Origin of the sequence: Streptomyces sp. DvalAA-43 (genome assembly GCF_900091725.1) — a bacterium.
GTDB classification, from domain to species: Bacteria; Actinomycetota; Actinomycetes; order Streptomycetales; family Streptomycetaceae; genus Streptomyces; species Streptomyces pulveraceus.
This window is the reverse complement of record NZ_FMBW01000040.1, coordinates 343,332-435,621: the sequence shown is the minus strand read 5'-3', so window position 1 is coordinate 435,621 and position 92,290 is coordinate 343,332. Positions and strand designations below refer to the sequence as shown.

The 92,290-nt window shown below is 72.2% G+C and carries 82 protein-coding genes and 2 pseudogenes (1 of these 84 running past the window's edge); 63 read left to right on the top strand and 21 right to left on the bottom strand.

Going from position 1 to position 92,290, the window contains the following annotated elements; translation table 11 throughout:
- Together GA0115234_RS42325 and GA0115234_RS14540 are read left to right on the top strand one after the other, a co-directional pair.
- A pseudogene (locus GA0115234_RS42325) lies at positions 1–442 on the top strand (hypothetical protein); the annotation flags it as partial.
- Positions 442–1,176 (top strand): tetratricopeptide repeat protein, encoded by a 735-nt coding sequence (locus GA0115234_RS14540; RefSeq protein WP_202553657.1) that lies wholly within the window; start codon positions 442–444, stop codon positions 1,174–1,176. The pseudogene GA0115234_RS42325 and the gene GA0115234_RS14540, both read left to right, overlap by 1 nt.
- A 70-nt stretch (positions 1,177–1,246) precedes the next feature.
- Here the strand turns inward: GA0115234_RS14540 and GA0115234_RS14535 are convergent, their stop codons facing one another.
- Positions 1,247–2,524 (bottom strand): DUF1015 domain-containing protein, encoded by a 1,278-nt coding sequence (locus tag GA0115234_RS14535; RefSeq protein ID WP_093541591.1) that lies wholly within the window; start codon positions 2,522–2,524, stop codon positions 1,247–1,249.
- A 71-nt stretch (positions 2,525–2,595) separates the two neighbouring features.
- Here GA0115234_RS14535 and GA0115234_RS14530 point away from each other — a divergent pair, with 71 nt between their 5' ends.
- Complete coding sequence (locus tag GA0115234_RS14530; RefSeq protein ID WP_093541589.1) at positions 2,596–3,624, top strand: HAD hydrolase-like protein; 1,029 nt, start codon at positions 2,596–2,598, stop codon at positions 3,622–3,624.
- Positions 3,625–3,775: 151 nt separating this feature from the next.
- Positions 3,776–4,618: an ABC transporter ATP-binding protein gene (locus GA0115234_RS14525; RefSeq protein ID WP_093541588.1), complete on the top strand. Its 843-nt coding sequence runs from the start codon at positions 3,776–3,778 to the stop codon at positions 4,616–4,618.
- 28 nt (positions 4,619–4,646) lie between these two features.
- Here the strand turns inward: GA0115234_RS14525 and GA0115234_RS14520 are convergent, their stop codons facing one another.
- A complete protein-coding gene (locus tag GA0115234_RS14520) occupies positions 4,647–4,994 on the bottom strand; it encodes an SCP2 sterol-binding domain-containing protein (protein ID WP_093541586.1) in 348 nt (115 codons plus the stop codon).
- A 43-nt stretch (positions 4,995–5,037) separates the two neighbouring features.
- Here GA0115234_RS14520 and GA0115234_RS14515 point away from each other — a divergent pair, with 43 nt between their 5' ends.
- The 6 genes from GA0115234_RS14515 to GA0115234_RS14490 all read left to right on the top strand — a co-directional run bounded on the left by GA0115234_RS14515 (position 5,038) and on the right by GA0115234_RS14490 (position 11,065).
- On the top strand, positions 5,038–5,358 hold the full coding sequence (locus GA0115234_RS14515; RefSeq protein ID WP_176729162.1) for a hypothetical protein: 321 nt from the start codon (positions 5,038–5,040) through the stop codon (positions 5,356–5,358).
- A 7-nt stretch (positions 5,359–5,365) separates the two neighbouring features.
- Positions 5,366–6,181, top strand: coding sequence for a TlyA family RNA methyltransferase (locus tag GA0115234_RS14510; RefSeq protein ID WP_093541585.1), 816 nt, complete (start codon positions 5,366–5,368; stop codon positions 6,179–6,181).
- Entirely contained in the window at positions 6,178–7,083 is a 906-nt protein-coding gene (locus tag GA0115234_RS14505) for an NAD kinase (protein ID WP_093541583.1), read from the top strand. Before GA0115234_RS14510 ends, GA0115234_RS14505 begins: the two co-directional genes overlap by 4 nt.
- 107 nt (positions 7,084–7,190) lie before the next feature.
- A complete protein-coding gene (gene recN / locus GA0115234_RS14500) occupies positions 7,191–8,936 on the top strand; it encodes a DNA repair protein RecN (RefSeq protein ID WP_176729161.1) in 1,746 nt (581 codons plus the stop codon).
- A 77-nt stretch (positions 8,937–9,013) separates the two neighbouring features.
- Complete coding sequence (locus tag GA0115234_RS14495) at positions 9,014–9,793, top strand: hypothetical protein (protein ID WP_093541579.1); 780 nt, start codon at positions 9,014–9,016, stop codon at positions 9,791–9,793.
- A gap of 174 nt (positions 9,794–9,967) precedes the next feature.
- The gene (locus GA0115234_RS14490) at positions 9,968–11,065 is read left to right on the top strand and encodes a glycosyltransferase family 4 protein (protein ID WP_093541577.1); all 1,098 of its coding nucleotides are present in this window, start codon (positions 9,968–9,970) and stop codon (positions 11,063–11,065) included.
- Positions 11,066–11,083: 18 nt separating this feature from the next.
- Here GA0115234_RS14490 and GA0115234_RS14485 read toward each other — a convergent pair whose 3' ends face one another.
- Entirely contained in the window at positions 11,084–12,709 is a 1,626-nt protein-coding gene (locus GA0115234_RS14485) for a PucR family transcriptional regulator (RefSeq protein ID WP_093541575.1), read from the bottom strand.
- A 254-nt stretch (positions 12,710–12,963) separates the two neighbouring features.
- Here GA0115234_RS14485 and GA0115234_RS14480 point away from each other — a divergent pair, with 254 nt between their 5' ends.
- Positions 12,964–13,845: a sulfurtransferase gene (locus tag GA0115234_RS14480; RefSeq protein WP_093541573.1), complete on the top strand. Its 882-nt coding sequence runs from the start codon at positions 12,964–12,966 to the stop codon at positions 13,843–13,845.
- A gap of 6 nt (positions 13,846–13,851) precedes the next feature.
- Here the strand turns inward: GA0115234_RS14480 and GA0115234_RS14475 are convergent, their stop codons facing one another.
- Positions 13,852–15,654 (bottom strand): glycoside hydrolase family 15 protein, encoded by a 1,803-nt coding sequence (locus GA0115234_RS14475; protein ID WP_093541655.1) that lies wholly within the window; start codon positions 15,652–15,654, stop codon positions 13,852–13,854.
- Between the two features lie 439 nt (positions 15,655–16,093).
- Here GA0115234_RS14475 and GA0115234_RS14470 point away from each other — a divergent pair, with 439 nt between their 5' ends.
- The 14 genes from GA0115234_RS14470 (at position 16,094) to GA0115234_RS14405 (ending at position 31,485) form a co-directional block, all read left to right on the top strand.
- Complete coding sequence (locus GA0115234_RS14470; protein ID WP_093541571.1) at positions 16,094–17,767, top strand: CTP synthase; 1,674 nt, start codon at positions 16,094–16,096, stop codon at positions 17,765–17,767.
- An 89-nt stretch (positions 17,768–17,856) separates the two neighbouring features.
- The gene (locus tag GA0115234_RS14465; protein ID WP_093541569.1) at positions 17,857–18,483 is read left to right on the top strand and encodes an NUDIX domain-containing protein; all 627 of its coding nucleotides are present in this window, start codon (positions 17,857–17,859) and stop codon (positions 18,481–18,483) included.
- Between the two features lie 223 nt (positions 18,484–18,706).
- Complete coding sequence (locus tag GA0115234_RS14460) at positions 18,707–20,770, top strand: tetratricopeptide repeat protein (RefSeq protein ID WP_093541567.1); 2,064 nt, start codon at positions 18,707–18,709, stop codon at positions 20,768–20,770.
- 143 nt (positions 20,771–20,913) lie between these two features.
- Entirely contained in the window at positions 20,914–22,029 is a 1,116-nt protein-coding gene (ald, locus tag GA0115234_RS14455; protein ID WP_093541653.1) for an alanine dehydrogenase, read from the top strand.
- 368 nt (positions 22,030–22,397) lie between these two features.
- Complete coding sequence (locus GA0115234_RS14450) at positions 22,398–23,516, top strand: ParA family protein (RefSeq protein ID WP_093541565.1); 1,119 nt, start codon at positions 22,398–22,400, stop codon at positions 23,514–23,516.
- On the top strand, positions 23,513–24,118 hold the full coding sequence (locus GA0115234_RS14445; RefSeq protein ID WP_093541563.1) for a hypothetical protein: 606 nt from the start codon (positions 23,513–23,515) through the stop codon (positions 24,116–24,118). The genes GA0115234_RS14450 and GA0115234_RS14445 overlap by 4 nt, the downstream gene beginning before the upstream one ends.
- 108 nt (positions 24,119–24,226) lie before the next feature.
- Complete coding sequence (locus GA0115234_RS14440) at positions 24,227–25,258, top strand: segregation and condensation protein A (protein WP_093541561.1); 1,032 nt, start codon at positions 24,227–24,229, stop codon at positions 25,256–25,258.
- A complete protein-coding gene (gene scpB / locus GA0115234_RS14435) occupies positions 25,255–25,929 on the top strand; it encodes an SMC-Scp complex subunit ScpB (protein ID WP_093541559.1) in 675 nt (224 codons plus the stop codon). Before GA0115234_RS14440 ends, scpB begins: the two co-directional genes overlap by 4 nt.
- Positions 25,929–27,086 carry a pseudouridine synthase gene (locus GA0115234_RS14430; protein WP_093541557.1) on the top strand — a complete coding sequence of 386 codons (1,158 nt, stop codon included), beginning with the start codon at positions 25,929–25,931 and terminating at the stop codon, positions 27,084–27,086. Before scpB ends, GA0115234_RS14430 begins: the two co-directional genes overlap by 1 nt.
- Positions 27,087–27,213: 127 nt before the next feature.
- Positions 27,214–27,867 carry a nicotinamide riboside transporter PnuC gene (gene pnuC / locus GA0115234_RS14425; RefSeq protein ID WP_093541555.1) on the top strand — a complete coding sequence of 218 codons (654 nt, stop codon included), beginning with the start codon at positions 27,214–27,216 and terminating at the stop codon, positions 27,865–27,867.
- Positions 27,864–28,943 carry an AAA family ATPase gene (locus GA0115234_RS14420; protein WP_093541553.1) on the top strand — a complete coding sequence of 360 codons (1,080 nt, stop codon included), beginning with the start codon at positions 27,864–27,866 and terminating at the stop codon, positions 28,941–28,943. The genes pnuC and GA0115234_RS14420 overlap by 4 nt, the downstream gene beginning before the upstream one ends.
- A complete protein-coding gene (locus GA0115234_RS14415; protein WP_093541551.1) occupies positions 28,940–29,674 on the top strand; it encodes an NUDIX hydrolase in 735 nt (244 codons plus the stop codon). The genes GA0115234_RS14420 and GA0115234_RS14415 overlap by 4 nt, the downstream gene beginning before the upstream one ends.
- On the top strand, positions 29,671–30,693 hold the full coding sequence (locus tag GA0115234_RS14410; RefSeq protein ID WP_093541549.1) for an ADP-ribosylglycohydrolase family protein: 1,023 nt from the start codon (positions 29,671–29,673) through the stop codon (positions 30,691–30,693). The genes GA0115234_RS14415 and GA0115234_RS14410 overlap by 4 nt, the downstream gene beginning before the upstream one ends.
- Positions 30,694–30,696: 3 nt before the next feature.
- Positions 30,697–31,485 carry a nucleotidyltransferase domain-containing protein gene (locus tag GA0115234_RS14405; RefSeq protein WP_093541547.1) on the top strand — a complete coding sequence of 263 codons (789 nt, stop codon included), beginning with the start codon at positions 30,697–30,699 and terminating at the stop codon, positions 31,483–31,485.
- Here GA0115234_RS14405 and GA0115234_RS14400 read toward each other — a convergent pair.
- Positions 31,482–32,201: a nucleotidyltransferase domain-containing protein gene (locus GA0115234_RS14400; RefSeq protein ID WP_093541545.1), complete on the bottom strand. Its 720-nt coding sequence runs from the start codon at positions 32,199–32,201 to the stop codon at positions 31,482–31,484. The two genes, GA0115234_RS14405 and GA0115234_RS14400, sit on opposite strands and share 4 nt — an antisense overlap.
- Positions 32,202–32,532: 331 nt before the next feature.
- On the opposite strand from GA0115234_RS14400, the gene aroH reads away from it, so the two are divergent.
- The 5 genes from aroH (at position 32,533) to der (ending at position 36,994) form a co-directional block, all read left to right on the top strand.
- The gene (gene aroH, locus GA0115234_RS14395; RefSeq protein WP_093541543.1) at positions 32,533–32,895 is read left to right on the top strand and encodes a chorismate mutase; all 363 of its coding nucleotides are present in this window, start codon (positions 32,533–32,535) and stop codon (positions 32,893–32,895) included.
- Entirely contained in the window at positions 32,892–33,977 is a 1,086-nt protein-coding gene (locus GA0115234_RS14390; protein ID WP_093541541.1) for a prephenate dehydrogenase, read from the top strand. The genes aroH and GA0115234_RS14390 overlap by 4 nt, the downstream gene beginning before the upstream one ends.
- A gap of 125 nt (positions 33,978–34,102) precedes the next feature.
- Positions 34,103–34,804: a (d)CMP kinase gene (gene cmk, locus GA0115234_RS14385; protein ID WP_093541539.1), complete on the top strand. Its 702-nt coding sequence runs from the start codon at positions 34,103–34,105 to the stop codon at positions 34,802–34,804.
- Positions 34,801–35,457: a lysophospholipid acyltransferase family protein gene (locus tag GA0115234_RS14380; RefSeq protein ID WP_093541538.1), complete on the top strand. Its 657-nt coding sequence runs from the start codon at positions 34,801–34,803 to the stop codon at positions 35,455–35,457. Before cmk ends, GA0115234_RS14380 begins: the two co-directional genes overlap by 4 nt.
- Positions 35,458–35,524: 67 nt before the next feature.
- Positions 35,525–36,994, top strand: coding sequence for a ribosome biogenesis GTPase Der (der, locus tag GA0115234_RS14375; RefSeq protein WP_093541536.1), 1,470 nt, complete (start codon positions 35,525–35,527; stop codon positions 36,992–36,994).
- Between the two features lie 69 nt (positions 36,995–37,063).
- Here the strand turns inward: der and GA0115234_RS14370 are convergent, their stop codons facing one another.
- Both GA0115234_RS14370 and GA0115234_RS14365 read right to left on the bottom strand, forming a co-directional pair.
- On the bottom strand, positions 37,064–37,414 hold the full coding sequence (locus tag GA0115234_RS14370; RefSeq protein WP_093541534.1) for a hypothetical protein: 351 nt from the start codon (positions 37,412–37,414) through the stop codon (positions 37,064–37,066).
- 137 nt (positions 37,415–37,551) lie between these two features.
- The gene (locus GA0115234_RS14365; RefSeq protein WP_093541532.1) at positions 37,552–38,346 is read right to left on the bottom strand and encodes a hypothetical protein; all 795 of its coding nucleotides are present in this window, start codon (positions 38,344–38,346) and stop codon (positions 37,552–37,554) included.
- Positions 38,347–38,704: 358 nt separating this feature from the next.
- Between GA0115234_RS14365 and GA0115234_RS14360 the strand changes: the two genes are divergently transcribed.
- The 4 genes from GA0115234_RS14360 (at position 38,705) to GA0115234_RS14345 (ending at position 42,502) form a co-directional block, all read left to right on the top strand.
- A complete protein-coding gene (locus GA0115234_RS14360; protein WP_093541530.1) occupies positions 38,705–39,988 on the top strand; it encodes a glycosyltransferase family 4 protein in 1,284 nt (427 codons plus the stop codon).
- On the top strand, positions 39,985–40,821 hold the full coding sequence (locus tag GA0115234_RS14355; protein WP_093541528.1) for a transferase: 837 nt from the start codon (positions 39,985–39,987) through the stop codon (positions 40,819–40,821). Before GA0115234_RS14360 ends, GA0115234_RS14355 begins: the two co-directional genes overlap by 4 nt.
- A gap of 93 nt (positions 40,822–40,914) precedes the next feature.
- On the top strand, positions 40,915–41,898 hold the full coding sequence (locus GA0115234_RS14350; protein WP_093541526.1) for a helix-turn-helix transcriptional regulator: 984 nt from the start codon (positions 40,915–40,917) through the stop codon (positions 41,896–41,898).
- 388 nt (positions 41,899–42,286) lie between these two features.
- Positions 42,287–42,502 (top strand): I78 family peptidase inhibitor, encoded by a 216-nt coding sequence (locus GA0115234_RS14345; RefSeq protein ID WP_093541524.1) that lies wholly within the window; start codon positions 42,287–42,289, stop codon positions 42,500–42,502.
- Between the two features lie 124 nt (positions 42,503–42,626).
- Here GA0115234_RS14345 and GA0115234_RS14340 read toward each other — a convergent pair whose 3' ends face one another.
- Entirely contained in the window at positions 42,627–43,634 is a 1,008-nt protein-coding gene (locus tag GA0115234_RS14340; RefSeq protein WP_093541522.1) for a phosphatase PAP2 family protein, read from the bottom strand.
- Between the two features lie 533 nt (positions 43,635–44,167).
- On the opposite strand from GA0115234_RS14340, the gene GA0115234_RS14335 reads away from it, so the two are divergent.
- Positions 44,168–45,859 carry an MFS transporter gene (locus GA0115234_RS14335; RefSeq protein ID WP_093541520.1) on the top strand — a complete coding sequence of 564 codons (1,692 nt, stop codon included), beginning with the start codon at positions 44,168–44,170 and terminating at the stop codon, positions 45,857–45,859.
- 70 nt (positions 45,860–45,929) lie between these two features.
- On the top strand, positions 45,930–47,126 hold the full coding sequence (locus tag GA0115234_RS14330; RefSeq protein WP_093541518.1) for an acyl-CoA dehydrogenase family protein: 1,197 nt from the start codon (positions 45,930–45,932) through the stop codon (positions 47,124–47,126).
- A 23-nt stretch (positions 47,127–47,149) separates the two neighbouring features.
- Here GA0115234_RS14330 and GA0115234_RS14325 read toward each other — a convergent pair whose 3' ends face one another.
- On the bottom strand, positions 47,150–47,587 hold the full coding sequence (locus tag GA0115234_RS14325) for a cell division protein SepF (RefSeq protein ID WP_093541516.1): 438 nt from the start codon (positions 47,585–47,587) through the stop codon (positions 47,150–47,152).
- A 369-nt stretch (positions 47,588–47,956) separates the two neighbouring features.
- Here GA0115234_RS14325 and GA0115234_RS14320 point away from each other — a divergent pair, with 369 nt between their 5' ends.
- Positions 47,957–49,138, top strand: a complete 1,182-nt coding sequence (locus tag GA0115234_RS14320; protein WP_093541651.1) for a DUF5685 family protein — start codon at positions 47,957–47,959, stop codon at positions 49,136–49,138.
- 27 nt (positions 49,139–49,165) lie between these two features.
- Here the strand turns inward: GA0115234_RS14320 and GA0115234_RS14315 are convergent, their stop codons facing one another.
- Positions 49,166–50,110: an ABC transporter substrate-binding protein gene (locus GA0115234_RS14315; protein ID WP_093541514.1), complete on the bottom strand. Its 945-nt coding sequence runs from the start codon at positions 50,108–50,110 to the stop codon at positions 49,166–49,168.
- Positions 50,111–50,578: 468 nt separating this feature from the next.
- Between GA0115234_RS14315 and GA0115234_RS14310 the strand changes: the two genes are divergently transcribed.
- The 10 genes from GA0115234_RS14310 (at position 50,579) to GA0115234_RS14265 (ending at position 61,213) form a co-directional block, all read left to right on the top strand.
- The gene (locus GA0115234_RS14310; protein WP_093541512.1) at positions 50,579–51,445 is read left to right on the top strand and encodes an amino acid ABC transporter permease; all 867 of its coding nucleotides are present in this window, start codon (positions 50,579–50,581) and stop codon (positions 51,443–51,445) included.
- Positions 51,442–53,286, top strand: coding sequence for an FAD/NAD(P)-binding protein (locus GA0115234_RS14305; protein ID WP_093541510.1), 1,845 nt, complete (start codon positions 51,442–51,444; stop codon positions 53,284–53,286). The genes GA0115234_RS14310 and GA0115234_RS14305 overlap by 4 nt, the downstream gene beginning before the upstream one ends.
- Positions 53,287–53,405: 119 nt before the next feature.
- Positions 53,406–54,305: an amino acid ABC transporter permease gene (locus GA0115234_RS14300; protein ID WP_093541508.1), complete on the top strand. Its 900-nt coding sequence runs from the start codon at positions 53,406–53,408 to the stop codon at positions 54,303–54,305.
- 38 nt (positions 54,306–54,343) lie between these two features.
- Complete coding sequence (locus tag GA0115234_RS14295; RefSeq protein ID WP_093541649.1) at positions 54,344–55,096, top strand: amino acid ABC transporter ATP-binding protein; 753 nt, start codon at positions 54,344–54,346, stop codon at positions 55,094–55,096.
- A gap of 32 nt (positions 55,097–55,128) precedes the next feature.
- Positions 55,129–56,103 carry an ABC transporter substrate-binding protein gene (locus tag GA0115234_RS14290; RefSeq protein ID WP_093541506.1) on the top strand — a complete coding sequence of 325 codons (975 nt, stop codon included), beginning with the start codon at positions 55,129–55,131 and terminating at the stop codon, positions 56,101–56,103.
- An 81-nt stretch (positions 56,104–56,184) separates the two neighbouring features.
- Positions 56,185–57,252 (top strand): LLM class flavin-dependent oxidoreductase, encoded by a 1,068-nt coding sequence (locus tag GA0115234_RS14285; RefSeq protein WP_093541504.1) that lies wholly within the window; start codon positions 56,185–56,187, stop codon positions 57,250–57,252.
- Between the two features lie 17 nt (positions 57,253–57,269).
- Complete coding sequence (locus GA0115234_RS14280; RefSeq protein ID WP_093541647.1) at positions 57,270–58,550, top strand: NtaA/DmoA family FMN-dependent monooxygenase; 1,281 nt, start codon at positions 57,270–57,272, stop codon at positions 58,548–58,550.
- Between the two features lie 4 nt (positions 58,551–58,554).
- Positions 58,555–59,370, top strand: coding sequence for a DUF1684 domain-containing protein (locus GA0115234_RS14275; RefSeq protein WP_093541502.1), 816 nt, complete (start codon positions 58,555–58,557; stop codon positions 59,368–59,370).
- Positions 59,371–59,623: 253 nt separating this feature from the next.
- The gene (locus GA0115234_RS14270) at positions 59,624–60,523 is read left to right on the top strand and encodes a S1 family peptidase (protein ID WP_093541500.1); all 900 of its coding nucleotides are present in this window, start codon (positions 59,624–59,626) and stop codon (positions 60,521–60,523) included.
- A gap of 210 nt (positions 60,524–60,733) precedes the next feature.
- A complete protein-coding gene (locus tag GA0115234_RS14265; protein WP_093541498.1) occupies positions 60,734–61,213 on the top strand; it encodes a hypothetical protein in 480 nt (159 codons plus the stop codon).
- A gap of 23 nt (positions 61,214–61,236) precedes the next feature.
- Here GA0115234_RS14265 and GA0115234_RS14260 read toward each other — a convergent pair whose 3' ends face one another.
- Positions 61,237–62,133, bottom strand: coding sequence for a DUF4231 domain-containing protein (locus tag GA0115234_RS14260; protein ID WP_093541645.1), 897 nt, complete (start codon positions 62,131–62,133; stop codon positions 61,237–61,239).
- Positions 62,134–62,389: 256 nt separating this feature from the next.
- Between GA0115234_RS14260 and fxsA the strand changes: the two genes are divergently transcribed.
- The 4 genes from fxsA (at position 62,390) to fxsT (ending at position 70,357) form a co-directional block, all read left to right on the top strand.
- Complete coding sequence (gene fxsA / locus GA0115234_RS14255) at positions 62,390–62,557, top strand: FxSxx-COOH cyclophane-containing RiPP peptide (protein ID WP_093541496.1); 168 nt, start codon at positions 62,390–62,392, stop codon at positions 62,555–62,557.
- A gap of 67 nt (positions 62,558–62,624) precedes the next feature.
- Complete coding sequence (gene fxsB / locus GA0115234_RS14250) at positions 62,625–64,871, top strand: radical SAM/SPASM protein FxsBH, inactivated beta-hydroxylase extension form (protein ID WP_176729160.1); 2,247 nt, start codon at positions 62,625–62,627, stop codon at positions 64,869–64,871.
- A gap of 205 nt (positions 64,872–65,076) precedes the next feature.
- Positions 65,077–66,438: an FxsC protein gene (fsxC, locus tag GA0115234_RS14245; RefSeq protein WP_161275598.1), complete on the top strand. Its 1,362-nt coding sequence runs from the start codon at positions 65,077–65,079 to the stop codon at positions 66,436–66,438.
- Positions 66,422–70,357, top strand: coding sequence for an FxSxx-COOH system tetratricopeptide repeat protein (gene fxsT / locus GA0115234_RS14240; RefSeq protein WP_093541492.1), 3,936 nt, complete (start codon positions 66,422–66,424; stop codon positions 70,355–70,357). The genes fsxC and fxsT overlap by 17 nt, the downstream gene beginning before the upstream one ends.
- Positions 70,358–70,411: 54 nt before the next feature.
- Here fxsT and GA0115234_RS14235 read toward each other — a convergent pair whose 3' ends face one another.
- Both GA0115234_RS14235 and GA0115234_RS14230 read right to left on the bottom strand, forming a co-directional pair.
- Positions 70,412–71,287 carry an alpha/beta fold hydrolase gene (locus GA0115234_RS14235; protein WP_176729159.1) on the bottom strand — a complete coding sequence of 292 codons (876 nt, stop codon included), beginning with the start codon at positions 71,285–71,287 and terminating at the stop codon, positions 70,412–70,414.
- Between the two features lie 184 nt (positions 71,288–71,471).
- Positions 71,472–72,248 (bottom strand): hypothetical protein, encoded by a 777-nt coding sequence (locus GA0115234_RS14230; protein ID WP_093541488.1) that lies wholly within the window; start codon positions 72,246–72,248, stop codon positions 71,472–71,474.
- 217 nt (positions 72,249–72,465) lie between these two features.
- Here GA0115234_RS14230 and GA0115234_RS14225 point away from each other — a divergent pair, with 217 nt between their 5' ends.
- On the top strand, positions 72,466–73,473 hold the full coding sequence (locus GA0115234_RS14225) for a LysR family transcriptional regulator (protein ID WP_093541486.1): 1,008 nt from the start codon (positions 72,466–72,468) through the stop codon (positions 73,471–73,473).
- Between the two features lie 77 nt (positions 73,474–73,550).
- On the opposite strand, the pseudogene GA0115234_RS14220 reads toward GA0115234_RS14225, so the two are convergent.
- Together GA0115234_RS14220 and GA0115234_RS14215 are read right to left on the bottom strand one after the other, a co-directional pair.
- Positions 73,551–74,517, bottom strand: a pseudogene (locus GA0115234_RS14220) (VWA-like domain-containing protein); the annotation flags it as partial.
- 50 nt (positions 74,518–74,567) lie between these two features.
- Positions 74,568–75,605: a DUF3533 domain-containing protein gene (locus GA0115234_RS14215; RefSeq protein WP_093541484.1), complete on the bottom strand. Its 1,038-nt coding sequence runs from the start codon at positions 75,603–75,605 to the stop codon at positions 74,568–74,570.
- A gap of 141 nt (positions 75,606–75,746) precedes the next feature.
- Between GA0115234_RS14215 and GA0115234_RS14210 the strand changes: the two genes are divergently transcribed.
- The 4 genes from GA0115234_RS14210 to GA0115234_RS14195 all read left to right on the top strand — a co-directional run bounded on the left by GA0115234_RS14210 (position 75,747) and on the right by GA0115234_RS14195 (position 83,037).
- Positions 75,747–79,271 (top strand): DNA polymerase III subunit alpha, encoded by a 3,525-nt coding sequence (locus GA0115234_RS14210; RefSeq protein WP_176729158.1) that lies wholly within the window; start codon positions 75,747–75,749, stop codon positions 79,269–79,271.
- Positions 79,268–80,275, top strand: coding sequence for a DNA polymerase Y family protein (locus tag GA0115234_RS14205; RefSeq protein ID WP_093541482.1), 1,008 nt, complete (start codon positions 79,268–79,270; stop codon positions 80,273–80,275). Before GA0115234_RS14210 ends, GA0115234_RS14205 begins: the two co-directional genes overlap by 4 nt.
- Before the next feature lie 183 nt (positions 80,276–80,458).
- Positions 80,459–81,352: an esterase/lipase family protein gene (locus GA0115234_RS14200; protein ID WP_093541480.1), complete on the top strand. Its 894-nt coding sequence runs from the start codon at positions 80,459–80,461 to the stop codon at positions 81,350–81,352.
- A gap of 134 nt (positions 81,353–81,486) precedes the next feature.
- Positions 81,487–83,037: a trifunctional class I SAM-dependent methyltransferase/NUDIX hydrolase/VOC family protein gene (locus tag GA0115234_RS14195; RefSeq protein WP_093541478.1), complete on the top strand. Its 1,551-nt coding sequence runs from the start codon at positions 81,487–81,489 to the stop codon at positions 83,035–83,037.
- Between the two features lie 80 nt (positions 83,038–83,117).
- On the opposite strand, the gene GA0115234_RS14190 is transcribed toward GA0115234_RS14195, so the two are convergent.
- Positions 83,118–83,927, bottom strand: a complete 810-nt coding sequence (locus GA0115234_RS14190; RefSeq protein WP_093541476.1) for a GntR family transcriptional regulator — start codon at positions 83,925–83,927, stop codon at positions 83,118–83,120.
- Positions 83,928–84,006: 79 nt separating this feature from the next.
- Between GA0115234_RS14190 and GA0115234_RS42320 the strand changes: the two genes are divergently transcribed.
- Both GA0115234_RS42320 and GA0115234_RS14185 read left to right on the top strand, forming a co-directional pair.
- A complete protein-coding gene (locus tag GA0115234_RS42320) occupies positions 84,007–84,162 on the top strand; it encodes a hypothetical protein (RefSeq protein WP_161275597.1) in 156 nt (51 codons plus the stop codon).
- A 26-nt stretch (positions 84,163–84,188) separates the two neighbouring features.
- Entirely contained in the window at positions 84,189–84,542 is a 354-nt protein-coding gene (locus GA0115234_RS14185) for a hypothetical protein (protein WP_093541474.1), read from the top strand.
- 73 nt (positions 84,543–84,615) lie between these two features.
- On the opposite strand, the gene GA0115234_RS14180 is transcribed toward GA0115234_RS14185, so the two are convergent.
- Together GA0115234_RS14180 and GA0115234_RS14175 are read right to left on the bottom strand one after the other, a co-directional pair.
- Positions 84,616–85,110: a DUF402 domain-containing protein gene (locus GA0115234_RS14180; protein WP_093541472.1), complete on the bottom strand. Its 495-nt coding sequence runs from the start codon at positions 85,108–85,110 to the stop codon at positions 84,616–84,618.
- On the bottom strand, positions 85,091–86,011 hold the full coding sequence (locus GA0115234_RS14175) for a GNAT family N-acetyltransferase (RefSeq protein ID WP_093541470.1): 921 nt from the start codon (positions 86,009–86,011) through the stop codon (positions 85,091–85,093). The genes GA0115234_RS14180 and GA0115234_RS14175 overlap by 20 nt, the downstream gene beginning before the upstream one ends.
- A gap of 80 nt (positions 86,012–86,091) precedes the next feature.
- Here GA0115234_RS14175 and GA0115234_RS14170 point away from each other — a divergent pair, with 80 nt between their 5' ends.
- Positions 86,092–86,469 carry a GntR family transcriptional regulator gene (locus tag GA0115234_RS14170; protein WP_093541468.1) on the top strand — a complete coding sequence of 126 codons (378 nt, stop codon included), beginning with the start codon at positions 86,092–86,094 and terminating at the stop codon, positions 86,467–86,469.
- A gap of 25 nt (positions 86,470–86,494) precedes the next feature.
- On the opposite strand, the gene GA0115234_RS14165 is transcribed toward GA0115234_RS14170, so the two are convergent.
- Entirely contained in the window at positions 86,495–87,589 is a 1,095-nt protein-coding gene (locus GA0115234_RS14165; RefSeq protein ID WP_237541327.1) for a DUF5925 domain-containing protein, read from the bottom strand.
- Positions 87,590–87,816: 227 nt separating this feature from the next.
- Between GA0115234_RS14165 and GA0115234_RS14160 the strand changes: the two genes are divergently transcribed.
- From GA0115234_RS14160 to GA0115234_RS14150, 3 genes are all read left to right on the top strand, one after another.
- Entirely contained in the window at positions 87,817–88,626 is an 810-nt protein-coding gene (locus tag GA0115234_RS14160; RefSeq protein ID WP_093541465.1) for an SGNH/GDSL hydrolase family protein, read from the top strand.
- Between the two features lie 298 nt (positions 88,627–88,924).
- On the top strand, positions 88,925–89,188 hold the full coding sequence (locus GA0115234_RS14155) for a hypothetical protein (protein ID WP_093541463.1): 264 nt from the start codon (positions 88,925–88,927) through the stop codon (positions 89,186–89,188).
- A gap of 245 nt (positions 89,189–89,433) precedes the next feature.
- Complete coding sequence (locus tag GA0115234_RS14150; protein ID WP_093541461.1) at positions 89,434–90,042, top strand: TetR/AcrR family transcriptional regulator; 609 nt, start codon at positions 89,434–89,436, stop codon at positions 90,040–90,042.
- A gap of 57 nt (positions 90,043–90,099) precedes the next feature.
- On the opposite strand, the gene GA0115234_RS14145 is transcribed toward GA0115234_RS14150, so the two are convergent.
- Together GA0115234_RS14145 and GA0115234_RS14140 are read right to left on the bottom strand one after the other, a co-directional pair.
- Positions 90,100–90,927, bottom strand: a complete 828-nt coding sequence (locus GA0115234_RS14145; protein ID WP_093541459.1) for an ABC transporter permease — start codon at positions 90,925–90,927, stop codon at positions 90,100–90,102.
- Positions 90,924–91,901, bottom strand: coding sequence for an ATP-binding cassette domain-containing protein (locus GA0115234_RS14140; RefSeq protein ID WP_093541457.1), 978 nt, complete (start codon positions 91,899–91,901; stop codon positions 90,924–90,926). Before GA0115234_RS14140 ends, GA0115234_RS14145 begins: the two co-directional genes overlap by 4 nt.
- 63 nt (positions 91,902–91,964) lie before the next feature.
- Between GA0115234_RS14140 and GA0115234_RS14135 the strand changes: the two genes are divergently transcribed.
- On the top strand, positions 91,965–92,290 hold the beginning of the coding sequence (locus tag GA0115234_RS14135) for a TetR/AcrR family transcriptional regulator (RefSeq protein WP_093541455.1). The gene runs 382 nt beyond the window's last position; the window shows 326 of its 708 coding nt (coding positions 1–326); its start codon is at positions 91,965–91,967; its stop codon lies off the right edge, out of view.

Sequence of the window (92,290 nt, the reverse complement as noted above, 5' to 3'; positions counted from 1 at the left end):
TTCCGTGGTCCGCGTCGGGATGATGACCGTGGTGGGTTCCGTGGTCCGCGTCGGGATGATGACCGTGGTGGGTTCCGTGGTCCGCGTCGGGATGATGACCGTGGTGGGCGTCCTGCGGGTGGGTTCGAGCGGCGTGATGACCGGCCGCGTGGCCCCCGTCGTGACGACGACAACCGTGGCGGCGGCTACCGCCGTGATGACAACCGTGGTGGGGGCTCTGGCGGTGGATTCCGACGCGATGACAACCGTCGTGACGACAACCGTGGTGGCGGATACAGCGGGCAGCGGGACGATCGTGGCGGCCGGGGCGGCTACCGCGGGCGCGACGACCGTGGTGGGTACGAGCGGCGGGACGACCGGGACCGCGAGCCCATCAAGCGGCTCCCGATCCCCGAGGACGTCACCGGCAACGAGATCGACAAGGATGTGCGGCAGGAGCTGATGAGCCTGCCGAAGACCCTGGCCGAGGACGTCTCGCGCAACCTCGTCATGGTGGCCCGGCTGATCGACGAGGACCCGGAGCAGGCGTACGCGTATGCGCGGATCGCGCTCCGGCTGGCCTCGCGGGTGGCTGCGGTGCGTGAGGCGGCGGGATTCGCCGCGTATGCCACGCAGAAGTACTCGGAGGCGCTGGCGGAGTTCCGGGCCGCCAAGCGGATGACCGGGTCCGTGGAGCTGTGGCCCGTCATGGCCGACTGCGAGCGCGGACTCGGGCGGCCCGAGCGGGCGATGGCCATGGCCGGCGAACCCGAGGTGCAGAAGCTCGACAAGGCCGGGCAGGTCGAGATGCGCCTGGTGGCTGCCGGGGCCCGTCGCGACATGGGGCAGCTCGACGCGGCCATCGTCACGCTGCAGAGCTCCGAGCTCGCGTCGAACGCCGTGCACTCGTGGACGGCCCGGCTGCGCTACGCGTACGCCGACGCGCTGCTGGCGGCCGGGCGCGAGGACGAGGCGCGCGAGTGGTTCGGGAAGGCGCTGGAGGCCGACAAGGACGGCTCCACCGACGCGTCCGACCGGCTCGCCGAGATGGACGGTGTCGAGTTCGTCGATGCCCTCGACGAGGACGGGGAGGACGACGGGGACGACGACGGCGTGATCCCGGAACCGGTCGCAGACGCGGCGGACGACAACCGCGCGGACGGGGACGAGGACAAGGGCCGTACGTTCGAGGCGTAAGGCATGAGAGAGGGCGGCACTCCGGGAGGGGTGCCGCCCTTTTTCGTTGCCGGTTCCGCTGCCGGCGGGATCAGTCGAGGTCGAGGCTCCGCAGAACCAGGCCGGTGGCCGGCTTGGGGCCGAAGGAAGTCGACTTGCGGGGCATGGTGACGCCCTGCCGGGCGAGGTCCCGGACGACCTCCTCGCGTACCGGATGCATCAGGACCGCCGTCGCGTGGTGGCGCTCGGCCTGTTCCACGGCGGCCGCGGTGTCGTGGATGTACGCGATGTGCTCCGGGGTGTCGGGGATCTGCCAGACGTGTTCGAGCAGGGCCGTGTGCAGGACCGTCGCGTCGAGGGTCCGCCAGGCGGCCGGGCGGTCGGCGGGAACCGTGCGGGACAGCAGGCCGGGGTCCGGGCGGTCGATGAGATGGAAGCCGCCGTCGCCGGCGAGCAGGAACGCGTTGCCCTCGGCGGACGCCTCGGCCAGTGCCTCCAGGGCCCGGGGGAGCGGCCCGGCCAGGTCACGGACGCGGAAGAGGCCGTCCAGCGCGGCGAGCGCGTCGGCGACCGGGAGACCGTGCAGCAGCCGGTGTATGGCGCGGACCCGGAGCGGGTAGCGGGCCGTGTCGACGAGGAGGACCAGGCCGAAGTCCCAGGGGCCCGGCGCGGTGTGCTCCTGCTGAAGGCGGAGGTAGGTGGCCCAGCGGTGGTGGCCGTCGGCGATCAGGGCCTGGTGATGGGCGAGATCGGTCTCGATCTCGGCCCGGTCGGCCGGGTCGGTGACCGCCCAGAGCCGGTGGCGGTAGCCGTCCTCGGTGGTGGTGGCGAGCAGCGGCGGGCGGTCCGTGGTCCGCTCGATGACGGCGGTCGCGCCCGAGCCGCCACCGTCGCTGCGGTAGGTGAGCAGCAGCGGCTCGAAATGGGCGGCCGTGGTGCGCATCAGGTCGGCCCGGTCCTCCACGACATGGGCCATCACGTCCTCGTGCGGCAGGACGATGCCGTCCGCGGGGGCGGAGAGCGCCAGCGCGCCGACGACGCCGCGTTGCAGGATCTCGTCGTTGCGCTGCTCGTAGACGTACAGAGCGGGCTCGCTGTCCGGTGCGAGGACGCCCTCGGCCAGCCAGCGGTGCAGGGTCTGCGCCGCCTGCTCGTGGCGGGCCGCGGCGGTGTCCGCCTGCGGAAGTATCAGCCGGACGATGTTGTGCGGATCCGCCGACTCCAGGTGGTGCAGCCCGTCGGGGCGTACGACGACGTCGTACGGCGGCGAGGTCACCGCAGCGAGACTGCCGACCCGCTCGGGGACGTACCGCAGTCCACGGAACGGAATCAGACGCAGTCCCTGGCCGGCCGGACCTGATGTGTTCATTTCTGCATCGTATGTGTGCGGCCGGGATGCGCGATGATCGGGACAGAAGCATGGAACGAGGAGCGCAAAGAATGAGTCAGCCGAGCAGGACCAGGCCCAGCGGCAGCAGTACCGTGTTGAACGAGGCGTACGACACGGCGCTGCTCGATCTCGACGGGGTGGTGTACGCGGGTGGCCACGCGATCGTCCATGCCGTCGACTCGCTGAGGGCGGCGCGGGACGGCGGAATGCACCTGGCGTACGTCACCAACAACGCCCTGCGGACCCCGGCCGCGGTGGCCGGGCACCTGACCGAACTCGGTGTTCCGGCGGAGCCCGCGGATGTGATCACCTCGGCGCAGGCGGTCGCCCGGCTGATGGCCGACCAGCTGCCCGCCGGGGCCCGGGTGCTGGTCGTGGGCGGCGAGGGGCTGCGGGTCGCGCTGCGGGAGCGCGGTCTGGTGCCGGTGGAATCGGCGGACGACGAGCCGGTCGCGGTGGCGCAGGGGTACGGCGGGCCCGACATGGTGTGGGGGCGGTTCGCCGAGGCCGCGTACGCGATCGCGCGCGGGGTGCCGTGGTTCGCGTCCAACACGGATCTGACGATCCCGAGCGCCCGGGGGATCGCACCGGGCAACGGCGCCGCGGTGGAGGTCGTACGGATCGCCACCGGGGCCGAGCCGCAGGTCGCCGGGAAGCCGCTGCCGCCGATGCACCGGGAGACGGTGCTGCGGACCGGGGCCCGGCGCCCGCTGGTGGTCGGCGACCGGCTGGACACGGACATCGAGGGCGCGTTCAACGGCGGGGTGGACTCCCTGCTGGTGCTCACCGGGGTCACGGACGCGGCCCAGCTGGTCGCCGCCCCGCCGAAGCACCGGCCGACGTACGTGGACGCGGATCTGCGGGGGCTGCTGACCGGGCAGCCCGAGGTGGCGGAGAGCGGCGAGGGCTTCGGGTGCGGGGGGTGGACGGCCTCGGTGCGCGGGGACGCGCTGGGGCTGGCGGGGGACGGGGACGTGCTCGACGGGCTGCGGGCGCTCTGCGGGGCGGCCTGGTCGTACGCCGGGGACGGCTCCTGCGGGCTGGACGCGGGCAAGGCGGTCGCCAGGCTGGGGCTGTAGCGGGAGGCTCCCGGCACCCTCGGTACCAGGCTCCCGGCACCCTCAGAACGAGGGAGGGTAGGCTAACCTAACTTGCTCGGTGTGTCGTCGTCGTCCTGATCGGTGTGTCGTCGTACCGCACCCCATCACCTCCGACTCCGGGAGTACGACCATGCAGCGCCTCACCGCGGACTCGGTGACCCTCGGCTACGACCAGCGAGTCATCGCGGAGAATCTCTCGGTCGAGATCCCCGACAACTCGTTCACGGTGATCGTCGGCCCCAACGCCTGCGGCAAATCGACCCTGTTGCGTGCGCTGGCGCGGATGCTGAAGCCGGACAGCGGGCGGGTGCTCCTGGACGGGCGGACGATCCACGGGATGCCGGCGAAGAAGGTCGCCAGGACACTGGGGCTGCTGCCGCAGTCCTCCATCGCGCCGGACGGGATCACCGTCGCCGACCTCGTCGGGCGAGGCCGGTACCCGCACCAGGGGCTGCTGCGCCAGTGGTCGCCGGACGACGAACGCATTGTCGACGAATCGATGGTGGCGACCGGGGTCGGTGCGCTCGCCGATCGCTATGTCGACGAACTGTCCGGCGGGCAGCGGCAGCGGGTCTGGATCGCCATGGCGCTCGCCCAGCAGACACCGCTGCTGCTGCTCGACGAGCCCACGACATATCTCGACATCCAGCACCAGATCGAGGTGCTCGACCTCTGCGCGGAGCTGCACGAGACCCAGGGGCGCACCCTGGTGGCCGTCCTGCACGATCTGAACCACGCCGCGCGGTACGCCACCCACCTCATCGCGATGCGGGAGGGCGAGGTGATCGCCGAGGGGGCGCCGGGCGAGGTCGTCACCGCGGAGCTGGTGGAGCGGGTCTTCGGGCTGCGCTGTCAGGTCATCGACGACCCGGAGACCGGGACTCCGCTGGTGGTGCCGGCCGCGCGCAGGCCGCGCGGCGACGGGGCGGATGCGCGGGGCAGGGCGGTCGCCGGAGCACCGGCCGGGGGCTGAACGGGCGGTGGGCGGAAGGCCGCCCCGGCTACAGCAGCGACTTGAGCCTCAGCAGATCGCGGAAACCGGCCTCCAGCCGGACCCGGCCCGAACCCCACGCCCTGGCGAAGTTCAGCTCGCCGTCCACCATGGCCACCAGGTCGTCGCCGGTCATCGCGAGCCGGATCTCGGCCTTCTCACGGGGCGGTCCCTCGACCGTGTCCAGGACCCGGATCCGGCCATCGGCCAGCCGCCCCGTGAAGGTGATGTCGAGGTCCTTGATGTGGCAGCTCAGCGAGCGGTCGAGGGCTGCCGCGCTGCGCACGTCGCCGTCGGCCCCCGCGAGGCTGTCGGAAAGTCTGTCGAGTGCGCTGCGGCACTCCGCCATGGTCGCCATTGTGATCGACGGTACCGCAGCCCTTCGCGGTAGCGTTTCCCGCATGAGCGACTCGATGCCGGAACCGGGAACGGCGGCCGGAACAGTGCCCGGGAGCGGGGTGGCGGACCCGTCCGGCGAGGGCCCGGCCCCCGCCGCCGCGCTCGACCCCGCCGCGCCCGCGCCCCTCGGCGTCGCACGCACCCCCACCGGCGACGCCGGGGTGGACGCGGAGCTGGAGCGTCTCGCCGATGCGGACCACCTCCCGGCCGACGGACACATCGAGGTGTATGAGGATGTACACCGCGGGCTGCGCGAAACGCTGACCGCGCTGGACGCCAGGCCCGCACCCGCACCGGTGCCCCCGCACAACAACAGGAGCTGAACCGAACGTGGCAAGAGTGGCACGCCGCCGCCTCGACGCCGAGCTGGTACACCGCAAGCTCGCACGCTCACGCGAGCACGCGAGCCAGCTGATCGCCGCCGGGCGGGTGACCGTCGGCGGGAACACCGCGACCAAACCCGCCACCCAGGTGGAGACCAGCGCCGCCGTCGTCGTGACCGAGGACGACAGCGACCCCGGGTACGTCTCGCGCGGCGGGCACAAGCTCGCGGGCGCCCTCGCCGCCTTCGTGCCCCTCGGGCTGGAGGCCGAGGGACGGCGGGCGCTGGACGCCGGGGCGTCGACCGGAGGCTTCACCGATGTACTGCTGCGGGCCGGCGTCGCCCATGTCGTCGCCGTCGACGTCGGATACGGACAGCTCGCCTGGTCGCTCCAGTCCGATGAACGCGTCACCGTCAAGGACCGTACCAACGTGCGGGAGTTGACGCTGGAGGCGATCGACGGACAGCCGGTGGACCTGGTGGTCGGCGACCTGTCGTTCATCCCGCTGGGCCTCGTCCTGCCCGCCCTGGCGCGCTGCGCCGCCCCCGACGCGGACCTGGTCCTCATGGTCAAGCCGCAGTTCGAGGTCGGCCGGGAACGGCTCGGCAGCGGCGGTGTGGTGCGCAGCCCCGAGCTGCGGGCCGAAGCGGTCCGTGAAGTGGCCCGCCGGGCCTGGGCGCTGGGCCTCGGAGTACGGGGGGTGACGGCGAGCCCGCTGCCGGGGCCCTCGGGAAACGTCGAGTACTTTCTCTGGCTGCGGGCCGGAGCACCTGAGCTGGATCCCGCGGATGTCGACCGTGCAGTGGCGGAGGGGCCTCGTTGACGACGAATGCGGCACGAACTGTCTTTCTTCTGGCGCACACCGGCCGCCCGGCCGCGATCCGCAGCGCCGAACTGGTCGTACAGGGGCTGCTGCGCAGCGGCCTCGGCGTCCGGGTGCTGGCCACCGAGGCGGCCGACCTGCCGCTGCCTCCGTCCGTGGAGACGGTCACGGACACCACGCCCAAGGCCGTGGACGGCTGTGAACTGCTGATCGTGCTCGGCGGGGACGGGACGCTGCTGCGCGGCGCCGAGTTCTCGCGCGCCTCCGGGGTGCCGATGCTCGGCGTCAACCTCGGCCGGGTCGGCTTCCTCGCCGAGGCCGAGCGGGACGACCTGGACAAGGTCGTCGACCGGGTCGTCACCCGGGCCTACCAGGTCGAGGAGCGCATGACGCTCGACGTCGTGGTGCACAGCAACGGCGACATCGTCCACACCGACTGGGCGCTCAACGAGGCAGCCGTCCAGAAGATGTCGCCCGAGCGGATGCTGGAGGTGGTCCTGGAGATCGACGGCCGCCCCGTGACCGGGTTCGGCTGCGACGGAATCGTCTGCGCGACCCCGACCGGATCGACCGCCTACGCCTTCTCGGCGGGCGGTCCCGTCGTCTGGCCCGAGGTCGAGGCGCTGCTCATGGTGCCGATCAGCGCCCACGCGCTGTTCGCCAAGCCGCTGGTGACCTCCCCGACCTCGGTGCTCGCCGTCGAGGTCCAGCAGCACACCCCGCACGGGGTGCTGTGGTGCGACGGGCGCAGGACCGTGGAACTGCCCGCGGGAGCGCGGGTCGAGGTGCGGCGCGGCGCGGTGCCCGTACGGCTGGCGCGGCTGCACCACGCCTCGTTCACCGACCGGCTGGTCGCTAAATTCGCACTGCCGGTCTCCGGGTGGCGGGGCGCACCGCACTGACCGGCGGACATTCCCCCGCAGGTGTGGCGCATGCTGTGCGGATACCCGGGAGAGCGGGCCCCGGGGGCGGGGTCCGTCGCACATCGGGGTCCGGACCTCGTAAGGTCGTGTCCGTGTTGGAGGAGATGCGGATACGGTCGCTCGGAGTCATCGACGACGCGGTGGTGGAGCTGTCACCCGGTTTCACCGCGGTGACGGGCGAGACCGGCGCGGGCAAGACCATGGTCGTCACCAGTCTGGGGCTGCTGCTCGGCGGACGCGCCGACCCCGCCCTGGTACGGATCGGGGCGAAGGCCGCCGTCGTCGAGGGGCGGATCACCGTGTCCGGCGGCGACACCGTCGCCCTGCGGGCCGAGGAGGCCGGGGCCGAGATCGAGGACGGCGCGCTGCTGATCAGCCGTACCGTCTCCGCGGAGGGGCGCTCCCGGGCGCATCTCGGCGGCCGGTCCGTGCCGGTCGGGGTGCTCGCCGAACTCGCCGACGAACTCGTCGCCGTGCACGGCCAGACCGACCAGCAGGGGCTGCTCAAGCCCGCCCGGCAGCGACAGGCCCTCGACCGATACGCGGGCGACGGCGTCGCCGTGCCGCACGCCGAGTACGCGACGGCCTACCGGCGGCTGCGGGCGGTCGTCACGGAGCTCGACGAGCTGACGACGCGGGCCCGGGAGCGCGCCCAGGAAGCCGATCTGCTGCGCTTCGGGCTGGGCGAGATCGCCGCGGTCGAACCTCTGGCCGGGGAGGACGTCGACCTCGCCGCCGAGGCCGAGCGGCTCGGCCACGCGGAAGCGCTCGCCTCCGCCGCGGCCCTCGCGCACACCGCACTCGCGGGCGATCCGGAGGACCCGGAGGGCGTCGACGCGACGACCGTCGTCGCGGCCGCCGGGCGCTCTCTGGACGCCGTGCGCGCCCACGATCCGGCGCTGGCGGCGCTCGCCGACCGGATCGGCGAGATCTCGATCCTGCTCTCCGACGTGGCGGGCGAACTGGCCGGGTACGCCGACCAGTTGGACGCCGATCCGCGGCGGCTGGCCGCGGTGGAGGAGCGGCGCGCGGCGCTCACCGCGCTCACCCGGAAATACGGCGAGGACATCGGCGCCGTGCTCGCCTGGGCCCAGGAGGGCGCCGCCCGGCTCACCGAGCTGGAGGGCGACGACGACCGGATCGGCGAGCTGACGGCCGAACGCGACGCGCTGCGGGCCGAACTCTCCGGCCTCGGACAGGCGTTGACCGACGCGCGCAACCGGGCGGCCGCGCTCTTCGCCGAAGCGGTGACCGCGGAGCTGGCCTCGCTGGCCATGCCGCACGCCCGGGTCTCCTTCGACATCCGGCAGACCGAGGCGGCCGACGAGGCGTCCGGCATCGAGATCGACGGGCGGAGCGTGGTCTACGGACCGTCCGGCGCCGACGAGGTCGAGCTGCTGCTGGCTCCGCACCCGGGCGCCCAGCCGCGGCCGATCGCCAAGGGCGCGTCGGGCGGTGAGCTGTCCCGGGTGATGCTCGCCGTCGAGGTGGTCTTCGCGGGCGCCGACCCCGTACCCACGTACCTCTTCGACGAGGTCGACGCGGGCGTCGGCGGCAAGGCCGCGGTCGAGGTCGGGCGGCGGCTGGCGAAGCTCGCCAGGTCCGCCCAGGTCGTCGTCGTCACGCATCTGCCCCAGGTGGCGGCCTTCGCGGACCGGCAGCTGCTGGTCGAGAAGACCGTCGACGGGTCGGTGACCAGCAGTGGGGTCACGGTCCTGGAGGGCGAGGACCGGGTGCGGGAGCTGTCCCGGATGCTCGCGGGCCAGGAGGACTCCCAGACGGCACGGGCCCATGCGGAGGAGCTGCTGGCCGCGGCGCGCTCGGACGGATAGCGGGCACGGGCTCCCGCCCGACCGCCACAGCGGCCCGCCGGGGAGGCCCCGGCGGGCCGCTTTGTACTCTGGCGCGCATGGGAGCAGCGTTCAGCAGGACCATGGTGTCCGGTGCCGTCGCCGCCGCCGTCGCGGGAGGTGTGTACCGGGCGCTGCGGTCCCGCCCGCGCCCGCAGCGGCAGCGCACGTGGCGGCAGCGCACCAACTACGCGGGCCGTACCGTCGATCTGTACGCGGGTCCGGCCGCCGTCCTCGGTGCCGCTGCCGGAACGGCCGTGCTCCCGCTGCCGGCCCGTACCCGGTGCGCCGCCCTGCTCGCCGTACTGGCGGCCGGTGGCTGCGGTGCGTACGACGACCTCATCGGTGCGGACGATCCGCGCCGGGGGTTCCGTGCCCATCTGGGGGCGCTGCGGGACGGCGAGGTGACCAGCGGTGCGGTGAAGCTTCTCGGGATCGGGGGTGCCGGGCTCGTGGCCGGCGCGCTGGTCGAGGAGCGGCCCGTCGACCGGGTGCTCGCCGGGGTCGTGATCGCCGGAACCGCCCATCTCGTCAATCTGGTGGACGTGCGGCCCGGCGTGGCCGCCGCCACCGTCCTCGCCCTCGGTGCCCCCGGACTGCCGGGGGCCGGGCTCGCCGCCGCACCCATGGGTGCCGTGGCCGCGCTCGTCGCCGACGACCTGGGGGAGCGGACCATGTTCGGGGACACCGGGGTCCATGCCCTGGGGGCCGCGCTCGGGGTCGCGATCGCGGTGGGGCGCGGCCGGGCCGGACTCGTCGCGCACGCCGCGGGGCTGGTCGCGGCGGCGGCGTACGGGGACCGGATCAGCCGGGCCGTTCGGGTGCTGTCGGACCGCTGACGGCGCGGGCCGGACAACAGGGCGCCCCTTTCTCACCCGTGTGAGTGGTAGCCCGCGTCCGGTTGTTGCCGTACGGGCCGCGAGGACGGCCGGATTGCGCCGGAACGCGCGTACGGACTGGCATCCTTGGCGATGCCATCACCGCCGACTCGGGAGCTCCGGGAGCCATTCAACGTGTCACAGCTGCGTACGGTCCAAGTCCTGGGCGGCGGCAGCGCGGGCAGCAGTGCCCACGTCCGTTCGCTGGCCGCCGGACTCGTGGCGAGGGGCGTGCACGTCACGGTCTGCGCCCCGGCCGAACTGGACCACGCCCACGACTACTCCGGTACGGGCGCCGGTTTCGCCCCCGTACCGCGGCGCGGTGACCCCGTCTCCGTCGCCGCCCTGCGCGCCGCCTGCCTGACGGCGGACGTCGTCCACGCGCACGGGGCGCACGCCGCCGTGCGCGCCGCTCTCGCGCTCGGCGGCACGCGCATCCCACTGGTCGTCACCTGGCACGCCCGCGCCCACGCCGAAGGGGCCCGCAGCCGGCTGGTGCGGCTGATGGAGCGAAGGGCCGCCCGTGCGGCGGCCGTCGTGCTCGGCACGACATCGGACCTGGTCGACCGGGCGCGCCGCCGAGGCGCGCGCGACGCCCGGCTCGCGCCGGTCTCCGCCCCCGTGCCCCGCCTGTCCGCCGCCGCCCACGCGGGCAAGGCGCGGGCCGAGATCGGCGCGGTGGAACGGCCGTTGATCCTCGCCTGCGGGAGTCTCGTACCGCATCACGGATACGGCACCCTGCTCGACGCCGCGCGGCTGTGGCGGGAGCTCGACCCCGCGCCGCTCCTGGTCATCGTGGGCGAGGGACGCGAACGTTCCGCCCTGCAGCGCCGGATCAGGAACGAGGCACTGCCCGTCCGGCTCCTCGGCGACCGCGACGACCGCACCGAGCTGCTGGCCGCGGCGGATCTGACCGTGCTGTGCAGCAGCTGGGAGGCGCGTTCGGTACAGGCCCAGGAAGCGCTGCGGCTCGGCGTCCCGCTGGTCGCCACCGCGGTCGGCGGAGTGCCCGAACTCGTCGGGGACGCGGCCGAACTCGTGCCGTACGGCAACGCGGAGGCGCTCGCGCGGGCGGTGGCCCGGCTGCTCGGTGATCCGCCGCGCCGCGAGGAGATGACGGCCGCCGGGCTCGCGCAGGCCGCGAGTTGGCCGACCGAGGACGACACGATCGCCCAAGTGCTCAGTGTGTACGACGAGTTGACCCAGCCACTGGCGGCGGCGCGGGTGCGCTGAGCCGCCCGGCCGGGCCGGTCACGCGGTGTGGCGGCGGGCCCGGAGCGCCAGGCTCAGCGCCAGCACCGCCTGGGGGTCGTCCAGGTCGGTGCCGAGCAGTTCGCCGATCCGGGCCAGCCGGTTGTACAGCGTCTGCCGGTTCAGATGCAGCTCCCGTGCCGTCTCCGCCTTGCGGCCCGCGTGGGCCAGATACGTCTCCAGCGTCGGCAGCAGCACCGGGCGCGAGGTGCGGTCGTGATCGCGCAGCGGGCCGATCGCCCGGTCCACGAACGCCGCCAGATCCGGGTGGTCCCGCAGCCGCCACAGCAGCAGATCGATGTCGAGGCGCCGGGCGTCGTACCAGGGCCGGTCGCTGAGTCCGTGCGCGGCCGTCGCCGTCTCGGCGGCGTGCCGCAACCCCGCACCGGCCGCCGCCCAGCCGCCCGCCACACCCACCACCACGACCGGCGGATGCGCTCCCGCCCGCTCCAGCCCGGCCCGCTCCACCCCGGCGCGCAGCGCCGCCGCGACCCGGTCCGCCACCGCCGTGCGCTCCGTCTCGGACCGCAGCCCCAGCAGCACCGGAACCCGGCCCTCCACGGGGCGTACGCCCAGCAGCACCGGCACCCCCACCGACGAGAGCTCCTCCAGCACCGCCCGCGCCAGCAGCGCCCAGTTCCCGGACACCGAGAGCTCGGGGGCCAGCCGCATCACGACCGGCAGCAGTGGCATTCCGGCCGGTTTGAAGCCCAGTACGCGGGCCTGCGCGGGCGCGTCCTCCGGCGTGATCCGGCCTTCCGCGAGATCGGTCAGGAAGTCGCCCCGGCCACGGGCCGCGAGCTCCTCCTCCTGGCGGGCCTGCATCAGCACGACGGCGAGGATCCCCGCCGCCCGCTCCGCCGCCATCCGGTGCACGGTCACCAGCGGCCCGGACACGGCCAGCAGCACCAGCCTGGCCCGTACCGAACCGCTGCCCGGACCGCCGCCCGGCACATCCACCAGCACCGAACCGGTGGGCGGCGTCTCCCGGGCCGCCCGGCCGCCGCGCATCCCGTCCCAGACCTGGAGCGGATCGGCACCGACCGGACCGGATCCGGGGCCCGCCGCGTACAGCAGCTGGCCGTCCGCCGTCTCCAGGAAGACCGGGTTGGCCGTGAAGTCCGCCAGGATGCCGAGCACCTGGGGCACCCCGCCGCCGCCGAGCAGCGCCTCCGTGCACCGCCGGTGCACGTCCTCGGCCTGCCGCAGCAGCGCGTAGTGGCCGTTGACGATCTCGGTGTGGATCTCCTCGGTCACCGCCACGAACGGCACCTCGCGGTGCAGCTGCACCAGGGGGAGCCCCGCGGCGCGGGCGGCGTCCACTATCGACGCGGGCAGTCGGCTGAAGCGCGGCCCGAGCTCCACCACCAGGGCGGCGATCTGGCGGTCGGCGAGCCGGCGCACGAAGGCGCGCTGCTCGGCCGGGCGGGTGCCGAGCCCGAGACCGGTGGTCAGCAGCAGTTCACCGCCCTTGAGCAGCGAGGCGATATTGGGTACCTCGCCCGCGTGCACCCAGCGCACCGTACGGTTCAGCCGGTCCGAGCCGGCCACCACCTCCGGGAGCCCGCCGCGCAGCCCCGGCAGCTCCAGGGCTCGCTGCACGGTGATTCCGCCTTGGGTCTCCACTGGCTCTGGCCTCGCGCTTCACTCGGTTCGGACGGGCGGTCGCCCTGATTCAGGACGGTACCGGCCCCGGGCGCCCGGGGCGTCGTCGGGGAGCCGCCGGGGGAGTCCCCGGACCGGGCCCGGTCCGGTCCGGGCCGCTGCCGGCACGGAAGGAACACCGCTGTTGACACGGGACGAACGCCGCTGCGATCTTGTGGACGCCGCGCGGCCCGGCCGCGTGTCCCTCATCGACCGGATCCGGACCTGGAGCAGCCGTGGGCGACGACATACCGGCATACACGAGCGGTCAGGAGCTGCCCGGCCCACTGGTCGGGGCCGACTGGACGGCGCGGCGGCTCGGCCGGCCGGGACTGGTGGTCCTCGACGCCTCGGTCGGCGCCCATCGGGGTGGCGAGCGGCGGATCCCGGGAGCGCGGGCCTTCGACCTCGACGGGACGCTGTCCGACCACGGCGGCCCGCTGCCCCACACGATGCCCGGCGCCGGGCGGTTCACCGAGGAGCTGCGCTCCCTCGGCGTGAACGACAGCGACACCGTCGTCGTGTACGACGCCGCGGGCATCTACTCCAGCGCGCGGGCCTGGTGGATGCTGCGGGCGATGGGCTTCGACCGGGTCGCGGTGCTCGACGGCGGACTGCCCGCCTGGGCCGATGCCGGGCTGCCGCTGGAGAGCGCCCGGCCCGCACCGGCCGCGTCGCCCGGTGACTTCACCGCACGGCCGCGCCCGGGGATGTTCGTCGGCGCCGAGGAGGTGGCGGCGGCCCTGGCCGACCCGGCCGCGGCGGTCCTCGACGCCCGCTCCGGGGACCGGTTCACCGGCACCGCCGCCGAACCCCGGCCGGGGCTGCGGTCCGGACACATGCCGGGGGCGGTCAACCTGCCCGTCGGCGAGCTCCAGCGCGCCGGGCGGATGCGCCCCGTGGACGAGCTGCGCGCCGTGTTCGCCACCCTCGCGGGGGAGCGCGAGCGGCTGGTCGTCAGCTGCGGATCGGGTGTCACCGCCTGCGTCCTGGCCCTGGGGGCCGAACTGGCGGGGTACCGCGGACAGGCCGTGTACGACGGGTCCTGGAGCGAATGGGGGCTGCCGTCGCAGCGGCCCGTCGTGACCGGGGCGGGCGGTGCTCCGCCCGCCCCGTGACCGGCGTCAGCCGACGTACGCCCCGCTCGCCGTCAGGCGCAGTGCCGTGTCGATCAGCGGCACATGGCTGAAGGCCTGCGGGAAGTTGCCCACCTGGCGCTGGAGCCGGGAGTCCCACTCCTCCGCGAGCAGGCCCAGGTCGTTGCGGAGGGACAGCAGCCGTTCGAAGAGCTGGCGGGCCTCGTCGACCCGGCCGATCATCGCGAGATCGTCCGCCAGCCAGAACGAGCAGGCCAGGAACGCGCCCTCGTCGCCCTCCAGGCCGTCGACGCCCGCGTCCTCGCCCGAGGTGGGGTAGCGCAGCACGAAGCCGTCCTCGGTGGACAGCTCGCGCTGGATCGCCTCGATCGTGCCGATCACGCGCTTGTCGTCCGGCGGCAGGAAGCCCATCTGCGGGATCAGCAGGAGGGAGGCGTCCAGCTCCTTCGACCCGTAGGACTGGGTGAAGGTGTTGCGCTCCGGGTCGTAGCCCCGCTCGCAGACATCGCGGTGGATGTCGTCGCGCAGCTCGTGCAGGCGCTCCACCGGCCCTTCCGCGTCCCCGGACTCGATGAGCTTGATGGTGCGGTCGACGGCGACCCAGGCCATCACCTTCGAGTGGACGAAGTGGCGGCGGGGCCCGCGCACCTCCCAGATGCCCTCGTCCGGCTCGTCCCAGTGCTTCTCCAGGTACTCGATCAGCTTGAGCTGGAGGCCCGTCGCGTAGTCGTTGCGGGTCAGGCCCGTCATGTGGGCGAGGTGCAGCGCCTCGGTGACCTCGCCGTACACGTCCAGCTGGAGCTGGCCCGCCGCGCCGTTGCCGACCCGGACCGGGCCGGAGTTCTCGTAGCCGGGCAGCCAGTCCAGCTCGGCCTCGCCCAGCTCGCGCTCGCCCGCGATGCCGTACATGATCTGGAGGTTCTCCGGGTCACCGGCGACCGCCCGCAGCAGCCATTCGCGCCAGGCGCGGGCCTCCTCGCGGTAGCCGGTGCGCAGCAGCGAGGAGAGCGTGATCGCGGCGTCGCGCAGCCAGGTGTAGCGGTAGTCCCAGTTCCGGGAGCCGCCGATGTCCTCCGGCAGGGAGGTGGTCGGCGCGGCGACGATGCCGCCGGTCGGCGCGTACGTCAGGGCCTTGAGCGTGATCAGGGAGCGGACCACGGCCTCGCGGTAGGGGCCGTGGTACGTGCACTGCTCGACCCACTCGCGCCAGAAGTCCGCGGTCGCGTCCAGCGAACCCTCCGGGTCCGGCAGGGCCGGCGGCCCGTGGTGCGAGGGCTGCCAGCTGATCGTGAACGCGATCCGGTCCCCCGGCGCCACCGTGAAGTCGGAGTACGTCGTGAGGTTCTCGCCATAGGTGTCGGCGGGGGTGTCCAGCCAGACGGAGTCCGGGCCCGCGACGGCGACCGTGCGGCCGTCGACCTTGTGCACCCACGGGGTGACCCGGCCGTAGCTGAACCGCATGCGCAGTTCCGAGCGCATCGGCACCCGGCCGCTGATCCCCTCCACGATGCGGATCAGCTGCGGCGCACCGTCACGCGGCGGCATGAAATCGGTCACTCTGACCGTTCCGCGCGGTGTGTCCCACTCCGATTCCAGGATGAGGGAGTCGCCGCGGTAGCGGCGGCGGACGGCGGACGGCGGTTCCGTCCCGTCCGCCCGCGCCGGACCCAGGCGCCAGAAGCCGTGCTCCTCGGTTCCCAGCAGTCCCGCGAAGACGGCGTGCGAATCGAAGCGGGGAAGGCACAGCCAGTCCACTGTGCCGTCCCGGCAGACCAGGGCGGCGGTCTGCATGTCTCCGATGAGTGCGTAATCCTCGATGCGCCCGGCCACGTGCATCTCCAGTCGAACGGCCTTGTCGCCCCGTAGGGCATTACTGCGGGTCAAGAGGTCGTCGCAAGGGGTTGTTGTGGGGAATCCTGCGAACGGGTCACCTCGCCCGGGGCAAGTGTCCGAGCAGGATACGACGCACTCCGATGATCCGCGCGACCGTCTTGACAACAGGACTGACCCGAACGGGTGTGTGTACGGACACTCGTGGTGATCATGCGAGGTGGGCGTCCGGAAGCTGCCGGAAGCGGGGCCCCCGTTGCCTCCGGAAGCTGCCGGAAGCGGTGTCCCTTCGGCGCTGATACCCTGGTAGCCCGTGGACCGGTGGTCGTCCGCAACCGCAGACGAGGCCCCCGAACCGCAGCGACGGCGCCTCCGGAGTCTCCGGATGAAAACGCCGGTACGCACCTCACGATCGCGACCACGGGAGCCCCCTTTGGCTATGCAGCCCACATCCACGACGACCAAGCACATCTTCGTCACCGGGGGTGTCGCCTCTTCCCTCGGCAAGGGTCTGACTGCCTCCAGCCTCGGTGCCCTGCTCAAGGCGCGCGGCCTTCGGGTCACCATGCAGAAGCTCGACCCGTACCTCAACGTCGACCCCGGCACGATGAACCCGTTCCAGCACGGTGAGGTGTTCGTCACCAACGACGGCGCCGAGACCGACCTGGACATCGGCCACTACGAGCGTTTCCTCGACGTCGACCTCGACGGCTCCGCCAACGTCACGACCGGCCAGGTCTACTCGCAGGTGATCGCCAAGGAGCGGCGCGGCGAGTACCTCGGTGACACCGTGCAGGTCATCCCGCACATCACCAACGAGATCAAGCACCGCATCCGCCGCATGGCCACCGACGACGTCGACGTCGTCATCACCGAGGTCGGCGGCACGGTCGGCGACATCGAGTCGCTGCCGTTCCTGGAGACCGTCCGCCAGGTCCGCCACGAGGTCGGCCGGGACAACGTCTTCGTCGTGCACATCTCGCTGCTGCCCTACATCGGCCCGTCCGGCGAGCTCAAGACCAAGCCGACCCAGCACTCCGTCGCCGCGCTGCGCAACATCGGTATCCAGCCCGACGCCATCGTGCTGCGCGCCGACCGCGACGTGCCGACCGCCATCAAGCGCAAGATCTCGCTGATGTGCGACGTCGACGAGGCCGCCGTGGTGGCCTGTGTGGACGCCAAGTCGATCTACGACATCCCGAAGGTGCTGCACACCGAGGGCCTGGACGCCTATGTCGTGCGCAAGCTCGACCTGCCGTTCCGCGACGTCGACTGGACGACGTGGGACGACCTGCTGGACCGCGTCCACAACCCCGACCACGAGATCACCGTCGCGCTCGTCGGCAAGTACATCGACCTGCCCGACGCCTACCTCTCGGTCACCGAGGCCATCCGGGCCGGCGGCTTCGCCAACAAGGCGCGGGTCAAGGTCGAGTGGGTCGCCTCGGACGACTGCAAGACCCCGGCGGGCGCCGCGAAGCAGCTCGGTGACGTCGACGCGATCTGCGTTCCCGGCGGCTTCGGCGACCGCGGTGTCGACGGCAAGATCGGCGCCATCCAGTACGCCCGCGAGAACAAGGTCCCGCTGCTCGGCCTCTGCCTCGGCCTCCAGTGCATCGTGATCGAGGCCGCGCGCAACCTCGCCGAGATCCCCGACGCCAACTCCACGGAGTTCGACGCCGCCACCTCGCACCCCGTCATCTCGACGATGGAGGAGCAGCTGGCGTACGTCGAGGGCGCGGGCGACCTCGGCGGCACCATGCGGCTCGGCCTGTACCCGGCGAAGCTCGCCGAGGGCTCGCTGGTCCGCGAGGCGTACGACGGCGAGCCGTACGTGGAGGAGCGCCACCGTCACCGCTACGAGGTGAACAACGCCTACCGGGCCGAGCTGGAGAAGAAGGCCGGTCTGGTCTTCTCCGGCACCTCCCCGGACAACAAGCTCGTCGAGTACGTCGAGTACCCGCGCGAGATCCACCCCTACCTGGTCGCCACCCAGGCGCACCCGGAGCTGCGCTCCCGCCCGACCCGCCCGCACCCGCTCTTCGCGGGCCTGGTGAAGGCGGCCGTCGCGCGCAAGACGGGTGCCGCGGCCGGTAACGGCAAGGGCAAGTAGTCCGGCACCGCACAGGCGTTAACGTTGACCGGGGTACGCATCCTTCGAGGACGCGTACCCCGGTTTCTGTTTTTCGTGGGAGGACGTAGATGGGTTTCCAGGACACGCCCGAGGAGTGGCAGGTCACCGCGACCGAGACGCCCTTCACCGGCAACAAGACCAGCGTCCGCACCGACGAAGTGGTGATGCCCGACGGCACGGTCGTACGCCGCGACTACCAGGTCCACCCGGGTTCGGTCGCCGTGCTCGCGCTCGACGAGGACGGCCGGGTCGTCGTGCTGCGGCAGTACCGCCACCCGGTGCGTCACAAGCTCTGGGAGATCCCGGCCGGTCTGCTCGACGTCCCCGGTGAGAACCCGCTGCACGCGGCCCAGCGCGAGCTCTACGAGGAGGCGTACGTCAAGGCCGAGGACTGGCGGGTGCTGACCGACGTCTACACCACACCGGGCGGCTGCGACGAGGCCGTACGGATCTTCCTGGCCCGGAATCTCTCCGAGGCCGACGGGGAGCGCTTCGAGGTCTCCGAGGAGGAGGCCGACATGGAGCTGGCCCGGGTGCCGCTCCAGGAGCTGGTGCGGGGCGTGCTCGCGGGGGAGCTGCACAACAACTGCCTGGTGGTGGGCGTCCTCTCGCTCGCCGCGGTCCTCGCCGGGGACGGGATCGATTCGCTGCGCCCGGCCGGGGCGCCGTGGCCGGCCCGCCCGTTCGAGGCCTGACGGGCCGTAGGGGCGGAACCGTCCTCCGGGCGGAGGGGCCGGGGGCGGCTCGTGGGAACCACTGAACGGTTCATCGAGGTCCTTCGATCGGAAAAGCTGCTGATCCGATCGGGGGACCTCTGCGCCCCGCTCCAGGGAAAACGTCCACACGCCTGAACTACGCTCGGAATGCCCTGACCGGAGTCCCGGCGGGCGACGCGTGCAGCGAAGTGGAGCGTGGCCCGTGACGGATCAGGCGGTGGACACCAGCGGCCCGGCCGAGGCAGCGGGAACCGAGGAGCCGCCCCGTACCGCCCCACCCCGATTCGTCGGCCGCGACCGCGAGTTGAAGGCGCTGCGGTCCGATATCGAGCACGCCGGCCTCGACACCCTGGCCGGTCGCAAGGCCGCCCGCGCCCGGGTCCTGCTGATCGCCGGACGCCCCGGCTCCGGACGCACCGCGCTCGCCGGTGAGCTCACCCGCAGACTGCTCGCCGCCGCCGACCACCCCGACGGACTGCTCCGCGCCCGGCTCACCGAACCCGGTGGCGCGCCGGTGCCCACCGAGCGCACCGCCCGCGAGCTGCTCGACCAGCTGGGGGTGACCGGTCCGCCCGGCGCCGACGGAGACGAACTCTCCGGGATGGTCCGCGAGGAGCTCGCCGGACGCCGTGCCCTGCTGCTTCTCGACGACGCGGTGGACGCGGAACAGGTGGACCCGCTGCTGCCGGACAACCCGGACTGCCTGGTCGTCGCCACGTCCGGGGGGCCGCTGACCGGCATCCCGGGCGTCCGCCCCTGCACCATCGGAGGCCTGGACGCGGGCTCCGCCGTGCGGCTGCTCGCCCGGACCATCGGGGAGGTCCGGATCACCGTCGACCCGCGGACCGCCGAGACCCTCGCCGAGGAGTGCGGCGGGCTGCCGGCCGCCCTGGTCCTGGTCGGCGGCTGGCTGGCCGCCCACCCCATGGCGTCGGTCGCCGATGTCACCAAACAGCTGCGCGAGCTGCCGGACGACACGGAGCGGTCCACCGGCTCCCGGCCGCTGGCCCGTGCCTTCCGGCTGGCCCATGAAGCGCTGCCGCCGGTGGCCGCCCGGATACTGCGACTGCTCGCCCTCGCCCCCGCCGGACTCGTCGACGCGCACACCGCGTCCGCGCTGGCCGGCTGCTCCGTCTCGGCCGCCCAGACGACCCTCGACGACTTCGTGGCCCTGGGGCTGCTGCACACCAATGGGGCGGACCAGCCGCAGTACGAGGTGCCCGGCTGCCTCGCACCGCTGCTGCGGGCGCTGCTGGAGGCCCGGGACCGGCCCGCGGAGATCCAGCTCGCCAGGGCCCGGATGCTGGAGCGGACCGTACGGCTGCTCCAGTCCTGCCGGGCGGTCACCGAGCCCGAGGGCTCCCCGGCCCGCCGCAAGCTCGCCGGGCTGCCGCGGTCGCTGCGCTTCCCCAACCCCGAGGCGGCCGCCGAATGGCTGCGGATCCGTCGGCCCGCCCTGCTGGCCTCGGCCCGGATCGCCGTCGAGGACGGTGAACTCGACACGCTGGCACGGAGGTTGGTGGCCGCACTGGTGCGGGCGCTGGCCGTGCACCAGGGCACCGAGGCCGCCGCTCCCGAGCTGTACGGACTGCACGGCCTGGTGCTGGCCGTCGCCGAGCGCCGGGAGCTGCCGCGCGAGCGGGCCGCGGCGCTGCTCAACCTCGCCGACCTCGACGCCCGGACCGGCCGCACCCAGGAGGCGCTGGCCCGCTACCGGGCCGCCCTGGACGCCGGACGGGCCGCGAAGGACCCGTACGCCACCGGCCGCGCGATGGAATCCGTAGGCGGCGCCTATGCCGAGCTGGGGGACTTCCAGCGGGCCTCCGACTGGTACGGCCGGGCGCTGGCGCAGCGGCTCACCCAGGGCGAGCGGGCCGACGAGGCGCGGCTGTACGGGCGGCTCGGCGCCGTCCACACCTACGCCGGGCGGTACGGCGAGGCCCTGCGGAACTGGCGCGCCGCGGCGGCCGGGTACCGCAGGCTCGGCGACGTGCCGGCCCAGGCGCGGGCGCTCAGCGAGGCGGCCCGGGTGCAGGAGTACGCGGGCCGCCCGCACGAGTCCCTGCACACCTGCCAGGAGGCCGTCGAGTGGGCCAGGCGGGCCGGGGACGTGCGGCTTCAGGCGGCGCTGGAGCTCCGGCTGGCCGACACGCTCGACAGGCTCGGCGACCCGGCCGCGGCCGGGCTGCACCGGGGTCTGGCCGACAGATTGCTGGATCAGGAGGGTGTGGCCTGCGAAATCCGTAGTGTGTCGACTGAAAATTAATGCTTTGTAAGGCTAGACAGTGCGAAGCCCTTCATTAGACTGGCTCTGCCGCGTGTGTTCGCGGTGTCTCCATTTACGTAGTGTCTATCCGGGTATGTATAGCTATGCCCGGGTAACCCTCTGAGCCAAGGACCGTGATCGACGTGAAGGTCGGCATCCCCCGCGAAGTCAAGAACAACGAGTTCCGCGTGGCGATCACGCCTGCCGGCGTGCACGAGCTCGTCCGCCACGGCCACCAGGTCGTCGTCGAGGAGAACGCCGGGGCCGGCTCCTCCATCACGGACGAGGAGTACGTCGCCGCCGGGGCGCAGATCCTCCCCACCGCCGACGAGGTCTGGGCCACCGCCGACCTCCTCCTCAAGGTCAAGGAGCCGGTCGCCGAGGAGTACCACCGCCTCCGCAAGGACCAGACGCTCTTCACCTACCTGCACCTCGCCGCCTCCCGCGAGTGCACCGACGCGCTGATCGCCTCGGGCACCACGGCCATCGCCTACGAGACGGTCGAGACCGCGAACCGCGCGCTCCCGCTGCTCGCCCCGATGTCCGAGGTCGCGGGCCGTCTGGCCCCGCAGGTCGGCGCCTACCACCTGATGCGCTCGGTCGGCGGCCGCGGCGTGCTGCCGGGCGGCGTCCCGGGCACGGCGCCCGCCGAGGCCGTCGTCATCGGCGGCGGTGTCTCCGGCTGGAACGCCACCCAGATCGCCGTCGGTCTCGGTTTCCACGTCACGCTGCTCGACCGGGACATCAACAAGCTCCGCGAGGCCGACAAGGTCTTCGGCACCAAGGTGAAGACCGTCGTCTCCAACGCCTTCGAGCTGGAGAAGGCCGTCATCGAGGCCGACCTCGTCGTGGGTGCGGTGCTGATCCCCGGTGCGAAGGCGCCGAAGCTGGTCACCAACGAGCTCGTCGCCAAGATGAAGCCCGGAAGTGTTCTTGTCGACATTGCGATCGACCAGGGCGGCTGCTTCGAGGACTCGCACCCGACGACGCACGCCGAGCCGACCTTCACGGTCCACAACTCGGTCTTCTACTGCGTCGCGAACATGCCGGGCGCGGTGCCGAACACCTCCACGTACGCCCTCACCAACGCCACGCTGCCGTACATCGTGGAGCTCGCCAACCGTGGCTGGGTCGAGGCGCTGCGCCGTGACGCCGCGCTGGCCAAGGGTCTCAACACCCATGACGGACAGGTCGTTTACCGCGAGGTGGCCGAAGCGCACGGCCTGGAGCACGTCGAGCTGAGCTCGCTCCTCGGCTGACGGTCAACCACTTCCGTCAACCTCACGCGTCCGGCCGGACCTTGCCGAGCAAGGTCCGGCCGGAGGCATGTCGGGCGCCTGTGGCGGCCCCGTTCAACTCGTCTCGAACGTAACTCTTCAACCGATTCGTACACCTGTTAAAACCGCACCCCGGTGGCTGCGCACCCTTGACAGGGGGGTGTTCGATTGCCGACACATCGGGCCGGGTCCGGCGGATTGTGTTGCTGCGGAGCGGTGACACGCCATAGAGTCGCCAATCGTCGGCATGGTGCCACGCTGACCTATCGATAAGTTTCCTGGTCACGTCCAAGGAGGTAAGACGACTTGTGAATGAGTCGACATTTACTCCCGGGGGTGTTCATCCAGGGATGCCTGCACGGGGCCAGGGCCCGCACGGGCTGGAGGCTGTCGGCTCCGTCGCTGTCCGCACCTTCGCCACCCACCAGCACATGACGACAGCCCCCCAGATGATGGACGGCCTACACGTGAACGCCATGGCCGGCAACGAGAGTGGCCGGGACACCGCCCACTTCGCCGACTTCGACGAGGTGCCCCAGGGGCACTTCTACGACCCCGACGCCGAGTACGAGCCCGATCCGGAGTACGCGGCCACCCTCGCGCCCGACGCTGCCCGCCAGCGCCGCGAGCGGATCGGCCCGACCGGTCGGCCCCTGCCCTACTTCCCGATCCCGGGCCCGCTGACCGACCACGGTCCCGCGAAGATCATCGCGATGTGCAACCAGAAGGGCGGCGTCGGCAAGACCACGTCGACCATCAACCTGGGCGCCGCGCTCGCCGAGTACGGACGGCGCGTCCTGCTCGTCGACTTCGACCCGCAGGGGGCGCTGTCGGTCGGTCTCGGCGTCAACCCGATGGAGCTCGACCTCACGGTCTACAACCTGCTCATGGAGCGGGGCATGTCCGCCGACGAGGTCCTGCTGAAGACCGCGGTCCCGAACATGGACCTGCTGCCCAGCAACATCGACCTCTCCGCCGCCGAGGTGCAGCTGGTGAGCGAGGTGGCCCGGGAGTCCACGCTGCAGCGCGCCCTGAAGCCGCTGATGGCCGACTACGACTACATCGTGATCGACTGTCAGCCCTCGCTCGGCCTGCTCACCGTGAACGCCCTCACGGCCGCCCACAAGGTCATAGTGCCGCTCGAATGCGAGTTCTTCGCGCTGCGTGGTGTGGCGCTGCTCACCGAGACCATCGAGAAGGTCCAGGAGCGCCTCAACCCCGATCTGGAGCTCGACGGCATCCTCGCCACCATGTACGACTCCCGTACGGTGCACAGCCGTGAGGTCCTCGCGCGCGTCGTCGAGGCATTCGACGACCACGTCTACCACACGGTCATCGGGCGGACCGTGCGCTTCCCGGAGACCACGGTCGCCGGTGAGCCCATCACCACCTACGCCTCCAACTCGGTCGGTGCCGCCGCCTATCGCCAGCTCGCCAGGGAGGTGCTCGCCCGGTGTCACGCCGAGTGAGTCTGCCCGGGGCCGACGAACTGTTCCGTACCACCGGTGGAATGGGGCTCCAGGCCTCGTCCCCCGCGGACCGGCGGCGCAAGGCGAACGGTGAGGCCCGGGTGCCCGGTCCGGCCGGCGAGAGCGATGCCGCGGCGGACGCGGCCGGGACGGACACGGCACAGGACACCGACGGCGCTTCGCGCGAGGAGCACTCCGCGGCGGACGCCGACGCGGGAGAGTCGCGCAGCCGCGGCGAAGGCGACCGGGTGGCGGCGGCCGCGCAGGCGGGGCGCAGGCCCCAGCAGTCCGCGCCGGTGCCCGCTCCGTCGTCCGCGCAGGAGGCGGTCCCCGCCCCCGTACAGCAGCAGCGCAGGCGCGGAGGCGGGCGCGGGGCCAACCGGCGGCCCAGCGGCCGCGAGCGCCACGACGAGAAGATCACCGTCTACGTCTCGGCCGAGGAACTCATGGACCTCGAACACGCCCGCCTCGTGCTGCGCGGGGAGCACGGACTCGCGGTCGACCGCGGGCGGATCGTCCGTGAGGCGGTCGCGGTGGTGCTCGCGGATCTGGAGTCGCGGGGCGACGCGAGCATCCTCGTACGGCGGCTGCGCGGCCGCTGACGGGCGCGGCGCCGGTAGCCTGCCCTGAGGGCGACCGCCGGACGAGCGGTCCGGCTCTCCCGTACGGGCCACGGCCCGCCGCCCGTATCCCGCTGCCCCTGGACCTCCATGCCGACGACCGACGAGCCCGCCCGCACCCCCCGCCGCCCCCTGGGGCGCGGTCCGGGCGGCCGGGCCGCGCCGGATCCGGTGGGCGGCGGGGGCGCCGACGCGCAGATCCCTGACGCGGAGATCTCCGACACGGAAATCCCCGCCCCGCCGCCCGTACCCAGGGAGGCGTCCGACGCACCCGAGGCGCCCGCCGAATCCCCCGAGCCTCCCGAGCCGGCCGACGACGGGCGGTTCACCGTCCGGCTGGCGAACTTCGAGGGGCCGTTCGACCTGCTCCTCCAGCTCATCGCCAGGCACAAGCTGGATGTGACCGAGGTCGCGCTGTCCAAGGTCACCGACGAGTTCATGGCGCACATCCGCGCCATGGGACCGGACTGGGACCTCGACCAGACCACCGAGTTCCTCGTCGTCGCCGCGACCCTGCTCGATCTGAAGGCGGCCCGGCTGCTGCCCGCCGCCGAGGTGGAGGACGAGGCGGATCTGGCGCTGCTCGAAGCGCGGGACCTGCTCTTCGCCCGGCTGCTCCAGTACCGCGCGTACAAACGCATCGCGGATATCCTCAGTGACCGGCTGGCGTCGGAGGGGCGGCGGTTCCCCCGGACCGTGGGTCTGGAGCCGCACCACGCCGAGCTGCTGCCCGAGGTCGTGATCAGTATCGGGGCGGAGGGGTTCGCCGCACTGGCCGTGAAGGCGATGCAGCCGAGGGCCGAGCCGCAGGTGTACGTCGACCACATCCACGCGCCGCTGGTCAGCGTGCGGGAACAGGCCGGGATCGTGGTGGCGCGGCTGCGGGAGGCGGGGGAGGCCAGCTTCCGGACGCTGACCGAGGACGCCCCGGACACCCTCACCGTCGTCGCCCGGTTCCTCGCGCTGCTGGAGCTGTACCGGGAGAAGGCCGTCGCGCTCGACCAGGACGAGGCGCTCGGGGAACTCCTGGTGCGCTGGGCCGGGGGAGAGGGGGCCGAGCCCGTGGTCACGGACGAGTTCGACACCGAGGCGCAGGACGTCCAGGAGGATGTGAAGGCATGAGCGAGCAGGACACCACCGGTTCCCCCGCCGAGCAGGACACCACCGGTTCCCCCGTCGCGGAGCTCGATCTCGGGCCCGCGCTGGAGGCCGTCCTCATGGTCGTCGACGAGCCCGCCACCGAGGAGCACCTCGCCAAGGTGCTGGAGCGGCCCCGCAGGGCCGTCGCCGACGCGCTGCGCGCGCTGGCCGACGAGTACACCGTGCAGCGCCGCGGATTCGAGCTGCGGCTGGTGGCGGGCGGCTGGCGGTTCTACACCCGTCCCGAGTACGCGGCGGCCGTCGAGAGCTTCGTCCTGGACGGCCAGCAGGCCCGGCTGACCCAGGCGGCGCTGGAGACCCTCGCGGTGGTCGCGTACCGCCAGCCGGTCAGCCGTTCCAGGGTCTCCGCGGTCCGCGGCGTGAACTGTGACGGGGTCATGCGGACCCTGTTGCAGCGGGGGCTGGTGGGGGAAGCGGGCGCGGAACCCGAAACAGGTGCGATCCTGTACAGGACGACGAACTACTTTCTGGAGCGGATGGGCCTGCGCGGCCTGGATGAGCTCCCGGAGCTCGCGCCCTTCCTCCCCGAGGCGGACGCGATCGAGGCTGAGACGCTAGAGGGTGTGCCGTCGTTCGATCCGGACGCACCGGACACCCCGGATACTCACGCAGACGACAAGACGGATTTTTGATGCGAAGCAGTGGCAGGAACAGCGGAAGCGGCGGCGGCGGAGCCAGGAGCGGCGGCGGCAGGAGCGGCGGCAGGAACAACACCGGCAGCGGCAGGAACAGCAACCCGAACCCCCGGGTTCCCAGCTCCGAGCGTGACGACAAGCAGGAGCAGCGCCCCCGCCGGCCCCGCCCCGAGGAGCGCCGCTACGACGTGGGCAACGACAAGCCGGGCGGCGACGGCGGCACCCGCAAGGGACGCGGCGCGGCGGCCCGCGGCGGCGCCAAGGGCGGCCCGAAGGCGGCGACCGGCGGCTCCAGGAGCAGCGGCCGCCGTGCCCCGTACGGCGCCCCGTCCCGTCCGCGTGAGCTCGACGCCAAGATCGAGCAGCGCAACCGGGACCGGTATGCCGGCAAGGCCGAGATCAAGACGCCCAGGACCCACCCGGGCGCCGAGCAGGAGGGCGAGCGGCTGCAGAAGGTCCTCGCACGGGCGGGCATGGGCTCGCGCCGGGCGTGCGAGGAGCTGATCGAGCAGTCCCGCGTCGAGGTCAACGGCGAGATCGTCGTCGAGCAGGGCATGCGCGTCGATGTGAACAGGGACGAGATCAAGGTCGACGGCCTGACCGTCGCCGCCCAGTCCTACCTGTTCTTCGCGCTGAACAAGCCCGCCGGTGTCGTCTCCTCGATGGAGGACCCGGACGGCCGCCAGTGCCTCGGCGACTACGTCACCAACCGTGAGACGCGGCTCTTCCACGTCGGCCGGCTGGACACCGAGACCGAGGGCATCATCATGCTCACCAACCACGGCGAGCTGGCCCACCGGCTGACCCACCCCAAGTACGGGGTGAAGAAGACCTACCTGGCCGCCATCCAGGGGCCGCTCCCGCGCGACCTGGGCAAGCGGCTCAAGGACGGCATCCAGCTGGAGGACGGGTACGCCCGCGCCGACCACTTCCGGGTCGTCGAGAACACCGGCAAGAACTACCTGGTCGAGGTGACCCTCCACGAGGGCCGCAAGCACATCGTCCGCCGGATGCTCGCCGAGGCCGGATTCCCGGTCGAGCGGCTCGTGAGGACGTCGTTCGGGCCGATCCCGCTGGGCGACCAGAAGTCCGGCTGGCTGCGCCGCCTCACCAACACCGAGGTGGGCATGCTGATGCGCGAGGTCGGTCTGTAACCCTCCTCCGTCCGCTCCACGGCCCGCGGCCGGTTCCTGTTTTCGATAGTCGAACAGGAACCGGCCGCGGGTCTTTCGTCATGCCCGCGCCTCCTTTATAGTCAGAATGACTATTAAGGAGGCGGGCGTGAGTCTCGCGGATTTCCTCGATCCACTGCAACAACCCCTGGTGACGGTGCTCGACACCCCGGTCAGCTGGACCGAGGTGCTCGGCTTCGGCAGCGGGGCGCTGTGCGTGTGGCTCGTGGCCCGCCAGCACCTCGCCAACTGGCCGATCGGCATCGCCAACAACCTCTTCTTCATCCTGCTGTTCACCCAGTCCGGTCTGTACGCCGACGCCGGCCTCCAGATCGTCTTCATCGCCCTGGCCGCGTACGGCTGGTGGACCTGGACCCACGGGGGTGGACCGGGCTCACCGGATCTGCCGGTGCGGCGCACCACACGCACCGAATGGACCTGGCTGCTCGCGGCGGGGGCGGTGGGGACCGTCGCCCTCACCGTCCTGCTCGACCACGCCACCGACTCGACCGTGCCCTTCTGGGACGCCCTGACGACCGCGCTGTCCCTGACGGCGACGTACGGACAGTGCCGCAAGCTCGTGGAGTCCTGGTGGCTGTGGATCGCCGCCGATGTGGTGTACATCCCGCTGTACGCGTACAAGGAGCTCTATCTGACCTCGCTGCTGTACGTCGGTTTCCTGACGCTCTGCCTGATCGGCCTGCGCAACTGGCGGCGTGATCTCGCCGGGCGGCTGCGGCAGCCGGTGGAGGTGGCGGCATGAAGCGCTTCGGGCACGGGCTGGTCCTCGGCAAGTTCTACCCGCCGCACGCCGGCCACCACCACCTGGTCCGCACCGCGCGGGACCGCTGCGAGCGGCTGACCGTCCTGGTCTGCGCCGCCTCCGTCGAGTCCGTACCGCTTGAGGACCGGGTGGCCTGGATGCGGGAGACGCACCCGGACGTACGGGTCGTCGGCGCCGTGGACGACATCCGCATGGACCTCCACGACCCGGTGGTCTGGGACGCGCACATGGCCGTTTTCACCGGGGCCGTGCCCGAGCCGGTGGACGCCGTCTTCACCTCGGAGTCGTACGGGGACGAGCTCGCCCGCAGGTTCGGCGCCGAATCCGTCTGCGTCGACCCCGACCGCACGGTCTTCCCGGTCTCCGGCACCGCCGTCCGCAAGGACCCGGTCGGCTGCTGGGACTTCCTGGAGCCGCCCGTACGGGCCGCCCTCGCCCGCCGGGTCGTCGTCCTCGGCGCGGAGTCCACCGGCACCACGACGATGGCCCGCGCCCTCGCCGACCACTACCGCGGGCGCGGCGGGGTCTGGGCGCGGACCGGTTACGTCGCCGAGTACGGGCGGGAGTTCAGCGAACGGAAACTGGCCGACCTGCGTGCGCGCCACCCCGGGGCCCAGTGGGAGGACGTCACCTTCACCACCGACGACTTCCCGCTGATCGCCGAAACCCAGAACGCCAAGGAGGAGGCGGCCGCGCGGCTCGGGTCGCCGGTGCTCTTCTGCGACACCGACTCCTTCGCCACCACCGTCTGGCACGAGCGGTACGTCGGCGGACGCAACCCGCTCGTCGAGGAGACCGCCGACCGCGTCGCCCACCACCTGTGGCTGCTCACCGACCACGAGGGCGTCGCCTTCGAGGACGACGGACTGCGTGACGGCGAGGAGCTGCGGCCCTGGATGACCGACCGCTTCCGGGCCGAACTCACCCGTACCGGACGGGAGTTCACCGAGCTCACCGGAACCCACCAGGAACGCCTGGCCACCGCGGTCGCCGCCGTCGACGCGCTGCTCGCCGACAGCTGGGACTTCGCCGCGCCCCTGCCGGAACACCGATGAGCGCCGACGCCCCCGCGGGCTACGACCCGCACGCCTTCGCACCCTTCGCGGTCACCGTCGACCTCGCCGTCTTCACGGTCCGCGACAGCCGGCTGCACGTCCTGCTGGTCGAACGGGGCGCGGACCCGTACAAGGGGCACTGGGCGCTGCCCGGCGGCTTCGTCCTGCCCCGCGAGTCCGCCGAGTCCGCCGCCCGCCGGGAGCTCGCCGAGGAGACCGGACTGACCGAGGGGACCGTCAGCGCCTTCCACCTGGAACAGCTGCGCACCTACAGCGACCCGGACCGCGACCCCAGGATGCGGGTCGTCTCGGTCGCCTATGCCGCCCTCGTACCCGACCTGCCCGAGCCGCGCGGCGGCGGCGACGCGGCCAGCGCCCAGTGGTGGGACGCCAAGACGCCCGGCCCGCTCGCCTTCGACCACGACCGCATCCTCGCCGACGCCCACGACCGGATCGGCGCCAAGCTCGAGTACAGCTGTCTGGCCACCGCCTTCTGCCCGCCCGAATTCACCCTGGGGGAACTCCAGCAGGTGTACGAGACGGTCTGGGGCGTCGAGCTGGACCGCCCCAACTTCCGGCGCAAGGTCCTCACCACGCCCGGCTTCGTCCAGGCCGTGGCGGGATCGCCGCGCCGGACCGGCGGACGGGGCAAACCGGCCGCGCTCTACCGGGCGGGTGCCGCTACCGCCCTGCACCCTCCACTGCTGAGACCGGAAGGAAGAAGCACGTGATCACGACCAGGACCCTCACCAAGCAGGCCGCCACCGGCGCGCTGACCGGGCTCGCGCTCGGCGACGCCCTGGGCTTCCCGACCGAGTTCAACAACGTGCCGTCGATCCTCGCCAAGTGCGGGCCGTGGCGCACGATGCGGCTGCCGAAGCCGGCGCACGTCACCGACGACACCCAGATGACACTGGCCCTGGGGCGGGGCATCCGCACCGCCATGGACCGCGGGCTGCTCACCCCGCTGCGGCTGGCCCGCCCGGTGCGCGAGGAGTTCGTCGACTGGTACCACTCGCCCGACAACAACCGGGCCCCCGGCCGCACCTGCATGACCGCCTGCCGTCTGCTCGACAGCGACCGGCCCTGGCAGGAGGCCAGCCAGACCGGCTCCAAGGGCTGCGGCGCCAATATGCGGGTCGCGCCGGTCGGACTCGTCCCCGGGCTGAGCGACGAACAGCGCTCCGGCGCCGCCCAGTTGCAGGCCGCCCTCACCCACGGCCATCCGACCGCGCTCGCCGCGTCCGACCTGACCGCCCGCGCGGTGTACCTGCTGGCGCAGGGGGCGGAGCCGATGGGCCTGATCGGGCAGCTGCGTTCCTACGCGTACGAGAACAGCGGCCGGTACCTCACGCGCTGGCTCGGTGACCTCTGGCGCTACGCGGGCGACGCCTCGCCTGAGCAGTACATCCAGCGCGGCTGGGACGAATGCCTGACCGCCCTGGCCCGTGTCCAGGACGCGCTGCGCGACCCGTCCCCGGAGACCGACCCCTGCGAGACCACCGGCGACGGCTGGATCGCCGAGGACGCCCTGGCCACGGCCCTGCACTGCTTCCTCCTCTTCCCCGACGAACCCGTCACCGCCCTCCGCCGCGCCGCCTGCACCCGGGGCGACTCGGACTCCCTCGGCTGTCTGACCGGCGCGTTCGCCGGGGCGCACCTGGGGGCCGGGGCCTGGCCCAAGGAGTGGTCGGAGCGGATCGAGTACCGCAGCGATCTGCTGTCGCTGGGGGCGCTCTGGGACTCTTGATCCATGCGCATGGACACCAAGCACCTCCAGGAAGCCGGGCTGCCGGTCACGGACCTCGGCCCGGTCGTCGCCGAGGAGCGCCACCCGCTGCTGTTCGCCACGGTCTCCGGGGCGCATCTGTACGGGTTCCCCTCCAAGGACTCGGACGTGGACCTTCGGGGGGTCCATCTCCTGCCCGCGGAGGACCTCGTGGGACTGCGCGAGCCCGAGGAGACGCGCTCGCGGATGTGGGACCGGGACGGGGTCGAGATGGATCTCGTCACGCACGACCTGCGGAAGTTCGTCCGGCTGATGCTGAAGCCGAACGGCTACGTACTGGAGCAGCTGCTCTCGCCGCTGGTCGTGCACACGAGCGAGACGCACGCGGAGCTGGTGGAGCTGGCACCGGGCGTGGTCACCCGCAACCACGCCCACCACTACCGGGGATTCGCCACCACCCAGTGGCGGCTCTTCGGGAGGACCGGCGAGCTGAAGCCGCTGCTGTACACGTTCCGGGCGCTGCTCACCGGGATCCATCTGATGCGCAGCGGTGAGGTGCGGGCGCATCTGCCGACCCTCCTCGGGGAGGTGGCGGCGCCCGTGTATCTGCCCGAGCTGATCGAGGCGAAGGCCGGGGCCGAGCACGGGGCGGCGGAGAGCGTGGACGGGGAGGCGGTGTCGCGGGACATCGAGGCGCTGCACGGGGTGCTGGACGAGGCCCAGGCGCAATCGCGGCTCCCCGAGGCGTCCGGCGGTTTCGAGGCGCTGCACGACCTCGTGGTGCGGGTGCGGCTGACGGGGCGGGCGTCCTAGGACCTGTCCACGGAGTCCCCGCCGGGCCAGGACACGGACGCCCGGCGGGTGCGGATCAGGAAGTCCTCCACCCGGGCCCGGTCCGGCTCCGGCGGGAGCGGGGAGTTCCTCGCGGCCGCGTCGTCCTCCTCGGCGAGACGGTTCATACGGCGTTCGACCTCCGGCCACGACACCTCGCCCCGCTTCACCGCCAGCAGCTCCTCCCGGGCCGCGCCCACCTCGATCGTGAGCTCGCCGGTGCGCAGCAGGTCCCGGCCGGAGGCCAGGAGGCGCAGCAGATGCATGGCGTGCTTCCAGCGCGGCGCCCCGTACTGCCGTACGTCCGCCTCCAGCTTCCTGCGCTGGCCCAGGGCGTAGCCCGCGAAGGTCCGGTGGGCCAGCCGGGAGAGGAACGCGCCGCGCAGGGAGAGGAGTTCACGGCCCACGGCGTCGGCGTGTTCCACCAGCGGCGAGTGCAGGCACTCCAGCACATTGGGGTTGGCGCGCAGCGCCAGATCGCAGAAGCGTTCCAGCTCCCACGAGAACTGCTCCTGCGCCGGGCCCTCGACATGGGTCGGCGGCTTCTCGAACCGCCAGAACAGCGGGGTCGGCGCGAGGAACACACCGCGCAGGTCGGTGTCGCTCCCCTCCATGGCGAGTCCGAAGGCGCGTGAGCCCATCACACAGGAGTAGACCGTGTGGTCGCGTACGAGGGACTCGGGACCGGGGGTGATCATGCCGGCGAGCGTACGGGAGCGAAATCGGGTTGCACCGGGGGATTTCCGGCCCGGGCCTCGACGCGACCGGCCCGGGGCCTTGACGCGAAACGTCCGCTCAAGTGGCAGACGCCCGGGTTCTGGCCGACATTGTCGATTAATCGCCCCTTGGGAAGGGCGGAACCGTGGCGGAGAACGGCCCCGGCGGCCCGCCGGGCGGCGCGCACCCACTCCGTCTCACGGACAGAGCACCCGGGACCGCCGGCCACGCCGCCCCTCTAGGCTGATCGGTCAGAGAGATCACCCGGGCGGGCAGCAGGCGCGACCCGGACGAGGAACCGAGGAGCACGACGTGGCGGTACGAGCGGTCCGCGGAGCCGTCCAGCTGGAACAGGACGAGGCCGGGCACATGGGCGAGCGGGTCGGCGCCCTGCTCACCGCGGTCCTGGAGCGCAACAGCCTCGTCGCGGACGATCTGATCAGCATCTGGTTCACGGCCACCCCCGACCTGCACAGCGACTTCCCGGCCGCCGCCGCGCGCGGGCTCGGTATCGTCGACGTACCGCTGATCTGCGCCCAGGAGCTGGACATCACGGGGGCCATGCCCCGTGTGGTGCGCGTCCTCGCGCATGTCGAGACGTACCTCCCCAAGTCCGAGATCGCCCATGTGTACCTCGGCGCCACCGCCGCACTCCGCAAGGACATCGCCCAGTGAGAACCGCCGTCGTCATCGGAACGGGCCTCGTCGGCACGTCCGCAGCCCTCGCCCTCGCCGGGCGCGGCATCCAGGTCCACCTCGTCGACCACGACCCCCAGTCGGCCCGCACCGCGGCCGCGCTGGGCGCCGGTACGGACGAGGCGCCCGAGGGCCGGGTGGACCTGGCGATCATCGCCGTGCCCCCCGCCCACGTGGCCTCGGTGCTGGCCACCGCCATCCGGGACGGCATCGCCCGCGGCTACCTCGACGTCGCCAGCGTGAAGGGCGGCCCGCGCCGCGAGCTGGAGGCCCTCGGCCTCGACCTCACCCCGTACATCGGTACGCACCCCATGGCCGGCAAGGAGCGGTCGGGCCCCCTCGCCGCCACCGCGGACCTGTTCGAGGGCAGGCCCTGGGTCCTCACCCCGACCCGTGACACCGACACCGAGGTTCTCAACCTCGCCCTGGAGCTGGTCGCGCTCTGCCGCGCCGTCCCGGTCGTCATGGACGCCGACGCGCACGACCGGGCCGTCGCCCTGGTCTCCCACACCCCGCAGCTGATCTCGTCGATGGTCGCCGCCCGCCTGGAGGAGGCCGACGAGACCGCGGTACGCCTCTGCGGCCAGGGCATCAGGGACGTCACCCGGATCGCCGCCTCCGACCCCCGGATGTGGGTGGAGATCCTCTCCGCCAACCCCGGCCCGGTCGCCGATGTGCTGGCCGGGGTCGCCGCCGACCTGGACGAGACGGTACGGGCGCTGCGCGGCCTCCAGTCCGACGACGACGACCGGCGTCGCGAGGGCACCGAGGGCATCGAGGACGTCCTGCGCCGGGGCAACGCGGGCCGGGTCAGGGTGCCCGGCAAGCACGGGACCGCCCCCACCGCGTACGAAATGGTGTCCGTGCTCATCAGCGACCGGCCGGGCGAGCTGGCCGGGATCTTCGCCGACGCCGGACGGGCCGGGGTCAACGTCGAGGACGTACGCATCGAGCACGCCACCGGGCAGCAGGCCGGCCTGGTCCAGCTGATGGTCGAGCCGAGCGCGGCCCCCGGACTCAGTGCGGCGCTGCGCGAGCGGGGCTGGTCGATACGGCAGTAGCCCCGGGGCGGCGGGACCGGGGGCCGTTGTCCACAGGGGTGCGGAGACCCGCCCCGACACTCGGTAACCTTGTGCGGGGCGGGTTCGCACGCGCCCCCGTCCCGCCCACCCCGTGTACCAGGAAGGTGTCCACCACCGTGGAAACCCGTACGGCCCCGGCCGCAGTGATCGTCGCCATCGACGGGCCCTCCGGCACCGGCAAGTCGAGCACGTCCAAGGCCGTCGCCGCGCAGCTCGGCCTGAGCTACCTGGACACCGGTGCCCAGTACCGGGCGATCACCTGGTGGATGCTGAACAACGGCATCGACGTGCAGGACGCCACGGAGGTGGCGACCGCCGCCGCCAAGCCGGTCATCGTCTCCGGCACGGACCCCGCCGCCCCGACGATCACCGTCGACGGCGAGGACGCCTCGGCCCCGATCCGCACCCAGGAGGTCACCTCCAAGGTCAGCGCCGTCAGCGCGGTCCCCGAGGTGCGCACCCGGATCACCGAGCTCCAGCGCTCCATCGCGGCCGCGGCCGGGCGGGGCATCGTGGTCGAGGGCCGTGACATCGGCACCACCGTGCTGCCCGACGCCGACCTGAAGATCTTCCTCACCGCTTCCCCCGAGGCGCGCGCCGCCCGTCGCAGCGGAGAGGTCAAGGGCTCCGACCTCGCCGCCACCAAGGAGGCGCTGATCAAGCGGGACGCGGCCGACTCCGGCCGCAAGACCTCCCCGCTCGCCAAGGCGGACGACGCCGTCGAGGTGGACACCACCGAGCTGACCCTTCAGCAGGTCATCGAGTGTGTGGTCACCCTCGTCGAGGAGAAGCGGGCCGCGAAGTGACCCAGGCCACGGGCTCGCCCTCACCGCGCGGCGCGGCGGTCGGGCGCGGGATCGGCATCGGGCTGATGTACGGGCTGTGGAAGCCCCGCGTCCTCGGTGCGTGGCGGGTTCCCGCCACCGGACCCGTCATACTCGCGGTGAACCACTCGCACAACATCGACGGTCCGATGCTGATGGGCACGGCGCCCCGGCCCGTCCACTTCCTGATCAAGAAGGAGGCGTTCGTCGGCCCGCTCGACCCGTTCCTGCGCGGAATCGGTCAACTGAAGGTGGACCGTACGACCGTCGACCGCGCCGCCATCACCCACGCCCTCGGCGTGCTGGAGAACGGCGGGGCGCTCGGGATCTTTCCCGAGGGCACCAGGGGCGAGGGCGACTTCGCCTCCCTGCGTGCCGGGCTCGCGTACTTCGCGGTACGCGGCGGGGCGCCGATCGTGCCCGTGGCCGTCCTGGGAAGCACCGAGCGCCGCGGACGGTTGATATCGGCACTGCCGCCGCTGCGCAGCCGGGTCGACGTCGTCTTCGGCGACGCCTTCGAGGCGGGCGACGGAAGCGGCAGGCGTACGCGCAAGGCGCTGGACGAGGCGACGGTACGGATCCAGGAGCGGCTCACCGCCCATCTGGACGAGGCCAGGCGCTTCACCGGACGCTAAGTAAGACTTGAGTAGTGGGCCGCGTGTCGGTGGCCCATCGATGATGATGCAAAGAGGAACGGACTTCATGAACGACCAGATTCACTCCGACGGCTCGGACCACGAGCACGGAGCGCTTGGCGACGCCGAGTACGCGGAGTTCATGGAGCTCGCCGCGGAGGAGGGCTTCGACCTCGAAGAGGTCGAGGGCGCGATCGACGAGGCCGGTCACGGACCGCTGCCCGTGCTCGCCGTCGTCGGCCGCCCCAACGTCGGCAAGTCGACGCTGGTGAACCGGATCATCGGCCGCCGCGAGGCGGTCGTCGAGGACAAGCCCGGCGTCACCCGCGACCGCGTCACCTACGAGGCCGAGTGGGCGGGCCGCCGCTTCAAGGTCGTCGACACCGGCGGCTGGGAACAGGACGTGCTGGGCATCGACGCCTCCGTCGCCGCCCAGGCCGAGTACGCCATCGAGGCGTCCGACGCGGTCGTCTTCGTGGTCGACTCGACCGTCGGCGCGACCGACACCGACGAGGCCGTCGTCAAGCTGCTGCGCCGGGCCGGCAAGCCGGTCGTGCTGTGCGCCAACAAGGTCGACGGACAGAGCGGCGAGGCGGACGCCACCGCGCTCTGGTCGCTGGGGCTCGGCGAGCCGCACCCCGTCTCCTCGCTGCACGGCCGCGGCACCGGCGACCTGCTCGACGCCGTGCTGGAAGCGCTTCCCGAGGCACCGGCCCAGCGCTTCGGCACCGCGATCGGCGGCCCGCGCCGGATCGCGCTCATCGGCCGCCCGAACGTCGGCAAGTCCTCGCTGCTGAACAAGGTGGCGAACGAGGACCGCGTCGTCGTCAACGAGCTCGCCGGCACCACCCGCGACCCGGTCGACGAGTTGATCGAGCTCGGTGGCATCACCTGGAAGTTCATCGACACGGCCGGCATCCGCCGCCGCGTCCACCTCCAGGAGGGCGCGGACTACTACGCCTCGCTGCGTACCGCCGCCGCCGTGGAGAAGGCCGAGGTCGCCGTCGTCCTGATCGACGCGGGCGAGTCCATCAGCGTCCAGGACCAGCGCATCATCACCATGGCCGTGGAGGCCGGGCGTGCCCTGGTGATCGCGTACAACAAGTGGGACACCCTCGACGAGGAGCGCCGCTACTACCTGGAGCGCGAGATCGAGACGGAGCTCGCGCAGATCGCGTGGGCGCCGCGGGTCAATGTCTCGGCCGTCACCGGTCGTCACATGGAGAAGCTCGTCCCGGCGATCGAGACCGCCCTCGCCAGCTGGGAGACCCGTGTCCCCACCGGCCGGCTGAACGCCTTCCTCGGTGAGATCGTCGCCGCCCACCCGCACCCCGTCCGCGGCGGCAAGCAGCCCCGGATCCTCTTCGGCACCCAGGCCGGCACCAAGCCGCCGCGCTTCGTGCTCTTCGCCTCGGGCTTCCTGGAGCACGGCTACCGACGGTTCGTCGAGCGCCGACTGCGCGAGGAGTTCGGCTTCGAGGGCACCCCGATCCACATCTCGGTCCGGGTCCGCGAGAAGCGCGGCCGCAACAAGTAGCGGTCACGGGCGTACGACGGAGCCCCGGGCCGTCCCGGACGCGGGACGGCCCGGGGCTCCGTCGTGGGGTCAGGCGCCTCGCGAACCCGGGGGCAGGGCCGCCGGCTGGGTGCGCCCGGAATGCCGGCCCACCCGCTGCCAGGAGCCGAGGCCGCCGGTGTGGTTGCCGGGGCCGCTGCCGTGCCCGGTGCCGCCGCCGGTCACGGCGAGACCGGTGGAGAAGCCGGCGGAGTGGCCGGAATGGCCGCTCAGCGGGAGACGGCTGCCGAAGAGCCCGGTGCCGAAGGCCATGAAGCCGTGATTCTCCTCACCGCTCCGATCACCCGGCAGCGCCCGGAACGAACGGCGGTACTCGGAGTACAGCGCGTCGTAGATCGGGGTCTGGGACTGACCGCCCGAGGGGTCCCGCGAGGGCCGCATGGCAGGGATCGGGCTCGGGCGCTGGTGGGAGGAGTCGTATGAGTGCACGTAGGTGCCAACGACCCCGGTCTCCGTCGGATGCGGGCGTGACGGAGAATTAGCTGTTCGCCGCTGGTGCGAGGGGCCGACGGCCACGATCAGGTACCGGCCAGCGGCATCGCGGCCGCGACCAGGAGCCCATCGGCCGCCGCCTTGTCCAGGGCGTCGCGCAGCAGGTCCTCACGGGGCTGCTGGCCGATCGTCCCGGCGGGGGCGGCGTAGACGAGGACGGTCTGCGACTTGCTGGCCGCCGTCCGCCAGCCCTCGGTGACCTGGAGGGGCGCGTGCGCCTGCCACCAGGCGACCGGTGCGCCGCCGCCGGTGCCCGGCTGGAGTACGGCGTGCAGCTGGCCCATGGCGAGCAGGATCGACCAGCCGTTCAGCACGGCGGGCACCTGGTCCATCCCGTGCACCGGGTGGAAGCCCTGCTCCAGCAGCAGCTGGAGGAATTCGTCGCCCCGGCTGCCGTCCGTGCCCGGCCGGGCGATCGCTCCGGTCGGCTCGACGACGAGGGCCGGGTGGAGCTCGTCGTCGATCAGGACGAGGCCGCTGGTGATCCCGAGGACGGCCTGGTCGGCGGAGAGGCCCTGGGGCTGCGCCGCGCCGCCGGAGTCCTCGCCGCCGGTGATGCTGCGTACGGCGCCCTGCAACTGCTCCTCGGCGACCTGGACGACCTGCGAGGGGATGCACGTCGCGTGGGCGAAGGCGAGGACGGCGGTTTCGTCACCGACGAAGAGCACCGTGCTGGTGCGTTCCTGCTCGGAGTCGCCGGGGGTGCGGCAGGAAGTGCAGTCGTAACTGCCCGGGGCATTGTCGCCGATGAGCAGCCGGTCGGCTTCGGCGTCGCCGATCTCGGCGCGTACGTCCTCGCTGACGTCGAGCATGCGCGGCACGGGGTGGCTCCTCGAACTCGGTGCGTGCGCCGGGCGGTTCCCGGCTCATGGAAATGACAACGGCAGAGCCGCTGCCGGGGTCACGCGAGAAAGGGAACGTAATCGAACCAACCCGCGCAGAGGGTGAATCTCGGGTTCCTGGAGACTGTTTAAGGGGTATTTGTCGTGATCTTGCGGGGCAGGATGTGATCGACTCGCCCATGCGCCGGTGCGCCGATACGTCGACAAAGCGGGAAAACGGACGAGTTTACGGCTGACTGAAATTCGTCCCTACTCGGAGTGAACCGTCGACCGGTCCGTGCCGTCCTGCCAAGTGCAGCCTGCCGCTGACCAGTCGAACCGGGAGACATGGCGTCTCATGCACATTTCTTTCCTGCTCCACAACGCCTATGGAGTCGGGGGCACGATCCGTACGACGTTCAATCTCGCCGGGGAGCTGGCCGGGCACCATGACATCGAGATCGTGTCGGTCTTCCGGCACCGCGACGTGCCCGCGCTGGGCGCGCCCGAAGGGGTGAGCCTGCGCCACCTCGTCGACCTGCGGAAGAAGAGCCCGACGTACGACGGCGACGCCGCCGAGTACGCCCGTCCCGCCACCGTGTTCCCGCGCGGCGACAGCAGGTACCGGCAGTACAGCAGGCTGAGCGACGCACGGGTGGCGGACCACCTGCGCTCCCTGGAGGCGGACGTCGTGGTCGGCACCCGGCCGGGGCTCAATGTGCACATCAGCAGGCAGGCCCGCCGCGGCCCGGTCCGGATCGGGCAGGAGCACCTCACCCTCGACAGCCACGGCTACCGGCTCCGCCGCGAGATCGGGCACCGCTACGCCCTGCTCGACGCGATCACCACCGTCACCGAGGCGGACGCCCGTGCCTACCGGGCCGGGTTCAAGCTGCCCGGCGTACGGATCGAGGCCATCCCCAACAGCGTGCCCGCGCCGACGATCCCGCCCGCCGACGGCGACCACAAGTGGGTGATCGCCGCGGGCCGGCTGCACAAGGTCAAGCGGTACGACCTGCTCGTCCGGGCCTTCGCCGACGTGGTCGCGGTCCGCCCGGACTGGCGGCTGCGCATCTACGGCGGCGGCGACGCGACCGGGAACGAACGACAGACGCTGCTCACCCTCGTCGCCGAACTCGGTCTGCACGACCACGTGTTCCTGATGGGACCGGTCAATCCGCTGGAGGCCGAGTGGCCCAAGGGATCGATCGCCGCGGTGACATCGGACCGCGAGTCCTTCGGCATGACCATCGTCGAGGCGATGCGCGGCGGGCTGCCGGTCGTCGCCACCGACTGCCCGCACGGCCCCCGCGAGATCATCGACGACGGCACCGACGGACGGCTGGTGCCCGTCGGCGACACGGCGGCGGTGGCGGACGCCCTGCTCGGCCTGATCCAGGACGACGAGGCACGGCGCCGCGCGGGGCACGCCGCGCTGGCCGCTTCGCAGCGGTTCGACCCGTCGCGGATCGCCGAACGCCATGAACTGCTCTTCACCGAACTCGCCTCGCGCGGCCCGCGCGACCGCTCGCACGGCGCGATGAGGACCACGCTGCACCGCGCCCGGGGCACCGTGCTGGACGGGGCGTACGCCCTGCGCTACAAGGCCGCCGCCGCGATCCGCAAGGGGAAGACCGCATGACCGCCTCCGCAGGGCGAAGGACACCACGGGCCGACTGCACCGTGGGACCCGACGGCGGGATCACCTTCGATCTCGACCGCCGCCGCGAGGACGGGGAGGCACCCGAACTGCTTCTCCGGCTGCGCGGAGCCAAGGGCACGGACGGCGGGACCGTACGGCTCCCGCTGAGCCCGCTGCGCGACGGACGGCTGCGCGCGGTGCTGCCGGGGGCCCGGGAATCCGCCGAGGGCCGCTGGGACGTGTATCTGCGGGAGCCGGGCACGGAGGACGACGCGGCGGTGGCCGTCGAGCCCGGGATCAGGGACCTGCGGCTGCTCGTCGACCGCACCCCGGGGTCCGGGCCGGTCGCGGTCCGCATCCCGTACCCGACCCTCGACGGCCGGCTCGCCGTGCGCTGCTGGCTCCGCGCCCCGCACGCCGAGGCGGGGCCGGTGACCTTCGACGGGACCGGGATCACCGTCGAGGGCACGCTGTACGGGACGGACCTCGGGGCCGACGCCGGTGTCGAGGCCCGGCAGCCCGGTGCCGACGGCCGGGTCCTGCGGGTGCCGGTCACCGGGCAGGACGGCACCTTCGCCTTCACGCTCCCCCTGGACCGGCTGGCCGGCGGGGCCGTCACCGCACAGCAGCTGTGGACGCTCTGGCTGGTCCCCGGGACGGCGGAGGGCGAACGGGGCGGCGTACGGATCTCCCGCATCCTCGACGACGTCTGGGACCGTAAGAAGATCTTCGTCTACCCGGGCCGCGGCACGGGGGAGGGGGCCCTGGCCACCCCCTGCTACTCCACCGACAACGACCTGTGCCTACGGCTGGAACCGGAACCGGCGGGCTGAGAGCCGCCCGCGGGGTCTCGCCCGTCGGGGCGTGTCCTCGTACGTCAGGGCTTGCGGACGCATGCTGTCCGCAAGCCCTGACAGACTCGCCCCATGTTGGAGACCTCGGCACGACTGCTGCGTCTGCTCTCACTGCTCCAGGCACACCGGGACTGGTCCGGCGCCGATCTCGCCGAGCGGCTCGGAGTCACTCCCCGGACCGTCCGGCGCGACGTCGACAAGCTGCGCGAACTGGGCTACCCGGTCAACGCCAGCCCCGGCACCGGCGGCGGGTACCAGCTCGGCGCCGGTGCCGAGCTGCCGCCCCTGCTGCTGGACGACGAGGAGGCCGTCGCGGTCGCGGTCGGTCTGCGCACCGCGGCGGGCAACGGCATCGAGGGCATCGGCGAGACCTCCGTACGCGCCCTGGCCAAGCTCGAACAGGTGCTGCCGGACCGGCTCCGGCGCCGGGTGAACGCGCTGAACACCTTCACCGTGCCGTTGCTCCGCGGGACCGGCGGGGCGGTCGCCGACGCGGGGGTCCTGACCGCGATCGCCGGGGCCTGCCGGGACGCCGAGCGGCTGCGCTTCGCGTACCGGGACCACTCCGGCTCCGTCTCCCGGCGGACCGTCGAACCGCACCGGCTGGTGTGCACCGAGCGCCGCTGGTACCTCGTCGCCTGGGACCTGGACCGGGCGGACTGGCGTACGTTCCGGGTGGACCGGATCACCCCCACGCCGCCGCACGGCCCGAGGTTCGTCCCCCGTGACGCGCCTGCCGAGGATCTGGCCGCCTATGTGTCGAAGGGGATCTCCACGGGCGTGTACCCGACCCGGGCGGTGATCCGGCTGAAGGCGGGGATCGAGCGTGCGGCCGAGCGGATCTCGCCCTCGGCGGGGGTGCTGGAGGCGGTCGACGCCGACACCTGTCTGCTGCGCACCGGGGCGGCCACCTGGGAAGTGCTGGTCATCCACGTGATGATGCTGGGGATCGACTTCGAGGTGGTCGAACCACCGGAGCTCCAGGACGCGATCGGGCCGGTCAGGGACCGGCTGTCCAGGGCACTGGACCGAGTCCCGTCTGCGACGACGCCATAGAGGCGGTCGGGGTTGCTCGCTATACCGGTGACAGTCGACGGCCGTCCCGGACTCCGCCACGGAATATTGTGACCAGAGGATAAGGCTGCCATAAGGAAGCGTGAATTCCCGGCGACCTGCTCATTTACACAGGTTATTCGGCAGTGGAATTCCACCCGCTCGACACGGGATATTCCGTTCCGATTCCGGGCCTTCCGGTCGATCGTTTTCGGGCTTGTGTGATTACTGTGTGTCCGGTCTCCGGGGCCCGTGTTCAGGCGGCGTGATCCATGAGGTGAGCGTGTCGTGATCCTGTGACACAAGCGTGACCGGCGGGGGACGTGGGGATGCCACGCGACGGCGGGAGCCCCGGCTTCCGTCGCCGCCCGCGGCCGCCTACGGTGAAGACATGGCACCCCTACCGACGCCTCCCGCCCAGCCCGACGACGCGCCCGGCGCGTACGTCGGTCTCGCCTCCGAAGCCGCCGAACGGCGGGCCCGCAACCATGGCTGGACCACCGTCAGATCCCTGCCGCCGGGCACGGTCATTACCATGGAGTTCCGGAGCGGGCGGATCAATTTCGAGGTCGACGCCGGTGTCGTCACCCGCTGCTGGCTGGGCTGAGGACCCCGCGAGCCGGGCACCCGGACCAGGACCCCGGACATGAGTGAAGGCCCCGACTCCGGTCGGGGCCTTCACTCATACGCGGGGGAGCGGCTGTGCGTACCGTTCCGCGACCGCCGGGGTCTCAGCCGCCGGCCACCGGGCGGGCCGGGGCGGTGCCGCCGCGCGGGGTGCGGTCGGCGTGCGGCGGGCGCCGGCTGCCGGCCGGGGTGACCGGGGTCCGCTCCGAGCGCATCGGATGCGTCGGATGCGACGCGTGCGCGCGCGGGCGGGTGCTCGTGGCTCCCGCGGCGACCGGCTCCAGCGCGGGGTTCTGCGCCGGGACGTCACCGCCGTCCGGCTGCGGCGGCAGCACGGTCCGGGGGCCGCCGGCCGCGACCGGCACGGAGGGAACGGGACGGCCGAGCCCCCGCAGGTTGTCGCGCTGGGCGAAGATCCATGCCTCGGCCCGGGTGATCAGCGGCTCGACCCAGGGCAGGCCCAGCATGATCAGCAGCCCCGCGGCCCAGCCCAGCAGGACGTCGCTGAGCCAGTGCGTACCGAGATAGACGGTGGTGAGGCCGACGCCGAGCGAGACGATGGCCGACATGGCCGAGAGGTAGCGCCGGGCTCGTGGAGTGGTGGCCAGATAGGCGAGGATTCCCCAGGTCACCACCGCGTTGGCGGTGTGCCCGGAGGGAAATATATCGCCGCCGGCGAAGAGTTCGGCGGACCCGATCTGGGTCGCGTAGTGCGGGCCGAGGCGCCCCAGGCCGATCTTGACCGCGCCGACCGTCACATTGAGCAGCAGCAGCGCCGCGCCCAGCGTCAGCAGCGGGCGCAGCGTGTGCTGCCGCCAGGAGCGCCAGCCGAGCCAGCAGGCGACCATGGTGGCGGTGGGTCCGCGCTGGCCGAGCACGATGTAGTAGTCGAGGAAGGCATGGATCCCCGGCCACTGCTGATACGGCCGGAAGAGCATGACCTTCCAGTCCAGGGTCACCAGCCAGGACGAGACCAGCACGGCAATGACGATGGCGAGATAGAACGCCAACGTCCCGCCGAAGAGCGCGATGCGGTGACGACTCATCCGCGGTGGCTCGATCTTCGGCGGCTCCGGCTCCCGGTCCAGGCGGGCAAAGATGTCGGTACGCACCCAATCGACGTTACAGCGAGTGAGTGCGGGACCAGGTCGATCCGGTCTCTTTGTGATGACGATGTGATGTGGACTATGTCTCAGCGAGGCCTTAATTCACGACTCGGGTAAGCCTCGCGAAGGGTCTTCGCGCTATTGATTTCGCACGCATTTCGGAAGGGTGTTTGGGTGCGGGAAGAAAAGCGCAGGAGGTGCCGGTATGAATTTATCCGGGCCCGATGGGCGGCGGAACGGACGGTGCCGGTCCGGTCACCGGCCGCTTTCGGTGCGGGCCCGGCGGGTGCTCCGCGCAGGCGGCCGGGTACCGTCCTGTGCCGGGTGCGGAGGGTGTCCTCGCAGGTCCGGGCGGCGGGCCGGGGTGGCGTACGCCACACCCCGTGGCCCGACCGGGTATGAGGTGGACCACGTGTGAGGGGTCCGAACTCGCGTACGCTGACGGATCACTCGCCCGTCGATGCCGGGCCATGAGGAGCGGCGAACCGTCGTATCCCCGGTTGGCCCGCCGAGCGCGAGGGACCTTGGGAGGTACATGCATGTCCGGGACGACCACAGCCCGAATCCGGCTGCGCACAGCGGCCGACGGTGCCAACCGATGGGTCGTCCTCGTCGTCCTCTGCCTCAGCCTCCTGCTCGTGGCACTCGACGCCACCGTGCTCCACGTCGCCGTACCCGCCGTCACCGAGGACCTGCGGCCCAGCGCGGTCGGTCTGCTCTGGATCGTCGACGCGTACCCGCTGGTCTGCGCCTCGCTGCTGATCCTCTTCGGGACCCTCGGGGACCGGGTCGGCCGCCGCCGCGTCCTGCTGCTCGGTTACGCGCTCTTCGGGGTCGCCTCCGCGATCGCCGCGATGGCCGAGAGCCCCGGCGTACTCATCGTGGCGCGCGCCCTGCTCGGGGTCGGCGGCGCGATGATCATGCCCGCGACGCTGTCGATCCTCCGTCAGGTCTTCCCCGACCGGCGTGAGCGGGCCGTCGCGATCGGCGTCTGGAGCGCGGTCGCCGCGGTGGGCGCCGCCACCGGTCCGGTCATCGGCGGCTTCCTCGTCGAACACTTCTGGTGGGGCTCGGTCTTCCTGATCAACGTCCCGCTGATGGCGCTGGTCCTGCCGGTCGGACGGCTGCTCCTGCCCGAGTCGCGCGGCGGCCAGGACGGCCCGTGGGACGTGCTGGGCGCGCTGATGGCCGCGGCCGGAGTGCTCGGAGTGGTCCTCGGGGTGAAGCGGGCGGGCACCGGCGAAGGGGTGCTGACCCCGGCCACACTCGCCCCGCTGCTGATCGGGGCGGTCCTGCTCGTCGTGTTCGTGCGCCGTCAGAAGCGGCGTGCGCATCCGCTGATCGACATCGGGATGTTCGCCCGGCCCGCCTTCTCCACCGCGGTGGGCTGCATCGTCCTCGCCATGCTGGCCCTGGTCGGTCTTGAGCTCATAGCCGTGCAGTACCTCCAGCTCGTCCTCGGCCTGAGCCCGCTCCAGACCGGTCTGCGGCTGCTGCCGCTCACCTTCGCCGCCATGGCCGCGGGCGCCACCGGCTCGTACACCCTGCGCCGCATCGGCCCGCGCCGGATGGTCGGCTGGGGCTTCGTGCTCACGGCCGTCTCGGTGCTGATCCTGACCGCGATGGGCCAGCACGACCGGCCCGTGCTGCTGACAGTGGCCTTCGTCGCCCTCGGCTTCGGGCTCCAGACCACGCTCTTCGGGGCGTACGAGTCCATGCTCAGCGAGGCCCCCGCCGACCGTGCGGGCGGGGCGGCGGCGATCGGCGAGACCTCGTACCAGCTGGGTGCGGGCATGGGGATCGCCCTGCTCGGCAGCGTCATGAACGCCGCCTACACCCCCGGGCTCTCGAAGCTTCCCGAAGCGGGGATCCCGGCCGCGGCCCGCGCGGCCGCCGCCCATTCGCTGGGCGAGGCCTACCAGGTGGCGGACCGGCTGGGCGGTCCGCTGGGTGCGGTACTGCGTTCCACGGCGCGCCACTCCTTCGTCACGGGACTGCATGTCACGCTGCTGGTCAGCGCCGCTCTGCTGCTGGCCGGGGCGTTCGCCGCGCTGCGGCTGCCGCGGGTGATGGACTGTCCCGCGCCGGCGCTCGACGATCCCGGGCCGGCCGACGCGGACCAGGCGCGCGAACACCGCACTCCGCACGAGCTGCCCGCGCAGCGGACCCTGCCGCGACCCGCCCGGCGTCGACCCGCCGAGGCGACCGGCTCTGGACGGGCGGCACACTGAGCCGTAACGTCGGTGCGACGCCATAACTAACACTGCTAGTTTTAGCATCGCGCGAGCCGCCGGAGGCCCCATGTCCACCACCGAGTCCTCGAAGCTCCCCCCGTTCGACCCCGCCGACCCGCTCGGCATCGACGATCTCCTCGGCGCCGAGGACCTGGCGATCCGGGGGACGGTCCGTGACTGGGCCGCCGACCGGGTCCTGCCGCACATCGCCGAGTGGTACGAGAACGGCGAGCTGCCCGGCATCCGCGAGCTGGCCCGAGAGCTCGGTTCGCTCGGCGCGCTCGGCATGTCCCTCCAGGGGTACGGCTGCGCGGGCGCCACCGCCGTCCAGTACGGGCTGGCCTGTCTGGAGCTCGAAGCGGCGGACTCGGGGATCCGTTCCCTGGTCTCCGTCCAGGGTTCGCTCGCCATGTACGCCATCCACCGCTTCGGCTCCGAGGAGCAGCGCCTGCGCTGGCTGCCGGGCATGGCGGCCGGCGAGATCATCGGCTGCTTCGGCCTCACCGAACCGGACCACGGCTCCGACCCGGCCGGGATGCGCACCCATGCCAGGCGCGACGGCGGGGACTGGGTGCTCACCGGCCGCAAGATGTGGATCACCAACGGCTCGGTCGCCGGGGTCGCCGTCGTCTGGGCGCAGACCGACGACGGAATCCGCGGTTTCGCCGTACCGACCGACACCCCGGGCTTCTCCGCGCCCGAGATCAAGCACAAGTGGTCGCTGCGCGCCTCGGTCACCAGCGAGCTGGTCCTCGACGAGGTGCGGCTGCCGGCCGATGCCGTACTCCCCGGGGTCACCGGTCTGCGCGGTCCGCTCAGCTGTCTCGGCCATGCCCGTTACGGGATCGTCTGGGGAGCCATGGGCGCGGCCCGCGCCAGCTTCGAGGCGGCCGTGGGCTACGCGAGGACCAGGGAGCAGTTCGGCCGGCCGATCGGGGGCTTCCAGCTCACCCAGGCCAAGCTCGCGGACATGGCCGTGGAACTGCACAAGGGCATCCTGCTCGCCCACCATCTGGGCCGGCGGATGGACGCGGGCAGGCTCCGCCCGGAGCAGGTCAGTTTCGGGAAGCTCAACAATGTGCGGGAGGCGATCGACATCTGCCGTACCTCGCGCACGATCCTCGGCGCCAACGGGATCTCGCTGGAGTACCCGGTGATGCGCCATGCGACGAATCTGGAGTCGGTGCTCACCTACGAAGGGACCGTGGAGATGCACCAGCTGGTGCTGGGCAAGGCGCTCACCGGTCTCGACGCGTTCCGCTAGGACCTGTCCGGCGAGCGCCCTGCTCAGCTCTGGTTGAAGAAGCCGTCGGCCGGGCGGCCGGTGGCTTCGGTGACGACCTGGGTGTCGGCCGGGGTCAGCAGGAAGACCCGGGTGGCGACGCGCTCGATCGAGCCGCGCAGTCCGAAGATCAGCCCGGCGGCGAAGTCCACGACGCGCTTCGCGTCCGTGGGGTCCATGGTCGTGAGGTTGACGATCACCGGTACGCCGTCCCGGAACAGCTCTCCGATGGCCCGTGCGTCCCGGAAGCTGTCCGGGGTGACGGTGGCGATCCGGCGGCCCGTCTCCTCGGCGGTCTCGGACGCGACCTGCACCCGGGGGTCGGTCACCCAGGCCGGGCCGGTCCCGGTCTGCGCGCCCTCGGCGTACTCGTCGTCGTAGTACCGCTCGTCGTTGTCCTCCACGAGGCCCAGCCAGGCACTCGCCTTGCGCACCGATCCCATGGATGCCTCCTCTCACCGCGGTTCCGTGGCGTTCCGCATCTCTATTCGTGTCCCTATGGTCGTCCATGATGCGGATCGCGCGCCAAGCGGATAGTCGGCGTGTAGGGGGTTCGTGACGGTACTGATGCAGAAGATGTGGCGATTCGTCAGGGTTTCTCCTGCATGGGGAGTCTGAAGGAAAGAAAATATGATGTCCCGGGCCGTATGGGTGATGTGGGGGACGTACGGGTGAACGGGGTGGCCGATACGATGCACGTCGCGCGGCTGCACGAGCCCGGCGCGAAGGTGAACGACTCTCGGGGGACCGTCGTGTTCGGAATAGTCAGGCCCTGTGCCCATCGGTTGTCCGAGGGGCTCAGGACCGAGTGGATGGCCCATCTCTGCGGGCTCTGCCTCGCACTTCGCTCCGATCACGGGCAATTCGCCAGGATCGTCACCAACTATGACGGTCTGATTGTTTCCGTCCTGACGGAGGCTCAGGCCGAGCGCACCACCGGATGGCGGCGCACGGCGGGGCCCTGCCCGCTGCGCGCCATGCGGACCGCCCCGGTCGCCCGGGGCGAGGGGGCCCGGCTGGCCGCCGCCGTCTCCCTGGTGCTGGCCTCGGCGAAGGTCCGGGACCACGTCGCGGACGGGGACGGCCTGTTGAGGCGCCGCCCGGTCGCCGCCGCCGCGCGCCGGGTCGCCGCGGGCTGGGACCGGGCCGGCGCGCGCACCGGCGCACAGCTCGGCTTCGACACGGCGCTGCTCGTGGACGCCGTCGACCGGCAGACCGGCATCGAACTGATCGCCGGGCCCGGCACCCCGCTGCTCACGGTCACCGAACCCACCGAGACCGCCACCGCGGCCGCCTTCGCCCACACCGCGGTGCTGGCCGGAAAGCCGCAGAACGCGGAGCCGCTCGCCGAGGCCGGCCGCCTCTTCGGACGGCTGGCGCATCTGCTGGACGCCGTGGAGGACCAGGAGGCCGACGCCGCGTCGGGTGCCTGGAACCCGCTCACCGCGACCGGCACCTCGCGCGCCGAGGCGCGACGGCTCTGCGACGACGCGCTGCACGGGGTACGGCTGGCGCTGCGCGACGCCGAATTCACCGACGCCAAGCTGGCCCATGTGCTGCTGGCGCACGAACTGCGCCAGTCGGTGGACCGGGCCTTCGGCACCACGGCGTGCTCGCACCGGGCGGACGGCGTGCTGCTGGGCGGAGCCGGCGCCCCGTCAGGCACCCGGCAGACCGGGGCTTTCGGGCCGCCGCCGGGCAATCCGTTCGCGCCGGGCCCCGGCGGACCGGCGGGCCCGCCGCTGCCCCCGCCCGAGCCGCCGCGCGACCGGCGCGGTCTGATCATGGGCTGCCTGGTCTGGGCGGGACTGGCCTGCACCTGCCAGATGTGCTGCGGCACCTTCGAGGACCCGTGGAGCCATCGGCGCCGCGAGGGACTCTGCAACCAGTGCGACTGCGGGGACTGCTGCGACGGATGCGACTGCTGCAGCAACTGCGGGGATTGCTGTGACGGGTGCGACTGCTGCGACTGCGACTGCGACTGCAGCTGCTGAGCCGGGCGCCCGGACGCCCGGCCCGGGTCACTTGATCTCGGGCGGCGAGATCTGCGAGGTCCTGATCGCCGACGCGCCGATGCCCCACTTCTTCAGGATCCGGTCGTAGGTGCCGTCCGCCTTGAGGCCGTTCACCGCGGCCTGGAACGCGGGTGCCAGCGCGGTGCCCTTCTTGAAGGCGAAGCCGACGTCGAGGCGCTTGAACTCATTGAGGAAGCGCACGCCCTCCTGCTGCCGCACCGCGTACCGCAGCCCGTTGATGGTGGACATCACCACATCGCTGCGGCCCTGCTGGAGCGAGGCCCAGGTGGCGCCCTGGTCGTTGTACGTCTTCACGTCGTACGGCTCACGGCCCGCGTCGGAGCACCGGTGCCGGTTCTCCTCCAGGGTCACCTCGAAGGTGGTGCCCGCGCCGGTGCCCACGGTCAGTCCGCAGAGCTGGATGAGATCGGTGACCTTCTTCAGCTTGCTGTCGTCGCGGACCGCGAAGCCCTGGCCGTCATTGATGTACGTGACGAAGTCGATGGTCCTGCGGCGCTCCTCGGTCACCCCGAAGTTGCCGGTGCCCACGTCGTACTTTCCGCTGCCCAGTGCCGGCAGGATCGCCTCGAAGGAGGCCACCTCGCGCTTGAACCTCAGCCCGAGCTTCCTGGCCACCGCGTCCGCGAAGTCGATGTCCGTACCGGCCACCGTCCTCCCGTCCGCGAGGTAGGTGGCGCCCGGCGGGTTGCTGACGCTGGCGGCGATGGTCAGCGTCCCGGCGGCGCGGACATCGGCGGGCAGCAGCTTCGCCGCGGCCTCGTCCTCGCGCACCGAGGAGACGACATCGTCCGTCGGCACCTTCCCCTTGGCCGCCGCGTCCCCGGCGGCGCCGGCCGGTGCGGCCGCCGGATCGCCGGACCCGCACGCGGTGAGGGCGAGAGCGGCGACGGTGATCAGCGCGAAGGCAGCGGTGTGCCGGGTTCGGGGCATGAGGTGTGGTTCTCCAGGGTGGTCGGCCATGAGCGGGCGCGGCGCCGGGGCAGCACGCGGCGACCCCGCGGTCGGGGCGAGGAAGGGCGGCGGAGCGAGGGGAGGGGAGAACGGCGTTGTGTCCGCGAAGGCACGCGGGGAACAGTGCTCAGGCGCCCCACACGGCGCGCGGCAGAGACACGGGAAGACGCAGGGGGTCAGCTCAACAGGAGGAGGACCACACGCGACCGAAGTCGATGTGGGAGCGCTTGACCAGCCACTGCTGCGAATGCATGGCCCAAGTGGAACAGGCATCCGGTTGTCCGTCAACCGACCCAGGACGTACGGCTCATAGTGTGGACAGGCTTGACAACGTGCGGCGAACAGCGCTTACCTCGGAAGCGGACCGGCGCTGAGGGGCCCGGTCCACGTTGTGTTTCGGCTGACGGCACGCCCCGTGTTCGATCTCTGCATCCACGGAGCCTTCGCATGTCCGCGCAGACAGATACCCTCCCTCACTCTCCCCCCGCCCCGCCCGAGAAGAGCGACGGAACCGGCCGGCTCCGGATCGTTCCGGTACGCCGGACCGGCCAGTGGGCGGCCGCCGCCGCGGTGCTGGCGCTGCTCGCCCTGGTACTGAACTCCGTCGTCCGCAACGACGCCTTCCAGTGGGACGTCGTCGCCCAGTACGTCACCACCGCCGCGGTCCTGCGCGGCCTCGGCCTCACCCTCTGGCTCACGGCACTGGTCATGGTGCTCGGCTTCGCCCTCGGCACCCTGCTCGCCGTCCTCAGGCTCTCCGCCAACCGCGTGCTGCAAGCGGTCAGTTGGGGCTACATCTGGCTCTTCAGATCCACCCCGATCCTGGTCCAGCTGCTGTTCTGGTTCAACATCGGCGCGCTCTACCCGGAGATCCTCGGCGTCCGTACGGTGAACCTCCTCGGCCCCGTCACGGTCGCCGTCATCGGGCTCACCCTGCACGAGGCCGCGTACGCCGCCGAGGTCGTCCGCGGCGGCATCCTCTCCGTCGAACGCGGACAGATCGAGGCCGCCCAGTCGCTCGGCCTCGGCCCCTGGCGCAGATTCCGCCGGATCGTCCTCCCGCAGGCGATGCGCTCCATCGTCCCGCCCGCCGGGAACATGCTGATCGGCACCCTGAAGGGCACCTCGATCGTCAGCATCATCGCCGTGCAGGACCTGCTGTACTCCGTGCAGCTCGTGTACCACCGCACCTACCAGGTCATCCCGCTGCTGCTGGTCGCCACCCTCTGGTACGCCGTGGTCACCTCGCTGCTCGGCATCGGCCAGCACTACGTCGAACGGCATTACGCACGCGGCACGGCGGGTGCCCGATGAGCGGGACACCGACGCTCGTCGTCATAGGCGCCGGACCGCGCGGCACCGGCCTGATCGAGCGCATCGCCGCCAACGCCCCCGACCTGTACGGGGACCGCCCGCTGACCATCCATCTGATCGACCCGTACCCGCCCGGCGGCGGGCGGATCTGGCGGTACGACCAGTCGCCGCTGCTCTGGATGAACTCCATGGCCGAGGACGTCACGATGTTCACCGACGACACCGTCCAGCAGGACGGCCCGATCCGACCCGGGCCCGCGCTGCACACCTGGGCGGCGGACATCCGGGACGGGCGCGCCACACTCCCGGACGGAGTGGACGTCGCACCGGAACTCCTCGACGAGATCAAGGCGTTGGAGGGCGACGACTTCCCGAGCCGACGGCTGCAGAGCGTCTATCTGCGCTGGGTGTACGAGCAGGCCGTGGCCGCCCTCCCGGACTCCTTCGCCGTCCACTGGCACCGGGTCGGCGCCGTACGTGTCACCGGGCCGCGCGAAGGCCGGCAGCGGGTCTGGCTGGAAGGGCGCGACAGACCGCTGCTCGCCGACGCCGTCGCCGTCACCATCGGCCACCTCGAAGCCGAACCCGAGCCGGAACAGGTCGAGCTGGCGGAGTTCGCGGACCGGCACGGGCTCGTCCACCTGCCGCCGGACTTCACCGCCGACACCGATCTGACCGAGGTGCCCGCGGGCGAGCCGGTCATCGTCCGGGGCTTCGGGCTCGCCTTCGTCGACCTGATGGTGCTGCTCACCGAGGGCCGTGGCGGGCGGTACGAGAACGGCGAGTACGTGCCGTCCGGCAGGGAGCCCGTGCTCCACATCGGATCGCGCCGCGGCGTCCCGTACCACTCCAAGATCGGCTACGCCTGGACGGGCGAGCGGCCCCCGTTGCCGCGCTTCCTCGGCCCCGACCGGACCGAGGCGCTGCTCGCGGCGGACCGGCCGGTCGACTTCCGGCGCGATGTGTGGCCACATATCGACAAAGAGCTCGGCTACGCCCACTACCACCGGCTCTTCACCGCCCACCCCGAGCGCACGAGGGGCGACTGGGCCGCCTTCGAGGCGGAGTACACCGCCGCCGACCCGGCAGGCCCCGAGCTGGCCGCCCTCGTCGCCGCCGCCGTCCCCGGCCCGGCGGACCGGCTCGACCTCGAAGCGCTCGACCACCCCCTGGACGGGGTGCGCCACCCCTCGTACGAGGCACTGCAGGAGGAGCTGCGCGGCTACATCACGGCCGACCTGGAGCGTCGCCACGACTCCGCGCACAGCCCGGATCTCGCCGTCTTCCTCGGACTGCTCTCCACCTACGGGCAGTTGATCCGGCTCGGCGACATCGGGGGCTGGTGGCACGGCTTCTTCAGCTATCTCGCCTCCGGCCCGCCCGGACCCCGGCTGCACCAGCTCCTCGCGCTCTCCCGGGCCGGTGTCGTCCGCTTCCTCGGCGCCGGAATGACCGTCGAGGCCGATGAGCGGCGGGGCCTCTTCCTGGCCGGCAGCGCCACCGTGCCGGGACAGCGGATAGCGGCCCGCGCCCTGGTCGAGGCCCGGCTGCCCGACCCCACGCTGGAACGCACCCGCAGCCCGCTGCTCCAGGAGCTGTACGAGGACGGGGCCGCCGCCACCGCCACCGGGCTGCTCTCGGTCGCCCCCGACAGCGGCCGGATCCTGGGCCGCGACGGCCGGCCGCACCCGCGCCGCTTCGCGCTCGGCCCGTTCACCAGCGCCCGCGCAGGTGGAGCGTTCACCCGCCCGCGCACCGGCGGCCCGGCCTTCCGGCAGAACGACGCCACCGCCCGCGCGGCGCTCACCCTCCTCCGGGGCCTCGCCCGCGGCGACGGCTGACCACAGCCCGGGAGGGCGCCGAAGACCCCGGCCGGACTCCGGGCCCGGCCGAGCTCTTCAGCACCCTCCCGGCGCACGGCCCGCACCCCGCCCCGTACCCCGCAGCCCAAGGACCCCTCATGTCCCTCACCAGTGATCCACCCATCGACAAAGCGACCGGACCGCACACAACCGTCCCCACCGCCACCGGCCACGACGCACTCACCGTCGTCCCCGTGCGCCACCCCTGGCGCTGGGTCGCCGTCGCCGCCACCGCCGTCGTGCTCGCCCAGTTCCTGCACGGGCTGATCACCAACCCCGGCTGGGAATGGGACGTCTTCGCCCAGTTCTTCACCGCCGGGACCATCCTGAAAGCCGTCTGGGTCACCCTCCAGCTGACCCTGTACGGCACGGTCCTCGGCTTCGCGCTGGGTATCGTGCTCGCCTTCATGCGGCTGTCGGGCAGCCGGTTCCTCCGCGCGGTCGCCTACGCGTACATCTGGGCGTTCCGCTCCATCCCGCTCATCGTCCAGCTGCTCTTCTGGTTCAACCTCGCCTACCTCTACAAGGAGTTGCGGTTCGGCATCCCGTTCGGGCCCGGCTTCTTCTCCTTCGACACGATGAACCTGGTCGGCGCGATGAGCGCGGCCGTGCTCGGGCTCGCGCTGCACCAGGCCGCCTACGCGGCGGAGATCGTCCGCGGCGGCGTACTCGCGGTGGACGACGGCCAGTCGGAGGCCGCCGCGGCGCTCGGCATACCCCGCCACCGGCAGCTGCGGCGGATCGTGCTCCCGCAGGCGATGCGCTCCATCCTCCCGAACGCCGCCAACGAGATCATCTCGCTCTTCAAGGGCACCTCGATCGTCTCCGTGATGGCGATCGGCGAACTCTTCTACCAGGTCCAGGTCGTCTACGGACGCAACGGCAGGGTCGTGCCCCTGCTGATGGTCGCGACGGTCTGGTACATCCTCCTGACCTCCGTGCTCTCCGTCCTCCAGCACTACGTCGAACGTCACTACGCCAAGGGGGCCGCGCGATGAGCAGCACCACCGAAGACACCACCCCGACCCCGGACGCCATGGTCGAGATCCGCTCCGTCCACAAGCGCTTCGGCAGCCTGGACGTGCTGCGCGGCATCGACCTGTCCGTGCGCGCCGGAGAGGTCACCGTCGTCCTCGGCCCGTCCGGCTCCGGCAAGTCCACACTGCTGCGCACCATCAACCACCTGGAGAAGGTCGACCGCGGCTGGATCAGCGTCGACGGCACCCTGATCGGCTACCGCAGGGACGGCGACAAGCTGTACGAGCTCCGCGAGCGCGAGGTACTGCGCCAGCGCACCCGGATCGGCTTCGTCTTCCAGAACTTCAATCTCTTCCCGCACCTCACCGTGGTGGAGAACATCATCGAGGCCCCGGTCGCCGCCCTCGGCCGCCCGAAGAAGGAGGCCCTCGCCACCGCGGAGCGGCTGCTCGCCCGGGTCGGGCTCGCCGACAAGGCGGAGGCCTACCCCAAGCAGCTCTCCGGCGGGCAGCAGCAGCGGGTCGCCATCGCCCGCGCACTGGCCCTCGAACCGAAGCTGCTGCTCTTCGACGAGCCGACCTCGGCGCTCGACCCCGAACTGGTCGGCGAAGTCCTCGACGTCATCAAGGACCTGGCGCTCCAGGGCACCACCATGATCGTCGTCACCCATGAGATCGGCTTCGCCCGCGAGGTCGCCGACACCGTCGTCTTCATGGACGAGGGACGGATCGTCGAACAGGGTGCCCCCGGCGACGTGCTCGACCGCCCGCGGCACGAGCGCACCCGCGCCTTCCTGTCCAAGGTCCTGTGATCGGGCCCATGCCTTCTCCGAGGAGTACCCCCGTGTCCGTCCGCCGCACCCTCTCCGCCGCGCTCGCCGCCCTCACCGCCGTGGGGCTGCTCACCGCCTGCGGTGCCGGTGACGCCGCGACCGACGAGGTGAAGCCGGAGGGCCGGCACGGCACCGGCATCAACATCGGCCCCGACCAGCACCGGATCAGGGGCAAGAAGGTCGACGCCATCGCGGCGAAGGTGCCCGCGGCCGTCCGCGAGCGGGGCACCCTGCGGCTGGGCGCCAGTGCCGACGCCTCGCCGCCGCTCGGTTTCTACGCGACCGACGACAGGACCCGGATCGGCTCCGAGATCGACCTGGCGACCCTGATCGCCGACACGCTCGGCCTCAAACCGCAGTTCGAGCAGGTCTCCTGGGAGAACCTCTTCGTCGGCCTGGACAGCTCCAAGTTCGACGGGGTGCTCTCCAACGTCACCGTCACCGAGGAACGCAAGGAGAAGTACGACTTCGCGACCTACCGGCTCGACAACATCGCCTTCGAGGCCAGGAAGGGCTCCGGCTGGAAGGTGAAGGGGCCGAAGGACGTGGCGGGGCGGACGATCGCCGTCTCGTCCGGGACCAACCAGGAGAAGATCCTCGTCGACTGGAGCGAGGAGAACGTCAGGGCCGGGCGGAAACCGGTCGAGATCACGTACTTCCAGAAGGACACCGACTACTACCTGGCACTCCAGTCCGGCCGGATCGACGCGTATCTGGGCCCCAGCCCGTCCGCCAACTACCACGTCGCATCGGCCGGCCAGTCCGAGATCATCGGCACGCTGTCGGGCGCGGGCGACGGGCTCCAGGGCAAGATCGCCGCCACCACGAAGAAGGGCAGCGGCCTGGTCGGGGCGTACGCGGCCGCCATCGACCACATCGTGCGGGACGGCTCGTACGCCCGGGTGCTGAAGCGCTGGGGGCTCGACGACGAGGCCGTCACCGCGTCCGAGATCAACCCGCCCGGCCTGCCCAGGAACGGGAACTGAGCCCGCGACAGCCCCGGGCCGTGTCCGCGAAGTCCCGCCCGGCTCGCGAGAGCCCCCAGAGAGTCTTGAGAGGTACCACCCATGTCTGCCACCGCACCCCTCCATCTGGCCGCCGAGATCGGAGGTCCGCCCCGCTACGACCCCGGCCACTACACCGGCCTCGCCCGGCTCGCCGAGCACGGCGCCCTCGACTTCGTCACGCTTGGCGACTCCTTCGCCAGACCCGGGCCCGACGCGCTCGCCGTGCTCTCCCGGGTCGCGCCCGCCACCGGCCGGATCGGCCTGGTGCCCACCGTCACCACCACCCACACCGAGCCGTTCCACGTGTCGTCCGCCGTGGCGACCCTGGACTGGGTGAGCCGCGGCCGGGCGGGCTGGTACGTCGATGTGTCGACGACCGGGGCCGAGGCCAGGCTGTTCGGCCGGCGTCCGGCGGCGACCGCCGACGAGCTGTGGCGCGAGGCCGGTGAGAGCGCCGACGTGGGCGCCCGGCTGTGGGACAGCTGGGAGGACGACGCCGAGATCAGGGACGTCGCCACCGGACGCTTCATCGACCGCGACAAGCTGCACTACGTCGACTTCGAGGGCGCCGCCTTCTCCGTCCGGGGCCCGGCGATCGTGCCCCGGCCCCCGCAGGGGCACCCCGTCACCGTCGTCGACGGCACGAGCGGCCCGGCCCGGGAGACCGCGGCCCGCCACGCGGACGTCGTCCTGGTCCGGGCCACCGCCCCCGAGCAGGCCGCCGCGGCCCGTACCGATCTGCGCCGGCGCGCGGCGGCGTACGGGCGCGACCCCGACACGCTCCGGGTGCTGGTCGCGCTCACCGTCGACCTCGGTGACGCCGAGACCGCCCCGGAACCAGGGCTGGAGAGCGGACCGCCGCTCGCCGCCGACGGCTCGTACTACCGGGGCGGCCCGGTCGACCTCGCCGAACTGATCACCCGGTGGCACCGGGGCGGAGCGGCGGACGGCTTCCACCTCACGCCCATCACCCCCGGGCGCGACCTCGAACGGATCGTCAACGGCACCGTGGCCCTGCTCCAGCACCGCAGCCTCTTCCGCACCTTCTACCCCGGCGGCACCCTGCGCGAGCACCTGGGGCTGGCCCGCCCCGCCAACCGGTACGCCCCCGAAGGAGGACGGGCATGAGCACCGCACCGAGGCAGATGCACCTCGCCGCCCACTTCCCGGGCGTCAACAACACCACCGTCTGGGCGGACCCCCGCTCCCGGAGCCAGATCGACTTCTCCTCCTTCGAGCACCTCGCCCGCGCCGCGGAACGCGGCACGTTCGACTTCTTCTTCCTGGCCGAGGGGCTACGGCTGCGCGAGCACAACGGCCGCATCCACGACCTGGACGTGGTCGGCCGGCCCGAATCCCTCACCGTGCTGGCCGCGCTGGCGGCCGTCACCGACCGGCTGGGCCTCGCCGCCACCGTCAACACCACCTTCAACGAGCCGTACGAACTGGCCCGCCGCCTCGCCACCCTCGACCACCTCAGCGAGGGCCGGGCCGCCTGGAACGTCGTCACCTCCTCCGACGCCTTCACCGGGGAGAACTTCCGGCGCGGCGGCTATCTCGACCGCGCCGACCGGTACACCAGGGCCGCCGAGTTCGTGGCCACCGCCCGCGAGCTGTGGGATGCCTGGACCCCCGACGGCACCCCGCGCCCCTTCCGCCACCAGGGGCAGCACTTCGCCATCGAGGGCGAGTTCACCGTCCCGCGCTCCCCGCAGGGCCATCCGGTCGTCATCCAGGCCGGGGACTCCCCCGAGGGCCGTGAGTTCGCCGCGTCCACCGCCGATGTCGTCTTCACCCGGCACGGCACCCTGGAGGAGGGCCGGGCCTTCTACGCCGACGTCAAGGCACGGCTGGCGAGGTACGGCCGGGAACCCGACGAGCTGAAGATCATGCCCGGGGTCACCTTCGTACTCGGCGACAGCGATGCCGACGCCCAGGAGCGGGCGGCCGGGATCCGGCTCCAGCAGGTCTCCCCGCAGAACGCGCTGCTGGCCCTGGAACAGGTCTGGGGCCGCGACCTCTCCTCCTACGACCCCGACGGGCCGCTGCCCGAGATCGACCCGGACCCCGAATCCTCGCTGGTCCAGGGCCGGGTCAGGCACGGCGACCCCTTCGCCGTCGCGGCGCGCTGGCGGGCGCTGTCCGAGGAGAAGGGGCTGTCCATCCGGCAGACCGTCATCGAGACGACCGGCCGGCAGTCCTTCATCGGCAGCCCGCGGACGGTCGCGGAGCGGCTCACCGAGTTCGTCGCCGCCGGGGCCGCCGACGGATTCATCCTCGTACCGCACCTCACCCCGGGCGGGCTGGACGACTTCGTCGACCTGGTCGTCCCGCTCCTCCGGGAGCGCGGGGTGTTCCGCTCCGCATACACCGGTCCCACACTGCGGTCGCATCTCGGCCTCGCCGAGCCGGTATGGAAAGGTTGATCGCATGAGCACGGACGCACCGCAGCCGCACGGATCCGAGCAGGCGGCACAGGACTGGAAGCACTGGCACGAGGAGCGCACCGCCACGGTCGCGGGCCCCTACGGGCCGCTCTCCCTGACCGGCACCCACTGGCTCTCCGACCACCCGGAGGGCCGGATCCCCGGGGTACCCGGGCAGTGGCGGCAGGACGGCGACGAGCTGGTGCTCACCGCATCCGCCGCGGACGGGCTGACCGTCGACGGCGAGCCCTTCACCGGCCAGGTCCGCCTCTCCGCCGACCGCGCCCCGATCGGCGGGTCCCGCGTCGCGCACGGCGAGCGGCGGCTGGTCGTGCTGAGCCGCGAAGGGCTCTGGGCGGTACGGGACTTCGACCCGGACTCCGCGGCGCGACGCGCCTTCCGGGCCATCGACGCCACCCCGTACGACGCCCGCTGGGTGCTCCCCGGCACCTTCCGCCCGTACGACAGCGCCCGTACGGTCCGGGTCGAGAACGCCGACGGGGTCGAGCGGGGTCTCGGACTCGCCGGTGAGATCGCCTTCGAGGCCGACGGCGCGGAGCACACGCTCCAGGTCGCGGTGGAGCCCGACGGTTCGCTCTGGGCGGTCTTCGCCGATGCCACCAGCGGAAGCAGCAGCTACCGCTTCCGGTTCCTGCGGCCCTCGGCACCCGCCGAGGACGGCGGCGTGACGGTCGATTTCAACCGCGCGCTGCTGCCGCCGTGCGCCTTCGCGGACCACTTCATCTGCCCCTTCCCGCCGCCCGGCAACACCCTTCCCCTCGCCGTCGAGGCGGGGGAGCGCAACCGCGTCGACGCCTGACGCGCCGCCGTATCCGTACGGGACCACGGCCCCGGCAGCCCCTGCGGCACCGGGGCCGTTCCCGTGCGGCACGGCAAGTTCGGGCCAGAGGGCCCTCTTGCGCCACAAGTTGACGCCTTGAATACTCCCGAGCAGCGCTTGTCAGGAACACGGCATGCTCGCATCGCGGGCGCACGGCCGTGCGAATGACTGCGCCTCACGGGTCCGACCACCCCACAGGCGGACCCCCGACTTCCCTCGGGAGGAACGAAAAGTGAGGATCAAGCGCACCACCCCCCTCGGCACCACCGCCAGACGCACCAGGACCGTAGCCATCGCAGCGGGCCTCGTCGCCGTCGCCGCACTGGCCGTCCCCAGCGCCCAGGCCGACAGCAACCCCACCTTCAGTGCCTCGCAGCTGTCCGCCGCGAGCGACGCCGTGCTCGGCGCCGATGTGGCGGGCACCGCGTGGAATGTCGACCCGGTGTCCAAGAAGCTCGTGGTCACCGCCGACCGCACGGTCTCGAACGCCGAGATCGAACAGATCAAGCAGTCCGCCGGAGCCAACGCCGGCGCCCTGAAGATCGAACGCACCACCGGGACGATCAGCAAACTGCTCTCCGGCGGTGACGCGATCTACGCCCCCGGCTGGCGCTGCTCCCTCGGCTTCAACGTCCGCAGCGGCAGCACCTACTACTTCCTGACCGCCGGTCACTGCACCGACGGCAACCCGCCCTGGTACACCAACTCGTCGAACTCGACCAGCATCGGTCCGACGGTCGGCTCCAGCTTCCCGACCAACGACTACGGCCTGGTCAGGTACGACAACGCCGCGGTCTCCCACGAGGGCACCGTCGGCAGCGTCGACATCACCGGCGCGGCCGATGCCACGGTCGGCATGTCCGTCACCCGCCGCGGCTCGACCACCGGCACCCACGGCGGCTCGGTCACGGGCCTCAACGCGACGGTCAACTACGGCAACGGCGACATCGTCTACGGAATGATCAAGACCAACGTCTGCGCGGAGCCCGGCGACTCGGGCGGCCCGCTCTACTCCGGCTCCAAGGCGATCGGCCTGACCTCCGGCGGTAGCGGTGACTGCTCCTCCGGCGGCGTCACGTACTTCCAGCCGGTCACCGAGGCGCTCAGCGCGTACGGGGTCAGCATCTACTGACACCCCGGCACCCCCGCTCCGGCCCTCGAACAAGCGGCCGACCGAGCCAGAGCCCCCGTCCGAATCCCGGGCGGGGGCTCCCGCTCACCCCGCGGCTTTTGAGAGGATGTGGGGCAGGCCGGTCACGCAGGAGCATCGGGGGCGGACGCTGTGCCAACCGGAGCAATGCCTTCCGGGCCCCCGGCAGACACCTCAGGGGGTTCCAGGTCCGTGAAACGCATCGGAGTGACCGGTCATCGCACCATCCCGCAGGAGGCCCACGCCCATGTGCTCGCGGGGTTACGGGCGGCCCTCTGTGGCCTCGAAGGCTCCCTGGAGGCCCTCTCCAGCCTGGCCGTGGGAGCGGATCAGCTCTTCGCCGATCTCGCGCTGGCACACGGCGCGGACCTGACCGTGGTCATCCCCAGCGGCGACTACGAGTCCTGCTTCGCCGACGCGGCCGAACTCGCCCGCTACCGGGCCCTCAAGGGCCGCGCGGCCCGGGAGGTCCGGCTGGGCTACCCGCACTCCACCGACGAGGCGTACTACGCGGCGGGCGCGTACATCGCCGACCACTGCGACCGGCTGCTCGCGGTGTGGGACGGCCGGCCCGCCCGGGGCCTCGGCGGCACGGGCGACATCGTGACCTACGCCCGGAGCCTGGGCCGCCCGGTCACGGTGATCTGGCGCGAGGGCGTGGAGCGGGGCTGACACCCCACGGTGTTGCTGCGTCGTCACATCTGGTGCCGGGCCAGCCAGTCGGTGTGCTGCGGGGAGACGATCCGCTCGGTCTCGAACACCGCCCCCGGCCACTGGCGCTCCGTCAGGGTGGTCTCCATCGCCACCTGCATCGCCTCCAGATCCTGCTCCACCAGTGAGTGGGCAGAGATCAGCGGATGGTGACGGCGCATCTCGCTCCACGCCAGACAGGCGGCCGCCGCGGCCGACAGCACGCCCGTCAGGGCGAAGGACTGGGTGGCGGAGAAGGTCCTCAGTACGGCGAACACCAGGGCGAGCGCGGTCAGCGCGCCGATGGTGGTCGACCAGACCAGGGTCGCCCGCCGGGAGACCTCCTGACGCCTGCGGTACCAACTCCGCTGCTCGATGAGCCGGTCCCGTACATAGGTCTCCTTGCGTACGGTGAACGCCTTCTCCCGCAACTCGCGCATCGAGGCGGTGATGAGCCCGCCCGAATCCGCCGTCAGGTCGCGAGGGTCGGCCCACCCCACTTTGCGGAGCTCCTGAAGGCCCTCTTCGAGCCGATTGGCGAACACCGCCTCCGGGTGCGGGGTGCTGCTGTCGAACGGCGATCCGTGCACCGAGTAACGCCAGCACATCGACTTGATGAACTCTGCCGCCGAGCGGTTGAGTTGCCAATGCGACTTTGCTTTGCGCCGGGCCGAGAGGTACGTCGTGATCAGGACACCCAGGTAGGCCAACGCGCCGACTGCATCGGTGAGTTGAAACGTGTCAGCCACCTCGGCATGCCAGGGGAGCGCGGCCGGTACGGCCCCTGTGACCAGGAGGATCAGCTGAACGCGGGTGGTGTTCACGGCCTCCCGCTGCCGTGCGACGGCGATCCCGTCCGTGTGGTGGAAGAGCGCCGGAAGGTCGGCGTTCCTGAAGACCATGCTCTGGAGCGGCCCGGGAAGCGCCGTCATGTTCACTCCCGTCTGCGGTTATGTCGTCACCTCAATGGCGGAATCGATAGTTCCGTTCGATTCGGGGCGGCCCTGTGTGACGCTCTTGTTCCAAGTGCCCGGCCTCAGTTGCCAACCGAGGCCATGAGAGTAAAGTCGTGCCGCCGGACACTGCAATGGTGCAGATACCGTTGCTGCATTCCTGTCCGGAACCATTCCATCGGAACAAATCCCCTCAAGGACGGCCGTGAACACCTCTGAATCCTCTCCCTCCTTCGCCGTTGCGAAGAAGAACCGTGTGCCGCTCGCCGAGATCGACGTCCGCGGTGCCGCTGCCGCCCGGAGGCTCGGCCGCGTGCATGCCGCATCGGCCGGTCGCCGCACCCAGGCATCGACCTTCAACTCGGCGCTCTGAAACAACGCGCCGAAACCCTCTCGAACCGAAGCTCCGAGCACCCCTTCGGGCTGGCTAGACTGGTGGAATGACAGGACCCCTGGTCCCTTTCCGCGAAGTCGTTCTCAAGGTTCACAGCAGGTGTGATCTTGCCTGTGACCACTGCTATGTCTACGAACATGCAGATCAGAGCTGGCGTACCCGTCCCAGGACAATCTCTGATGATGTCATTTTCCGGACTGCTCAGCGTTTGGCCGAGCATGCCAAGGCACATGCACTGCCCTCCGTGTCAGTGATCCTGCACGGAGGGGAGCCTCTACTGGCGGGGCCCGCCCGATTGCGGCGCGTCTGCGAAGTGCTGACCTCCGCCTTCGACGGCGTCGCGGAGCTCGATCTCCGTATCCACACCAATGGACTCCAGCTCAGTCCCCGGTATCTCGACCTCTTCGACGAGTTCGGCGTCAGGGTCGGCATCTCCCTCGACGGCGACCGGGCCGCCAACGACCGGCACCGCCGCTACGCCGACGGGCGCAGCAGCCACCCCCTGGTCCTCAAGGCCGTGGAACTGCTCCGGCAGGAGCGTTACCGCCACCTCGATCTCGGGCTCCTGTGCACCATCGACATCGAGAACGACCCGCGCGCGGTCCTCGACGCGCTCACCGAGCTCGACCCGCCGCTCATCGACTTCCTGCTGCCGCACGCCACCTGGGACGATCCGCCGCCCCGCCCGGACGGGTCGCCCACCGCCTACGCCGACTGGCTCCTCGCGGTCTTCGACCGCTGGCAGGAGCAGGGGCGCCCGGTGCCGGTGCGGCTCTTCTCCTCGGTGCAGTCCACGCTGAGCGGCGGCCCCAGCCTCACCGAGTCCCTGGGGCTCGCCCCGACCGACCTCGTCGTCGTCGAGACCGACGGCCAGCTGGAGCAGGTCGACTCGCTGAAGAGCGCCTACGAGGGTGCGGCGGCCACCGGGTTCGACGTCTTCACCCACACCTTCGACGAGGTCGCGGCCCATCCGGGGGTACGGGCCCGTCAGCTCGGGCTGGCAGGCGTCAGCGAGACCTGCCGCCGCTGCCCCGTCGTGCGCTCGTGTGGCGGCGGCCTCTACACCCACCGGTACCGCTCCACCGGGCCGTCCGGGGCCTTCGACAACCCGTCCGTGTACTGCGCCGACCTGGCCGCCATGGTGCGTGGCATCGAGGCGCGCACGGCGGCGTCCCTGGCCGCGCCCGAGGTGACCGAGCCGGACGAACTGGCCGCCTCCCAGCGCGACCTCACCCGGATGCTGCTGGCCCGGCTGAACGCCGACCTCGAAGGGCGCGGCGGGGAGCGGTGGGCGGAGGCATGGGAGCTGGCCGCCGCCGTCGAGGCGTCCGAGGAGGGCGCCCGCGGCCTGGACGAGGTGCTGGCCCACCCGTACACCCGCACCTGGCTGCTCCACGCCCTGGAGCAGCTCCACGAGGAGCCGGGGACGGTGGAGGCCGCGGGGCTGCTGCCGGGGTACCTCGCGTCCGCCGTCGTACGGGGCGGGCTGGATCTGTCCGTGGGCGTCGCCTACACGGACGGCAGGCTGGTGCTGCCGGGCCTCGGCGAGTTGCGGATCGGGGCACCGGGGGAGCACGGCACGGCACGGGTGCGCGCCGTGGAGGACGGCTTCCTGGTCCGGCGGGACGAGGGCGACCCGGCCGAGCGGAGGATCGTACGGCCGCGGACGGCCGCGCCCGGGTGGCGGCCGGTGCGCCGGTTCGCGATGCCGGGCGGCGCGCCCGGCCCGGTGTTCGGCCTGGCGCTCGACGACCTCGACCCGTACCGCGACTGCTTCGCCGCGCCGGCCGTGGCCGGGCTCGACGACCGGGCCGCCGCGGACCTGGTGTTCAGGCTCGGCGAGGCGTGGGTGCTGATCGAGGCGAGGGCGCCCGAGCGAGCCGTGGAGATGGCGGGCCGCCTCACCACCCTGACGCCGCTGAGCGGTCTGGCGCCGGCGGAGCCGTCCGTCGGGCGGCACGGCCACGGCGCGCTCGGCATCGCCGTGGACGGCGGTGCCGAGGAGTTGGCGTTCGCGCTGCTGCGGGGTTTCCGGCGGGCCGAATTGCGGGCGCTTGTCGACGTCACGGATCTTTACGCGGCGGACGGCTCCTGGGAACATCGAATTCCCTGGCAGGAAGAACCAGTTCCGTTTTCCCGGTTGCTGGCCGACACCTATGAGCGGATGGCGTTGGGCGCATTCGAGCCGCGCTGTCTGGAGGGCGTACCACAGGCCCTCGACACACTGGAGGGTGCCGCCGAGCTCACCGTCAGTGGAAAGCGGCTGCTGGATCGGATGCGAAAAGAGATCTGAGGCTCGAATTCCGGTTCGACCGAGGGTGTCGGTGAACACGGGACAACTGGGAGGAACAGCCGCAGACCGAATTCGATCAAGAAAATGACCGGCCGAACCCGGGAACGGATGACTGGAAACCGGCGTTGAATGACCGAACGCCATGGGGGTGGAGCTACGTCCGCTCCGGAATGATGAATTCGCTCGCATTCACTTCACTCCTGGGATGCGGGTGCTCACACAGGACGGGGGTCGTGTGCACGCAACACCGCAGCAGCGAGCGGCGGACCATCGGCCGTACTTCTTCTTGAGTTATGCCCATACACCGGGCTACGGCCGTGGAACCGACCCCGATATGTGGGTCGAACGCCTCTTCAAGGATCTCTGTGACCATGTGATGGCCATGACGGATCTGCCCGCGGGCGCGCCCGCGGGGTTCATCGACCGCGAGATACGCTCCGGCGAGGGCTGGTCGGAACGGCTCGGCGAGGTGCTCGCCACCTGCCGAGTGTTCGTTCCGCTCTTCTCACCGCGCTATTTCGCGAGCGAGATGTGTGGCAAGGAGTGGTATGCCTTCGCCCAGCGCGCCATCCATCACCGGGCCCGCTCCAACCAGCGGGGCGAGGCGATCGTTCCGGCGCTCTGGGTACCGGTACCACCGAGCCAGCTTCCCGGCCCCGCCGAGCGATTACAGTTCAACCACCGTGATTTCGGGGACCGTTACGTCAGTGACGGACTCTACGGACTGATCAAGCTCAGGCTCTTCGCCGAGGAGTACGAGCGCGCGGTGTACGAACTCGCCAAGCGCATCGTCAACGTCGCCGACACCATCAGGATCGGCACCGGCCGCCCCGTCGACTACCGGCTCGCCCCCAGCGCCTTCGGCCCGCCCAACAGCGCGGTCGGCGGCCCCCGCCCCATGCAGGTCACCATCGCCGCCGCCACCCGGCACGACCTTCCCGCGGGACGCAACGCCGACTACTACGGCGACAGTCCGCAGGACTGGAACCCCTACCACCCGGCCGCCGTCCGCCCCCTGGCCTATGTGGCCGAGGACATGGTGCGCTCCCTCAACTACCAGGCGACCGTCACCTCCTTCGACGAGGAGGCCGGGCACGCGGAGGGCAAGCAGCCGCCCAGCAGGCCGGAGATCCTGCTGGTCGACCGCTGGGCCCTCCAGGACGAGGACCGGTGCCGCAGGCTCGCCGCCTTCGACGCCGAGAACCGCCCCTGGGTGACGATGGTCGTGCCGTGGAACCGCGAGGACCACGAGAGCATGGCCGCCGAGGCCGAACTGACCGAGAAGCTCGAACGGACCATGCCGACCAAGATGCGCCAGGGGCGGGCCTACTGCCGGGCCGCCGCCAAGGGCGTGCCCAGCATGGAGGCCTTCGGGCAGATCCTGCCGCAGGTGGTCGAGGTGGCGGCACAGCAGTACCTGAGACACGCGGCGGTGTACCCACCCGCCACCGGCGGCGGACACACCGAACGGACCCGGCTGATGGGGCCCATGGCACAGACGAACTACCTCCCCGAGACACACGACCCTGCGACGGATGCGGAGGACACGGATGACGGCCAGTCGTGACGGGCGCATCGTCACCTTCTACTCGTACAAGGGCGGCACCGGGCGCACCATGGCCCTGGCCAACACCGCCTGGATACTCGCCGCCAACGGAAAGCGGGTACTGGCCGTCGACTGGGACCTGGAGGCGCCGGGGCTCCACCGGTTCTTCCACCCGTTCCTCGACCCCTCGACACTCGGTGCCACCACCGGCGTCATCGATCTGATCACCGAGTACGCCTGGGCCGCGACCAGCCCCGTCCAGCGCCCCGACGACTGGCACCGCGACTACGCGCGCATCCAGCCGCACGCGGTCTCCCTCACCCCCGAGGCGCTCGGCTGGGAGTTCCCGCAGGGCGGCACGCTCGACTTCGTCTCCGCCGGACGGCAGAACCGCGAATACTCCGCGACCGTCTCCACCTTCGACTGGGACAACTTCTACGACCGGCTCGGCGGCGGCCACTTCTTCGACGCCCTGCGCGACGACATGAAGGCCAACTACGACTACGTCCTCATCGACAGCCGGACCGGCCTCAGCGACATCGCCGACATCTGCACCGTCCACCTCCCCGACATCCTCGTCGACTGCTTCACCCTCAGCGACCAGTCCATCGACGGCGCCGCCTCCGTCGCCCGGCAGATCTCCGAGCGCTACACCGGCCGTCCCATCTCCATCTTCCCCGTCCCGATGCGCATCGACGAGGGCGAGAAGGAGAAGGCCGACGCCGGACGGGCGCTGGCCCGGCTGAAGTTCGACCGGCTGCCGCGCGACCTTTCGGGGGACGAACTCACCGCCTACTGGGGTGCGGTGGAGATCCCGTACCGCCCCTACTACGCCTACGAGGAGACCCTGGCGACCTTCGGTGACGAGTCGGGCCTCACCAACTCCCTGCTCTCCGCCTTCGAACGGCTCACCTCCGTCATCACCGACCAGCAGATCACCTCGATGCCACCGGTCGGCGACGAGGTACGGCTGCGCATCCGGGACGCGTTCACCAGGCGCAGGCCCGCCCTGCCCGCCGATCTCTTCCTCAGCTATGTGGCGGAGAACCGGATGTGGGCAGACTGGATCGAATCCGTGCTCACCCGGGCCGGGTTCCGCGTCGTACCGCGCGATGTGTCCGCCGAGCGGGAGACCCCCGAACCGGCGGCCGCGGCCGCCGAGAACGCGACCCGTACCGTCGTGCTGCTCTCCAGCGCCTACCTCAAGTCCCAGCGCGCGGTGAACCTCTGGGACCGGGCCGTCGCGGAGGACCCCGGCGGCGGGCGGCGCCATCTGCTGCCGCTCAGGGTCGGGGACGTACGGCTCTCCGCGCCCTACATCGACCGCAACCCCGTCGACCTCTTCCGGCTCGACGAGGTGCACGCCACCGCCGCCCTGCTGCGCGCCCTGGACCGGCCCGTACAGCTCACCGACGCGGTGTCGCCCGGACCGCGCTTCCCGGGCACCGTCCCCAGGATCTGGAACGCCCCGCCGCGCAACCCCGGTTTCACCGGCCGCTCCATGGTCCTGGAACGGATGCGCGACCAGCTCGGCGGCGGCATGGCCGTGGTGCTGCCCCAGCCGCAGACCCTGTACGGACTCGGCGGCGTGGGCAAGACCCAGGTCGCCCTGGAGTACGTGCACCGCTTCATGGCCGACTACGACCTGGTCTGGTGGATATCGTCGGAGCAGACCGACGACGTGGTGGCCGCCCTCGCCGAGCTCGCGGTCCGGCTGGGCGCCCAGGGCGGCGACGACATGGCGGCAGCCTCCCAGGAGGCGGTCGACCTGCTGCGGCGCGGTGTGCCCTCGGACCGCTGGCTGCTGGTCTTCGACAATGCCGACGACCCCGAACGGCTCCGTCGCTACTTCCCGCAGGGCGGCTCCGGCCACATCCTGGTCACCTCGCGCAACCAGGCCTGGTCCCAGCACGGCGACGCGCTGCCCGTCGACGTCTTCCTGCGCGAGGAGTCCATCGAGCACCTCCAGCGCCGGGCACCGGGGCTGACCGACGAGGACGCCGCCCAGGTGGCCACCGCGGTCGGTGACCTGCCGCTGGCCGTCGAACAGGCGGCGGCCTGGATCGCGGAGACCGCCACTCCGATCGACACCTATCTGGAACAGCTGGCCCAGCAGGCCCCCGAGGTCCTGGCGCTCAACCAGCCGGCCGGTTACCCGGAGCCGGTCGCCGCGACCTGGAACATCTCCATCCAACGGCTCAAGGAGCGCTCGCCCGCCGCGGTGCGGCTGCTCCAGCTCTGCGCCTTCTTCGCACCCGAGCCCATCTCCGGGAACCTCCTGTACAGCAAGGAGATGATCGAGGCGCTGAAGCCGTACGACGCCTCGCTCCAGGAGAAGCTGGTGCTGGGCCGGGTCATCCGGGAGATCGGCCGGTTCGCCCTCGCCAAGGTCGACCAGGTCTCCAACTCCATCCAGGTGCACCGGCTCGTCCAGGCCGTCATCCGGGCACAGCTCACCGAGGAGGAGCAGCGGGACGCCCGGCATGCCGTCCACCGCATCCTGGCGGGCGCCCGGCCCGACGACGACGAGCCGATCGACAACCCCTCGACCTGGCCGCAGTTCGCCACCATCTGGCCGCACCTCGGCCCGTCCGACGCGCGCAACTGCAAGGAGCCGGAGGCCCGCAGGCTGCTGATCGACCGGGTCCGCTACCTCTGGAAGCGCGGTGACTTCCGGACCGCCACCACCGTCTGCGAGGAACTGCGCGAGATCTGGCGTCAGACGCTGGGGGAGCGGGACATCCAGTACCTCTACCTCTGCTTCCACCTCTCCAACATCTACCGCTCACGCGGCCGTTACGTGGAGGCCAGGGAACTCGACGAGATCACCCTGGAGACACAGCGCGAGGTCCTGGGCCCCGAGCATCCGCACACGTACATGAGCACCAGCAGCCTGGCGACCGACCTCGGCACGCTCGGGGAGTACACCAGGGCGATCGAGCTGGCGACCGAGGCGACCGACGGGTTCAACCAGATCTTCCACGAGTCGCACCCGAGGACGCTGGCCGCGGCCAACAACCTGGCGTTCACCCTGCGGTCCATCGGCCAGTACGCCAAGGCCCGCGAGATCGACCAGGACGTCTTCGACCGCCGCGTCGAGGTGCTCGGCGCGGAACACCCCTACAGTCTCTCCTCGGCCATGAACCTGGCCCGTGACCTGCGGGACGTCGGACGGTACGAGGACTCGGTCGGCATCCTCAGCCGTACGTACGACAGCTACAAGGCCACGCTCGGCCGGGCCTTCCCGGGCACCCTGAGCGCGGCCAAGAGCCTGGCGGTGTCGCTGCGCCGGGCAGGCAGGCTGGAGGACGCCCGCAGGCTCACGGTGGCGACCCGCGCCAGGTACCGGGCCAAGTACACCTCCGCCAACCCGGAGTCGCTGGCCTGCGACCTCAATCTGGCGGCCGACCTGTACGCGGCCGGAGAGACGGTCGAGGCCAGGGACACCGCACAGGAGGTCGTCGACCAGTACATGAAGGTGCCGGGGGAGAAGCACCCGTACACCCTGGCCGCCCTGAACAACCTCGGGGTCTACCAGTCGGGGACCGGGGCCCCGGAGGAGTCGGCGCGGGTGCTGACCCGGGTGGTCGCGGCGATGCGGGAGGTCTACGGGCCGGAGCACCCCAACACCCTGTTCTGTGTGATGAATCTGGCGAACGCGACGGCGGAACAGGGGGATCTCGACCTGGTGCTGGAGACCGAGGTGAAGGTGTCCGGGCAGCTCAGGAGGGTACTGGGGGCACATCACCCGGAGACCCTGGCCATGACGTCCAACATGGCGGTCACGCTCGACGCGATGGGGCGCAAGGACAAGGCCCTGCGGGTGAGGGCCGAGACGGGCGAGGAACTGGCCCGTCAGCTCGGTGACGACCACCCGATGACCCGGATCGCCCGGAGCGAGAGCCGGTTCGAGCGCGAGCTGGAACCGACGGCGGTGTGAGAGCGGGGAGCGTCCGGCCGTCGCCGGACGCTCCCCGGCTTCCGGGCGCGCCGCTCAGCAGGCGGGCGGTTCCAGCAGCCAGTTCAGAATTCTGGGCAGCGCGTGCAGGGCGTCGAAGTGCGCGGCCGTCGGTTCCACCACGACGGTGGAGTTCGGAATGCGCTCGGCCAGCCAGCGCGAGTGGCCCACCGGGGAGAACACGTCCTTCTCGCCGTGCCACAGCAGCACCGGCCCGGTGATGTCCGCCGGGTCGAAGCCCCACGGATTGCTGAACGCGAGCGCGTCGTCGATCCATCCCCAGGCCGAAGTGCGCAGCCCCTCGCGGTAGTTGCGCAGCAGCATGGTGCGGACCCCGGCGTCGTTGACCACCATCCGGTCGGATTCGGTCAGCTCCTGGCGCAGGTCGTCGATGAGCCGGACCGGGTTCTTCCTGATCACCGCGGACCGTGAGATGAACGATTCCGCGAGCCCGTCCGGATCGGCCGCCGCGGTGGAGTACGCCAGCACGTTGGAGGCGGCCATCCCCTCGAACCAGTCGAGGCCGTCGGCTCCCCACGGAGCCAGCCCGACCAGCGCGGCGGTACGGGTCACCCGCTCGGGCATCAGGGCCGCGCAGGCCAGGGCGTGCGGGGCGCCGCCGGACCGGCCCACCACGGCGAACCGTTCGAGACCGAGGTGGTCCGCGATGGCCCGCACATCCTGGACGGCGTCGGCGACACAGCGGCCCGGCAGCCGGTCGGACTCGCCGTAGCCCGGCCGGTCGTAGGTGATCAGCTGGGTCTTGCGCTGGTAGAGGACCATGCCGCGCGGAGCCGGACCGAGCCTGCTGCCCGGCATCCCGTGCAGCAGGAAGACCGGTCTGCCGCGGGGATCCCCGAGACGCTCCACCACCAGATGCCGCCCGTCCGCCGCGCGCACCTGACTACGCACTTGGAGCCTCCTCCGTATGGTGCGGGCACCGCGTGCCCGACTTTCCCGCCCGATTCGATGATGGCGCATCAGAGCCCTTACCGGGACGGTGCGTTGGGAAACCACAGGGAGTGATCGGGGGGCGCGCTCGCCCCTTCCGGGCGGATCCGGTGCGGTTCCGGTGCCGGTGGGACGCCGGCCGGTGTCACCGCCGGGGGACCTCGACCTCGGCGCGGACCGCCCGCATGATCGGGGCGACATCGGCGGCGGTGAAGCCGAGCTTGGTGCCGGTGCCGTCGGTCTTCGGGATGAGGGTGATGCCGGCGGCGGTGGTCGGGGTGAACCAGGAGCAGGTGGAGACCGCCGTGACGAGCAGCTCGGTCCGGAGCAGGACGGTGTTGCAGATCGCCCGGCCGCCGTGCGGGCCGGGCTCGGCGTCGATGGCGCTGGTGGTGGTCCGGTCACCGGCGCCGTCGTCGTGGACCGCCGGGAGCTGGTCGAGGATGTCGTGCAGCCGGTCGGGCTTGAAGCCGCTGCCGGTGACGCCCGTGTAGAAGATCCACGCGCCGTCGGTCCGGTCGTCGTAGTAGGCGCGTACCGGGGTGCCGGAGACGCCGAGACGCGCGGCGTTCTTGTGGGTGTCGTCATCGAACCTCCGCACCATGTCCGCCGGCGGCTGCCCCTGCGGATGACCGGCCACGGTCCGTGGGGCGCTGAGCGCCCACGAGGTGCCGCCGCTCCCGCTGCCGGAAGTGTTCCCGCCTGTGCCGCCTGTGCCGTTGGTGTTCCCTGTGCCGCCGGTCGTGGCGGTGTCACCTCGGGCAGGGGGGTTGGTGGCGCCGTCGGACGAGCTGCTGGAAGGGCCGCAGGCCGACACCAGGGGCAGCCCCAGCAGCGCGCCTGCCACGGCCAGTGCGAGGGCGGGCCGGCCGGGGCGCGGGGCGGACGTGGCTCGGACCGGTTTCGGAGCGGAACTGGCCATGGACGGCCTCCTTGTGAACGGGACATGACCGGGCTTCGGGCATGCCTGTGCCAGGGTGGTGCCGGCCGAAGCCCTCGGGATGCCGGTGAGTCTCCCAGCTGCGCGGCCATGAGGCAGCCCCGGCGCACAGCGCTGCTTGACACCCCTCGACAGGATTGCTGGCGGTGCCTCGGTACAGTCCGTGGCACGACCCCTGACCCCGAGGAGGGCGGCGCGCATGGACCTCGACCCCAGGCGCCTGCTGGTCCTGAGCGCGATCGCGCGGAGCGGCGGCCTCGCCCCGGCGGCCCGCCTGCTCGGCCATACGCGTTCGGCGGTCTCGCAGCAACTGGCCAGCCTGGAACGGGAAGTGGGCCTTCCGCTGGTCGACCGCTCGGGCACCCGGCTGGAACTCACCGCGGCCGGACGGATGCTCGCCGCCACCGGTGACCGCATCGGCCAGGAACTCACCCGCGCGGCACAGCAACTGGGCTCGGTGGACCAGCAGGTGATCCAGGGGCCGGTGGCGATCGGGGCCACGTCATGGGTGCTGGCCCGGGTCGCGGTCCGGGCGCTGCGGCTGCTGGCCCGGTCGCATCCGCGGATCGAGCCGAGGTTCGTCGAGGCCGGGCTGCCGGACGGCCTGCGGCAGCTGCGGCTGGGCGAGCTGGACGTCCTGGTCATGACCGACGACCGGGACACCGCGCTGCCGCTGCCGCCCTCGACGCGGGCGCAGGTGCTCAGCGAGGACCACTACCGCGTGGTCGTCCCGGCCGCCTGGGAGGAGCCGTCCGCCGCCGCCGAACTCTCCGGCCGTCCATGGATCAGCGCCCCGGCGCACTCCGCCCGCGGCCGCGCCTTCGCCCGGTTCGCGGGCGTCCACGGGGTCGTGCCGTCGGTCGAGCACCTGGCCGACCACATGATCGCCGTCCAGGCGCTGCTGGCCGGGCAGCTCGGGGCCACGGTCCTGCCCGCGCACTTCGCGGCCCAGCTGGAGCAGGTGACGGTGACGGCGCTGCCCGTCACCGGCAGCCAGATCACCCGGACGCTCCACCGCACCGGCCCCGGCGCCACCGCCGCGGCCGCCCGGGTGGTGGCCGACGCCCTCCAGCAGGCGGCCCGTGACCACGCCGAGGCGGCGACCCTCACCGGTCGCACCAAGGGCGACATCATCGTCCGTACGCTCCACGACCCCACCGAGGTGCCCCGGCCCGCGCCCTCGCGCCGCACGCCGGGCAGGCCGTAGGCGTACCGCCCCGCGCGGTCCCGGTGTCCGCCCCGGGCGGCAGACCGTACGAGTGGCCGACGGCGTCTGCCGCAGGTTCACCGCCTCCCGGAATCCGCGCCGATGGCCACCGTCCGCGCCCACGCGGGCGGGGAGCGCGGGATGTAGGAGGGGTCGTCGTCGGCGTCCCACGACCGGGGGAACAGTCCCACCACCGTCCGGCACGGCGGCTGTGTGCTCGGCCACGGGGTCTGGCCGTCGGTCAGGACCACGACGACATCGGGCCGGGGCTGTATCCGGAGGGCCCTGGTGAAGCCCGAGCGCAGATCCGTGCCCCCGCCGCCCACCAGCGGGATTCCCTCGGCACGGCACAGCGTGTGCGCGACCGGGGCCGCCGCGTCGCAGGGAAGGACGGTGACCAGGCCGCGGCGGCCGCCGACCGCGCGGGAGATCGCGGCGACCTCCAGGAGCGCGCTGCCCAGTTCGGCGTCGCTGACCGACGCGGACGTGTCGATGACCACGCAGCCCCGGGGCGGTCTGCGCCTCAGACTCGGCAGCACGGCGCCGGGCACACCGGCCGAGCGCCGCGACGGGCGGCCGTACGTGTAGTCCTCGCCCGCGCCGGACCCGGAGGCGGCCGAACGCACCGCCGCACCCAGCAGCTCCCGCCATGGCTGCGGCGGGTGGAACGCCTCCTCCGCCCACCGCCGCCACCCCTTCGAGGCGCTCCCCGGAGCCAGTGATGCCCTGGGCCACCCGGAACCGGACCGCGTCCCGCTCCTGCTCGCTGAGGCCGTGCGCGCCGTCCGGCCCCAGGTCCCACTCCCGCTCCAGCCCGTCGGCGCCGCTGCCGCAGTCCAGCCAGGCCAGGTGCCGCGTGTGGGGCCCGAGGCGGAACCGGCTCAGGTACTCCTCCATGAGCTGCCCCTCGGGAAGCCCCAGGGAGTCCGGGTCGACGACCCCCTCCGGCCGGACCAGCCCCTCGCCGAACACGTCGTCGTTGATCTCGCAGTCGGCGGCGATGTTCATCCGCAACCGTTCCGCGGGGCGGGTCAGCCCGCGCTCCACTCCTCCTCCTGGACGAGAGCATCTACCTCATGGGGGTGCCGGCCGGGTCAGGCGGGGTTCGAGCCGAACGGCGGGCGCTCGCCGGTGAGTTCCTCCGGTGTGCGGCGCATGGCGACCAGGAGGGTGATGGCCGTGCCCACCACCGCCCAGGCGGACAGCACCAGCAGGGGGCCGGTGACCGCGTTGCCCCTGAAGTAGGCGATCGAGCGTGCGACCCAGGTACCCGCCCCGGGCGGCAGCGCGGGTCCGATCGCCCGCCAGAAGTCCGGGATCATCGGCAACGGGTAGGCTCCGCCGGCGCTCGGGTTGCCCGCGATCACCACGACCAGGACGGCCAGGCCGATGCCGACGATGCCGGTGAGTGCCTGGAGGGCGAGGGTGATCATGCCGACCGCGAAGACGGTCAGCGCGCCCAGGCCGGACAGACCCCAGAAGCTTCCGGGCAGGGCACCGAGGATCGGGCCGATGATGATCGCGCCGCCGATTCCGCCCGCGATCGAGTACAGCGCCATGACGCCGGTCCGGATCACCGCGCGCTGTCCGTTGGCGGGCTTGGAGCCCGCGCTGATCGCCAGGATCGAGGCGCAGAGGTAGCCGCCGACGCACCAGCCCACGACCAGGTAGAACGACGAGATCCCGTTGAAGTCCTGGTGGGAGGCCGGGGCCAGGTCCACGGACCGTACGGTGCGCTGCTGGGTCCGGTCGGCCTCCGTGATGATCTTCGTCAGGGTGGTGGCCAGCGAGGCGCCGCCGCCGGAGGCGACCAGCACGGTGTCGGTCGTGCTCCTGGGGTCGACGACCAGGGCGCCGTCGATCCTGCGGTCGAGGATCTGCTCACGGGCCGTGGCCGCGTCGGCGACCGTGCGGGGGTCCAGCGGGCCGCCGGGGAGGTTCTTCAGATCGGTGAGGAGCTGGGCGGACATCTGCCGGGGCGCGACGACGCCGAAGGGTACGTCCGTCGGCTTCGGTTTGTGTAGCGCCCCGACGTAGGACGCGATGAACAGCAGTTGCAGTCCGAGCACACCGATGACGAGCAGTGCGGCCCGTGGAGTGACGGCGTTCTTCACCTCGTCGACGAAAGTCATGCCCCCACGCTCCGGGGCATCGGCCGATCGTGCAGGCGGGGCTGGGCCGAATGGCTGGCAGGACCCCCGGTCGATCACCGGTCCGGGGCCGGGAACGCGTCCCGCACTCCGATTATCGTACGAATGTTCGAAACTTGGTCTATGGTGGAGAACGAGGGGGTGGATGAGTACGGATCGGTTCAGGAGGTGCAGGTGCCCGGGTTCACGCATCTGCGTACCGTTTCCGGATTCTCCCTGCGCTACGGGGCCTCGCATCCGGAGCGGCTGGCGGAGCGCGCCGCCGAGCGGGGGATGGACGCGCTGGCGCTGACCGACCGCGACACGCTCGCGGGCGCGATCCGCTTCGCCAGGGCCTGCGAAAAGGCCGGGGTGCGGCCGCTCTTCGGGGTGGAGCTCGCGGTGGGCCCCGCGGCGGCGGAGCATACGGGAGAGGGCGGGCGCACGCATCGGCCGCGGACCCCGGTCCGCGGCGGCGCCTTCGTCGACGAATCCGCGCCCCGGGCCACCTTCCTCGCCCGGGACGGCGCCCGGGGCTGGGCGGAGCTGTGCCGGCTCGTCACCGCCGCCCACGCCCCCGCGCCCGACGGCGCGGGACAGCCCCTGGTCGGCCGGTCCGAGCTGCCCGCCGAAGGGCTCACCGTGCTGCTCGGCCCCGCCTCCGACGTCGGCAGGGCGCTGGCCGCCGGCCGCCCGGACCGGGCCGCCGCGCTGCTCGCCGGCTGGCGGGAGATCCACGGCGACGACCTGCGCCTCGAAGCCGTCCACCACGGCCGCGAGGGCACCGGGCCCGGATCGCTGCGGCTCGCCGCCCGTACCGTCGGCTTCGCCGCCGACCAGGGAGTGCGGGCCGTACTGACCAACGCCGTCCGGTACGCCGACGCCGGGCAGGGCCCGGTCGCCGATGTGCTCGACGCGGCCCGTCGACTGGTGCCCGTCGACCCCCGACGCGCCCCGCTCGACAGCGGGGAGCGCTGGCTCAAGGACGCCCGCGCGATGGCGGAGACCGCCGAGCGGATCACCTCCGCCGCAGGGCTCGGCCCCGGCGCCGGGGCGCGGCTGCTCGCGGAGACCCGGCGCACCGCCGACGCCTGCGTCGTCGACCCCGAGGGCGACCTCGGCCTCGGCTCCGTCCACTTCCCCGAACCGGAGCTCGTCGGCGCCGGGCGGCGCACCGCCCAGCGGGTGCTGGCCTCCCGCGCCGCCGCCGGCATGGTGCTGCGCGGCTACGACCGCAGGCGCGACTACTGGGAGCGAATGCACCAGGAGCTGGACATCATCGCCCACCACGGTTTCGCCTCCTACTTCCTGACGGTCGCTCAGGTCGTGGACGACACACGGGCGATGAAGGTGCGGGTCGCCGCCCGGGGCTCCGGCGCGGGCTCCCTGGTCAACCACCTCCTCGGGATCGCGCACGCCGACCCGGTCGAGCACGGGCTGTTGATGGAGCGCTTCCTCTCCAGGCGGCGCTTCGTGCTGCCCGACATCGACATCGATGTGGAGTCCGCCCGCAGGCTCGACGTCTACCGCGCGATCATCGAACGCTTCGGCACCGAACGGGTCGCGACCGTCGCCATGCCCGAGACCTACCGGGTGCGCCACGCCATCCGGGACGTGGGCGCCGCGCTCTCCATGAACCCGGCCGAGACCGACCGGCTCGCCAAGGCCTTCCCGCACATCCGGGCCCGCGATGCCCGCGCGGCCATGGCGGAACTGCCCGAACTGCGCGAGGTGGCTCGGGAGAAGGACCGGTACGGGCGGCTCTGGGAGCTGGTGGAGGCGCTGGACGGACTGCCGCGCGGCATCGCCATGCACCCGTGCGGGGTGCTCCTCTCGGACGCCTCCCTGCCGCTCCGTACGCCCACCGTGCCCACCAGCGGGGACGGCTTCCCGATGGCGCAGTTCGACAAGGAGGACGTGGAGCACCTGGGGCTGCTCAAGCTCGATGTGCTGGGTGTGCGGATGCAGTCGGCGATGGCGCACGCGGTCACGGAGATCGGGCGGGCCTCGGGGCAGGAGGTGGACCTGGACGCCGTGGAGCCGGACGACCCGGAGACGTACCGGATGATCAGGAGCGCCGAGACGCTGGGCTGCTTCCAGATCGAATCGCCAGGCCAGCGCGACCTGGTCGGCAGGCTCCAGCCGGCCGGCTTCCACGACCTGGTGGTCGACATCTCGCTGTTCCGCCCCGGGCCGGTCGCCGCCGACATGGTGCGGCCGTTCATCGAGGCCCGGCACGGCCGGGCCCCCGTGCGCTACCCGCACCCCGATCTGGAAGGGCCGCTGCGCGAGACGTACGGAGTGGTCGTCTTCCACGAGCAGATCATCGAGATGGTCGACATCATGACCGGCTGCGGCCGGGACGAGGCCGACCGGGTGCGGCGCGGGCTCTCCGACCCCGAATCGCAGGACCGGATCAAGGTGTGGTTCGCACAGCGGGCGGCGGAGCGGAAGTACGACGCCGAGGTGATCCTCCGGACCTGGGAGATCATCGAGGCGTTCGGCAGCTACGGCTTCTGCAAGGCGCACGCGGTCGCCTTCGCCGTGCCGACGTACCAGTCGGCATGGCTCAAGGCGCACCACCCGGCGGCCTTCTACGCCGGGCTGCTCACCCATGACCCCGGGATGTACCCGAAGCGGCTGCTGCTCGCGGACGCGCGGCGGCGCGGGGTGCCGGTGCTGGGGCTGGACGTGAACCGGTCGGCGGCCACCCATCACATCGAACTGGTGTCCGATGATGAGGGTGGGGAGGGTGTCTGGGGGGTGCGGCTCGCGCTCTCGGACGTCCATGGCATCAGCGGGGCCGAGGTCGCCCGGATCGAGGCCGGGCAGCCCTACACCTCGCTGCTGGACTTCTGGCAGCGGGCCAGGCCGGGCAGGGCGGCCGCCGAACGGCTGGCCCGGGTGGGCGCGTTGGACGCGTTCGGCGCCAACCGGCGCGATCTGCTGCTGCACCTGTCCGAACTGCACCGCGCCCAGCGGGGCGCGGGCTCCGGCGGCTCCGGCGCGCAGCTCCCCCTCGGCGGCGGGCACCGGACCGGCTCCATCGGCCTGCCCGACCTCGACGAAGCGGAACGGCTCAGTGCCGAGCTGGGCGTCCTGAGCATGGATGTCTCCCGCCATCTGATGGACGATCACCACGCCTTCCTGAAGGAGCTCGGAGCGGTCTCCGCCAAGCGGCTGCGCGAGGCGCGGCACGGGGACACCGTGCTGGTCGCGGGCGCCAAGGCGGCCACCCAGACCCCGCCGGTCCGCTCCGGCCGCCGGGTCGTCTTCACCACCCTGGACGACGGCACGGGCCTGGTCGACCTGGCCTTCTTCGACGACAGCCATGCCGCCTGCGCGCACACCGTCTTCCACTCCTGGCTGCTGCTGGTGCGCGGAGTGGTGCAGCGACGTGGACCGCGGAGCCTGAGCGTGGTCGGCGCGGCCGCCTGGAACCTGGCGGAGCTGGCCGAGCTGCGGCGTACCGGCGGACTCGACGCGGTCGCGGACCGGCTGGCGGAGGAGCCCCCGGCCGAGGAGGCTCCCGGCGACGGCGGCGACGGCCGCCGCATCCAGCTGCCGACGGGGTACGAGATGAACCCCTGGTCCGACCTCCAGCCGCCCGGCGAGGGCGTCGCCACCGGGAGGAAGCTGTGGCACCAGAGCCCGGGGAGCGCGGGATGAGAACCGCACCCCAGGTCCCGGGCATCCTGTACCTGCGGTTCCGCAAGGCCGGCGGCGGCCTCCCGGACAGCGCCGGCTACGAGGGGCTGCTCGCCCTGCTCGGCGCGCTCACCCCGGTGGTCGAGGCGGCCCCGCCCGACGGGGCGCTCGCCGATGTGCGCGGCGCGCTGCGCTACTTCGGGCAGGACGTGAAGGGGCTGGCCTCGGTGATCCGGATCCGCGCGCTCGCCCTGCACGGCGTGGACTGCGCGATCGGAGCCGCGGAGAACCCGATGCTGGCCCGGATGGCGGCACGGCGGGCCGCGCCCGGGACGACCTTCGTGGTGCCCGGGGGCGGGGCGGCGGAGTTCCTCGCGGACCGGTCGGCCGCGGCACTGGACGGCGTCGGCGCGGCGACGGCCCGCACCCTGTGCGGGTACGGGCTCGACTCCGTCGGCCGGATCGCGGCGGCCCCGCTCGGCACCCTGCAACGGATCACCGGCGTACGGACCGGACGCGAACTGTGGGAGCGGGCGCACGGCATCGACCGCACGGCGGTGGTGCCGGGCGCCGCGGCCCGGTCGATCGCCGCCGAACGGTCCTTCCCGCGCGACGAGCTGGACCGGGAACGGCAGCGCCGCGCACTCATGTCGCTCACCGAGGAACTGGGAGCCAGGATGCGCGGGGACGGGCAGGTCTGCCGCGCCCTCGCGGTCTCCGTCCGCTACGCCGACCGCACCGGATACGCGACGCTGACCCGCAGCCGTACGCTCCGGGAACCCACCGCGCACTCCGCGGCGCTCACCGCACTCGCGTACCGGATCCATGACTCGTTCGCCCTCCAGCGGGCCCGGGTGCGGGGGATCGGGCTGCGCGCGGAGGGGCTGACGGACCGTGAGCGGGCCACGTGCCAGCTGTCCTTCGACCCGGTGGACGAGCGGGCGCGCCGGATCGAGGCGGTGGCGGACCGTCTGCGGGCCAAGTACGGCCCGCAGGCCGTGATGCCGGGGCGGCTCGCGGCCTGACCGGTCCATCGTCCGCAGTGGATTGACGGATCATCACTTTTTACTGACGCGTAACTTCCCACGCCACCTTACTCGCGCGTAATTTGGCAGGGGAACACGGAAGAATCAGCAGTCAGAACTTGTGGTCCGGGCCGCAGGATGTACAGACATCGCAACTCCCTTGAGCCGCAAGGAGACCACACGATGCTGCCCCGGACACGTGCGCCGCGTACCCCACGTGCGCGGAGGACCCTCGCCGCACTGCTCCTCGCCGTCGCCGCAGTCGCCGCCCCCACGGCCACTGCCGCCGCAGCCGCCCCCACCGCCGCCACGGCCACCTCCCGTGGCTGGAACGACTACTCCTGCAAGCCCTCCGCAGCACATCCCCGCCCCGTCGTCCTGGTTCACGGAACCTTCGGGAACTCGATCGACAACTGGCTGGTCCTCGCCCCCTACCTGGTCAACCGGGGCTACTGCGTCTACTCGCTCGACTACGGGCAACTGCCCGGGGTGCCGGTCTTCAACGGCCTCGGGCCGGTCGACAGGTCCGCCGGACAGCTCGCCACGTTCGTCGACAAGGTGCTCGCCGCCACCGGCGCCGCCAAGGCCGACCTCGTGGGCCACTCCCAGGGCGGCATGATGCCGAACTACTACCTGAAGTTCCTCGGCGGGGCCGCCAAGGTGAACGCCATGATCGGGCTCGCCCCCGACAACCACGGCACCACCCTGCTCGGTCTGACGAAGCTGCTGCCGTACTTCCCGGGAGCGCAGGACCTGCTGAACGCCCACACCCCCGGTCTCGCCGACCAGGTGGCGGGCTCCCCGTTCATCACCAAGCTCAACTCGGTCCCCGACACCGTGCCGGGAGTCCACTACACCGTCATCGCGACCCGGTACGACGAGGTCGTGACCCCGTACCGCACACAGTTCCTGGACGGGCCGGACGTGCACAACGTCCTGCTCCAGGACCTCTGCCCGGTCGACCTCTCCGAGCACGTGGCGATCGGCACCGTCGACCGCATCGCCTACCACGAGGTGGCGAACGCGCTGGACCCGGCGCACGCCACGCCCACCACCTGCGCCTCGGCCGTCGGATAGGGGAACAGGCCGTCGGACAGGGGTAACAGGGGGAGCGGCGGTACGAGGGGTCCGGATGTCCTGACGGTCCCTCGTACCGGCGATCCCTCGTACCGAGGGGCCCGGGTGTCGGCGGCGGCTGGCACGATCGACGCATGACGACGATCGACTGGGACTCCGCAGCCGACTCCTTCGACGAGGAACCCGACCACGGGCTGCTCGACCCGGTGGTCCGGCACGCCTGGGCGCAGCGGCTGGAGAGCTGGCTGCCCGGTGGCCGCTCCGAGGTGCTCGACCTGGGCTGCGGCACCGGGAGCCTGGCCCTGCTCGTCGCCGGTCAGGGCCACCGGGTCACCGCCGTCGACCGCTCCCCGCGCATGGTGGAGCGGGCACGGGCCAAGCTGGCCGGTACGGGCACCGAGGCGCTCATCGGCGACGCGGCCCTGCCGCCGGTCGGCAGCCGGCGGTTCGACGTGATCATGGCCAGACATGTGGTGTGGCTGCTGCCCGACCCGGCGGCCGTCCTGCGCCACTGGTTCACCCTGCTGCGGCCGGGCGGCCGGCTGATCCTGATCGAAGGCGTCTGGAGCGGTGTCGGCCTCTCCGCCGAGCGGCTGACCGGACTGCTCTCGGAGCTCACCGAACGCATCCACCACGAGCGGCTCTCCGACGATCCGGACCTGTGGGGCAAGCGGGTCGACGACGAGCGCTACGCCCTGGTGGCCCGCGTCCAGCCGCCGCACCGGCACACCGAGGTCGTCGATGTGCATCTGATCCTCCGCCGCGGCCCCGAGGTCCTGCTCGCCCGCCGGGCCGGTACGGGGTACGCGGACGGGCTGCTCAACGGCCCGTCCGGGCATGTCGAGGACGGCGAGGACGTCCGCGAGGCGATGGTCCGGGAGGCCGCCGAGGAGATCGGGGTCGACCTCGACCCGGACGAGCTGCGGGTCGCCCTGGTCATGCAGCACCGGGGTCCCGGCGGCGCCCCCCGGATCGGCTGGTTCTTCGAGGCGGAGTACGACCCCGGCCGCGAGCCGTACAACCGCGAGCCGGACAAGTGCTCCGAGCTGAGGTGGTTCCCGCTGGACGCCCTCCCGGACGACATCGTCGCCTACTGCCGGGCCGGACTGGAGGGTTACCGGGCGGGGGAGCACTTCCTGGTCCACTGGCACGAGGACGGCGACACGGTCGGGTACCAGCCGCACGGCGTGCGCCGTGCCGTCCCGCTGCCGGCCGGCGGGGCGGACACCGGCGGGGTGCACCACATCGAGCTGTGGGTTCCCGATCTGGCGGCGGCCGAGCGGGGGTGGGGCTGGCTGCTCGGCGAGCTGGGCCATGTCCCGTACCAGCGCTGGGAACACGGGCGGAGCTGGCGGCGCGGCGACAGCTATGTGGTGGTCGAGCGGTCGCCCGATCTGGCCCCGGGGCCGCACGACCGCCACCGCCCCGGGCTCAACCACCTCGCGTTCCACGTCCGCGACCGGGCCACCCTGGACGCCCTGGTGGCAAGGGCCCCGGAGCACGGCTGGCGGCCGCTCTTCGAGGACCGCTATCCGCACGCGGGCGGCGACGGACACGTCGCCGCCTATCTGGAGGACGCCGCGGGGTACGAGGTGGAGCTGGTCGCCGGGGCCCGGCAGCCCCGCCCGGCGCCGGAGGAGCCGGCGCCGTACACCGATGTGTGGGCGCGGCCCCGGGCGTACTGAATGTGGCCCCGGGCGTACGGAAGCGCGGGCGGCGTGGCCCCGCTCCCGTACGCCACCGGCCGTCGTCGTCGCGTCGTGCGTCAGTCCTGCCCGTCCTGCGAAGCGGGAGGGAGACCGGGGCCGGTCTCGCGGAAGTGCAGGACGAAGCGGGCGCGTTCCCCCGGGATGCGCCGGCGGACATGGAGCACCGGCTCGCCGTCGGGCGTGCAGCTGACGCCCTCGCGGACGAGCAGCGGACTCCCGGCCGGTACGCCCAGGAGGTCGGCGTCCCCGATGTCGGCCCCGATCGCGCTGAAGGCGCGCCAGTCGTACTCCAGGGTGATGCCGGCGCTGTCGGCCAGCGTGCGGACCAGGTTCTCCACCGGTCCGGGCGCCGTGAGTTCCCGGGGCAGCAGGGCGCGGGGAATCCAGTAGCTGCTGATGCCGCAGCACTCCGAGCCGGTGGAGAACACCGTCTCGACCCGGGTGAGGAGACCGACGGGACGGCCCAGATGGCGGGCCGCCTCCTCATCGGCCGTGCTGGTGCCCGCCGGAAGGACGGCGGTGATCGTCTCCTGGACGTCCATGCCCCGGTCGGCGGTGGACTCGGGCAGTGAGGCATGGGTGCTGCCCATGTCGAACCGCTGGCTCCGGGGGTCGACCGTGATCGACACCCGGGCGACGGGCAGGCGCACGAAGGTCCCGATGCCCCGGCGGATCTCGATGGCGGCGGCCCGCTCCAGCTCCGCGACGGCCTCACGGACGGTCAGGCGGTTGACGTCGAACTCCGCGCACATCTCGGGTTCGCTCGGCAGCCGGGAGCCGGCCGGGTACTCCCCGGAGTCGATGCGTTCCTGGATGAGGCGGGCCAACTGCAGATAGCGCGGACTGGTCCTTCGGTGGTTCGGCACCCCTGGATAGTACGAACCCCCGCGCCCCGGCAGGGACCGGTCCCCGCCCGGCCGGGCGCCGCCCCAGGCCCTGGCCCCGGTGCTCGCCCCCGCGCTCCTCGCCCTCGGCAGCGACCCGGTCGGCGCCTCGGCGGACCAGAACTACTTCGCGCTCTTCCTCGGCGGCGCCGTCGCCGCACTGCTCGCCACCGCCCTGACCCCGCTGATCCGGCACCCGAGGCTCGTCCGCGACTGACCGCCCCGGCCCGACAGGAGACCACCGTGCCCGCACGCGCACACCATCACGACGGAACACCGTTCCGCGACCTCAACCACAACGGCACCATGGAACCGTACGAGGACCCGAGGCTTCCGGTGGAGGACCGGGTCGCCGATCTGCCGGCCCGGATGACCCTGGAGGAGAGGGCCGGACTGCTGTGCCACGGGCGCATGCTCGCCGGGGTGCACGACGATCTGCTGCTGGACGTCGTGTTCGGGCGCTCCGCGGCGGAGGGGGTGCTGCCCTTCGACCTGCCCTCCTCGATGAAGGAGGTCGAGGCCTCCTTCGAGGACGTCCCGTTCCACACGCCGAACCCCCTGTTCCGCTGCGGTCATCGGGCGGCGGACCACGGCTGACCCGGGCGGCGGACGGGTCCCGGGCCCAGGCCGCGCACGGCGGCCCGCCCGGGACCCCGGACGAGCCCCCGGGTCAGCCCAGCAGCGCCGCCAGGCCCTCCGCGCGGGCCAGGTGCTCCAGCTCGTCCAGCGCCCGGAGCGCCGCGTCGGCCGCCGCCGGATCGCGTCCGGCGAGACCGCTCTCCTCGAACTCGTCCTCGTCCAGCCGCAGTACGGACGAGCCGTCCGCCGACACCCACAGATCGAGGTCCAGGTCCTCCACCAGGAGCTCCCCGTCCCGCAGCACCGCGGGGCGGGTGATGTCGCAGTACCAGCCCTTGAGAACGCCCGCGCCGGTCCGGACCTCCTTCACGGCGAACCACCGGTCGCGCCAGTAGTGCTCGGTGAGGACATCGCCCGGCTCGAACCGTACGAAGCCGAAGTCACGGACCCCCGGCGCCGCCCACGGCGCACGGACCGTGACCCGGACCCCGTCGTCGCGGACCACGTCCGCCGGATACCGGATCTTGGTCCGCCCGGCCTTCACCAGGGCGACCACCAGCGCGGTCTCAGCCGAGCCTGCGGACATGGCGCACCTCCGTGGCACAGACCTCGTAACCGAACCACCGGTTGACCGCCAGCATCGGGCCGTTGTCCGCGTCGTTGCCGGTGTACGCGTCCGTGTACCCGGCGGCGCGAGCCCGGTGCAGCGAGTCGTTCTTGGCGAGCCTGGCCAGGCCCCGGTTGCGGTAGGCCCGGCGGGTGCCGGTCATCCCGGACATGTACCGGGTCAGGCCGTCGGTCTCCGCGGCGCTGAACGCCGCCACCTCCCCGTCCACCACCACGACCGAGGTGAGTTCGCGATCGAGCGCGGGCGCGCGCCAGGTGTGGTTGAGCCAGTCCTCGTAGTCGGTCAGTTCCGCCGGGGTGTCGCTGGGCTCGTCGGCCGTGGTCTCCGCGTCCGCCTCGAAGAGCGGGCGGGGGTCGTCCGCGAAGTCCGCGGCGGTACGCAGCTCGACGCCCGGCGGCAGCTCCTGACGGGGCGGCAGCGGACCGCCGGCCAGATCGAGGTGGAGGAAGTGCGCCGGACGGCTCGGCGCATAGCCGCGCTTCCCGGCGAAGGCCCGGTCCGACGGGGTGTCGAGCACCCAGGCGTAGACCGAGGTCGCGCCCTCCCGCGCCAGGTACTCCTCGGCCGTGCGCACCAGCAGCCCGCCCGCCCCGCGCCCGGTGCGGTCCGGATGCGTGTACGTGTTGCAGAAACCCTGACCGGGTTCGGGGCTGTCGTAGGCGAGGCCGACCTGCGCGGTCCCGATGAGCTCGCCCTCATGCTCGGCGACCAGCAGCCGGGCGCGCTTGTCCGGGTGGGCCGAGGCCAGTTCGAAGGTGACGCACTCGGGCCTCGTCACCATGAAGGGCAGGGCGGCGCGCCGGACCCGCACCCAGTCCTCCGCGTCGGCGGGGAGGAAGTCGCGAACGATGACAGTCATGCGCCGGACGTTACGCGTGGGCCGCCACGGGCCGCCCCTGAATTTCCGGTGGCGGGGCGGACGTGGGGGAGAATCGGGGCGTGACCCTGAAGATCGTTCTTGATCCCGATGCCGGCACCGCCCCGTACGAGCAACTGCGCACGCAGATCTCCGAACTGGCCCGCTCCGGCGCGCTGCCCGTCGGCTTCAGACTTCCGACGGTACGCGGCTTCGCCGAGGAGCTGGGCCTCGCCGCGAACACCGTCGCGAAGGCGTACCGCGCGCTGGAGGCCGACGGGGTGATCGAGACCCGTGGGCGCAACGGCACGTTCGTCGCCGCCGCCGGTGACGCGGCGGACCGTCATGCGGCGGCCGCGGCCCAGGAGTACGCGGAGCAGGCGCGGCGGCTGGGCCTGTCCCGGGACGAGGCGCTCTCCCTGGCGCGGGACGCGGTGCGGGCGGCGTACGGCACGGGGTGACCCGCGGCGGGGCGGGCCGCCGGGCTCAGAGGTACAGGCCCGCGTCCGCCCCGGAGTCCTGCTTCGGCACCGACGCGGGACCGCTTCCGCGCCGCAGCGCGTACAGCTCGGCGAGCGTCGCGCCCTCGCGGCCGAGCCCTTCCTCCGTACCCAGCCAGGTCACCGCCTCCCCGCGGGTCAGTGAGCCCACCTCGATCCTGGCGAGGCAGCGGCCGGGCCTGACCACGGCCGGATGGAGCCGCTCCAGGTCCTCGTTGGTGGTGACGCCCACCAGTACGTTGCGCCCCTGCCCGAGCAGCCCGTCGGTGAGGTTCAGCAGCCGGGACAGCGCCTGGCCCGCGGTGTGCTTGGCCTCGCCGCGGATCAGCTCGTCGCAGTCCTCCAGGAGCAGCAGCCGCCACCGGCCCTTGGACGTGCCGTCGTCCTCGCCGATCGCGATGTCCATCAGATAGCCGACGTCGTTGAAGAGCCGCTCGGGGTCGAGCACGCAGTCGACCTGGCACCAGTCCCGCCACGAGCGCGCGAGCGTGCGCAGCGCGGAGGTCTTGCCGGTGCCCGGCGGGCCGTGCAGCAGGAGCAGCCGGCCCGCGATGTCGTCGGGCGTGACCTTCATCAGCCGGTCCATGGCATCGGCCACCGGCGCCGTGTAGTTGCCGCGCACCTCGTCCCAGGTGCCGGCGGCGATCTGCCGGGTGGTGCGGTGCGGGCCCCGGCGCGGGGAGACGTACCAGAAGCCCATCGTCACGTTCTCGGGCTGGGGTTCGGGCTCGTCCAGGGCGCCGTCCGTCGCCCGGTCGAGGATCTGCTGGGCCAGTTCCGCGGTGGTGGCGGTGACCGTGACGTCGGCGCCGCGGCTCCACCGCGAGATGAGCAGCGTCCAGCCGTCGCCCTCGGCGAGCGTGGCGCTGCGGTCGTCGTCGCGGGCGGCGCGCAGCACCTTGGCGTCCGGGGGCAGCAAGGTCGCCCCGGACCTGACGCGGTCCAGGGAGGTGCTGTGCGAGTACGGCTGCTCACCCGTGGCGAAGCGGCCGAGGAAGAGCGCGTCGACGACATCCGACGGGGAATCGCTGTCGTCGACGTTGAGCCGGATCGGCAGCGCGGACTCGGGGTTGGCGGACATGAGGCCCATGATCCGGCACGGGGGTACCCGGCGCACCCGGGTTTCACTACCTTCCTCCCCTTTCCCGGCAGTGGTCAGAGACCTGACGGAGCCTCAAGGGGGCGCGGAGAGGCAGTCGAGGCATTGGGGAAACTTGGCATGCACACTTCCGGCGCGGGTGTCGGTACTGCTACCACGGACTCGGCAGACCGGACGGAGATCCCGCCGGTCGGTCCAAGGGAGGTCCCATGAAGATGTCCAGACTCGCGGCGCTCTCGTCCTCGCTCCTGCTCGGCGCCGTGCTCGCGCTGACCGGAGCGGCCACCGCCAGTGCCGCGTCGTCCGTCCAGGCCATCGACTACGTCGCCCTCGGCGACTCGTACTCCTCGGGTGTCGGGTCCGGCAGCTACGACAGCGCCAGCGGCGACTGCAAGCGCAGCACCAAGGCGTATCCCGCCCTCTGGGCCGCCGCCAACGCACCCGCCTCGTTCGCCTTCACCGCCTGCTCGGGCGCCCGTACGGGCGATGTGAAGGCCAATCAGCTCGGCCCCCTCAGCGCCTCGACCGACCTCGTCTCGATCTCCATCGGCGGCAATGACGCGGGCTTCGCCGACGTCATGACCACCTGTGTCCTCAATTCCGAGACCACCTGCCTCAACCGGATCGCCACGGCCCGCAGCTATGCCGAGACCACCCTGCCCGGCAACCTCGACTCGGTGTACACGGCGATCCGCGCCAAGGCGCCGTCCGCCCGCGTCGTCGTCCTCGGCTACCCGCGCTTCTACAAGATCGGCGGCAGCTGCGCCGTCGGCCTGAGCGACAAGGTGCGCACCGCGATCAACGGCGCGGCCGACCTCCTCAACACGACGACCGCCAAGCGCGCGGCCGACCACGGCTTCGCCTTCGCCGATGTCGCGGGGAAGTTCACCGGTCACGAGATCTGCTCCGGAAGCGCCTGGCTGCACAGCGTCAACTGGCTCGACATCGGCGAGTCCTACCACCCCACCGCCGCCGGACAGTCGGGCGGCTACCTGCCCGCCCTCGACTCGGCGGCCTGACGCCACCGGCGCACTCGCCGGGCCCGTCCAGTCCTCCGACGGGCAGGGGGCCCCTGTTCGCCGGGGTCTCCGTCCGGCGGGCACCCGGACCTGTGAGGCGCGTGACGGGGGTGCGGCCGGAGCGCCTCCGTCCGTTTCCGTTCTGTCCAACTCGCCCTGAAATCGAGAGGATTCGCGCATGGGGTGTCAACCTTCGTATGTGTGTACGCAATCCTGCGACCGGGATACACGAGGGTCGTCGCGGGGGGATAGGGTTAACCTGCCCGGGCCGGGTGCCCTCGTACGGGTGGGGAGTGACATGGAACAGATAGCGATGCGGAGCAGGCCACGAGTGCCTGCCATCACATGCGGGAGCGGTGCGACCAGTTCGCGCCTCGACCGCCATCTCGCGGTGCTCGGCGGCCCCGCCGTGCCACAGCGGGAAGCCGCGGAGGCGACACTGCTGATGCGCGAGCTGACCTCGCGCGATGCCGCACGTCACCACCGGAGCAAGAGCGCGCGGGTTTCGCTCTTCGCGCCGCTGCGACGACTCCGGCGTTCGCTCTTCGGCAGCCGCCGCTGACCCGACGGCCCGTCACGACCGCCCACCGGCTCCACCGCCCGGGGCTCCCCGGCCAGGGTTCGTCACCCGGCCCCCCGCTCGGGGCCGTGGGCGAACCTCCGTCCCGGCGCTGCGCTGCTGTCCGCCCTTCCGTCATCCCCAGGGCCCACGGCAGCGCTTCGGTGTGTTCACCGGCCGCTTCGGCGCGCATCGCGGCACCTGCTCCGGCACATACTTCGGAGTCGAAGCACTTCTAGACTGTGTGTATGTCCGAAAAGCGAGCTGCGCGCCTGAGCCCCGACGAACGAAGGGCCCAGCTGGTCGCCATCGGCCTGGACATGCTCACCGAGCGGTCGCTGGACGAACTCTCCACGGACGACGTGGCACGGCGGGCCGGTATCTCGCGGGGCCTGCTCTTCCACTACTTCGACTCCAAGCGCGACTTCTACCGCGCCGTGGTGCGGCAGGAGTGCGACGACTTCGTCGCGGCCACGGAACCGGACCCCTCACTGGGGCCCGTTCCCTGGCTGCGGTCGTTCATCGCCGGTTTCGTGCGGTACGTACTGGAGCACCGCAAGGTCTATCTCGCCCTGGTCCGCGGTGCCGCGGGCAGTCATCACGCGGTGGAGGACATCGTCGACGGAACCAGGGCCGCCCTCGCCCGGCGGGTGGCGGAGGGACAGCGGCGGCTCGGGATGCCGGACTCGCCCCGGCTGGCCGTCGCCGCCCGCGCCTGGACGGCGTTCGCCGAGGAGGCCGTGACCAGCTGGCCGCACGGGGAGCCGGACGCGGCGGCGGAGCTCGGGGCCTTCCTGGAGTCGAGCTTCATCAGCCTGCTCGGCGCCCTGGACCGGCCCCGCGCGCTGCCCCGCTGAGCGGACACCCGGCGGTCACTCGCCGCCGCGCCGCCCCGGTGGATGACGCTGCCTGCGTCACTCGCCGCCGCGCGCGTAACGCCGTACGGACAGCGGTACGAACACCGCGAGGAGCACCGCCGACCAGGCGAGCGTCCCGGCCACCGGGTGGGCGACCGGCCAGGCGGCGTCGGCCGCCGGGGACGCGTTGCCGAACAGGTCACGGGTGGCCGAGGCCATGGCGCTGATCGGGTTCCACTCCGCGACCGTCCGCAGCCAGCCCGGCAGATTGTCGGTCGGGATGTAGGCGTTCGACAGCAGCGGCAGGATGAAGGTGGCGCTGCCCAGTTGACCGGCGATCTCCTCGTTGCGGATCAGCAGGCCCAGCCAGCAGCCCAGCCACGACGTGGCGAACCGCAGGAGCAGCAGCAGCCCGAAGGCGCCCAGGGCGGTGAGCGGCCCGCCCTCGATCCGCCAGCCGACCGCGAGCCCGACGAGGATCAGCGGGACCATGCCGACGGCCGTGGTCAGCAGATCGGCGGCGGTCTGGCCGAACGGCACGGCGGGCCGGCTCATCGGCAGCGTACGGAACCGGTCCATCACTCCGCGGTGGCAGTCCTGCGAGGCCTGGAACATCCCGATCATGATGCCGTTGGCCGCCGTCGACGCCAGCAGCCCCGGCACCAGGAACGCCCGGTACTCCTGGCCCGGCATGGCCAGTGCGCTGCCGAACACGTACCCGAAGAACAGCAGCATCGTGATTGGCATGGTCTGGGTCAGGATCACCACGCCCGGGGCCGCCTTGATCCGCTGGAGGTGGCGGCCCAGTACGGCCAGGGCGTCGGCGACGGGGGTGCTCGCGGTGGTGGTGGCGGGGCGCTCGTGGACCAGTGTCGTGCTGCTCATGCTGCCGTCTCCTTCGGGGGCGGGGAGGTGCGGCCGTCGCCGCGGTCGGTCAGGCGGAGGAAGACCTCGTCGAGTGAGGGCGGGCGCAGGCTCGCGTCGATCACCGGGACGCCCGCCGCGTCGAGCTCGCGGACGATCCGGGGGAGGGTGAGCGTGCCGTCGGTCGCGACGGCGCCCACGGTGCGGCGTTCGTGGTCGAGGACCGGTTCGGCGCCGGTGAGCTGGTCGAGCACGCCGGCCGCCGGGAGCAGCGCCGCCTCATGGGCGACGACCACTTCGGCGTAACTGCCGATCCGGGACTTCAGCTCGGCGGGGGTGCCGCGGTGGGCGGCCCGGCCCCGGTCGATCAGCACGATGTCGTCGGCCAGCTGATCGGCCTCCTCCAGATACTGCGTGGTGAGCAGGACGGTGGTGCCCCGACCGGCCAGCTCCCGCACCGCCGCCCAGATCTGGTTGCGGCTGTGCGGGTCGAGGCCGGTGGTCGGCTCGTCCAGGAAGAGCACCCGGGGGCGGGTCAGCAGACTGGCGGCGAGATCGAGGCGGCGGCGCATGCCGCCCGAGTAGGTGCGGGCCGGGCGGTCGGCCGCCTCGGTCAGCCCGAAGCGCTCCAGGAGCTCCTCGGCGCGGGTCCGTGCCGCCTCGCCCCGGAACCGTTGCAGCCTGGCGAAGAGCCGCAGATTCTGCCGGCCGGACAGCTCCCCGTCGACCGAGGCGTCCTGCCCGGTGACCCCGATCGCCGCGCGGACCGAGGCCGCCTCGCGCACCACGTCGTGACCGGCGACCCGGGCGCTGCCGCCGTCCGGCGTCGTCAACGTGGTGAGCACCCGGACGGCGGTGGTCTTGCCCGCGCCGTTCGGCCCCAGCACTCCGCAGACGGTGCCCTCGGCGACCGCGAGATCGAGCCCGCGCAGCGCGTGGACATCGCCGTAGCGCTTCTCCAGACCTTCACTAAGTACAGCGTACGTAGTTGTCATGGGGTCACCGTAGCGCACTACGTACGGTGTACGTAACTACGATGGTGGGCGAGGTGATGATCGATGGTGGGGCGACCCGCTGTACCCGAAGTGATCTGGGCCCGCCCCGAGCGTGCGGGCCGCGGCCCCAGGCCCGCATTCAGCCGAGCGGAGATCGCGGCGGCCGCCGTCCGCATCGCCGACGCGGAGGGCTTCGACGCGGTGTCCATGCGCAAGGTCGCGGCGGAGCTCGGCTGCGGCACGATGACGCTCTACAACTACGTGCCGCGCAAGGAGGACCTGTACGAGCTGATGCTCGACGCGGTCAGCGGAGGGTACGAGTTCCCCGAGCCGTCCGGCGACTGGCGCGGCGATCTCGTCGCGCTCGCCCGTCAGACCCGCGCGATGAT

Excerpts from the sequence above, each read along its gene's own strand:
- GA0115234_RS14540 (WP_202553657.1), top strand. The coding sequence starts at position 442 with ATGAGCCTGCCGAAGACCCTGGCCGAGGACGTCTCGCGCAACCTCGTC.
- GA0115234_RS14535 (WP_093541591.1), bottom strand. The coding sequence starts at position 2,524 with ATGAACACATCAGGTCCGGCCGGCCAGGGACTGCGTCTGATTCCGTTC.
- GA0115234_RS14530 (WP_093541589.1), top strand. The coding sequence starts at position 2,596 with ATGAGTCAGCCGAGCAGGACCAGGCCCAGCGGCAGCAGTACCGTGTTG.
- GA0115234_RS14525 (WP_093541588.1), top strand. The coding sequence starts at position 3,776 with ATGCAGCGCCTCACCGCGGACTCGGTGACCCTCGGCTACGACCAGCGA.
- GA0115234_RS14520 (WP_093541586.1), bottom strand. The coding sequence starts at position 4,994 with ATGGCGACCATGGCGGAGTGCCGCAGCGCACTCGACAGACTTTCCGAC.
- GA0115234_RS14515 (WP_176729162.1), top strand. The coding sequence starts at position 5,038 with ATGAGCGACTCGATGCCGGAACCGGGAACGGCGGCCGGAACAGTGCCC.
- GA0115234_RS14495 (WP_093541579.1), top strand. The coding sequence starts at position 9,014 with ATGGGAGCAGCGTTCAGCAGGACCATGGTGTCCGGTGCCGTCGCCGCC.
- GA0115234_RS14470 (WP_093541571.1), top strand. The coding sequence starts at position 16,094 with ATGCAGCCCACATCCACGACGACCAAGCACATCTTCGTCACCGGGGGT.
- GA0115234_RS14465 (WP_093541569.1), top strand. The coding sequence starts at position 17,857 with ATGGGTTTCCAGGACACGCCCGAGGAGTGGCAGGTCACCGCGACCGAG.
- GA0115234_RS14450 (WP_093541565.1), top strand. The coding sequence starts at position 22,398 with ATGCCTGCACGGGGCCAGGGCCCGCACGGGCTGGAGGCTGTCGGCTCC.
- GA0115234_RS14440 (WP_093541561.1), top strand. The coding sequence starts at position 24,227 with ATGCCGACGACCGACGAGCCCGCCCGCACCCCCCGCCGCCCCCTGGGG.
- scpB (WP_093541559.1), top strand. The coding sequence starts at position 25,255 with ATGAGCGAGCAGGACACCACCGGTTCCCCCGCCGAGCAGGACACCACC.
- GA0115234_RS14430 (WP_093541557.1), top strand. The coding sequence starts at position 25,929 with ATGCGAAGCAGTGGCAGGAACAGCGGAAGCGGCGGCGGCGGAGCCAGG.
- GA0115234_RS14420 (WP_093541553.1), top strand. The coding sequence starts at position 27,864 with ATGAAGCGCTTCGGGCACGGGCTGGTCCTCGGCAAGTTCTACCCGCCG.
- GA0115234_RS14415 (WP_093541551.1), top strand. The coding sequence starts at position 28,940 with ATGAGCGCCGACGCCCCCGCGGGCTACGACCCGCACGCCTTCGCACCC.
- GA0115234_RS14405 (WP_093541547.1), top strand. The coding sequence starts at position 30,697 with ATGCGCATGGACACCAAGCACCTCCAGGAAGCCGGGCTGCCGGTCACG.
- GA0115234_RS14400 (WP_093541545.1), bottom strand. The coding sequence starts at position 32,201 with ATGATCACCCCCGGTCCCGAGTCCCTCGTACGCGACCACACGGTCTAC.
- der (WP_093541536.1), top strand. The coding sequence starts at position 35,525 with ATGAACGACCAGATTCACTCCGACGGCTCGGACCACGAGCACGGAGCG.
- GA0115234_RS14370 (WP_093541534.1), bottom strand. The coding sequence starts at position 37,414 with ATGCGGCCCTCGCGGGACCCCTCGGGCGGTCAGTCCCAGACCCCGATC.
- GA0115234_RS14360 (WP_093541530.1), top strand. The coding sequence starts at position 38,705 with ATGCACATTTCTTTCCTGCTCCACAACGCCTATGGAGTCGGGGGCACG.
- GA0115234_RS14355 (WP_093541528.1), top strand. The coding sequence starts at position 39,985 with ATGACCGCCTCCGCAGGGCGAAGGACACCACGGGCCGACTGCACCGTG.
- GA0115234_RS14350 (WP_093541526.1), top strand. The coding sequence starts at position 40,915 with ATGTTGGAGACCTCGGCACGACTGCTGCGTCTGCTCTCACTGCTCCAG.
- GA0115234_RS14345 (WP_093541524.1), top strand. The coding sequence starts at position 42,287 with ATGGCACCCCTACCGACGCCTCCCGCCCAGCCCGACGACGCGCCCGGC.
- GA0115234_RS14335 (WP_093541520.1), top strand. The coding sequence starts at position 44,168 with ATGTCCGGGACGACCACAGCCCGAATCCGGCTGCGCACAGCGGCCGAC.
- GA0115234_RS14330 (WP_093541518.1), top strand. The coding sequence starts at position 45,930 with ATGTCCACCACCGAGTCCTCGAAGCTCCCCCCGTTCGACCCCGCCGAC.
- GA0115234_RS14325 (WP_093541516.1), bottom strand. The coding sequence starts at position 47,587 with ATGGGATCGGTGCGCAAGGCGAGTGCCTGGCTGGGCCTCGTGGAGGAC.
- GA0115234_RS14320 (WP_093541651.1), top strand. The coding sequence starts at position 47,957 with ATGGCCCATCTCTGCGGGCTCTGCCTCGCACTTCGCTCCGATCACGGG.
- GA0115234_RS14315 (WP_093541514.1), bottom strand. The coding sequence starts at position 50,110 with ATGCCCCGAACCCGGCACACCGCTGCCTTCGCGCTGATCACCGTCGCC.
- GA0115234_RS14310 (WP_093541512.1), top strand. The coding sequence starts at position 50,579 with ATGTCCGCGCAGACAGATACCCTCCCTCACTCTCCCCCCGCCCCGCCC.
- GA0115234_RS14305 (WP_093541510.1), top strand. The coding sequence starts at position 51,442 with ATGAGCGGGACACCGACGCTCGTCGTCATAGGCGCCGGACCGCGCGGC.
- GA0115234_RS14300 (WP_093541508.1), top strand. The coding sequence starts at position 53,406 with ATGTCCCTCACCAGTGATCCACCCATCGACAAAGCGACCGGACCGCAC.
- GA0115234_RS14295 (WP_093541649.1), top strand. The coding sequence starts at position 54,344 with ATGGTCGAGATCCGCTCCGTCCACAAGCGCTTCGGCAGCCTGGACGTG.
- GA0115234_RS14285 (WP_093541504.1), top strand. The coding sequence starts at position 56,185 with ATGTCTGCCACCGCACCCCTCCATCTGGCCGCCGAGATCGGAGGTCCG.
- GA0115234_RS14280 (WP_093541647.1), top strand. The coding sequence starts at position 57,270 with ATGCACCTCGCCGCCCACTTCCCGGGCGTCAACAACACCACCGTCTGG.
- GA0115234_RS14275 (WP_093541502.1), top strand. The coding sequence starts at position 58,555 with ATGAGCACGGACGCACCGCAGCCGCACGGATCCGAGCAGGCGGCACAG.
- GA0115234_RS14260 (WP_093541645.1), bottom strand. The coding sequence starts at position 62,133 with ATGGTCTTCAGGAACGCCGACCTTCCGGCGCTCTTCCACCACACGGAC.
- fxsB (WP_176729160.1), top strand. The coding sequence starts at position 62,625 with ATGACAGGACCCCTGGTCCCTTTCCGCGAAGTCGTTCTCAAGGTTCAC.
- fsxC (WP_161275598.1), top strand. The coding sequence starts at position 65,077 with ATGCGGGTGCTCACACAGGACGGGGGTCGTGTGCACGCAACACCGCAG.
- fxsT (WP_093541492.1), top strand. The coding sequence starts at position 66,422 with ATGACGGCCAGTCGTGACGGGCGCATCGTCACCTTCTACTCGTACAAG.
- GA0115234_RS14230 (WP_093541488.1), bottom strand. The coding sequence starts at position 72,248 with ATGGCCAGTTCCGCTCCGAAACCGGTCCGAGCCACGTCCGCCCCGCGC.
- GA0115234_RS14225 (WP_093541486.1), top strand. The coding sequence starts at position 72,466 with ATGGACCTCGACCCCAGGCGCCTGCTGGTCCTGAGCGCGATCGCGCGG.
- GA0115234_RS14215 (WP_093541484.1), bottom strand. The coding sequence starts at position 75,605 with ATGACTTTCGTCGACGAGGTGAAGAACGCCGTCACTCCACGGGCCGCA.
- GA0115234_RS14210 (WP_176729158.1), top strand. The coding sequence starts at position 75,747 with ATGGTGGAGAACGAGGGGGTGGATGAGTACGGATCGGTTCAGGAGGTG.
- GA0115234_RS14205 (WP_093541482.1), top strand. The coding sequence starts at position 79,268 with ATGAGAACCGCACCCCAGGTCCCGGGCATCCTGTACCTGCGGTTCCGC.
- GA0115234_RS14200 (WP_093541480.1), top strand. The coding sequence starts at position 80,459 with ATGCTGCCCCGGACACGTGCGCCGCGTACCCCACGTGCGCGGAGGACC.
- GA0115234_RS14195 (WP_093541478.1), top strand. The coding sequence starts at position 81,487 with ATGACGACGATCGACTGGGACTCCGCAGCCGACTCCTTCGACGAGGAA.
- GA0115234_RS14180 (WP_093541472.1), bottom strand. The coding sequence starts at position 85,110 with ATGTCCGCAGGCTCGGCTGAGACCGCGCTGGTGGTCGCCCTGGTGAAG.
- GA0115234_RS14175 (WP_093541470.1), bottom strand. The coding sequence starts at position 86,011 with ATGACTGTCATCGTTCGCGACTTCCTCCCCGCCGACGCGGAGGACTGG.
- GA0115234_RS14165 (WP_237541327.1), bottom strand. The coding sequence starts at position 87,589 with ATGTCCGCCAACCCCGAGTCCGCGCTGCCGATCCGGCTCAACGTCGAC.
- GA0115234_RS14160 (WP_093541465.1), top strand. The coding sequence starts at position 87,817 with ATGAAGATGTCCAGACTCGCGGCGCTCTCGTCCTCGCTCCTGCTCGGC.
- GA0115234_RS14155 (WP_093541463.1), top strand. The coding sequence starts at position 88,925 with ATGGAACAGATAGCGATGCGGAGCAGGCCACGAGTGCCTGCCATCACA.
- GA0115234_RS14150 (WP_093541461.1), top strand. The coding sequence starts at position 89,434 with ATGTCCGAAAAGCGAGCTGCGCGCCTGAGCCCCGACGAACGAAGGGCC.
- GA0115234_RS14145 (WP_093541459.1), bottom strand. The coding sequence starts at position 90,927 with ATGAGCAGCACGACACTGGTCCACGAGCGCCCCGCCACCACCACCGCG.
- GA0115234_RS14140 (WP_093541457.1), bottom strand. The coding sequence starts at position 91,901 with ATGACAACTACGTACGCTGTACTTAGTGAAGGTCTGGAGAAGCGCTAC.